Origin of the sequence: Segatella copri (assembly GCF_019127135.1) — a bacterium.
Taxonomy (GTDB): Bacteria; Bacteroidota; Bacteroidia; order Bacteroidales; family Bacteroidaceae; genus Prevotella.
The window spans coordinates 1-83,461 of sequence record NZ_JAHOEA010000009.1 but is presented as its reverse complement, the minus strand read 5'-3'; the positions used below and the strand labels follow the sequence as shown (position 1 = coordinate 83,461).

Annotated in this window: 70 protein-coding genes; 49 read left to right on the top strand and 21 right to left on the bottom strand. The window is 44.9% G+C overall.

The genetic code is table 11. From position 1 onward, the window contains the following. Window positions 1-382: 382 nt before the first annotated feature. Window positions 383-934 carry a DUF3332 domain-containing protein gene (locus KSW37_RS04240; RefSeq protein WP_437183107.1) on the bottom strand — a complete coding sequence of 184 codons (552 nt, stop codon included), beginning with the start codon at window positions 932-934 and terminating at the stop codon, window positions 383-385. 32 nt (window positions 935-966) lie between these two features. Next, window positions 967-2,007, bottom strand: coding sequence for a phenylalanine--tRNA ligase subunit alpha (gene pheS, locus KSW37_RS04235; protein ID WP_217313444.1), 1,041 nt, complete (start codon window positions 2,005-2,007; stop codon window positions 967-969). 114 nt (window positions 2,008-2,121) lie between these two features. Here pheS and KSW37_RS04230 point away from each other — a divergent pair, with 114 nt between their 5' ends. From KSW37_RS04230 to KSW37_RS04220, 3 genes are read left to right on the top strand one after another with little or no spacing between them, the layout of a single operon-like run. Beyond that, window positions 2,122-2,979, top strand: coding sequence for a DUF4348 domain-containing protein (locus tag KSW37_RS04230; RefSeq protein ID WP_217313443.1), 858 nt, complete (start codon window positions 2,122-2,124; stop codon window positions 2,977-2,979). Window positions 2,980-3,011: 32 nt separating this feature from the next. Then, window positions 3,012-4,067 (top strand): UDP-N-acetylmuramate dehydrogenase, encoded by a 1,056-nt coding sequence (murB, locus tag KSW37_RS04225; protein WP_217313442.1) that lies wholly within the window; start codon window positions 3,012-3,014, stop codon window positions 4,065-4,067. Window positions 4,068-4,104: 37 nt separating this feature from the next. Beyond that, window positions 4,105-4,884, top strand: a complete 780-nt coding sequence (locus tag KSW37_RS04220; protein WP_217313441.1) for an MBL fold metallo-hydrolase — start codon at window positions 4,105-4,107, stop codon at window positions 4,882-4,884. Between the two features lie 256 nt (window positions 4,885-5,140). On the opposite strand, the gene KSW37_RS04215 is transcribed toward KSW37_RS04220, so the two are convergent. The 3 genes from KSW37_RS04215 to KSW37_RS04205 are packed head-to-tail and all read right to left on the bottom strand — an operon-like array spanning window position 5,141 to window position 6,001. Beyond that, window positions 5,141-5,404: a hypothetical protein gene (locus tag KSW37_RS04215; protein ID WP_217313440.1), complete on the bottom strand. Its 264-nt coding sequence runs from the start codon at window positions 5,402-5,404 to the stop codon at window positions 5,141-5,143. Between the two features lie 15 nt (window positions 5,405-5,419). Beyond that, a complete protein-coding gene (locus tag KSW37_RS04210) occupies window positions 5,420-5,773 on the bottom strand; it encodes a phage holin family protein (protein WP_217313448.1) in 354 nt (117 codons plus the stop codon). A gap of 15 nt (window positions 5,774-5,788) precedes the next feature. After that, on the bottom strand, window positions 5,789-6,001 hold the full coding sequence (locus KSW37_RS04205; protein ID WP_006846877.1) for a YtxH domain-containing protein: 213 nt from the start codon (window positions 5,999-6,001) through the stop codon (window positions 5,789-5,791). Window positions 6,002-6,265: 264 nt separating this feature from the next. Between KSW37_RS04205 and KSW37_RS04200 the strand changes: the two genes are divergently transcribed. The 4 genes from KSW37_RS04200 (at window position 6,266) to KSW37_RS04185 (ending at window position 9,828) form a co-directional block, all read left to right on the top strand. Further along, window positions 6,266-6,751, top strand: a complete 486-nt coding sequence (locus KSW37_RS04200; RefSeq protein WP_217313439.1) for an SPOR domain-containing protein — start codon at window positions 6,266-6,268, stop codon at window positions 6,749-6,751. A 37-nt stretch (window positions 6,752-6,788) separates the two neighbouring features. Further along, window positions 6,789-7,202: a Holliday junction resolvase RuvX gene (gene ruvX / locus KSW37_RS04195; protein WP_006846875.1), complete on the top strand. Its 414-nt coding sequence runs from the start codon at window positions 6,789-6,791 to the stop codon at window positions 7,200-7,202. Continuing rightward, a complete protein-coding gene (gene def, locus KSW37_RS04190) occupies window positions 7,202-7,759 on the top strand; it encodes a peptide deformylase (RefSeq protein WP_217313438.1) in 558 nt (185 codons plus the stop codon). The genes ruvX and def overlap by 1 nt, the downstream gene beginning before the upstream one ends. Before the next feature lie 104 nt (window positions 7,760-7,863). Continuing rightward, entirely contained in the window at window positions 7,864-9,828 is a 1,965-nt protein-coding gene (locus KSW37_RS04185) for a tetratricopeptide repeat protein (protein ID WP_217313437.1), read from the top strand. A 57-nt stretch (window positions 9,829-9,885) separates the two neighbouring features. On the opposite strand, the gene KSW37_RS04180 is transcribed toward KSW37_RS04185, so the two are convergent. Further along, window positions 9,886-12,105, bottom strand: coding sequence for a RelA/SpoT family protein (locus tag KSW37_RS04180; RefSeq protein WP_217313436.1), 2,220 nt, complete (start codon window positions 12,103-12,105; stop codon window positions 9,886-9,888). A gap of 554 nt (window positions 12,106-12,659) precedes the next feature. Here KSW37_RS04180 and KSW37_RS04175 point away from each other — a divergent pair. Continuing rightward, window positions 12,660-14,231, top strand: coding sequence for a DUF4301 family protein (locus tag KSW37_RS04175; RefSeq protein WP_217313435.1), 1,572 nt, complete (start codon window positions 12,660-12,662; stop codon window positions 14,229-14,231). Between the two features lie 673 nt (window positions 14,232-14,904). Here the strand turns inward: KSW37_RS04175 and KSW37_RS04170 are convergent. After that, window positions 14,905-15,936 carry an asparaginase gene (locus KSW37_RS04170; RefSeq protein ID WP_217313434.1) on the bottom strand — a complete coding sequence of 344 codons (1,032 nt, stop codon included), beginning with the start codon at window positions 15,934-15,936 and terminating at the stop codon, window positions 14,905-14,907. Window positions 15,937-16,221: 285 nt separating this feature from the next. Between KSW37_RS04170 and thrS the strand changes: the two genes are divergently transcribed. From thrS to rplT, 4 genes are all read left to right on the top strand, one after another. Next, window positions 16,222-18,174 (top strand): threonine--tRNA ligase, encoded by a 1,953-nt coding sequence (thrS, locus tag KSW37_RS04165; protein WP_217313433.1) that lies wholly within the window; start codon window positions 16,222-16,224, stop codon window positions 18,172-18,174. A 144-nt stretch (window positions 18,175-18,318) separates the two neighbouring features. Further along, window positions 18,319-19,002 (top strand): translation initiation factor IF-3, encoded by a 684-nt coding sequence (gene infC, locus KSW37_RS04160; RefSeq protein ID WP_217313432.1) that lies wholly within the window; start codon window positions 18,319-18,321, stop codon window positions 19,000-19,002. A gap of 168 nt (window positions 19,003-19,170) precedes the next feature. Further along, window positions 19,171-19,368, top strand: a complete 198-nt coding sequence (gene rpmI / locus KSW37_RS04155) for a 50S ribosomal protein L35 (protein WP_006846865.1) — start codon at window positions 19,171-19,173, stop codon at window positions 19,366-19,368. Between the two features lie 39 nt (window positions 19,369-19,407). After that, the gene (gene rplT / locus KSW37_RS04150) at window positions 19,408-19,752 is read left to right on the top strand and encodes a 50S ribosomal protein L20 (protein ID WP_006846863.1); all 345 of its coding nucleotides are present in this window, start codon (window positions 19,408-19,410) and stop codon (window positions 19,750-19,752) included. Window positions 19,753-20,583: 831 nt separating this feature from the next. Here the strand turns inward: rplT and KSW37_RS04145 are convergent. The 4 genes from KSW37_RS04145 to rpsA form a co-directional block, all read right to left on the bottom strand. Then, window positions 20,584-22,158 (bottom strand): calycin-like domain-containing protein, encoded by a 1,575-nt coding sequence (locus KSW37_RS04145; RefSeq protein ID WP_217313431.1) that lies wholly within the window; start codon window positions 22,156-22,158, stop codon window positions 20,584-20,586. Window positions 22,159-22,241: 83 nt separating this feature from the next. Then, complete coding sequence (locus tag KSW37_RS04140) at window positions 22,242-23,006, bottom strand: porin family protein (RefSeq protein WP_217313430.1); 765 nt, start codon at window positions 23,004-23,006, stop codon at window positions 22,242-22,244. 68 nt (window positions 23,007-23,074) lie between these two features. Further along, window positions 23,075-24,235 carry a PCMD domain-containing protein gene (locus tag KSW37_RS04135; RefSeq protein ID WP_217313429.1) on the bottom strand — a complete coding sequence of 387 codons (1,161 nt, stop codon included), beginning with the start codon at window positions 24,233-24,235 and terminating at the stop codon, window positions 23,075-23,077. Between the two features lie 369 nt (window positions 24,236-24,604). Further along, on the bottom strand, window positions 24,605-26,389 hold the full coding sequence (gene rpsA / locus KSW37_RS04130; protein WP_217313428.1) for a 30S ribosomal protein S1: 1,785 nt from the start codon (window positions 26,387-26,389) through the stop codon (window positions 24,605-24,607). Window positions 26,390-26,837: 448 nt separating this feature from the next. Between rpsA and KSW37_RS04125 the strand changes: the two genes are divergently transcribed. From KSW37_RS04125 to KSW37_RS04075, 11 genes are all read left to right on the top strand, one after another. Further along, entirely contained in the window at window positions 26,838-28,286 is a 1,449-nt protein-coding gene (locus KSW37_RS04125; RefSeq protein ID WP_217313427.1) for an SLC13 family permease, read from the top strand. A 137-nt stretch (window positions 28,287-28,423) separates the two neighbouring features. Then, window positions 28,424-29,401: a 6-phosphofructokinase gene (pfkA, locus tag KSW37_RS04120; protein ID WP_006846856.1), complete on the top strand. Its 978-nt coding sequence runs from the start codon at window positions 28,424-28,426 to the stop codon at window positions 29,399-29,401. Window positions 29,402-29,609: 208 nt separating this feature from the next. Beyond that, a complete protein-coding gene (gene atpD, locus KSW37_RS04115) occupies window positions 29,610-31,136 on the top strand; it encodes a F0F1 ATP synthase subunit beta (RefSeq protein ID WP_006846855.1) in 1,527 nt (508 codons plus the stop codon). 18 nt (window positions 31,137-31,154) lie between these two features. Beyond that, the gene (gene atpC / locus KSW37_RS04110; RefSeq protein ID WP_217313426.1) at window positions 31,155-31,394 is read left to right on the top strand and encodes an ATP synthase F1 subunit epsilon; all 240 of its coding nucleotides are present in this window, start codon (window positions 31,155-31,157) and stop codon (window positions 31,392-31,394) included. 36 nt (window positions 31,395-31,430) lie between these two features. After that, window positions 31,431-31,874: a hypothetical protein gene (locus KSW37_RS04105; RefSeq protein ID WP_217313425.1), complete on the top strand. Its 444-nt coding sequence runs from the start codon at window positions 31,431-31,433 to the stop codon at window positions 31,872-31,874. A gap of 48 nt (window positions 31,875-31,922) precedes the next feature. Then, on the top strand, window positions 31,923-33,032 hold the full coding sequence (locus KSW37_RS04100) for a F0F1 ATP synthase subunit A (protein WP_217313424.1): 1,110 nt from the start codon (window positions 31,923-31,925) through the stop codon (window positions 33,030-33,032). 80 nt (window positions 33,033-33,112) lie between these two features. Then, a complete protein-coding gene (gene atpE, locus KSW37_RS04095; protein ID WP_006846851.1) occupies window positions 33,113-33,352 on the top strand; it encodes an ATP synthase F0 subunit C in 240 nt (79 codons plus the stop codon). Between the two features lie 139 nt (window positions 33,353-33,491). Then, a complete protein-coding gene (gene atpF / locus KSW37_RS04090; RefSeq protein ID WP_217313423.1) occupies window positions 33,492-33,992 on the top strand; it encodes a F0F1 ATP synthase subunit B in 501 nt (166 codons plus the stop codon). Window positions 33,993-34,000: 8 nt separating this feature from the next. Further along, window positions 34,001-34,537: a F0F1 ATP synthase subunit delta gene (locus KSW37_RS04085; RefSeq protein WP_217313422.1), complete on the top strand. Its 537-nt coding sequence runs from the start codon at window positions 34,001-34,003 to the stop codon at window positions 34,535-34,537. A gap of 23 nt (window positions 34,538-34,560) precedes the next feature. Further along, window positions 34,561-36,147 carry a F0F1 ATP synthase subunit alpha gene (gene atpA, locus KSW37_RS04080; RefSeq protein ID WP_117692831.1) on the top strand — a complete coding sequence of 529 codons (1,587 nt, stop codon included), beginning with the start codon at window positions 34,561-34,563 and terminating at the stop codon, window positions 36,145-36,147. A gap of 6 nt (window positions 36,148-36,153) precedes the next feature. Next, window positions 36,154-37,128: a F0F1 ATP synthase subunit gamma gene (locus KSW37_RS04075; RefSeq protein ID WP_217313421.1), complete on the top strand. Its 975-nt coding sequence runs from the start codon at window positions 36,154-36,156 to the stop codon at window positions 37,126-37,128. Between the two features lie 226 nt (window positions 37,129-37,354). Here the strand turns inward: KSW37_RS04075 and recQ are convergent, their stop codons facing one another. Further along, window positions 37,355-39,217 carry a DNA helicase RecQ gene (gene recQ, locus KSW37_RS04070; RefSeq protein WP_217313420.1) on the bottom strand — a complete coding sequence of 621 codons (1,863 nt, stop codon included), beginning with the start codon at window positions 39,215-39,217 and terminating at the stop codon, window positions 37,355-37,357. Between the two features lie 207 nt (window positions 39,218-39,424). Here recQ and KSW37_RS04065 point away from each other — a divergent pair, with 207 nt between their 5' ends. Together KSW37_RS04065 and KSW37_RS04060 are read left to right on the top strand one after the other, a co-directional pair. Continuing rightward, the gene (locus tag KSW37_RS04065) at window positions 39,425-41,431 is read left to right on the top strand and encodes a dipeptidyl-peptidase 3 family protein (RefSeq protein WP_217313419.1); all 2,007 of its coding nucleotides are present in this window, start codon (window positions 39,425-39,427) and stop codon (window positions 41,429-41,431) included. Window positions 41,432-41,518: 87 nt separating this feature from the next. After that, window positions 41,519-42,022 (top strand): NUDIX hydrolase, encoded by a 504-nt coding sequence (locus KSW37_RS04060; RefSeq protein ID WP_217313418.1) that lies wholly within the window; start codon window positions 41,519-41,521, stop codon window positions 42,020-42,022. A gap of 148 nt (window positions 42,023-42,170) precedes the next feature. Here the strand turns inward: KSW37_RS04060 and KSW37_RS04055 are convergent, their stop codons facing one another. After that, the gene (locus KSW37_RS04055) at window positions 42,171-42,785 is read right to left on the bottom strand and encodes a DNA alkylation repair protein (RefSeq protein WP_117726956.1); all 615 of its coding nucleotides are present in this window, start codon (window positions 42,783-42,785) and stop codon (window positions 42,171-42,173) included. Window positions 42,786-42,812: 27 nt separating this feature from the next. After that, complete coding sequence (gene ispE / locus KSW37_RS04050) at window positions 42,813-43,673, bottom strand: 4-(cytidine 5'-diphospho)-2-C-methyl-D-erythritol kinase (protein WP_217313417.1); 861 nt, start codon at window positions 43,671-43,673, stop codon at window positions 42,813-42,815. Between the two features lie 177 nt (window positions 43,674-43,850). On the opposite strand from ispE, the gene KSW37_RS04045 reads away from it, so the two are divergent. The 9 genes from KSW37_RS04045 (at window position 43,851) to KSW37_RS04005 (ending at window position 55,931) form a co-directional block, all read left to right on the top strand. Then, the gene (locus KSW37_RS04045; RefSeq protein ID WP_217313416.1) at window positions 43,851-44,990 is read left to right on the top strand and encodes a DUF2027 domain-containing protein; all 1,140 of its coding nucleotides are present in this window, start codon (window positions 43,851-43,853) and stop codon (window positions 44,988-44,990) included. A gap of 6 nt (window positions 44,991-44,996) precedes the next feature. Continuing rightward, window positions 44,997-46,991, top strand: a complete 1,995-nt coding sequence (locus KSW37_RS04040; protein ID WP_217313415.1) for an NAD(+) synthase — start codon at window positions 44,997-44,999, stop codon at window positions 46,989-46,991. 186 nt (window positions 46,992-47,177) lie between these two features. Beyond that, window positions 47,178-50,789, top strand: a complete 3,612-nt coding sequence (gene ileS / locus KSW37_RS04035; protein WP_217743425.1) for an isoleucine--tRNA ligase — start codon at window positions 47,178-47,180, stop codon at window positions 50,787-50,789. 111 nt (window positions 50,790-50,900) lie between these two features. Continuing rightward, complete coding sequence (locus KSW37_RS04030; RefSeq protein ID WP_022120972.1) at window positions 50,901-51,284, top strand: TraR/DksA family transcriptional regulator; 384 nt, start codon at window positions 50,901-50,903, stop codon at window positions 51,282-51,284. A gap of 3 nt (window positions 51,285-51,287) precedes the next feature. Beyond that, window positions 51,288-52,004, top strand: coding sequence for a lipoprotein signal peptidase (locus tag KSW37_RS04025; protein WP_217313413.1), 717 nt, complete (start codon window positions 51,288-51,290; stop codon window positions 52,002-52,004). Window positions 52,005-52,006: 2 nt separating this feature from the next. Beyond that, a complete protein-coding gene (locus tag KSW37_RS04020) occupies window positions 52,007-52,966 on the top strand; it encodes a DUF4296 domain-containing protein (protein ID WP_217313412.1) in 960 nt (319 codons plus the stop codon). Window positions 52,967-53,006: 40 nt separating this feature from the next. Beyond that, on the top strand, window positions 53,007-53,219 hold the full coding sequence (locus tag KSW37_RS04015) for a hypothetical protein (protein WP_217313411.1): 213 nt from the start codon (window positions 53,007-53,009) through the stop codon (window positions 53,217-53,219). A gap of 66 nt (window positions 53,220-53,285) precedes the next feature. Next, window positions 53,286-54,137, top strand: a complete 852-nt coding sequence (gene nadC, locus KSW37_RS04010) for a carboxylating nicotinate-nucleotide diphosphorylase (protein ID WP_089543435.1) — start codon at window positions 53,286-53,288, stop codon at window positions 54,135-54,137. A gap of 159 nt (window positions 54,138-54,296) precedes the next feature. Then, window positions 54,297-55,931: a dipeptidase gene (locus KSW37_RS04005; RefSeq protein WP_437183108.1), complete on the top strand. Its 1,635-nt coding sequence runs from the start codon at window positions 54,297-54,299 to the stop codon at window positions 55,929-55,931. Between the two features lie 129 nt (window positions 55,932-56,060). Here KSW37_RS04005 and KSW37_RS04000 read toward each other — a convergent pair whose 3' ends face one another. The 4 genes from KSW37_RS04000 to KSW37_RS03985 all read right to left on the bottom strand — a co-directional run bounded on the left by KSW37_RS04000 (window position 56,061) and on the right by KSW37_RS03985 (window position 60,777). Continuing rightward, window positions 56,061-56,621: an NADH peroxidase gene (locus KSW37_RS04000; RefSeq protein ID WP_022120967.1), complete on the bottom strand. Its 561-nt coding sequence runs from the start codon at window positions 56,619-56,621 to the stop codon at window positions 56,061-56,063. 45 nt (window positions 56,622-56,666) lie between these two features. Further along, entirely contained in the window at window positions 56,667-57,116 is a 450-nt protein-coding gene (locus tag KSW37_RS03995; RefSeq protein ID WP_217313409.1) for a Fur family transcriptional regulator, read from the bottom strand. 269 nt (window positions 57,117-57,385) lie between these two features. Further along, on the bottom strand, window positions 57,386-57,985 hold the full coding sequence (locus KSW37_RS03990; RefSeq protein ID WP_217313408.1) for a LolA-like putative outer membrane lipoprotein chaperone: 600 nt from the start codon (window positions 57,983-57,985) through the stop codon (window positions 57,386-57,388). Window positions 57,986-58,164: 179 nt separating this feature from the next. Further along, window positions 58,165-60,777 carry an FtsK/SpoIIIE family DNA translocase gene (locus KSW37_RS03985; protein WP_217313407.1) on the bottom strand — a complete coding sequence of 871 codons (2,613 nt, stop codon included), beginning with the start codon at window positions 60,775-60,777 and terminating at the stop codon, window positions 58,165-58,167. A 113-nt stretch (window positions 60,778-60,890) separates the two neighbouring features. Between KSW37_RS03985 and KSW37_RS03980 the strand changes: the two genes are divergently transcribed. The 13 genes from KSW37_RS03980 (at window position 60,891) to KSW37_RS03920 (ending at window position 77,050) form a co-directional block, all read left to right on the top strand. Continuing rightward, window positions 60,891-61,508, top strand: a complete 618-nt coding sequence (locus KSW37_RS03980) for a 3'-5' exonuclease (protein ID WP_217313406.1) — start codon at window positions 60,891-60,893, stop codon at window positions 61,506-61,508. Between the two features lie 52 nt (window positions 61,509-61,560). Then, entirely contained in the window at window positions 61,561-62,742 is a 1,182-nt protein-coding gene (locus tag KSW37_RS03975; protein WP_217313405.1) for a class I SAM-dependent rRNA methyltransferase, read from the top strand. 21 nt (window positions 62,743-62,763) lie between these two features. Continuing rightward, window positions 62,764-63,675, top strand: a complete 912-nt coding sequence (locus KSW37_RS03970) for an ABC transporter substrate-binding protein (RefSeq protein ID WP_217313404.1) — start codon at window positions 62,764-62,766, stop codon at window positions 63,673-63,675. A gap of 7 nt (window positions 63,676-63,682) precedes the next feature. Continuing rightward, window positions 63,683-66,166, top strand: a complete 2,484-nt coding sequence (locus KSW37_RS03965) for a tetratricopeptide repeat protein (protein ID WP_217313403.1) — start codon at window positions 63,683-63,685, stop codon at window positions 66,164-66,166. Next, on the top strand, window positions 66,153-67,652 hold the full coding sequence (gene dnaB / locus KSW37_RS03960; RefSeq protein WP_217313402.1) for a replicative DNA helicase: 1,500 nt from the start codon (window positions 66,153-66,155) through the stop codon (window positions 67,650-67,652). Before KSW37_RS03965 ends, dnaB begins: the two co-directional genes overlap by 14 nt. Window positions 67,653-68,108: 456 nt before the next feature. After that, complete coding sequence (locus KSW37_RS03955) at window positions 68,109-69,611, top strand: 2-isopropylmalate synthase (protein ID WP_118066228.1); 1,503 nt, start codon at window positions 68,109-68,111, stop codon at window positions 69,609-69,611. Window positions 69,612-69,634: 23 nt separating this feature from the next. Then, window positions 69,635-71,029 carry a 3-isopropylmalate dehydratase large subunit gene (leuC, locus tag KSW37_RS03950; RefSeq protein WP_217313401.1) on the top strand — a complete coding sequence of 465 codons (1,395 nt, stop codon included), beginning with the start codon at window positions 69,635-69,637 and terminating at the stop codon, window positions 71,027-71,029. 111 nt (window positions 71,030-71,140) lie between these two features. Beyond that, complete coding sequence (gene leuD / locus KSW37_RS03945) at window positions 71,141-71,731, top strand: 3-isopropylmalate dehydratase small subunit (RefSeq protein WP_217313400.1); 591 nt, start codon at window positions 71,141-71,143, stop codon at window positions 71,729-71,731. 2 nt (window positions 71,732-71,733) lie between these two features. Beyond that, window positions 71,734-73,332, top strand: coding sequence for an alpha-isopropylmalate synthase regulatory domain-containing protein (locus KSW37_RS03940; protein ID WP_217313399.1), 1,599 nt, complete (start codon window positions 71,734-71,736; stop codon window positions 73,330-73,332). A 172-nt stretch (window positions 73,333-73,504) separates the two neighbouring features. Further along, a complete protein-coding gene (leuB, locus tag KSW37_RS03935) occupies window positions 73,505-74,566 on the top strand; it encodes a 3-isopropylmalate dehydrogenase (RefSeq protein WP_217313398.1) in 1,062 nt (353 codons plus the stop codon). 202 nt (window positions 74,567-74,768) lie between these two features. Then, on the top strand, window positions 74,769-75,482 hold the full coding sequence (locus KSW37_RS03930; RefSeq protein ID WP_437183106.1) for a hypothetical protein: 714 nt from the start codon (window positions 74,769-74,771) through the stop codon (window positions 75,480-75,482). A 46-nt stretch (window positions 75,483-75,528) separates the two neighbouring features. Then, complete coding sequence (locus KSW37_RS03925; protein WP_254368548.1) at window positions 75,529-76,344, top strand: metallophosphoesterase family protein; 816 nt, start codon at window positions 75,529-75,531, stop codon at window positions 76,342-76,344. Continuing rightward, window positions 76,325-77,050 (top strand): hypothetical protein, encoded by a 726-nt coding sequence (locus tag KSW37_RS03920; protein WP_217313397.1) that lies wholly within the window; start codon window positions 76,325-76,327, stop codon window positions 77,048-77,050. Before KSW37_RS03925 ends, KSW37_RS03920 begins: the two co-directional genes overlap by 20 nt. Here the strand turns inward: KSW37_RS03920 and KSW37_RS03915 are convergent. Then, on the bottom strand, window positions 77,047-78,222 hold the full coding sequence (locus tag KSW37_RS03915; protein ID WP_217313396.1) for a DegT/DnrJ/EryC1/StrS family aminotransferase: 1,176 nt from the start codon (window positions 78,220-78,222) through the stop codon (window positions 77,047-77,049). The two genes, KSW37_RS03920 and KSW37_RS03915, sit on opposite strands and share 4 nt — an antisense overlap. Window positions 78,223-79,450: 1,228 nt before the next feature. Here KSW37_RS03915 and KSW37_RS03910 point away from each other — a divergent pair. Further along, window positions 79,451-80,575, top strand: coding sequence for an ATP-binding protein (locus KSW37_RS03910; protein WP_217313395.1), 1,125 nt, complete (start codon window positions 79,451-79,453; stop codon window positions 80,573-80,575). Between the two features lie 90 nt (window positions 80,576-80,665). Here KSW37_RS03910 and KSW37_RS03905 read toward each other — a convergent pair whose 3' ends face one another. Then, window positions 80,666-81,259 carry a sugar transferase gene (locus tag KSW37_RS03905; protein WP_254368549.1) on the bottom strand — a complete coding sequence of 198 codons (594 nt, stop codon included), beginning with the start codon at window positions 81,257-81,259 and terminating at the stop codon, window positions 80,666-80,668. Between the two features lie 112 nt (window positions 81,260-81,371). Next, complete coding sequence (locus tag KSW37_RS03900) at window positions 81,372-82,181, bottom strand: glycosyltransferase family 2 protein (RefSeq protein ID WP_217313393.1); 810 nt, start codon at window positions 82,179-82,181, stop codon at window positions 81,372-81,374. Between the two features lie 261 nt (window positions 82,182-82,442). Between KSW37_RS03900 and KSW37_RS03895 the strand changes: the two genes are divergently transcribed. Beyond that, the gene (locus tag KSW37_RS03895) at window positions 82,443-83,372 is read left to right on the top strand and encodes a glycoside hydrolase family 16 protein (protein ID WP_217313392.1); all 930 of its coding nucleotides are present in this window, start codon (window positions 82,443-82,445) and stop codon (window positions 83,370-83,372) included. Window positions 83,373-83,461 lie beyond the last annotated feature (89 nt).

Sequence of the window (83,461 nt, the reverse complement as noted above, 5' to 3'; positions counted from 1 at the left end):
TTATTCCAAAATTACGTTAAATCACGCTTGTGAATTTTCACTTGCGAAACTTTAGTTCTTTATTTTAGGTTTTTTCCGATTTTTGACCCTAGGGTCTTTTTTTTCGGTTTTTACCCTTACCCTTCACGCGTATATATAAAAAAGAGTTTTCAAACTTTCACCCTTCACCTTTTTGGCGATTCTTTTGATGATCAGAGAGTTACGGGTGAAGGGTGGTGAAGACACTTTCTTGTTTTGTATTAAACACTTTTTTACATTTGGACATTTTAAGGAGAGTTTGGTTGGGAACGGAGAACTATGAACTTGCTTAGGAAAAGAGAAAGGAGATTATGAAAAAGCCCGATAAAAGTGACTTTTATCGGGCTGGAATTGTTATGATTATTTACTTGTTGAATGCATAGAACAAACCATCATTCATAGCCATGCGAACCTGGTATAAACCATTGGCATCTGCTGGGACGTTGATCTTCTCGCCACTTGGCAAGCAAGCCTGGATGCTGCCATCCTCGTTGAAGCTGAAAAGCTCACGGATATCGCCATCCTTGCTGTATGACCAACTCTTGTGCTTCTTGTCGAACACAAAGTATGATTTCTCACCATCTGGGTCGGTAATCTCGTAGCCATTCTTCAATGTCTTGATGGCATACATGCGACCATCCTTACCCATTACGTCCTTAGTAGTTCCTACCTGACCAATCACCTTGTTGCCTGTCCAGAACTCGATAGAGTTGATAACGAGAAGGTCTGCAAATGAACATACTGCGTAAGCTGGAGAGATAAGCACGAAGATAATCTCGTTTACAAACTTGTTGTCTGTTGCTCTCTTGTTCCAGTCAAGTACGGAATTTGTCAGGCCAAATGAGCCGATGCAAGAACTGAATGTCAAGGCGCCCAGCAGGACTGCGATGACAGGTTTAGTTAAATTTTTCTTCATAGTCATTAATTAATTTATATGTTGAGTATCTTTTACTTAGCAGACTCAAACTCGCGCAAGAAACGAGTATCGTTCTCAGAGAAGAGACGAAGGTCGCTCACGCGATATTTCAAGTTGGTGATACGCTCAACACCCATACCGAAGGCATAACCCGTATAGACATTGCTGTCGATACCGCAAGCCTCAAGATCATGAGGGTCAACCATACCGCAACCTAAAATCTCAACCCATCCGGTATGCTTGCAGAAGTTACAACCCTTACCGCCACAGATGTTGCAGGAGATATCCATCTCGGCACTAGGTTCTGTGAATGGGAAGTAGCTAGGACGGAGACGAATCTTGGTATCTGTACCAAACATCTCACGGGCAAAGGTAAGGAGCACCTGCTTGAGGTCGGTGAAACTTACGTTCTTATCTACATAGAGACCTTCTACCTGATGGAAGAAACAGTGAGCGCGGGCGCTGATAGCCTCGTTACGGTAAACGCGGCCTGGGCAGAGCACACGGATAGGTGGCTCATGAGTTTCCATATAGTGAGCCTCGTCGCCAGAAGTATGGCTGCGGAGGAGCACATTCTTGGTAACATCGTCGCTGTTGGTCTTCTCTATAAAGAAGGTGTCCTGCATGTCGCGGGCTGGGTGGTCGGCAGCAAAGTTGAGCATCGTAAATACGTGCTTGTCGTCATCTACCTCAGGACCCTGGAAAAGGGTAAAGCCCATGCGAGCGAAAATGTCGATAATCTGATTCTTCACTACGGTGAGTGGATGGCGGGTACCGAGTGCTACAGGGTAGGCGGTACGGGTCAAGTCGATATCATCGCTTGATGCCTCGGCTTCTTCCATCTGCTCCTTCAGTCCGTTGATCTTCTCAAGGGCTGCGTTCTTCAGTTCGTTGATTTTTACACCAACCTCTTTCTTCTGGTCGGCTGGCACTGTGCGGAAGTCGGCCATAAGGGCGTTAATCTCGCCCTTTTTGCTCAGATACTTGATTCGAAGCTGCTCTACTTCTTCTGCGTTTTGGGCAGTCAAAGTGCTCACTTCTTTCAAGAGTTCGTCTATTTTTTCTAATAACATATCTATATTTTTATCTTTTTTGACTGCAAAGATAACATTTTTTGCTTAAAAGATGAAATAATTCAAAAGAAAGTTGTACTTTTGCATGGAAAATTTGAGAAATTTAATAGGTTTATGAAAAAACTCTGTTTATTAACGGTGTTAATGGCGGTGCTTACCATCGTTTGTTTCACGTCTGTGGGATGTACAGACAAGAAGCCTGCGCCTGCCATTGATTCGGCTTCATCCGACTCGGTGATTGCCGACACCCAAGCGATGGACTCTACAGAACAGCTGATAGAGGAGACTCCGATGCCAAAGGCGGCTGACGAGCTTTTTGATGATTTTGTGTTTAATTTTGCAGCTAACAGAAAGTTGCAGAAAAGTCGTATTGTCTTCCCGCTGCCGGTATATCACGGTGAGAAACTGACCAAGAAGATAGAAAAAAAACATTGGAAGATGGAGCATTTCTTCATGCGCCAGGATTATTACACGCTGATTTTTGATAATCAGAAACAGATGAAACTGATGAAGGATACTACTATCGATCATGTAGTAATAGAAAAGGTGTTCTATAGTAGAAAGACAGTTCAGCAGTTTGTGTTTAATCGCATCAATGGTCAGTGGATGATGACTAGCATCTGCTACGTGCCTATGTATCAGAATAATAATGCCAGTTTCCTGAAGTTTTACGGACATTTTGCTACTGATACCGCATTCCAGGCTCGCCACCTCCATAATCCGGTGAAGTTTACCGGTCCTGATCCTGATGATGATTTCAGTACGATGACAGGCGATATAGAACCGGAAACGTGGCCTGCCTTTGCGCCTCAACTGCCTCACGGCATGATTTACAATATAATCTATGGTCAGAAATATACCGAGAGCAGCCAGAAAATCTTCGTGATTCGTGGTATTGCCAATGGTATGGAAACCTCACTTACTTTCAAAAAGATTGGAGGAAAATGGGAACTGATCAAACTGAATATGTAGCTTTTTAGTTAGTAGTAATAGTTTAACCAGATATGAAGGATATTCGTAACTATAGCCTTTTGGCTCACAATACATTCGGGATTGATGCTAAATGCAGCAGATTTCTAGAGTATAAATCGGTTGAGGAAGCCCGACAGATAGTGGGCTTGCTGACAGAGGCAGATCAGCCGCTGCTCATTCTGGGTGGTGGCAGCAATCTCTTGCTGACTGGTGATTATGCAGGTACAGTGCTCCATTCGGCTATTATGGGTATTGAGGTTCTTGACAACAAGACTTTGGCAGCAGCAGAGGGGGATGATGCTTTGTGCAATCCGGATTGGGTATTCCTTTCCTGTGGTAGTGGCGAGGTGTTTGATGATGTGGTAGCTTATGCCGTAGAACATGGTTATCATGGAGCCGAGAACCTGAGTATTATTCCGGGTGAAGTAGGTGCCAGCGCGGTTCAGAATATTGGTGCCTATGGTGTGGAAGCCAAGGATATTATATATAAGGTGGAAGCGGTTGAGATAGCTACGGGCAGGGTAGTGGTGTTTGATAATGCCGACTGCGAGTATAGTTACCGTCAGAGTAAATTTAAGCATGAGTGGAAGGATAAGTATCTGGTGACGCATGTGGTTTACCGTTTGCAGAAGACCTTCTGTCCGGATCTGGATTATGGTAATATCCGTTCTGCGCTCGAAACTAAGCATATTGCTGAGCCTACAGCCCAGCAGCTTCGTGATGTCATCATAGAAATTAGAGAGGCAAAGTTGCCAGATCCTAAGCTACTCGGTAATGCTGGAAGTTTCTTTATGAATCCTATTGTGGAGAAAGCAAAGTACGAAGAACTGGCTGCTCTTTATCCAGGTATGCCTCATTACACTATCGATGACTCTCATGAAAAAATTCCGGCTGGCTGGATGATTGATCAGTGTGGCTGGAAGGGTAAGAGTCTGGGGCGAGCCGGTGTACATGATAAGCAGGCACTGGTGCTTGTAAATCGTGGCGGTGCTACGGGCGAGGAAATCGTAAAACTCTGTGAGGCCATCCAGGAGGATGTGAAGCAGAAGTTTGGTATAGAGATTCATCCGGAGGTGAATGTGAAGTGAAGAATTCGTTTGTTTTCAGAAAAATATTTGATAATTAATGAAGGTAACTTTATTAGGTACAGGCACATCGGGCGGTGTGCCTTCATTGGGGTGTAACTGTGAGGTGTGCCGAAGTACGGATCCGCATGATAAAAGATTGCGTAGTGCAGCAATGATAGAAACGGAGAATACCCGTATCCTGATAGATGCCGGACCTGACATCCGACAGCAGTTACTGCGTGTACCTTTTAGAAAAAATGATGGTGTGCTGATTACGCATATCCATTACGACCATGTTGGTGGTATTGATGATTTGCGCCCTTTCTGTATCTTTGGTGACATCAATATCTATGGTGATGAAATCGTTACTGCGGGGCTGCCTCATACGATGCCTTACTGTTTTCCGAAGGATGCAGAAAAGCTATATCCTGGAGCTCCGAAACTCAAATTGCATACCATTCATCCGCATGAGCATTATCAGATAGGTGACATTGAGTTTGTTCCTATCCGTGTGATGCACGATAAGATGCCTATTCTCGGCTATCGGTTTGGTAAGTTTGCCTATATCACTGATATGAAATCCATGGGTGATGAAGAATATGCTTATTTGGATGGGGTAGAAATGCTCGTAATCAACGCCCTCAGATTTGAGAAAACGCATCACAGCCATCAGCTTGTATCTGATGCTATTGAGGTGTCGCGAAGGATAGGAGCAAGAAAGACTTACTTTATCCATGTGACTCATCAGATTGGTTTCCACGATGAAGCGAATAAAAGGCTGCCCGAAGGCTTTGAATTTGGCTTCGATGGAATGGAGATATATGTAGAAAATGAATGAGTTTTTATTAAAAAAAGATTTAAATTCGTTATTTGAGAATTAAAAAATATTAAAAGATAGGTCTTTTGCTAAGAAAAATTTGCGAGTATCATAGATTATTTCTATATTTGCATGTGTGTTTTTCATAGTATTAGATTTAAGGTTAACAAGGTATTGGGGTCGCAGCGGCGACCCTTTTTTGTTTTTATCCCCTTTTGTAGACTAGAAAATCCCTTCTTTCAAGGCATCTTTTCTCTCCCCAAAAACGGTATGGAATTCATCTCTTCCGAGGTTTGAATTTACGGTAAAGTTTCCAAGCCAACAGTGCACCGTCGAATGCTCCTGCTCCCACCTGCAGCAAACTCTGCAGTCGCTTGCTAGGACTCGCATTGCGTGACAGAATTTCAGGTTTTGTGAAAAGTGAGTTCCATAAAGTCTGAATCTTGGCATCATCGGCATCAATTTCCTTGCGTATCGCCTCTTTCTTGAGTCGTATATCATTTAAGGAATTATATTCTGTGATTTCTGAATGATTTGTCATGTTGCGAAAAGGAAGTTATTTTTCCATTAAGAGGCTGGCCAGAAATCTGACCAATGGTCTCTCAATCCACTTATGGCGGAAAACTACAAATAATATTAATATAAATAGGTATACTGCAGCAACGATGCAGAATCCGATTGTCAGACTACCTATTAAGTCTGCCAATGCGAAAGCAGCAGCAAAGGATAGGTAAATGAGGGTAAGCGTGAGTAATCCCAGAAGCACCACCGTCATAGTGATGACAGTGAGCAGGCGTACCACCTTATCCACAACATCGAGCTTCAGATATTCGCTCTGAAGCCCGATGTAATGTTTAAGCACCTCAATGAGCTGCCCGATAGTTTCTACATTTTTATCGTTAGAGAACATCATGATAGGTGATGATTAAACCTCAGGAGCAGCGTCCTTGATATCGTCAACCAGATCATCAACGTCCTTACGGCTCAACTTGATGTCGTGCTTCTTGCAGAAATCGTCTACTGCACCTGCAATTTTACTACGTGTATCCTCACCCTTCTCTGGAGCGAAAATCAAACCGAGTGCTGTACCAGCGATAGCGCCGCCGAGGAAAGCACCAATGTAACCTAATGTTTTCATATGCTATAAATTTTAAACGTTAAACGATTATCTTCTTGTCTTTTTTCATTTGACATTGCAAATATACTAAATTCTCACTAAAAAACAAGCCTTTTTGCCTTAATTTTTCATTAAAAATGTTTTAATAGCCTTATTTAACAAACTTTAGACGGTATTTTCTTCGTTTTTCGAGCATTTTTTTGTATTTTCGCAGAGTAAAAAACGCATAACGCGAAATTTATATTGAATAAACAACAATATTAAACAATAAAACGCATAAAAATTATGAAGAAAATTACAGTATTAAGCATGGGTATGTGCGCTGTTTTGGCGCTCGCTAGTTGTGGTACATCTAAGGAAAGTGCATACAAGAAGGCATATGAGAAGGCTCAGCAGCAGGAACAGCAGGCTGCTCAGGCTCCAGTTGCTCAGGAACCAGTTGTTGCTCCTCTTGAGACACAGGCTCCTTCTGATGAGCAGACAGAGGTTGATAACGCAACCGTACGTTCTGAGGATGTTTCTCTTATCTCAGGTTCTGGCTTGTCTAACTACAGCGTAGTTGTTGGTTCTTTCTCTCTCAAGGCTAACGCAGAGGGTTTGGCTAGCACTTTGAAGAGCGCTGGTTACGAATCTCAGATTGTTTTGAACACAGACCGCAACATGTATCGCGTAGTAGCTTCTACATTCGCTGACAAGACTGCAGCTGTGAAGAGCCGCAACAAGCTCCGCGCTGGTAAGTATCCAGATGCTTGGTTGCTCTTAAAGAAGTAATTCGATATTATATATAGGATAATATATCCGTAGATTAATGCGAATTTTATCAATAGATTACGGTAAAAAACGTACCGGACTGGCTGTGACCGACCCATTGCAGATTATTGCCAATGGGTTGGCCACAGTTTCTACACATGAACTTTTCACTTATATCGAAACTTATATTCAGAAAGAACAGGTGGAACGTATTGTTATCGGAAAACCGATGCAGCCTAATGGGCAGCCTAGTGAAAACCTGGCAAGAGTAGAAAACTTCTACAACCGTTGGCGCAAGGCTCATCCTGAAATTCCTATTGAATATTATGACGAGAGGTTTACATCAGTCTTGGCACATAGAGCCATGATAGATGGAGGTGTAAAGAAGAAAGTGAGAAAAGAAAACAAAGGATTGGTAGACGAGATAAGTGCTACCATCATATTACAGGATTATTTGCAATCAAGAAGATAATGATTTTACCGATTTATATTTATGGTCAGCCAGTGCTGAGAAAAGTGGCTGAAGATATTACACCTGATTATCCAAAACTCAAGGAATTGATTAATAATATGTATGAAACCCTTGATTCCAGCAACGGTATCGGACTGGCTGCACCTCAGATTGGCTTGCCTATCCGCCTCGTTGTTATCGACCTGGATGTGCTCAGCGAGGATTTGCCTGAGTATAAAGGATTCCGTCATGCATTCATCAATGCCCATATCTTGGAGCGCGATGAGGAGAATACTGACTCTTCTGAAGAGGGATGTCTTTCTATTCCTGGTATCAATGAGAAGGTGGTTCGTCCTACACGCATCCATGTAAAGTATATGGATGAGGATTTTAATGAGCATGATGAATGGATTGAGGGGTATCTGGCTCGCGTAATGCAGCATGAATTCGACCATTTGGAGGGTACTATGTTTGTAGACCGTGTGTCTCCTCTTCGCAAGAACATGATAGCAGGAAAGCTCAAGGGTATTATCAAGGGCAATTTCCGTGCTGCCTATCGTACAAAGATACGTCGATAGTTCTTTCGAAAATATAGTAAGCTTCATGGTAATCGTGACGATTGAGCTTACTATATTTTTTATTTCAACATTCAATAGGTTTTATTTCAGAGAGTTACGGACAGATGAAGAAGATTCTCTTAGTTCTTTTTATGGTAATGGGTGCCATATCGACTTCAGCCCAATATCGTGTAGACCGACTTGTTACGGCCGGTCGGAGTGCCTTGTATTATGAGGATTTCGTCCTTTCAATCAAGTATTTTAATCTGGCCATCGGCGCCAAGCCTTATCTATATGAGCCTTGGTATTACCGCAGTGTGGCAAAATTTAATTTGGATGACTTTACGGGTGCCGAAAGTGATGCCAGTGAGGCGCTGCATCTCAATCCCTATATCAATGATATTTATGACTTGAGAGCCATCTGTCGCATCAGACAAAACAGGTTTGATGATGCGATAGCTGACTATAATGCTGCTATCAGACTGGAACCGCGTAACCGCAACTATTGGTTTAACCGGGCTATCTGCCAGATGGAAAACAAAAAGTATGAGGCGGCGCAGCAGGAATTGGATACCATCGTAGGAAAATGGAAAGACTGGTCGAATGCTTATTCGCTCAAGGCTGAAGTGTATCTGCATCAGAAAGATACCGTGCAGGCTGAGAAATGGCTTGACAAGAGTCTGCAACTCAATCCGTATGATGGGGATGCCTGGACTACGCGTGCCTATATGGCGCTGGCAAGAAAGGAATGGAAAACGGCAGATGAGGCATTGACCAAGAGTCTGCATTTCAAGCCTAACAATGTGAACAGTTACATCAATCGAGCTTTGGCGCGTATCAATCTGAATAACCTCAGAGGGGCGATGAGCGATTATGACAATGCCATCGACCTGGATCCGAACAATTTCCTGGCTCATTATAATAGAGGACTGATGCGTGTACAGTTGGGTGATGATAACCGTGCCATCACCGATTTCGACTTCATTATCAAGATGGAACCCCAGAACTTCATGGCTATCTTCAACCGAGCTTTATTGCATGACAAGACCGGTAATCTGAGAGCTGCCATCAGGGATTATACTACGGTCATCAACCAGTTTCCTAACTTCTGGACCGGTTTGTCTAACCGTGCCAGCTGTTACCGTCGCCTGGGTATGACGGCTAAGGCAGAAATGGATGAATTCCGTATATTCAAGGCGCAGATGAACAAGCATATCGGTATCCAACCGAGATGGAGCGCAAAGACCAAGAAGGAGATGCGTAAGCGCTCGGAGGTAGATCCGAATAAATTTGCTTCGCTGGTAGTAGATGATGAACCGAAGTACGAACACAACTATAAGAGCGAGTATCGTGGTAAGGTTCAGAACCGTCAGGTAGAAACCGCCTTTCTGCCGATGTATCAACTTTCTTATTTCCCTAACAGTCAGAATATAAGTGGAGTTCAGGCTTATGATAAGGAGGTGGAAGCGCTCAATCTGCATACCAAGGCAGACAAGGTTTATATCGTTTGCAGTAAGGAGCAGCTCGATGAGAATGGTTCTTTGAAGATATTCTCGATGATAGATAAACTCTCGGCAGAGCTGAGTGTGGCGAGCGATAATGAAACCAGAAAACGTCTCCTGATGCGCAGGGCCATCGCTCATAGTGTACTTCGTGATTTTGAGGCTGCCATCAGTGATTTCACCTATTATATCTCGCTCGATGACAAGAACTCTTTGGCTTACTGGCAGCGTGCAGTCTGTCAGGCTGAGATGGATGAATTTAACAAGGCTGAGGGCAAGGGTGTTCTGAACATCCATTCTGCCGAGGCTGATTTCAGCGATGCTATCCGCCTGAACAGCAACAATGCTTACATCTATTATAATAGAGGTAATCTTCATGCAGGCAGAAACGAACTTTCAAAGGCAATAGATGATTATACCATTGCCTTGAGAATTGATAACCGTCTTGCAGAGGCTTATTATAATAGAGGTATAGCACGAGCCAAGAGCGGTAATAAGCAGACTGCCATCCAGGATCTTTCAAAGGCAGGAGAACTTGGTTTGTATGATGCTTATTCTGTAATCAAGCGCTTGAATAAGTCGAAATAATAAAAAAATCCCGCAGAGAAAATCTGCGGGATTTTTTCGTATTTCTGTAATCCGGTTTTATATTCTCGTTACCTGCTTAACGCCCTTCACGGCACTAAGTTTCTTGATGAGTGCATCAGTTTTGCCGGCATCATCAATCATCACGGTAACATTGCCAGAGAAGAGACCATCCTTGGAGGAGATGTTGATGCCTCGCATGATGAGTTTATCTTCCTTGGAAATGATGTTGGTGATGTTGCTCACAATACCGATATCGTCGTTTCCGATGATGCGGAGCGTGATGGCATACTTGGATGTTCCCTTGCCGCTCCATTTCGCCTTCACGATGCGGTAACCGAAACGGCGGCGCAGTTCCTTGGCGTTAGGACAGTCAATGCGATGAACCTTGATGCCCTTGCTGATGGTAACGAATCCGAAGATTGGGTCGCCGTAGATAGGGTGGCAGCAATGAGCCAGTTCGAAATCTATGCCTTTGAGGTGCTCATCGATAACCAGCACATCGTCGCTCTGCTTCATCAGTTCCTCGGTAGGATTCTCAAACTCGAAATTCTCTGCACTTTCTACAGGCTTGTTGGTATTGGCAAGGTGCAAGTCATGGTCGCGCTCCTCAATGTATTTCTCGATGACGCTGTTCACGTCGAGTTTCTCCTCGGCTACATCCTTGTAGAAGTCAGAATTCTCTTTATATCCCATCTTTTTGATGATGCGCGCCATGATGCTCTCGTCAATCTCCAGTTTCCTATTCTTGAATCGGCGCTCCAGCAGTTCCTTGGCATAGAGTCCGTCCTTCTTCTGGGTTTCCTTCAGCGCGAGGCGAATCTTGGCCTTAGCCTTGGATGTCTGTACGATGTTGAGCCATTCGCGGCGTGGCTTCTGGTTGCTCTGTGTGAGGATTTCTACCTGATCTCCCGAATGGAGTTCCTGTCGGAAGGTGACGGCTCTGCCGTTAATCTTTCCACCCACACAGGTATTGCCGATGCGTGAGTGGATGTAGTAGGCGAAGTCGAGTACCGTGGCTCCCTTCTGGAAGTTCAGCAGGTCGCCCTTTGGAGTGAACACGTATACTTCGTCTTCCTTCAGATCGGTGGTAAACTGGTCCATCAGCTGCAGGTCGTCATTGCTTTCGAGGGCAGCACGGATATTGGCAAGCCATTCGTCGATACCGCCTTCTCCCTGCTTGATGCCCTTGTAGCGCCAGTGGGCAGCGAGTCCGTGCTCTGCAATATCGTCCATGCGCTCGGTTCTGATCTGTACCTCTACCCATTTGTTTTCAGGACCCAGTACGGTGGTATGCAGACTTTCATAACCGTTGCTCTTAGGCACGCTGAGCCAGTCGCGCATACGCTTTGGGTTTGGCTGATACATGTCGGTGATGAGGGCAAAGGTCTGCCAGCACTGCATATACTCTTTCTCTCTTGGTGCATCGAGGATAATACGGATAGCAAAGAGATCGTATACACCCTCGAAGGCGCACTTCTGCTTCTTCATCTTTTGCCAGATAGAGTGGATACTCTTGGTACGGCCTTTCATGTGATATTTCAGACCGGCAGCATCGAGCTTCTCCTGGATTGGCTGGATGAAGCGGGCGATATAGGCATCGCGCGAAGCCTTGGTGGCGTTCAGTTTGTCCTTTATCATATAGTAGGCATCGTGCTCTAGATACTTCAGACTGAGGTCCTCCAGTTCGCTCTTCAGTTTGTAGAGTCCCAGTTTGTGGGCGAGTGGGGCATAGAGGTAGCTTGCCTCTTCGCTTACTTCATGCTTTGCCTCTTTCTGTTCGGTATCACGAATCTGTCGCATCACGTTCACGCGGTCGGCAATCATGATGAGGATGACGCGCATATCCTCAGAGAATGAGATAAGCAGATTTCTGAAGTTCTCGCTCTCTATGATAGGGTTGCGCTTGTATAAATCGTGGATGCGGAGTAGACCACTGATGATGTGGGCTACGCTATCTCCGTATTTCTTCTGTATCTCTTCGATGGTCTGATAGCCATCGATAACGCTGGTCTGCATCAGAATGGCGATGATGCCATCTCGTTTCAGACCTATCTCGTTTACTGCGATTTCTGCGGTTTGCAGGGCAGCGAGTATTGGATTCATTCCGAAGACGTTGCGCTTGATCTGGTGGTTGATGAAGGCATGCTGTATGTCTTCACGCAGATGCTGCTCATCGCCCGGCTTGAATGTGTCGCCCACGGCGGTTCTCAGGCGCTCCAGGATTTGGAGTGTCTGTTCCTTTTCTTCGGATGTGAATTTAAAAGGTGTTTCGTTCATTGTCGTTCCCTCCTACGGATGATATATTTATTGAGTTGTTATAACTCGTCTATCCATTTCTGGCCAGACTTGGTGTTGAGCCAGATGGCGAAACTGGCGCTAATTACGGCACTCAGCCCCATAAATATTGTTATTAACTCCATAATTATTATTTTTTATCGTTATACTTCATCACTCTGTTAGCACTATAGGCAAGGAAGAATGCTGAGGCAATGCCCAGTACTAAGAAGAGGATATTGTAAATGCCAATAGTTTCGCCGGTAACCAAGGGGGAAAAACCTCCAATTCCGGTTCCACTAATGAATAAGTTTGATACTCCGTACAGATACGTTGATAGCAACGTTCTTCGGTCGTGCTCCTTTGATAACTTACTGACCATGTCGCAATATTCCATTTTAAATTTGACAAACAATGGCGATTCAGCGTTAAAAAGCGCCTACTTCGTTAAATTTTCAATGCAAAGGTACAAAAAAAAGCGGAAATATTTCTGATTATCAGAAAAAACTATTATCTTTGTAGCACATATAGTGTAAATTTAACATAAATATGGTATTATGAATCAGCAAGATCTAAACCAAATCGCTGCTCGCGGCATCTCCGAGCAGCAGATTGAACACCAGTTGGAACAAATCAAGAATGGCTTCCCATTCCTCAAACTCGAGGGTGCGGCTGCCATCGGTAAGGGTATCATGGCTCCTACAGCTCAGGAAGTAGAGGACTACGAGAAGGCGTGGAACGACTACAAGGCTGAGGGTCACAAGATTGTGAAGTTCGTACCTGCTTCAGGTGCGGCAAGCCGCATGTTCAAGAACATGTTTGCATTCCTCGATGCTCCATACGATGTTCCTACTACTGACTTCGAAAAACAATTCTTCGAGAATATCAAGAAGTTTGCTTTCCGCAAGGCACTCTGCGATAAGTGCCATGTAAACAACGAGAAGGGTATCATGTGCCTTATCAAGAAGGGTGATTACAAGGCTGTTGTGGCTAATCTCCTCAAGCCAGAGGGATTGAACTACGGTCAGTTGCCTAAGGGATTGCTCCAGTTCCACGAGTATGAGGACGAGGTTCGCACCCCAATGGAGGAGCACCTGGTTGAGGCTGCGCTCTATGCTAGCAGCAACGGCGAGGCAAACGTTCATTTCACCGTTTCTCACGACCACCTGGAACTCTTCAAGCAGATGGTAGCCGAGAAGGCAGATAAGTATGCACAGCGCTACGGCATCAAGTACAACATCTCATTCTCTGAGCAGAAGCCTAGCACCGATACCATCGCTGCCAATCCAGACAATACTCCTTTCCGTAACGAGGATGGCTCTTTGCTGTTCCGTCCGGGCGGTCATGGCGCGCTCATCGAGAATCTCAACGAGATTGATGCAGATGTAGTATTCATCAAGAACATCGATAATGTGGTTCCTGATCGCTTGAAGGCAGAGACTGTTACCTGGAAGCAGGTGATTGCAGGTGTATTGGTTACTCTGCAGAAGCAGGCTTTCGATTATCTGAAGGTTTTGGATTCTGGTCAGTACAACCATGAGAAGCTGGAGGAAATTATCCGCTTCGTTCAGCGCGACCTTTGCTGCCGCAAGGCTGATATCAAGGAGCTGGAGGATGCCGAACTGGTTATCTATCTGCGCAAGAAGCTGAACCGTCCTATGCGTGTCTGCGGTGTTGTTAAGAACGTGGGCGAGCCTGGTGGTGGTCCATTCCTTACTTATAACCAGGATGGTACCGTAAGTCTTCAGATTCTGGAGAGCTCTCAGATTGACAAGAATAACGAGGAGTATATGAAGATGTTTACCGAGGGAACACACTTCAACCCGGTAGACCTCGTCTGCGCTACCAAGGATTACCAGGGCAATGCCTTCGATCTTCCTAAGTTCGTTGACCCATCTACAGGTTTCATCTCTAGCAAGAGTAAGAATGGTAAGGATTTGAAGGCACTCGAGTTGCCAGGTCTCTGGAATGGTGCGATGAGCGACTGGAATACTGTATTCGTAGAGGTTCCTCTCGGTACCTTCAACCCAGTGAAGACCGTTAACGATCTGCTCCGCGACCAGCATCAGGCTGTAGAGGGTGGTATCAAGCACGAGCACGGAGAGGGCGGTTGCTGCGGTAAGCACTAATCTACGATTCCGTATATCTCATTGATAAGATATAAACACAATAAAGGCTCAGTTCCCGATTTTATTCGAGGATTGAGCCTTTATCATTGAGCAATAATGTGTCTGCTAAAAATTATAAGATGTTCTGAATCAAATAAAAATAGCCTTTTGCTTCTGTTCTGCTAAAGGAAAACTATCTGATACAAAGGATAGGAATCCTTAGCAGGAAGTTCTTAGTTGTACCAAATTTCTCCACCTAATACTGTTGGATACTCTTCTGCTGTTGCACTTTCTACAGGAGCCGCAATTTCTACGAACTCACCATACTTCTTTACCTTGTTAATGTTCATAATTTGTTGGTTTTGTTGATTTATTAATTTATATTACGGATTGGTATCTATTAAGGATACTGATCTTTTACTTTTTTCTACGCTGCAAAGTTACACAAAAAAATGATACGCAACAAGTTTTTTTGCTAAAAATCTGTCGATATTTAACCTTCGTTAAAAGTTTTCTGCATATTTCCTGCAATATTATTCTGTTTTAGTAGAATATTTTTGTTTGTATTCGCTAAATACCTCATAATGAGCGGGTAAATGACAGTCTTCTAATCTGTAGCTTAATCGTATACACTATCAGGAGGCTGTCATTTACTTCCATTGCTTCATTATATGGATGAAGATTTCACCTTATATTATATAGAGATTTCACCAGCCAGAGATTCGGTCAGTTTTTCTCTTACCTTTTTGTTGTCTGCATATCTTCCCTGCAGATACATCATCTTGGTGACCATAGCCTCTACGGTAGAATCGTATCCACTTATCACATGAGCGGTTTTCAACTGGAAGCCGGCTCCGTAGCGTTCCATCTCTACGCTACCCGTAAGACATTGGCTGATATTCACGATGTTTACTCCGCGATGGGCAGCCTGATCCAGAAGACGCATGATCCAAGGCGTGTGAGGAGCATTGCCTGAACCGAATGTACGCATCACAATACCGCGGAGGTCTGGTGATTCCATCACGTGGCGCACAATGTTATCCTGGATACCCGGGAAGAGACTGAACACGATGACGTTCGGATCGAGCTTCAGGTGTGGAACCATTGGCTTTCTGTAATCCGGTGTGAGGATGTGATGGTTGTGATATTGAAAATTGATTCCTACATCGCAGAGGTGAGGGTAGTTGAATGATTCGAAAGCGTGAAAACCCTCGGCATTGATCTTGATGGCACGGTTACCGCGAATCAGCTTGCCGTTGAAGAAGATGCATACCTCGGGCACCATAGGGCGTCCTTCAGCATTCTTGGCAGAAGCAATCTCTATGGCTGTCATCAGATTCTCCTTGCCGTCGGTTCGCAATTCACCGATAGGCAACTGGCTACCCGTCAATATTACAGGCTTGGTCAGATTCTCAAGCATGAAAGATAGGGCAGACGAAGTGTAAGCCATAGTATCAGTTCCATGAAGGATTACGAATCCGTCATAGTCGTTGTAGTTGTTGGATATCATGCTTACGATTTCTGCCCAGCGCATAGGATCCATGTCGCTGGAATCGATAGGTGGGTCGAATTTTCGCACATCGATTTCTGCCTGAATGAGCTTGAATTCGGGCATGGAAGAAACGAGGTGATTGAAATCAAGAGGTTCCAGTACACCTGTCATCGGGTCCTTTCCCATACCGATGGTACCACCGGTATAGATGATGAGAATCTTTGGTTTTGCCATTTTCTATGTTTCTTTACATTTTGTCACGTTATCGGATGCAAAGATAATGAAAATATTTGTTTTTCCAAAACTTATTGGCTAAAAATGTATCTGAATTTTACAAAGTGTTACGAAATATTGGTAGAAAAGCAGATGAAAACTTCAATATCTCAGCATTTTCGGTCTTAAAAGCCCTTAATATAAAGAGGTATTAGCAAAGTTTAGCAAAATAAATGCATTTTTATTCGCTTGTTACAAAAAGAAATCGTACTTTTGCAGACGATTTAATAAAAATACTAAGTTGTTATGGTAAAAATCACATTCCCAGACGGATCTGTTCGTGAGTATGAGCAGGGCGTAACTGGCTTACAAATCGCCGAGAGCATCTCACCGGCTCTCGCTCGCAACGTTGTATCTTGCGGTGTTAATGGTGAGACAGTAGAGTTGAACCGTCCTATCAATGAGGATGCGAATGTAGAACTCTATAAGTTTGAGGATGAGCAGGGTAAGCACACATTCTGGCATACTTCTGCCCACTTGTTGGCTGAGGCTCTTCAGGAGCTTTACCCAGGCATCCAGTTCGGTTTCGGTCCAGCCGTAGAGAGTGGTTTCTTCTACGACGTGATGCCAGCCGAGGGTCAGGTGATTTCAGAGAATGACTTCGCCAAGATCGAGGCTAAGATGTTGGAACTTGCCAAGAAGAACGAACCTGTGGTTCGCAAGGAGGTGGCTAAGGCTGATGCTCTCGCTGAGTTCAAGGCTGATGGTCAGACCTACAAGTGCGAGCACATTGAGCAGGACTTGGAGGATGGTACCATCACCACATATACCCAGGGCAATTTTACCGATCTTTGCCGTGGTCCTCACTTGATGAACACTGGCCTTATCAAGGCTGTGAAGATTACAAGTGTGGCTGGTGCTTTCTGGCGCGGTGATGCCAAGCGCGAGCAGATGACCCGTATCTACGGTATCAGCTTCCCTAAGAAGAAGATGCTCGATGAGTACCTGGTAATTCTCGAAGAGGCTAAGAAGCGTGACCACCGTAAGATTGGTAAGGAGATGGAACTCTTCATGTTCTCTGAGCGTGTAGGTAAGGGTCTTCCTATCTGGTTGCCAAAGGGTACACAGCTCCGCCTCCGTTTGCAGGAGTTGCTCCGTTCTCTCCTGAAGCCTTATAACTATCAGGAGGTTATCTGTCCAGGTATCGGTGGCAAGAGTCTCTATGTTACATCTGGTCACTATGCTCACTATGGTAAGGATGCATTCCAGCCTATTCAGACTCCTGAGGAGGATGAGGAGTATATGCTCAAGCCAATGAACTGTCCTCACCACTGCGAAATCTACGCTCGCAAGCCACGTTCTTACAAGGATCTTCCTTTGCGTATTGCAGAGTTCGGTACCGTATTCCGCTATGAGAAGAGCGGTGAGCTCCATGGTTTGACTCGTGTTCGTACATTTACTCAGGATGATGCTCACATCTTCGTCCGTTCAGATCAGGTGAAGTCTGAGTTCGAGAATGTAATCGACGTAATCCTGAAGGTATTCAAGATTTTCGGTTTCGAGAACTACGAGGCACAGATTTCTCTCCACGATCCTAAGGATACAGAGAAGTATATCGGTTCTGATGAGATTTGGGAAGAGAGCGAGAACGCTATCCGTGAGGCTTGCAAGGAGAAGGGTCTTGAGACTCGTGAGGAGGTTGGCGAGGCTGCCTTCTATGGTCCTAAGCTCGACTTCATGGTAAAGGATGCCATCGGTCGTCGCTGGCAGTTGGGTACCATCCAGGTGGATTACAACTTGCCTGAGCGCTTCAAGCTGGAATATACCGCTGAGGATAACTCAAAGAAGACTCCTGTGATGATTCACCGTGCACCATTCGGTTCACTGGAGCGATTCACAGCCGTTCTCATCGAGCACACCGCCGGTCACTTCCCATTGTGGTTGACTCCAGACCAGGTTGCAATTCTTCCTATCTCTGAGAAGTTCAACGATTATGCTCAGAAGGTACGTCAGTATCTTGATAAGCAGGGTGTACGTGCTTTGGTTGATGACCGTAACGAGAAGATTGGCCGCAAGATTCGCGACAACGAGTTGAAGCGTGTTCCTTACATGGTCATCGTAGGTGAGAAGGAGAGTGCCGAGGGCTTGGTATCTATGCGTAAGCAGGGTGGTGGCGAACAGGCTACCATGAGCATGGAAGAGTTCGCTCAGCGCATCAATGCCGAGGTTGCAGAGCAATTGAAGGCCGCTGAAGAGTAAAAATATGATATAAATCCGCAGGTTTCTTTGGAAATCTGCGGATTTTTTTAAAATAACCCACTGAAAATTTGGTGGTTTCACAAAATAATCGTAACTTTGCAGCCGTTTAATCAAAAAGACAAAAAAGAATATATCGAATAGTTAATGAAAAATGACAAAATGAAAAATCAGTACCGCGTAAACGAACAGATTCGTGCACGCGACGTGAGAGTAGTGAGTGATGGTGGAGCAGAAGTGATGCCAGCACGTAAGGCGTTGGAGTTGGCACGTCAGCAAGAGCTTGACTTAGTCGAGATATCTCCTAATGCGCAACCACCAGTTTGCCGTATAGTTGACTATTCTAAATTCCTTTACCAGCAGAAGAAGCATGCAAAGGAAATGAAGCAGAAGCAGGTAAAGGTGGAGACCAAGGAAATCCGTTTCGGACCTCAGACCGATGAGCACGACTATCAGTTCAAACTCAAGCACGCTATGGAGTTCCTCAACGAGGGCAACAAGGTTCGCGCATACGTTTTCTTCCGTGGTCGCTCTATTCTCTTCAAGGAGCAGGGTGAGGTTCTTCTTCTCCGTTTCGCCAATGATTTGGAAGAGTACGGAAAGGTAGAGCAGATGCCAAAGCTTGAAGGTAAGAAGATGTTCCTCTACATGAGTCCTAAGAAGGCTGGTACTGCAAAGAAGAGCCAGCAGAAGATGGACCGTGAGAAGCGAGAGGCTGAAGCTAAGGCTGCTGCAGATGCAGAGCGCGCTGCTAATGCTGAGAAGAATGGCTTGCTAGCCAATGCTATAGGCGGCGATGCCCTGAAGAAACTCGCAGAAGAGGCTGAGTAATTGAATTTGGCACGGATTACACGGATTTTTACAATCCCAAGGTAAAAAGGTAATCATAAAGTTCAAAGTTCAAATCTCAAAGTTCAAAGAAAAGAAAAAGATGCGTAACGCCCTGGTATATGCGTTGCCATCGCTATAATAAATAACAATTTAAAATTAAAAGTAAAAATGCCAAAAGTAAAGACTAATTCCGGCGCAAAGAAGAGATTCCGTTTCACCGGTACAGGTAAGATTAAGCGTCATCACGCTTTTCACAGTCACATCTTGACTAAGAAGACAAAGAAGCAGAAGAGAAATCTCCTTGGTGAGACTCTCGTAGACCGTTCAAACTTGAAGCAGGTTCGCGACTTGCTCTGCCTCCGTTAATTATTAACTTTTTAGTCGAACTTTTAAAGAAAAAAAATTATGCCAAGATCAGTAAATCACGTTGCATCAAAAGCAAAAAGAACAAGAATCTTGAAGCTCACTAAGGGGTACTATGGAGCTCGCAAGAATGTATGGACAGTAGCTAAGAACACTTGGGAGAAGGGTCTTACCTACGCTTATCGCGATCGTCGTAACAAGAAGCGCACATTCCGCGCATTGTGGATTCAGCGTATCAACGCTGCTGCTCGCCTCGATGGTATGAGCTACAGCCAGTTGATGGGTGCTCTTCACAAGGCTGGTATCGAGATTAACCGTAAGGTTCTCGCTGACCTCGCTGTAAACAACCCTGAGGCTTTCAAGGCTATCGTTGCAAAGGTGAAGTAAATCCGACGCTAGGCTCTTTTCTTCCGTGAATTTTTCTCGTAAGAAAGTGTTTAGCCTCTAGATTAAAGAAAACTGAAGATTGCATTGGTTGGAAGTATTTCCGCTGATGCAATCTTTTTTGTGCCATAAAAATCCAGACGTTCTCGCTTGTAAGAACGTCTAAAGCGCTACCATATTAGACTTGAATAGGCAAGATAATACGACTGAGCAAGCGAAATGATACTACTGAGCAAGCTAAACGAGATTACTGTGTAAGCGCATTAAGCTGTTTGGCTAGGTTCAAAGATATAGAATATGAGGTGAAAGGAGATAGATTCTAAAGTATAAGAAGACTGCTTCTAGAAGATTCCCACTAGGCTCGACAGAGCTGCTGAGCCTAGTCAGCAGCTCTGCCGACTGCAGTCAGCAGCTCTGCTGAGCCTAGTGACAACACCTTTTAGTTGTACGACTACATACCTTTTAGTTGTACGACTACATACCTTTTAGTTGTACAACCTTACACCTTTTAGTTGTACAACTTTACACTTTTTAGTTGTACAACTATCTCGCTTAAATTGTAATGGAAGCTATAAATACTTCATCAAGAGTAAAAAATTGTGTTAGTAGAAGAGATTTTGTGTTGTTTGATTGTACTCCGACTTGAAATTATTCTTCAGACTCAAATACATAATATATAGAATCCCCAGATTTCTTTTGAAGGAAATCTGGGGATGAAACTTTGTGTTATGATGTGAGTGTGAATCCCAATATAATGTTCCCACGGAAGACTCTTAGCCGTGGGTGTTATAAGTTCTCTTTCAGCGAATACCGAAACATCTTAACTAATATCGATTATTTTTTAACCATCTTCTTGGTTTCACCATTGGTATACTTTACGATGTAAACTTGGCCACTTTGCATGTCTGTAACCTGCTGACCAGCCATGCTGTAGATAGCCTTCACGCCGTTTGGCAGGGTGAGGGTCTCAACGTTCTTGATGCCAGTGGTATAGTTCTTCAGGGTGATGGTGCGGGTTACGCAGTTCTTCAAGTCGTTGGCTGTAACAGTAAAGCTTACGTAGGTATCAAAACCATCGGTTGTAATCTTCTTCGTAACATAGGCACCGGCACCGATAGCCTCCAACTGGAAGTTGTTGATATCCAAATTCTTATTGTAGCCTTCAATCTCCAATTCTCCGGCTTCATCAAACTTATTTGTAATGTCTTCACCATCCATGATAACCTTCTTCACATCAGCATTGTAAACCATCTCTACATCGTCTACATACAAAACGTCTGGATTGGTCTCGCTCTTGCTGCCGCCGCTAGGCACAGCGCAGGTTGACATGGTAACCAGGGCTGCCTTAGGCATTTCCTCTGCATTGTCGTATGTAAATGGGATAGTAATCTCCTGCCACTCGTCCTTGCTCTCGATAGAAGAGTTGTTGGCACGGGCGATGATGTTGGCTGCATACTTGTCGTCCTCCGGGTCCTGAACCATGTTGCCGTTGGTCAAGAGGGCACTGATGGTAGCCTTAGGATTCTTGTTGCCGTCGCCAGCCTTGAACTTCACCCAAACCTTCATGGCATCAGGCTTGTTGTTGAGCACTGCATAGAATGGATCGCCGTTGGCATCCACATCTGTAGAGCTGAAATCCAGGAATGAGCAGTTGTCCTTGCTTGATGCAGTCATGCTGCCAGCCTTCAGACGACCGGTGGTGATGGTACCGTTGGCAGAAGCTGCAACAATTGAACCCACCTTCACTGGAGTAGAAACAATCTTTACACACTGCTTGTTGTCTTCTGCTGCGTTCTCGCGCACTTCAGAAGATGCATAGGTATGTACAGCTGCTGAAACCGCGCCTGCCATGCTGCCCGTAGAGCTCATGAAAGAGTGCCATCCGTTAGGCTCCTGGCTCTTGGCGCTGCTGTAAGATGCCTCGTGGAAATTCTCGAAACCGGCGTTTGGCAACTGACCCATTTCGTTGCAATTCTTGCCGAGCTTTACGCCAACAATCATGTTGCCAGCCAATGGAATATTGAGGTAGGCGTTGAAATTGTCGCCCTTCAGTTCACCCTTCAGGAGAATGTTCACGTTGCCGAGACCTGGTCCCATCCATTCTACGTTCTCATCGTCACCCTTGGTAATCTGGATATCCCTTGCTGCATTGAGCATGATGACGTTGCCACACTTGGTAGCCTCTACATCTTTGATAACGATGTTACCAATCTGCATGAAAGCGTTCATCTTGAAGTTGAGCAGGCTCATGGTGTATTTGCCGTCTTTCTGCTCATCTACGTTCACCTTGATGTCGCCCACAGGCATGTCCATTCCCATCATGTTAACCACGAGAGGGCAGGTGTAGTCCTTTGCCATCATCGACATAGAGCAGAGTGCTGCTGCTACTAAAGTAAAAATTTTCTTCATAAGTTTTCCTTTCTTTTATTATGATATAATTGATTTTTCTCTCCTATACATTATTATATATAAGATATCCTGGAGCAGATTTCCTATTTCAGCTGATAGCTCAGTCCGATGGTGCCGTAGATGGGATACATCGACTGCTCTATCACGTGGAAGTCTTTCTTGAACACTTCTGATAAGCCCCAGGTAAGGCCCACATAGGCTCCCCAGCGCTTCGAGAAATTCCAGTCGGCACCTACGTCGATGCCAAACTGCCAGTTGCGCATATCGTCCGAGAAGTCGTATTCGCCACGCTCTCCGTCCTCATGTCCCAGTTCTACCTTGGGCCCCGTAGGGTCGCCCTGGCGCAGATAACCGTCGTAGGCACTGCCCTCAAACTTATGCGAGGTGACGTAGGAGAAGTAAGGACCCAGCTTCAGGCGAACCTTCTCTGTAACGTCGTAAGTGGCTTGCACTGGAATAGTTGCGAGGCTCTGATCAACCTTTGTTATTACGTTGCCCGTGAACACGCCATCCAGCTGCTCACCACCTTTCACCATGGTCATGTGGTAGTTCTTTACGCCCGCATCAATCTTCATGCCCTTGCCTTCGAAGTGCAGGCCGAACATCAATCCCCACTTATTGTCCAGGGGATAGTGGGCGTCGATGCCGAGCAGCAGGTTAGGCTGCAGCGTGTAGCTGTGGAGGGTGCGGATGGTGGCAGGCATGCCGATAGGGGCAGTGCCACCCAGGTTGTAGCCGATACGTGCCTGGTAGGTGAATTTGTGGAGCAGTTCTCCCAGATTCTGTCCCCATGCCTCAGCAGAGCAGAGGGATAGGATTGCGGCTGATATGATGAATGACTTTTTCATTGTCTTGTCTTCTTTTTTTTCTAAATCTTCTCAATCTCTTCTTAATGAATCTTCTTTAGCAGAATCATTTATTCCTTTTCGCAGGCGATGCGGAACTGATCCACCCACAATGTACTTCCGATGGCTCCCATGAACGAGGCGCCTTCTACGCTCGATGAGCAGACGATGGCCATGCTGTAGCCCATGTTTCTGAGTTTCTGGGCATCCACCTCCTTCTTATAAACGAAGTCGAGGTCGAAATGGGTCCACTCGGGCGTGTCGTCGATGTCTGGCACCTTGGCGAGTGCCACCACCTGAGGGCTGGTCTGCACGTTGTCGCCATAGAGCACGATGCTGTTGCCATCGGTGTCGTGGTTGTCGTAGAACACGGCATAGATGGTGCCGTAGTCTTTCTTGCCTTCCACCACCTTCTTATGGCGGTCTGTGAACACATCGCCACGCTTGTATCGGTAGTAGCCGCTGAATTTGGTAGGCTTGAAACTTACGGGTACGCCAAACTGGGTGGTCTTCATGGCATCCTTCAGTGCCTGACCGGCGTCGAACTTTCCGATGAAGAGGTTGCCTGCAGCGATAGGCATCTTGGCCGTTGCGCCAAACTGGTCGGTATCGCTGGTGGTGAGCTTCACGCAGGCACCGTCGTAGCCTTGCTCCACAGGCACCGTTGGATATTGGTCTGGCTTGGCAGAGCTTCGGCTCATAAAGAAGCCCGGATTTCCCGTAGCCCAGTTGTTGGCAAGCGTACCGTCGTCGTTCTTGTCGCTCCAGACATAATATTTATGAATAGGCTTGTTTTCGTTGAGGAAATAGTTTTCGAAGTCGTACTTCATCACTTCGTAAACCACGGGCGGGAAGGTGAATCCCACTCTGTACTGCCGTTTCCAGTTGCCATCCTCGGAAGTAACGGTGTAGGTTACTTGCCCGTTGGTGAAATCCTGCACCGAACCGTTGGCAGGCGATAGGGTAGCACCTGGGGTAATCTGGAATTTCGGTGCGAAGTGCGAGAGATCGGTTCCCTTTTTTACGAGGAAGCAGATTTCATTTTCTGTAGGCATCACGTTCTGTAGGGTATCTGTGGCTTTGAGGAAGCATTCTTCCCAGTTGCCGCTGTTGGTGATGAAGGCCTGCTCGATGTCGCATTCGGCATTGAGTGGTTCTTCCTTGAAGCAGGAGGAGAGGGTCGTGATGCAACTCATTGATAGAGCAGCTACTATAAATCTTGACTGTTTCATATCTTGAACTTTCTTTTTCTTTTGTAATCTGGAGAATCGCTTCTCTTTCTTTTCAGATAATTCTTGAGAGAATGATTTCTCTAGCTCATATAAATTATTGCTTTATCGGTTGCAAAGATAAGCAGAAAACTTGAAACTACCAAAGGTTTTTGTGTTTTTTCGACATGTTTTGATAGAAAAATACCATGAATCAGTGGTTTTAGGATATGAATTAGTCGAGATGAGTTTACAGAAGTAGGCAGATAGTGCCCGATAGTTCATTTTTTTTAATACACATAATAAAAAAGGGAACTGAAATCTCATTACAGAAATTTCAGTCCCCTGAATGTTATTTAGCTAATGAATAGCAAAAGCCTGATCTGTTTAAGATTAAGCCTTGCCCTCCATCTGAGCCTTCAACTTAGCGAGTGCATCGATATCACCGAGTGATGTGCTAGCAGCAACGTTGTTGATCATAGCTGTCTCGTTGTTGCTCTTGCGACCGCCGTTTGCACGCTTGTGAGTTGTCTTAACAACTGGCTCGTTACCCTCCTCGAATGTACGAGAGTGAGAGAGGATGATGCGCTTTGTCTCCTTAACGAACTCGATAACCTTGAAGTCGAGAGTCTCGCCCTTCTTAGCCATTGTGCCGTCCTCCTTAGTGAGGTGCTTAGGAGTAGCGAAACCTTCACCACCCTCAGCGAGAGCTACAACAGCACCCTTGTCCATCAACTCTGTGATAGTACCCTGGTGAACAGAACCTGGAGTATAGATTGCCTCATACTCATCCCATGGGTTCTTCTCCAACTGCTTGTGGCCGAGGCTCAAGCGACGGTTTTCCTTATCGATTTCGAGAACTACTACATCGATAGAAGCGCCTACAGAAGTGAACTCAGATGGGTGCTTAACCTTCTTAGTCCAAGAGAGGTCAGAGATGTGGATCAAACCATCAACACCTTCCTCGAGCTCTACGAAGATACCGAAGTTAGTGAAGTTGCGAACCTTAGCTGTGTGCTTGCTGCCAACAGGATACTTAGCCTCGATAGCCTCCCATGGATCTTCCTTGAGCTGCTTGATACCAAGGCTCATCTTGCGCTCAGCGCGGTCGAGAGTCAGGATAACTGCCTCTACCTCGTCACCAACCTTCATGAAGTCCTGAGCAGAACGCAAGTGCTGGCTCCAAGACATCTCAGATACGTGGATCAAGCCCTCTACACCTGGAGCAATCTCAACGAATGCACCGTAGTCAGCCATAACCACTACCTTACCCTTAACGTGGTCACCTACCTTGAGGTTTGGATCAAGTGCATCCCATGGATGTGGAGTGAGCTGCTTCAAACCGAGAGCAATACGCTTCTTCTCCTCATCGAAGTCGAGGATAACAACGTTGATCTTCTGGTCGAGAGATACAACCTCGTGTGGATCGCTTACGCGGCCCCAAGAGAGGTCTGTGATGTGGATCAAACCATCAACACCGCCGAGGTCAACGAATACACCGTAAGTAGTGATGTTCTTAACGGTACCCTCGAGGATCTGACCCTTCTCGAGCTTGCCGATAATCTCCTTACGCTGCTGCTCGAGCTCCTGCTCGATGAGAGCCTTGTGAGATACAACGACATTGCGGAACTCCTGGTTGATCTTTACAACCTTGAACTCCATTGTCTTGCCTACGAATACGTCGTAGTCGCGTATAGGGTGAACGTCGATCTGGCTTCCTGGCAAGAAAGCTTCGATACCGAAAACGTCAACGATCATACCGCCCTTAGTGCGGCACTTGATGTAACCCTGGATAACTTCCTCGTTCTCGAGAGCTGCATTAACACGCTCCCAAGACTTGCTGAGGCGAGCCTTCTTGTGAGAGAGTACCAACTGACCCTTTACGTCCTCCTGGTTCTCTACATAAACCTCAACCTTGTCGCCTACCTTGAGGTCTGGGTTGTAACGGAATTCAGAAGCAGGGATAATACCATCGCTCTTGTAACCGATGTTTACGATAACCTCTTTCTTGTCTACAGAGATTACTGTACCCTCTACAACCTGGTGTTCTGTTACCTTGTTAAGAGTTTCGTCATAGGCCTTCTCGAGGTCTGTTTTGCTGACGTTTGCGCTTGTGCCATTCTCAAACTCATCCCAATTGAAGTCGTCCAATGGCTTTACGTTCTTTAAATCTGACATAAAAAATAATTAAAAAATTAAAATTAATAAAGTTTGACTTTATGTGAATTGTATAAATCGGGCGCAAAATTACTCATTTTCTTTGAGTTACAGGCATTCACTCTTGAATTTCTTCTTTTTGTTAGTAATATTTAACTAAAATCACTGTTTTTGGTAGGTTCCTTCAGGGAAATACATAATATATATACGCATAACCTTTCAATATTCTGATAACTTCCTCCTCGATATTTCTTCCTGTGATGTTCTTCTCTGTTATCCGTGTTTTCATCTAATTCTATGATGAAAATGAAGAGGGGAGAAAAATAATGGCGAAAGAAAAAACGGACGAAATTATCATTTGTATGAAAATGAGTTAAATTCATTAAAAAAAGACACCGAAATGTTGGCGATTACAAAATAATTGTTACCTTTGCGCTCAAAATGTAATGAATATAATAAAATAAATGATATGACACTAGTCATCCTTGCCATATTGATACTGGCATATATTCTCATTGCAACCGAGAATATTACCAAGGTGAACCGTGCTGCCGTAGCCATCTTTGCTGGAACGGTAGGATGGGTTCTCTATATCTGTTTCGGTATGGACTTCGTGACCAGTGAACATTCTTCTGATTATTCACGCTATCTGAATCTCGGAATGTGGAACGAGATAGAATCCACCAGTACAACGGTGAAGTATTTTATTGCCCGTAACATCTTCCTTCCTTATGTGGGTAGAGCTGCAGAAATCGTACTCTTCCTGCTAGCCACTATGACGATAGTTGAAATTCTCAATAACAACGGATGCTTCGATTTCATACGCCAGTTGTTGCGTACCCGAAGCGCCAAGAAAATGCTATGGATTCTCGCTGCCGTGACCTTTGTTATTTCGGCAAATCTCGATAATCTTACTACAACAGTGATGATGCTTACGATGATGCATGGAGTGATTCCAAACCGTCGTCAGCGCATGGTGTATGGAGGTGCAATTCTGCTTTCTGCCAACTGTGGCGGAGCTCTTACCGTTATCGGAAATCCGGAAGGACTGGTAATGTGGAATATGGGTGCTGTAACGGCTACCCATTATTTCCTGTCGCTTCTGCTGCCATGTCTTGCTGCTTGGCTCATACCATTGGTGATGATGCAGCGCATGCTGCCGGAAAGAGTAGAGACAGAATGGATTGCTATGCCATACCGCGGGGATGATACCCGCCTCAATGTATGGCAGCGCTTGCTGATGCTCTTTGTGGGTATCGGTGGATTGTGGTTTATCCCTACCTTTCATAATATTACGAAATTGAGTCCTTTCCTCGGTGCGCTCTGCGTATTGGGTGTACTCTGGATTGTGAACGAGATATTTAACCGTAAACTTATGAATATGGATGCGATGGCTGACCGTCGCACCCCTAGAGTCTTCCAATACGGAGTTATCCAGATGATTCTTTTCGTGATGGGTATCATGCTTGCCATCGGAGTGGTGAAGGAGACTGGTGCTTTTGACGATTTTGCCGCTCTTCTCAACTCTGTCGGTATGGATGATAAGCATCCTGGTGTGTTACTGCATGGTGTCTTGGCAGGTATAACCAGTACTGTACTTGACAACTTTGCTACAGCCATGAACTTTTTCTCCCTTCATGATCTGGCAAATGTGAATGATCCTTCATTCAGCATGCTTACTGATTATCATACCAATGGTATCTACTGGCAGATGATTGCATATTGCGTAATGGCTGGTGGTAACGTTCTTGGTATCGGTACAATCAGCGGTCTTGCCCTGATGAAGATGGAACGTATGCACATGGGATGGTATTTCCGCAATATTGGCTGGAAAGCTTTGATGGGTGGCGTCATCGGACTTGCTATCCTTTGGCTCTCCCATATCCTGGTGGCTGGTGCCGCAAACCTAATTATTTAAATCGATAAGCCCAAACAAAGCAAGGGGTATACCCCTTGGATACCTACTGTATATGTAGGGGTAATGGATGAAAAACATCATCCTGAGAGAATCATAAACTAACATTAAAAAAATATATAATATAATAAGGTATAGTTATGGCAAAGATTAAGACTATTGGAATTTTGACATCTGGAGGAGATGCTCCAGGTATGAATGCTGCTATCCGTGCGGTTACCCGTTCGGCTATCTACAACGGTTTCACTGTGAAAGGTATCTATCGTGGTTACGATGGTCTCATCAATGATGAAATTAAAACCTTTTCTACAGAGAACGTAAGCGGTATCATCGGTACTGGTGGTACGATGCTGAAGACTGCCCGTTCTAAGGAATTCATGACCGAAGAAGGTCGTCAGAAGGCATTTGAAACGATTCAGAAAGAGGAAATTGATGCGCTTGTCGTGATTGGCGGTAACGGCTCACTGACCGGTGCGATGAATTTCGCACGTGAGTTTGATATATGCTGCATCGGATTGCCAGGAACAATTGATAATGACCTTTATGGTACAGACAATACGATTGGTTATGATACTACGATGAATACCATCGTGGAGTGTGTAGACCGAATCCGTGATACTGCGCAGAGCCACGAGCGTATCTTCTTTATCGAGGTGATGGGCCGTGATGCCGGTTTCCTGGCGCAGAATTCAGCTATCGCCAGTGGAGCAGAGGCAGCTATCATTCCAGAGGATTCTACCGACGTTGACCAGTTGGCTCAATTCATGGAGCGTGGTATCCGTAAGTCTAAGAAGAGCTGTATCGTCATCGTGTCAGAGAGTCCTAAGTGTGGTGCTCTTTATTATGCCGACCGTGTGCGCAAGGAGTTCCCTGAGTTTGATGTACGTGTATCCATCCTGGGTCACTTGCAGCGTGGTGGTCGTCCATCAGCCCGTGACCGTATTCTTGCGAGCCGTACCGGTTGTGGTGCCATTGAGGCTATCATGCAGGGCCAGCGCAATGTGATGATTGGTGTGCGCAACAACGAGGTGGTATACGTGCCACTTTCTGAGGCCATCCGCTCAGATAAGCCATTCGACCGTAAACTGATCAAGGTTTTGGACGAGTTGAGTATCTAATTTATAGAGATAAGGGTAAGAAGAGAGGAGTTTGAACTCCTGGCTTCTTGCTTTTGCATAGGAAAATGGTTTAAAGGGAACTAAAAATGGTTTAATAAGGTATAAAAGCCGAATAAAACTTCAAATTAATTTGTGGTTTCCATAAATTGTTGTTACTTTTGCAGTCAAGAATAATATAAATATATATAACTTTTAAACTAATAAGCTTATGTCACAAATTAATGGACGTATCTCTCAGATTATCGGTCCTGTTATCGATGTTTACTTCGATACAAAGGGCGAGAATCCAGAGAAGGTGCTTCCTAAAATTTATGAAGCTCTGAAGGTAAAACGTCCAGACGGACGCGAACTTGTCATCGAGGTGCAGCAGCACATCGGTGAGGATACAGTTCGCTGTGTCGCTATGGATAATACTGACGGTTTGCAGCGCGGCTTGGAGGTTATCCCTACAGGTAACCCAATCCAGATGCCAGCCGGAGAGCAGATCAAGGGCCGTATGATGAATGTCATCGGACAGCCTATTGATGGTATGAATGAATTGGACATGAAGGGTGCTTATCCTATCCACCGTGAGGCTCCGAAGTTTGACGAACTTTCTACTCACAAGGAGATGCTTGCTACCGGTATTAAGGTGATTGACCTGCTTGAGCCTTACATGAAGGGTGGTAAGATTGGTCTTTTCGGTGGTGCCGGTGTAGGTAAGACGGTGCTCATCATGGAGTTGATCAACAACATTGCCAAGGGACACAACGGCTACTCTGTATTTGCCGGAGTAGGTGAGCGTACCCGTGAGGGTAACGACTTGATTCGAGACATGCTCGAGTCTGGTGTTATCAAGTATGGCGAGAAGTTCCGTAAAGCGATGGAAGAAGGTAAGTGGGATCTCTCACTTGTCGATCCTGAGGAACTTGCCAAGAGTCAGGCTACCCTGGTATATGGTCAGATGAATGAGCCACCTGGGGCACGTGCTTCTGTAGCTCTCTCTGGTTTGACCGTAGCTGAGGAGTTCCGTGATCACGGAGGTAAGAATGGTGAGGCAGCGGATATCATGTTCTTCATCGATAACATCTTCCGTTTCACCCAGGCTGGTTCTGAGGTATCTGCGCTGTTGGGTCGTATGCCATCAGCCGTAGGTTATCAGCCAACGCTGGCTTCTGAGATGGGTGCCATGCAGGAGCGAATCACTTCTACCAAGAATGGTTCCATCACCTCTGTACAGGCCGTTTATGTGCCTGCCGATGACTTGACCGACCCTGCTCCAGCCACCACCTTTACTCACCTGGATGCTACCACAGAGCTTTCCCGTAAGATTGCATCTCTCGGTATCTATCCTGCTGTAGACCCGCTGGGTTCTACCTCTCGTATCCTCGACCCGCTGATTGTGGGCAAGGCGCACTACGATTGTGCACAGCGAGTAAAGCAGTTGTTGCAGCGTTACAACGAGTTGCAGGATATCATTGCTATCCTCGGTATGGATGAGCTCTCTGATGAGGATAAGTTGACCGTGAACCGTGCACGCCGTGTACAGCGTTTCCTGAGTCAGCCATTCACCGTAGCAGAGCAGTTCACCGGTTTGAAGGGTGTGATGGTTCCTATCGAAGAGACTATCAAGGGCTTCAACGCCATCCTCGACGGTGAGGTAGATGACCTGCCAGAGCAGGCATTCCTCAACGTAGGTACTATTGAGGATGCGAAGGAGAAGGCTAAGCAGTTGCTCGCAGCAGCACAGGCGTAATCTTTAAATCCACGGCTTATGTTACAGCTAAAGATAGTATCTCCTGAGAAAGTAGTCTTCCAGGGTGAGGTAGAGAGCGTATTGGTTCCGGGAACCCTCGGCTCGTTCGAGATTCTCAAAGATCACGCGCCTATCATCTCTTCGCTCGAAGTGGGCAAGGTGGAATACACTACCAAGGAAGGCAAGCAGGTAATGAAAATCAAGGGCGGATTCGTGGAATGTAAGAAAAACGAAGTAAGCCTTTGTGTAGAAGTTTAGATAAGTGATTAATTTTTAGTGATTAATTATTAGATAATGGAAAAAGACGAAAAGTTGCGCTTGCAGACTATCAGACAGGCGAGTATCAGGTATAAGCAGATTTCTTTGTGGCTTACAGCAGTAGTGGCTCTTGCCGTGCTCTTTGCCTGCAGATTATCTGCTCAATGCGATGATATGATAGCCCAGGTTGTTAACCCGCTGGTAGTGAGTGCGATATTCTCACTCGTTGCAAGTACTGCTTATGGTGAAGCATGGAAGGCTGTTGCAAAGTCATCGCCAGCCAATCTCGCCAAGTTCTACATGGCGGCGCTGGTCATCAAGATGATAGCCGGTACATTGGTATTCCTCATCTATGTGCTGGTATGCGACAGGCAGAACATCCTGGGATTCACCGTAATCTTCGCCCTGTTCTATGTCATGCTTCTCGTGTTCGACTGCATCTACTTCGCTCGGGTAGAGAAAAAGAACCGTCTTTCATAAGTGGTTCTGAAACAAATAATTAATAAACAAAAGTAAGAATTAAAGAATATGAAACATCTCAAGCAATTCCTCTTGATGGCGATGCTGCTCTTCACGCTGGCACCTCTGCAGGTATCGGCTAAGGAGAACATCGATGTGAAAGAGATATTGTGGGGTCATATCAAGGATTCTTATGAATGGCATATCACCAAGGTGGGAGATCATCCCGTAGTGATTCATCTGCCAATCATCGTTAACACCACTTCGGGCTGGCACGTGTTCTGCAGCAGCGAATTCTCGGAAGAGAAGGATGCCAATGGAGACCGTCCAGGACCTTTCAACCTGGTGATCAAGAACGCTGATGCGCAGGCGAATCCCAACAAGGTAGTAGAGAAGGTGGGAGGCCAGGAGGTTCGTCCGCTTGACATCTCCATCACGAAGACCGTTTGCGTGCTCTTCATCGATGCTATCATCCTGTTGCTCTGTGTCCTGATACCAGCCCGCTGGTGCAGGAAGCACAAGGTGGATGACCCTGCACCAAAGGGATTTGTGGGACTGATGCACATGTTCATCATGTCGGTATATACCGATGTAATTGAGGCTACGCTCGGTAAGGAGGCGCCAAAGTACGCACCATGGTTGCTTACTTGCTTCTTCTTTATTTTCGTGGCGAACATTATGGGTATCGTACCATTCCCTCCAGGTGGTGGTAACCTGACGGGTAATATCGCCTGCACCGTATTCTTCGGTGTAACGACATTCCTGATCACCAACTTCACCGGTACCAAGGAATACTGGAAGGATATCTTCTGGCCGGAGGTACCAACCTGGTTGAAGGTCCCTGTGCCACTGATGCCATTCATCGAGCTCTTCGGAATCTTTACGAAACCGCTGGCTCTGATTATCCGACTCTTCGCCAACATGATGGCGGGTCACGCCATCGCACTTTCGTTTGCGGCTATCATTTTCATCATGTTCAACATCAGTGAGAATGCTATCGCCAACTATGTGGCAGGTACGGGTATGACAATAGTAAGTGTTGCGATGAGCGCCTTTATGATGCTCCTCGAAGTATTGGTAAGCTACATTCAGGCATTGGTATTCACCATGCTGAGTGCAGTATTCATCTCGCTGGCTCATGTAAAGTCTCATGAGGCTGAGCCAGAGGTAGTGAAGTAGTTTATAGATTATAGATTACGGATCTAATTTCATTCAGATAATAAACAAAGAAAATATTAACAACTTAAATTATTAAGATTATGTTATCACTTTTATTAGCAGCAGAGATTGCAAAGTTGGGTGCCGCAGTAGGTGCAGGTTTGGCCGCTATTGGCGCAGGTATTGGTATCGGTCGTATTGGTGGCCAGGCTATGGACGCTATGGCTCGTCAGCCAGAGAAGATGGGCGACCTCCGTTCTTCTATGATTATCGCAGCTGCGTTGGTTGAGGGTGTTGCGTTCTTCGCTGTCATCATCGCCATCCTGGCAATCGTTATGTAATCATCTCATCTGTCACTATCATCTGCCCCGATAAAAGGAAAAGTCTCAGGCATCAGCCTGATGTCTTTCCGGGGCATGATAGAGATGATTCTAGAGTTAGTTAAAATAAAACGTTTAAGTAAAACTTTAACCAGTATATATGGATTTATTGATTCCTGATAGCGGTTTGCTTTTTTGGATGACACTGGTCTTCATCATCGTTTTCATTATCCTCTGGAAGGCTGGATTTCCAGCCATCATCAAGATGGTGACCGACCGTAAGGCCTACATCGACGAGAGCTTGCGTAAAGCCCACGAAGCCAACGAGAAGCTTGCCAATATCCAAAAAGAAGGTGAATCCATCTTGCAGGAAGCTCGCGAGAAGCAGGCTGCCATCCTCAAGGAGGCTGCCGAAACCCGCGATGCCATTGTAGAGAAAGCACAGGATAAAGCACGCGAAGAAGGCGCACGTCTCCTCTCTGATGCCAAAAAGCAGATTGAGACCGAGAAGCAGAACGCCATTCGTGAAATCCGTGGCCAGGTAGCCGAACTCTCTGTTCAGATTGCAGAGAAGGTGCTCAAGGCTAAGCTCTCTGACGACAAGGCACAGATGGATATGATAAATCGACTGCTGGACGAGGTTTCTTCTGACAACAAATAGTAAAGCTTATGGATATAGGTGTAATATCGGTGCGTTATGCCCGTGCCCTCATCAAGGCTGCACTCGGCATGAAGCTCGAAGATCAGGTGTACCAGGAGATGCAGACGCTCTTTAAGAGCTACATCGACGTGCCTGAACTGAGATTTACGATAGACAACCCTATGCTTTCCAAAGACAAGAAAGAGGCACTTCTCACCACAGCCCTGGGCAAAGAGCCTACGGAACTGAGCAAGAAGTTTATCGCTCTCGTCTTGAAAGAGGATAGGGAGAGCACCCTGCAATTCATGGCTGCTTCGTATATCACTCTTTACAGGAAACAGAAGAACATCATCCGCGGTAAGCTGATCACCGCCACTGCCGTTGACGCCTCTACGGAGGACAAGATGCGCAAGATGGTGGAGCAGAGAACGAAAGGTACTGTGGAGTTCAAGACCGAGGTGAACCCTGAACTGATTGGTGGTTTCATCCTTGAGTATGATACTTACAGAATGGATGCGAGCGTAAAGACTAAACTCAGCAACATTCTGACACAGCTCAAAAAGTAAAAATAATTAAAGTAAATAACAAAATGTCAGATAAAATTAAACCAAGTGAGGTGTCTGAGGTTCTTCAGCAGCAGCTCCAGGAGGTTAATGGCTCTCAGCAGTTTGACGAGGTGGGTACCGTGCTTACCGTCAGCGATGGCGTGGCTCGTATCTATGGTCTGCGCAATGCCGAGGCTAATGAACTTCTTGAGTTTGAGAATGGAACCATGGCTATCGTCATGAACTTGGAGGAAGACAATGTAGGTTGTGTCCTCTTAGGTCCTACAGCTGGCATCAAGGAGGGACAGAGCGTGAAGCGTACACACCGTATTGCTTCTATCCGCGTAAACGACAACTTCCTCGGACGTGTCGTAAACCCTCTGGGTCAGGCTATTGATGGTCTGGGTGACATCGACCTCACCGATTCTTTCGAGATGCCTTTGGATCGTAAGGCACCTGGTGTAATCTATCGTCAGCCAGTAAAGGAACCTCTTCAGACAGGTTTGAAGGCGGTAGACTCCATGATTCCTATCGGTCGTGGACAGCGTGAGTTGATCATCGGTGACCGTCAGACCGGTAAGACTGCCATCGCAGTGGATACCATCATCAACCAGAAGAGTTTCTATGAGGCTGGCAAGCCAGTATATTGTATCTATGTAGCTATCGGTCAGAAAGCATCTACTGTTGCAGCATTGGTACAGAACCTCAAGGAGCATGGCGCCCTGCCATATACTATCATCGTAAGTGCTACCGCTGCCGATCCTGCAGCCATGCAGTATTACGCACCATTTGCCGGTGCAGCTATCGGTGAATACTTCCGCGACCGTGGTTACTCTGCTCTCGTTGTATACGATGACTTGAGTAAGCAGGCTGTGGCTTATCGTGAGGTATCTCTGATCCTCCGCCGTCCATCAGGACGTGAGGCTTATCCTGGTGATGTGTTCTATCTCCACTCTCGTCTGTTGGAGCGTGCCGCTCGTATCAACGACCAGCAGGAGGTAGCCGAGCAGATGAACGACCTTCCAGAGTGCATGAAGGGTCACGTTAAGGGTGGTGGTTCTTTGACAGCCCTTCCTATCATCGAAACACAGGCAGGTGACGTATCAGCATACATCCCAACCAACGTGATTTCCATCACCGATGGTCAGATCTTCCTTGAGACCGACCTCTTCAACCAGGGCTTCCGTCCAGCTATCAACGTAGGTATCTCCGTATCTCGTGTAGGTGGTTCTGCCCAGATCAAGAGTATGAAGAAGGTAGCCGGTACACTGAAGATTGATATGGCTCAGTATCGTGAGCTGGAGGCCTTCTCTAAGTTCTCTAGCGATATGGATGCCGTAACAGCGATGACTCTGGACCGTGGCCGTAAGAACGACCAGTTGCTGGTTCAGCCTCAGTACCGCCCAATGCCGGTAGGCGAGCAGGTAGCAATTCTCTATTGTGGTGTTCACGGATTGATGCACGACGTGCCAATGGATAAGGTTCGCGACTGTCAGGATCAGTTCCTCGATGCTATGCGCAGCCAGCACGCTGATGTGATTGAGACTTTGGGCGATGGTAAACTCACCGACGATGCCATTAAGGCAGTCGAGGAGACCATGGCTAATGTTGCAGGACAATATAAAGCGTAATAGCCTATGCCGTCATTAAAAGAGATTAAAACTCGCATAGCCAGCGTTAACAGTACCCGTAAGATTACGAGTGCGATGAAGATGGTGGCTTCCAGTAAGTTGCATCATGCTCAGGTAGCTATCCAGAATATGCTGCCTTATGGAAATATGCTGGAACATATCCTCAAGAGTTTCCTGGTAAGTACTCCGAATGTCGACCATCCGTTGCAGTTGGAGCACAAGGAGACCAAGCGTGTAGCTCTTGTGGTATACAGTTCTAACAGCAGCTTGTGTGGTGGATTCAATTCCAACGTTATCAAGATGATGATGCATGCGGTGGACGAGTATAAGGCTCAAGGCATTGACGACATCACGGTATATCCTATCGGACGAAAAGTGGCAGAGAAGGCACAGAAACTGGGTTTGAAGATTGGTGGTAACTTTAATGATCTTGCCGATCATCCTCATGCCAGCGCCTGTGCAGATATCGCCCATTCACTTGCCAAGCAGTATGCTGATGGTGAGCTCGATAAGGTGGAGATGATTTATCATCACTTTAAGAGTGCCGGTTCACAGATTCTGACCCGCAAGACTTTCTTGCCTATTGACCTCAGCACTGAGGCGATAGGAGTGGACAACGATCGTGACCTTACCTCTAATGTGGCTACGGCAAAGGCTCAGGAATATCTGCGCCAAAAGCAGGCTGAAGCTGACGAACGCCAGAGTTCTGAGGCAAAACCTCTGAATGATGACTTCATTGTAGAGCCAGACTTGGAGACTGTTTTGGGAGTCTTGATTCCTAAGCAGCTTCGTCTGATGATTTATACAGCGTTGCTGGATAGCCAGGCGAGTGAGCATGCTGCCAGAATGGTGGCCATGCAGACCGCTACGGATAATGCCGATGAACTCTTGCGCGAACTCAACTTGCAGTACAATAAGAGTCGTCAACAGGCCATTACCAATGAATTGCTTGATATTGTGGGAGGTAGCGTAAACAACTAAGTTGCGCATCTCTTCAATCTATAAAATTAAATCGGGATGTTTGCAGTTCTGAACTTGCAGACATCCCGATTTTTTTATCTCCCTTAGTTACGAATGCTATCTCCCTTAGTTACGGGTATTATCTCCCTTAGTTATGAGAATATCTCCCTTAGTTATAAAATTATCTCCGAAGGTTACGAAATTATCTCCGAAGGTTATGAAATTATCATTCGGAGATATTCTCCTGTTATAGTCCTGTATATTTCCTGATAGCCTTGATGAAGGTGTCGCCATATTTGTTGAGCTTGAATTCTCCGATACCACTGATCAGACTCATGGCATTCTTGGTGGTAGGTTTCATTCTTGCGAGTTCATGAAGGCTCTTGTCGCTGAGTACGATATATGGAGGATAACCCTGTTCGTCGGCTAAGTTCTTGCGTATCTTTCTGAGGTGTTCAAAGAGCCCTTTGTCTTCCACGCCTTTCGAGTCTTCCTGGAAGATGACACGTTCGGCATGCACCTCAGGAATGAGATTTCCCGGCTGGGCGATGGCGCCCTTCCTGTTGCGTACCGTTTTCTGTGGACGGGTGGCTTTATCATCTTCTTCGATATAAGCCAGCGAAACATGATGTTCTCCCTTCAGTACCTTCCAGCCTAAATCGGTAACCTTCATGTAGTTGTGGTTGTTGTAGGCAATCTCGAAGAATCCCATCTGCAGCATCTGCAGCAGATAAGCATTCCAGTCCTTAGATGTTGTATCCCTGCCCACACCGAAGGTTTTCATCTCGTTGTATTTGTTTTTCACAACTGCAGAAGAATGCATGCCTCTCAGAATCTCGATGCAGGTACCTACTGCAATATGCTCACCTGAACGGACCACGGCACTCAGGGCTTTCTGGGCTCTGATGGTGCCGTCGAAGGTGCGTGGAGGATTCTTGCAAACATCACAGTTGCCGCAGTTGCAGGATGATGTCTCGCCAAAATAATTCAGCAGAATGCGTCGTCGGCATACTCTCGATTCGGCATATTCCTCCATGCGGCGCAGTTTTTCCATGTTCACATCACGCTGTCCGCTGTCTTCGCAGAAAGAACGGAGGGTGATGATGTCGGCCATCGAATAGAACAGCACGGTATCTGATGGTGCTCCATCTCTTCCTGCTCTACCTATTTCCTGATAGAAACTCTCTATGCTTTTAGGCATATTATAGTGGATTACCCAGCGCACATTACTCTTGTCGATGCCCATTCCGAAAGCGATGGTAGCACATACCACCTGGATCTGGTCCATCTTGAACCGCTCCTGTACCGATGCTCTGGTCTGGGCAGTCATTCCGGCATGATATGCTGCGGCATTGATACCCAGATCGATAAGTTCCTGTGCCACCATTTCGGTGTTCTTGCGTGAGAGACAGTAGATGATGCCCGCTTCTTCCGGATGATTACTGATGAAGCGGGTGATGTATTGGAGCTTTGCCTTTTTGGTACTCTCCTGTCTTACGGTGAGGGAGAGATTGGGGCGGTCGAAACTGCTTACGAACGTCTGCCCATTGAGATGAAGCTGGCGTATGATATCTTCGCGTGTTATCTTGTCGGCTGTAGCTGTGAGCGCCATCACCGGGACATTGCGGAAATTCTCGTGCAGCATGCCTAGCTGCGAATACTCCGGACGGAAATCGTGTCCCCACTGGCTGATACAGTGGGCCTCGTCAACGGCAAAGAGCGAAATCTTGATGTTGCTGAATAAATAAGGTATCTCGCTGATGAGTTTTTCGGGCGAAACATAAAGAAGTTTCAGTTCTCCCTTCTCGCATCGGCGTCGGATGATAAGTTCATCGGTCGTGTCGTTTCCGCTGTTCAGTGCCTCAGCCGGGATACCGTTTGCCTTGAGCGCCTCCACCTGGTCGTGCATCAGACTGATGAGCGGTGAAATGACTACAGCGGTACCTTCCATTGCTAATGCGGGAACCTGATAGCACAGACTCTTTCCACCACCAGTCGGCATGAGAACCAGACAGTCGTGTCCCTGCATTACCTCTTTGATAATCGCTTCCTGGTTGGGGCGGAAGGAATCGTATCCAAAATAGCTTTTTAATATCTCGTTTATCTGCATGATTGCCGTTTTATGATTTATGCCTTTACCGGCATGTTTTTGTTTTGTTTTTCATGCAAAGGTAATGAATAATCTGCATAAATAAAAGTTTTCTCAAAGAAAAAGTGCTTATTTCAAGTAAAAAACTTTGCAAAGAGAGAAAAACAGGAGAAAAAGTTTGATATGTGGAAAAAATGTGTTACTTTTGCATGGTAAAAACAGATAAAAATGGCAAAATGTAATGTAAACACTCAAGAGCGATTTGCCGATATCCAGATGCTCCGTTATGAGCTGAAGGGTTTCGAAAACCTGTCGCTCACACAGAAAATTTATATTTATTGCTTGTCGAAGGCAACCCTCTTGGGACGTGATATCACCTTCGACCAGCAGGGCAAATATAATCTGCGCATCCGTAAAACCCTGGAGGCTGTATACCGTCATTACGAAGGTAATCGAGAAAGCGAAGATTTCAAGGCTTTCGAAGTTTACCTGAAACGTGTCTGGTTTGCCAGCGGCATCCATCATCACTATGGATGTGAAAAGTTTGTGCCAGGATTTTCAGAGGAATCTTTCTATGAGATGGTTGAGGCTGTAGCCGATGAATACCTGCCTCTTTCCAAGGGTCAGAGCAAGGAAGACCTGTTGGGCATTCTGGTGCCTGTCATCTTCAATCCGGAAGTCATGCCTAAGCGTGTGAATCAGACGGATGGCGAGGATCTGGTACAGACTTCTGCCTGCAATTTCTATGAGAATGTTTCTCAGGCAGAAGTTGAACGTTTCTATGCCAGAATGAAGGAAGATGGCAACGAACAGGCTCCTTCTTATGGTCTGAACTCTAAATTGACCAAGCGTAATGGTGAACTGGTAGAGTTGAAATGGACAGAAGACGGCCTCTATGGCGCAGCTATCAAGGAGATTGTTTCCTGGTTGCTCCGTGCTCAGAAATATGCAGAAAATGAGGAACAGAAACATCTCATCGATCTCCTGGTGAAGTATTATCGTACAGGCGATCTCAAGGATTTCGACCGTTACAGCATCGCCTGGGTGCAGCAGCACGAGGGAATGATTGATTTTATCAACGGATTTATCGAAGTGTATGGCGATCCGCTCGGGCTGAAAGGTACTTGGGAGGGCATTGTAGAATATAAAGATCTTGAAGCTACGAAGCGCACCCAGACCATCAGTCAGAATGCCCAGTGGTTTGAGGACCATTCACCTGTAGACCCACGTTTCCGCAAGCCGGAGGTGAAGGGTGTTACAGCCAATGTCATCTGTGCTGCGATGTTGGGTGGCGAGGAATATCCTGCTTCTGCCATCGGCATCAATCTTCCGAATGCCAACTGGATCCGTCAGGAATATGGTTCTAAGAGTGTGACCATCGGTAACCTGACCGAGGCATATAACAAGGCTGCTCAGGGCAATGGTTTCCGCGATGAATTCGTTATCGACGAGGATACCATCAGTCTGATGAATCAGTACGAGGATATTACCGATGATCTGCATACCGACCTGCATGAGTGTCTGGGACATGGTAGCGGACAGCTTTTGCCTGGTACCGACCCCGATGCACTGAAGGCGTATGGCAGTACGATAGAAGAGGCGAGAGCCGATCTCTTCGGACTCTATTATGTAGCCGATCATAAATTGGTAGAACTGGGGCTGACACCGAATGATGAGGCATACAAGGCTCAGTATTATGGTTATCTGATGAACGGTCTGCTCACCCAGACTATCCGCATCAAGGAAGGCGACAAGATAGAGGAAGCCCACATGCGCAACCGTGCGCTGATAGCCTGGTGGGTGATGGAGCATGCCGAGGGTGCTGTGGAACTGGTGAAGATGGATATGAACTATGCTTCTGCCGAGGATGCTTTGAAGGACAGCGAGGGCAATATCATTACGACGAAGACTTATGTGAAGATTAATGATTATGCCAAGCTTCGCCATCTCTTCGGCGAGTTGCTTGCTGAAATTCAGCGCATCAAGAGTGAGGGCGATTTCGAGGCTGCCCGTCTGTTGGTTGAGAAGTATGCCGTAAATATTGATCCGGAATTGCATCGCGAGATACTGGCAAGATACAAGAAACTGAATCTCGCTCCATACAAGGGATTCATCAATCCGAAGATGACGCTGGAGATGGATGAAGAAGGCGAAATTACAGACGTGGTATTGGATTATGAGGAGAGCTATGTTGACCAGATGTTGCGCTACTCTGATGAATATGGAACGCTTTAGAAAGTTAATAGTTAAGAGTTGATAGTTTATAGGGCAATCTTGCCATACGGCGATGCCGCTATAAACTGTTAACTATAAACTTTTAAAATGATGATGGATAATAAGAACGAGGAATTTCCGATAGTAGATGAAATGGGCAACATTCTGGGCGCTGTTACCCGCGGTCATGCCCATGACGGAAGCAAGATATTGCATCCGGTTGTTCATCTGCATGTATTCAACAGCCGGGGTGATCTGTATCTGCAGCATCGTCCAGCCTGGAAGGATATCCAGCCGGATAAATGGGATACAGCCTGCGGCGGTCATGTAGATTTAGGCGAAAGTGTGAGTCAGGCATTGCATCGCGAGGTAAGGGAAGAATTGGGTATCACCGATTTTGAACCGGAATCTCTGGGACATTATGTCTTTGAGAGTCAGCGGGAAAAGGAACTGGTTTACGTACATCGTTGTGTATATGATGGCGAGGTGAAACCGAGCCAGGAAGAATTAGCCGGTGGCAGATTCTGGACAAAAGATGAAATCAGCGAAAACATCGGCAAGGGTGTTTTCACTCCGAATTTCGAAAACGAATACCAGAAGTATTTCATGTAATGACGAAAATAGCCATAAAAATACGTCCCGACGTAGCATTTGCTGCATCGGGACGTATTTTTTTGTATGTCGGGACGCAGCACCATGCTACGTCGGGACGTAATTTCAGCAGGGTCGTGGCCTGTTTCTGACTGCGTCAGCAGAGCCATTATATCTCGTAGATACCCTTGAGTGCTCCTCTTGCAATTTGTTCGAAATCTTCACCGAAGTCGCAGAAACGGAGAACCGCATTAGAGGCAGCATGTTTTATTCCCATGTTGTCACCCTGCAATGCTGCGGCAGCCTGATCCAGGAATTCGTTGATGCCACGCTCGTTAGGCTCTTTTCCATTGGCAAAGAGACGGGCCAGGAGCTGGAAACCGGCAATCTCGTAGAGTGGCTTGTCACTCGCTATCCACTGGTAGGCGATAACAGGCGCGTAATCTACGTGCTGCAATAGGTTGAAGGCAAGCATCTCTGCCATCTCCTGACTCTGTACCTGTTCCATCCATAAATCTGTGATTTCAGGAAGCATCTTATCAGCAGGCATGATGAGTGTAGCCAGAATCTTGCATTCCCGGATATCTTCCTTCCACAGTTCGATGGCCAGGTCATAGTCTTTACCATATTCCTCAGCCATCTTTTTCAGTTCATAGAATGGTACGCCCCAATTCAGTTTATATCCCAGTCCCTTATCGCGCATAGATTGCGATCCCGGACCGTTCATCAGCAAGCGGAAGCTTCGCTTGATAGTCATCAGTTTCTGATGTGTTTCTTCGTTCATTATATTTTGAGTAAACTATTAACTAAATTAAAGTTTCATTATTTTACAGAACATTCCTTCGAACTGTTCCTCGATATTTGCAGGTTTATGCTTGAAGATACCGAAGATGGCACTTCCGCTACCACTCATCGCTGCATATACGGCGCCCAGGTTGTATAGTTTCTGTTTGATTTCAGCCAGTTCCGGGTGCATCTTGAAGATAGGTGCCTCAAAATCGTTGACAAGTTCCTCTTTCCAAGTCTCGATAGGCTGGCGTACGATGTCGCGGCAACATTTGGCTGGAGCCTGTGGGGTGATGGCTGCATAAGCCTCTTTGGTGCTGACGGCAATATCATCGCGCTTCACCACAACCAAATGATAGCCCCTCAGATTATCGCCAGGACCACTTACCGGCATCAGTTCTTCTCCAATACCTTCTGCATAGCATGCAGTGTCACCATCTTCGGGGTCTGCAGAAATGAAGTAGGCACAGTCTGCGCCCAGTTTGGCAGCATATCTTTCCATCTCCGGATTACCGATGTTGAGACGGAAACGCTCGTCCAACAAACGAATCATGAAGGCTGCATCGGCAGAACCGCCACCCAAACCAGCCTGCGAAGGAATACGCTTCACCAGGTGAGCATGGATGCGTGGAATTCTGAAGTCGGCAGCCAGGAGATTATAAGCCTTTACAACGAGATTTTTCTGTTCGTCGCAATCCACCGCGTTACCTGTAATCTTCAAATCACAAGGAACTTCGCTAGGGAATTCATCGCCCATGAGCTTGATTTCAAGTGCATCGGTCAGCGGAATAGGGTAGAACACAGTTTCGAGATTGTGGTATCCATCCTTCCGCTTGCTAACTATATTTAAACCAAGATTAATCTTGGCGCAAGGAAATGTAATCATAACTTTTCAGTTTAAAGGGTTCGTTACTATTTCTTTTTCTTTGCAAAGATACGGAAAAATATCTAACATGGCGCATCTTTTACAGGATTATTTTTATCAGTAGCATTAAAAATATTAAAATAAGCCCTGTTTTGCAATATCTTTTGTATCTTTGCAATTACAAATTATTAATAGATTATGAAAAAAGGAGATAAAGTTAGATTCTTGAGCGAAGTGGGTGGCGGAAAGGTTGCCGGCTTCCAAGGTAAAAATATTGTGCTCGTTGAGGATGAAGATGGATTCGAGATTCCGATGCCTATCAACGAGGTAGTTGTGGTGGAGCAGGATGAATACTCCATGGACAAGATGATTTCGGCTAAGATGGATGCGCAGCAGAAGGCTGAGGAGCATGCTAATACCGAACTGCATCAGGACTGCCGGAGTATCAAGGCCATCTTGAATGATCACGATGACGTGGATATGGAGGTAGAGGAATATGATGCTGCCGACCGTGAGATAACCTTTGTGAAACCGGTTGAGGAACGTACGGGTGGCAACAAACTCAGTGCTTATCTCGCCTTTGTACCTATCAACATCAAGGACGTAACCAATACCCGTTTCGAGACCTATATGGTGAATGACAGCAACTACTATCTCCACTATACCTATCTCGTGGCTGAGGGAAATGCATGGACTCTGAAAGCTGAGGGAGAAATAGAACCGAACACCAAACTCTTCATCGAGGAATTCGGTCGTGAGGCTCTAAACGAGATGGAACATATCGCCATCCAGATAATAGCCTACAAGAAGGACAAGCCATTCCTTCTGAAACCGGCAACAGATGTTCAGTTCCGCCTCGATCCTGTGAAATTCTATAAGCTTCATCTTTTCGAGGAGAACGATTTCTTCGAGACTCCAGCCTATCTCTTTACGATTGTTGAGAACGATGAGATTGCCCGTCCGCTGGTCATTGATTCCAAGCGCCTGAAAGAGCAGATGTATAAGGATGAGAAGGTTGTTGCCAACACTAGCAAGAAGAAAAGCAAGAAGGATGATGGTACAGTTGTAATAGATCTTCATGCAGATGAAGTGCTTGAAACAACTGCTGGAATGAATTCTGCCGATATCCTTCATTATCAGATGGATATCTTTAAGAAGACCATGGAAGAATATAAGAAAAAGAAGGGACAGAAAATTATCTTTATTCATGGAAAGGGTGAAGGCGTGTTGCGCCAGACTCTCATTCATGAGTTGAACTATCGCTATAAGAGTTGTATCTATCAGGATGCTTCTTTCCAGGAGTATGGCTATGGTGCTACACAGGTAACAATAAAGTAATTTATTATGAAGTACGGATTTATTAAGGTAGCTAGTGCCATCCCTGCCGTAAAGGTGGGTGATGTCATTTTCAATACCCAGCAGATAGAGGAACAGATAGCGCTGGCTGAGGGAAAGGGTGTAGAGATTATTACATTCCCGGAACTCTCTATTACGGGTTATTCCTGTCAGGATCTCTTCCGCCAGCAGATGCTTCTCGAATCATCCGAGCAGGCGGTGATGATGTTGCTCGATTTCACACGCAAACTCGATATCATCTCTATCGTAGGTGCGCCGGTGATAGCGGGCGACTTGTTGCTCAATTGTGGTATTGTTATCCAGCATGGGCAGATTCTCGGTATTGTACCGAAGACATATCTTCCAAACTACAGCGAGTTTTATGAGAAACGCTGGTTTGCCTCGGCTCAGGACCTGAGAGATTGCGAAGTTCGTTATGCAGGACATAAGGTAAAACTGACGCCTGATGTTCAGATATTCCAGACGTTCGACGGTGTACAGTTTGGTGTGGAAATCTGTGAAGATGTATGGGCTCCGGCTCCTCCTAGCAATAAACTGGCGCTGGCTGGAGCAGATCTGATCTTCAACCTTTCTGCAAGCGACGAACTCATCGGAAAACATAATTATCTGAAGAGTCTGCTCAGCCAGCAGAGTGCCCGTACCATGACCGGATATATCTACAGTTCCTGTGGTTTCGGTGAGAGTACACAGGATGTGGTTTATGGTGGAAATGCCCTGATTTATGAGAATGGAGTTTTACTTTCACAGAGTGAACGTTTCTCTCTTGAACCGCAGATGGTTATCTCACAGATAGATGTAGAGAAACTCCGCACCGAGCGTCGTACGAATTCTACTTATGTGAATGCCCAGCGCAATATTAAATATTCTGTTCTTGGCGGTCAGTTCAATATCCGAAATATCGAAGCCGAACCAACCGAGAATGAGCGCGATTTTGTGTTGGAACGTGAGGTGAATCCTCATCCGTTTATTCCTACCAGCAGCGATATGAATGCCTCTTGCGAGGAAATTTTCAATATCCAACTCATGGGACTAGCCAAGCGTATCGTTCATACCCATGCCAAGACCGTAGTAATCGGTATCAGCGGTGGTTTGGATTCTACGCTGGCCTTGCTGGTTTGCGTAAAGGCTTTTGACAAACTCAAGATGAATCGCAAGGGTATTGTAGGTGTCACCATGCCGGGTTTCGGAACTACAGACAGAACCTACAACAATGCCATCTCGCTGATGCAGAGCCTCGGTATCACCATCAAGGAAATCAGTATTGCCAAGGCGGTAACCCAACACTTTGAAGATATCGGTCAGGATGCCAGTGTACATGATGTGACTTACGAGAATTCCCAGGCTCGAGAACGTACCCAGATCCTGATGGATTTAGCCAATAAGATGGGGGGTATGGTTATCGGTACCGGCGACCTTTCTGAGTTGGCATTAGGATGGGCCACCTATAATGGCGACCACATGAGTATGTATGGCGTGAATGCCAGCATTCCTAAGACCCTGATCCGTCATCTCGTAAATCATGTAGCTGAGAGTGGGGTAGACGAACAGAGCCGCATCACTCTTCGTGATATCATCGACACTCCTATCAGTCCAGAGTTGATTCCGGCAGATGAGAATGGAAATATCAAGCAGAAGACGGAAGATTTGGTGGGACCATACGAACTGCATGATTTCTTCCTCTACTATTTCCTGCGTTTCGGTTTCCGTCCTGCCAAGATTTACATGTTGGCAAAGAAGGCATTTATTGATTCCGAACTGGAGCGTGTAAAGATCAGTGATAATGATCCAGACAGCTATGATGAGGAGACTATCAAAAAGTGGCTGAAGACCTTCGTGCGCCGTTTCTTCAATCAGCAGTTCAAGCGCAGCTGTCTGCCAGACGGTCCGAAAGTAGGTAGCGTAAGCCTCAGCCCTCGTGGCGACTGGCGTATGCCTAGTGATGCTGCATCTGCCATCTGGCTGCAAGAGGCTGAAAATTTATAATACATGGCAGCGAAGTTTTAATAAAACGGGAAATAAAAAGTTAGGAGTCGGGGTGCTGTTCCAACTCCTAACTTTTTTGTTTATAATAAAATAATTATATAAAAAGTCTTTCTATTTTTGGGTAAAACATATTTTTTTTGTAACTTTGCGCCCAAAAGTAAAAACATTATAAAAATATAAGATAATATGGCTAAGAAATTTGCCGAGCATAATGGTCTGAATCTGACACAGACCAACAATGACGTACTCGCAGCGTGGGAGAAGAATGATATCTTCCACAAGTCTATCGACGAGCGTGAAGGCTGCCCTCAGTTTATCTTCTTCGAGGGACCTCCATCTGCTAATGGTCATCCTGGTATTCACCATGTGTTGGCCCGTAGTATCAAGGATACATTCAATAGATACAAGACCATGAAGGGATTCCAGGTTCACCGCAAGGCGGGATGGGATACCCACGGACTTCCTGTTGAACTCGGTGTCGAGAAGGAACTCGGCATCACCAAGAAGGATATCGACAACAAGGCTTCAGAGAAGTATATCTCTACTGAGGATTACAACCACAAGTGTCGCGAGAACGTGATGAAGTTCACAGCTGAATGGCGCGAGTTAACCGAGAAGATGGGTTATTTCGTTGATCTCGATCATCCTTATATCACCTACGATAACAAGTATATCGAGACTCTCTGGTGGCTCCTCAAGCAGCTCTACAACAAGGGGTTGCTCTACAAGGGTTACACCATCCAGCCATACTCTCCAGGTGCAGGTACAGGCTTGAGCTCTCACGAGTTGAACCAGCCTGGCTGCTATCGCGATGTTAAGGACCTCACCACCACAGCCCAGTTCCTCATCAAGGATCCTAAGGCAGAGTGGACCAAGTGGGGCAAGCCATACTTCATCGCATGGACCACTACACCATGGACTTTGCCATCTAACGTGGCTCTCTGTGTAGGTCCTAAGATTGACTATGTAGCCATCGAGACCTATAACCTCTACAATGGCGAGCCTATGACACTCGTGATGGCTGAGGCTCTGGTAGGTTCATATCTGAAGGCGGACCAGGAGTGCAAGGAAGGCAATCTCCTGCCATTCGACAAGGAGAAGAAGCAGTGCCCTTGGCGCATTATCGACCACATGAAGGGTACAGACCTCGAAGGCTTGCACTACGAGCAGCTCCTTCCTTGGGTAAAGCCATGCGAGAAGGTTGATCTCTTCGCACCAGCTTTCGTTACAGAATATGCAGCTGCTCATCCTGAGAAGGTATTCGCTTCTGAGGATGGTCGCGATCAGTTCGTCGAGATGGAGAGTGAGGCTTTCCGTGTAATCCTCGGCGACTATGTTACTACCGATGACGGTACTGGTATCGTTCACATCGCTCCTACATTCGGTGCCGATGATGCCAAGGTGGCTAAGGATGCCAACATCCCAGCGCTCTACCTTATTAATAAGAAGGGTGAGACCCGCCCAATGGTTGACCTCCAGGGTAAGTTCTATCTCATCGAAGACCTCGATGCCAACTTCGTAAGCGCTTGCGTCAACAAGGAGGCATACGCTCATCATGCAGGCGACTACGTGAAGAATGCCTACGACCCACAGTTTAATGTGGATGGTGTTTGGGACAAGAAGGCTTCTGATAAGGCAGAAGACCTGAACATCGTACTCTGCTACGAGTTGAAGCAGGAGGGCAAGGCTTTCAAGAGCGAGAAGCATGTTCACAACTATCCTCACTGCTGGCGTACCGACAAGCCTATCCTCTACTACCCATTGGATAGCTGGTTTATCAAGGATACCGCCCGCAAGGAGCGCATGGTAGAATTGAACAAGACCATCAACTGGCAGCCTGAGAGCACCGGTACAGGACGTTTCGGCAACTGGCTCGAGAACCTGAACGACTGGAACCTTTCACGTTCACGCTTCTGGGGAACTCCATTGCCAATCTGGCGTGATGAGAACCGTGGCGAGAAGTGTATCGGCAGTCTTGAGGAACTCTATGCTGAAATCGAGAAGTCTGTGGCTGCCGGCATCATGCAGAGCAACCCATTGAAGGAGAATGGTTTCGTTCCTGGCGACTACAGTCAGGAGAACTATGATAAGATTGACCTCCACCGTCCATACGTTGACAAGATTGTATTGGTTAACGAGGAGGGCAAGCCAATGTATCGTGAGAGCGACCTGATTGACGTTTGGTTCGATTCTGGTTCAATGCCTTATGCCCAGCTCCACTACCCATTCGAGGGAGAAATGGCCCATGGTTCAGAGGCAGACCGCGACGCACTTATCCATAGTACCTACGAGGGATATGCTATTCCTCCTAAGTTCTATCCAGCCGACTTCATCAACGAGGGCGTGGATCAGACCCGTGGATGGTTCTTCACCCTGCACGCCATCGCTACCATGGTATTTGATAGCGTAGCCTTCAAGAACGTTATCTCTTCTGGTCTCGTCCTCGATGCCAAGGGTAACAAGATGAGTAAGCATGTGGGTAACGTAACCAACCCATTCGAGATGATCGATAAGTATGGTGCCGACCCTGTTCGTTTCTATATGATGACCAACAGCGAGCCTTGGGACAACCTGAAGTTCGACCCTAACGGTGTGGATGAGACCCGTCGCAAGTTCTTCGGTACCTTATATAATACCTACAGCTTCTTCGCCCTCTACGCTAATGTAGATGGTTTCGATGCAGAGGCTGCTCAGGTGCCATTTGAGAAGCGCCCAGAGATTGACCGCTGGATTCTCTCTTCACTCAATACCCTCATCAAGGGCGTTGACAGAGAGTTGGCTGGCTACGATCCAACCCGCGCAGGCCGTCTCATCGATGCTTTCGTCAACGATGACCTCTCTAACTGGTACGTTCGTCTGAACCGTAAACGTTTCTGGGGTAAGGAGATGAGTGAGGATAAGTTGAGTGCTTACCAGACTCTCTATACCTGTTTGATGACAGTGGCTAAACTCTTGGCTCCATTCGCTCCATTCTATGCAGACGAGTTGTATCACGACTTGGGCGGTGAGTTGGAGAGCGTACACCTTGACAAGTTCCCTGTAGCTGATGAGACAGCTATTGATGCCGACTTGGAGGAGCGTATGGCCATCGCCCAGAAGATTACTTCTATGGTATTGGCATTGCGCCGCAAGGTGAACATCAAGGTTCGTCAGCCACTCCAGCAGATTATGATTCCTGCCGTAGATGCAACCCAGAAGGCACACATCGAGGCAGTAGCCGGACTGTTGAAGAACGAGGTGAACGTAAAGGAGGTTAACTTCATTGAGGGTCAGGGCATTCTCGTAAAGAAGGTGAAGTGTAACTTTAGAGTGATGGGTAAGAAGTTCGGCAAGCTGATGAAGGGTGTTGCTGCCCAGATGTCAGCACTCAATCAGGACCAGATTGCAGCCTTCGAGAAGGCAGGCAACATCACATTGAATATTGACGGCCAGGAAGCCGTGGTAGAGGTAGCCGACGTGGAGATTATCTCAGAGGATATTCCAGGATGGCTCGTTTCTAACGATGGCAATCTGACCGTGGCACTTGAGGTAGAGTTGACCCCAGAATTGAAGAAGGAGGGTATGGCTCGTGAGTTGATTAACCGTATCCAGAACCTCCGTAAGGAAACTGGCTTGGAGATTACCGACCGTATCAAGGTGACTGTGGCTTCTAATGAGGATACTAACGCAGCCATCGAGGCATTCGGCGACTACATCAAGGGTCAGGTATTGGCAGACAGTATCGAAATCGGCGACAACGCAGGTGTTGAAACCGAGTTTGATGACTTTAAGTTGAACATTCTCGTAGAAAAGAATTAAATAGTTAGAAGTTAGAAGTTAGGAGTTAGGAGCATTTCCAAACTACTTGCTTCTAACTTTCTAGCCCTTATTTCCTAAAAACATTAACAAATAACATAATAGATAACATCTATGGCTAACGAAAAACTACGTTATAGCGATCAGGAGCTCGAGGAGTTCCGCGCTATCATTGATGAGAAATTGAAGGTGGCAAAGCAGACTTATCATGATTGTATGGCTCAGCTGAACCACTCAGACAGTAATGATGTGGTAGATACATCACCAACCTACAAGGCTCTTGAAGAGGGTAGTGAAGCACAAAGCAAGGAAGAAATCATCCAGATGGCCCAGCGTCAGCAGAAGTTCATCAAGGGATTGGAAGCAGCTTTGGTTCGTATCCAGAACAAGACCTATGGTATTGACCGCGAAACAGGCGAGTTGATTCCTAAGGAGCGTTTGCGTGCTGTACCTCATGCCACTTTGAGTGTAGCTTCTAAGGAGGCTAGAAAGAAATAATAAATGGAGAAAACAAGTAAAATTAAAATCGGATGGCTCGTCACGGCAATGGTGGTTGTGCTTCTTGTTATCGATCAGATTATCAAGGTGTACATCAAGACCCATTTTTGCCTTGGCGAGTCTGTTCGTGTTACTGATTGGTTTTATATCGAGTTTGTTGAGAACAACGGAATGGCTTGGGGCATGTCGTTTATCGGCAAGTTCTGGCTAAGTCTGTTGCGCCTGGTAGCCATCTGTGCGTTGAGCATTTATCTGCATCGCATCATTAAGCGTGGTACCTATCGCCTGTTATACATCATTCTGGTGTCGCTGGTTCTGACGGGTGCAATCGGCAATATGATTGATTCCATCTTCTACGGACTCATCTTTACCGGTGCATCACCTTATTATGTATCTTATCTCGTGCCTTTCGGTGAGGGCTATGCACCCGTACTTATGGGCAAGGTGGTAGATATGTTCAGATTTCCGTTCTTTACCTACACCTGGCCTGAATGGTTCCCTTTCTGGGGTGGACAGCATGGTACATTTTTCGATCCTGTATTTAATTTTGCAGATTCCTGTGTATCAGTCGGCATTATATCTCTCTTGCTTTTCTGTAGAAAAGAACTGGAAGCCCTCGGAGGTGGTGATAAGAAGATTGGTGTTAAAGACGCTTCTTCTGTAGAAACTGCTGAAGAAAAGAAAAAGTCAGAATCTCAAGAAAATAAGGAGGACAAGTAATCATGAAGAAAGCTTTTCTTTATCTCTGTTTGATAGTAGGCTTTTGCGCAGCTTTCGCTTCTTGTAAGCCTTCGCTTCCAAGAGATGTACTCTCTAAAGGTAAGATGACAGATATTCTGTTCGATTATCACATCGCTCTTGCTATGGCTCAGAGTGAAGATGGTGGTAGTGAGAAGAATAGCCTGGCTTATCGCGAGGCAGTACTTAAGAAACATGATGTCACGTCGGCTGACTTCGACAGTTCGATGGTTTATTACATGCGCCATACAGAGTTGCTGCATGATGTGTATAAGGATCTGGCTGAAAGATTGGATAAAGAGGCGGTTGCTTTGGGTGGAAATAGTGCTGGAAATAGTGATTTTGACAATCTTACTTCTGTAGGCGATACTGCCAATATCTGGAAAGAGGCTACTTCAATGGTATTCTCGACAGATGCTGGTTTCAACAGTCGCAGTTTCAAGATTGAAGCTGATACTGCTTTCCATAAGGGTGACCGGTTCCGACTTGATTTTGAGTCGCAGTTTATCTTCCAAGATGGTATGCGCGATGGTGTTGCTTTACTGGCTGTACAGTTTAAGAACGATAGTGTAGCACAGACTGTAATTCATATTCAGAGTGCTCAGCACTATAGTGTGGAACTCGCTGATAATGACAGTCTTGGAATTAAGTGCGTCAAGGGATTCTTCATGCTGAATGAGGGAGGCTTCAGTTCTGATGCCGGTTCTATGACAACTCTCAAACTGATGTTTGTCAACAAGATTCGTCTTATTCGTATGCATCCTAAGAAGGTGGCGCCGGCATCTTCATCAGCAACATCTTCTGATTCATCAAAAGTAGATACAGCCCGTAAGACCCGCATACCTGGTCCAAGTGTTCCTGCACGTCCGGTTGGAACTCCAATGCCTCCAACAAGTGCACCGGTTCCTATGCCTGATAAACCCATCCAACTGAAGAGTAATTAGTCTGGATATATCAGATTTATACCGAACGTATATGATAGATATGAGACGATGTGGTGCCCATGTGGTACATTTGCCTGATGGTACAAGACTAGAGCAGGCAGTAGTAGAAATCGTAGAGGATAGGGTAGTAAACTACTATGAGTTTCGCAATGAACTTCCGATGACCGAATGGTTAGGAGGAGAGATCAGAGTGGAATTCGATGAAGAAGGAATCCGTCGTGCCTTTTGGAACGGGAAGAGAATTAATAGTTGACAGTTAATAGTTAATGGTTAACATTTACAGAGTAAACAATAAACATTAAAAATAAACATTAATAATATGTTAAGCGTAGATCAATTAGAAGACAAGTTGATAGACTTGGCATTTGCTGAGGATATCGGTGATGGCGACCATACAACCTTGTGTTGTATCCCAGAAGACGCCATGGGTAAGAGCCACTTGCTTATCAAGGAAGATGGCGTGTTGGCTGGTGTTGAAATGGCAAAAAAGGTATTTGCCCGTTTCGATCCTACAATGAAGGTAGAGGTGTTGCTCCAGGATGGTACCCATGTTAAGAAGGGTGACATTGCAATGATTGTAGAGGGTAAGACTCGTTCTTTGCTCCAGACAGAGCGTTTGATGCTCAATATCATGCAGCGTATGAGTGGCATTGCTACTATGACAGCTAAGTATGTAAAGCGTCTTGAGGGTACAAAGACACATATCCTTGATACCCGTAAGACAACTCCAGGTCTTCGCATGTTGGAGAAGCAGGCTGTTAAGATAGGTGGTGGTATGAACCATCGTATCGGTCTTTTTGATATGATTCTCTTGAAAGATAATCATATCGATTTCGCCGGTGGCATCGACAATGCAATCGACCGCTGTCATGCATATCTCAAAGAAAAGGGTCTTGATCTCAAGATTGAAATCGAGGTGCGCAGTTTCGATGAACTTGATCAGGTTTTGAAGCATGGTGGTGTAAATCGTATTATGCTTGATAATTTCTCTGTGCCTGATACAAAGAAGGCAGTAGACATCATTGCTGGTAAGTATGAGACTGAGTCTTCTGGCGGTATCACTTACGATACGATTCGCGATTATGCAGAGCAGGGAGTTGATTTCATCTCTGTTGGTGCCTTGACACATAGTGTGAAGGGCTTGGATATGAGTTTCAAGGCTTGCGATTAAGAGTGATTTAAGTGAAGAGTGAAGAGGGAAGAGTGAAGAATTCAAATGCTTTTCTCTTTGTTTTTCTGAAATAATTTTGTGGAGTTAGGAGACTTTTCTAACTCCACATTCTATATTAATAAAGGTATATTTATGAATAAGATTTTCGCTTCAGCCATAATGGCTGTGGCTATGTTGGGCAGTGTCTCTGAGGCTGAGGCATGTACCAACTTTATAGTAGGGAAAAAAGCATCGGTAGATGGATCTGTGATGTGTTCATATAGTGCCGATGACTATGGTATGTTCCAAAATCTCTGTCATTTTCCTGCCGGTAAGCATGCTAAGGGTGAGATGCGTAAGATTTATGATTGGGATACCAATAAATATCATGGTGAGATTCCGGAGGCTGCCGAAACTTATAATGTAATTGGTAATATCAATGAATGGCAGGTTACCATCGGTGAAACTACTTATGGTGGACGTGAGGAGATGGCTGATTCTACAGGTATCATGGACTATGGTTCACTCATCTATGTTGCCCTGCAGCGCAGTAAGACTGCCCGTGAGGCTATCAAAGTGATGACAACCATCGCCAATACTTACGGCTATAATTCAGAAGGAGAAACCTTTACCATCTGTGATCCGAACGAAGCTTGGATTATGGAGATGATGGGCAAGGGACCAGGCTCTAAGGGTGTGGTTTGGGTAGCTCTCCGTATTCCTGATAATGCAGTTTGTGCACATGCTAACCAGAGTCGCATAGGCAAGTTCAATATGAAGGACAAGAAAAACGTGATGTATGCCAAGGATGTCGTTTCTTTTGCTCGCAGCAAGGGCTGGTATCAGGGCAAGGATGCTGATTTCTCATGGAAAATGGCATATGCTAAGCCTGATTTCTCAGGCCGTCGCTTCTGTGATGCTCGTGCTTGGGCTCTCTTGAATCATTTCTATGATATGAGTCCTTATCTTGATTGGGCATTGGGAAAGGATCCTAATGCGAAGGATATGCCTCTTTGGGTAGTTCCTAACAAGAAGGTGAGTGTTGCAGATGTTGAGGCTTGCATGCGTGATCATTATGAGGGTACACCTCTTTCTGTAGCTGATGGCAATGATATCGGAGGTGGTATCTGGCAGATGCCTTACCGTCCAACTCCATTGATGTTTAAGGTTGATGGCAAGCAGTGCTTCAACGAACGTCCTGTCAGCACACAGCAGAGTGGCTTTGTTTTTGTTAGCCAGATGCGTTCATGGATGCCTAGAGAGATTGGCGGTGTTCTTTGGTTTGGTAATGACGATGCCAATATGGTAGCGTTCACACCAATCTACTGTTCTTCTACAGTTCGTCCTGAGTGTTATAATACACCGGGAGCAGATGCTGTGAACTTCAGTTTCAAGAATGCTTACTGGGTGTGCAATATGACCAGCAATATGGTTTATCCTCGTTACAGCCTGATGTTCCCAACTTTGAAAGAGGTTCGTGACAGTCTGGATAATAGCTATTTTGCAGCTCAGTCAGGTGTTGAGGCTAAGGCTCAGGAATTGTATGCACAGAATCCACAGGCTGCCGTCAAGTATCTCAATGATTATGGTATTGAGAAGGCACAGCAGATGCTGGCACGCTGGCAACAACTCTTCCAGTTCATGGTAGTGAAGTATAATGATATGATTATCAAGCCAACCAAGAAAGATGGCAGTTTCGAGAAGACTCCTTATGGATTGGGTGCAACCCCAGTTCGTCCTGGATATCCTGAGAAATATGCCAAGGAACTTATTAAGCAAACAGGAGACAAGTTCCTGGTTCCAGAAACAAAGTAACGATATTCATCATAACATAAAGAAAGCCGATTCAAGTATATCGCTATACGAGAATCGGCTTTTCTATTTTATTGACTTACAATACTAAATAATGGTATTATAATTTTAAAAGTTACGGCTTTTAAAATCTTATTTGAAGTATCTCTTGTAGAGACCTGCGAAACCTGCACAATGACGAGCCTCATCTTTAGCCATCTCATGAACGGTATCGTGGATAGCATCTGAACCCTGCTCTTTAGCAAGTTTAGCAATGCGGAACTTATCTTCGCAAGCACCCTTCTCTGCGGCAATGCGAGCCTCGAGATTGCTCTTTGTATCACCCAAAACCTCACCGAGAAGTTCTGCAAAACGAGAAGCGTGATCAGCCTCCTCATAGGCATAACGCTTGTAAGCCTCTGCAATTTCAGGATATCCTTCACGATCTGCCTGGCGTGCCATAGCAAGATACATACCTACTTCGCCACACTCACCATTAAAGTGATCCTTCAAACCCTTAATGACATCTTCATTGACGCCATCCTTATATGCCTGACCGAGAACGTGAACTGTAGCAAATGTCATATCGTCATCTACAGCATCTTCCATCTCCTTGAACTTGCTGGCTGGAGCCTTGCAGATAGGGCACTTCTCTGGTGCTTCTGTACCTTCGTAAATGTAACCGCAAACTGTACAAATAAACTTTTTCTTCATAATGTTTTTGTTTTAAATATTGTTGTATAATTATTGTTTTTTGAATTAGTGAACAGTCTCTTTGAGAGGTGACTTTGCGCCTTTTTTAGCGCATTCAGCGCAGATTCCTCTATAGTAAAGCTGTTCTTCCAATACGATGTTTCCTTCGATTTCCTTCCCTGGTTCAACTGTCGGGGCTGGTTCGCCAAAGAAGTCTATTACTTTGCCACAATTCTTGCAATAGAAGTGTACGTGGCTTTTGATATTTCCGTCATAGCATACGCGATGCTCGTCGATTGTAATCATTTGAGCTGCATTGTGCTCACTCAACATTCTGAGTGTGTTGTAAACGGTTGTCTTGCTCAATGTAGGAATACTATCAGCTAATCCTTTGTACACATCCTCGATAGTTGGATGAGTTGGATGATTGATAAGCCAATCCATGATGGCAATTCGTTGGAGTGATGGTCTGATACCTTTCTCCATGAGTCTTTGATAAGCTTCTGTCTGCTTCATAATTACTTGTTTTTATTATTTATGTTGCAAAGATAAGTAATTCTTTTGATTCAACCAAATGTTTTTGCAAATATTCCAAAGTATTTTTGAATATTTTACAATTGAATAGTTGTTTTAAGATTTGTTGTGCTAAAAAGGGGATTATATGATTCGCTTTCGGAAATTTGGATACTCATACCTTTCGGAAAAAGTAATTCCCCGTTACACAACTGAAGTATTGTAACGGGGAATTATATTTGAAAATAAACTTTATACGAAATTTCAGGTGATTATCTCAAGTCGATGACTTCGGCACCTGGGCATTCTTTGCTGTTGAAATTGAATGTGCTGTTGGAAACGCTCTTTGATCTGAAGTTACTTACCGTGATGGTACTCCAGGTATTGCCCTGTCGCATCTTGACAACCGATGGAATATGTGTCTTTTTGTTGATGGTGATATACATCTCGGCTACAGAACGTTTCTGATTATTGGCAATGAGATGAACCACATAGTTACTGCCTGCTGTCTTGAGCGATGACTTATAACCAGTCTTATATATATTAATAAAGGTATAAGGGTTCATAGACATCTGCTGAGCTTGTGTAGGGTTGCTGACATTCACCTCGTTGGTTTTCTTCAGATAAGTCCACTGGGTCTTGCCGTTGAACCAGACGATGGCTTGCGGGGTACGGGCGTTAAACTTGTTGCCTTTGATGGCAATGCTGCCGCTTGCCGAACCATACTTAGAACTGCTCATCTTGAAGTTGGCGCTAGCTCCACTTTTGTTGCCTATAACGGCAGCGGTCTTATCGAGTACCTGTTTTGCTGTCTGCGCCATGGCTCCGATACTCATCATCGCAACGAGAGCCAATGCTAAAATCTTTTTCATTTTTATCTTTTCCTTTCTTTTTAAAATCTATGTTTTATTATATCTTTGAAAAATTCCATATTTTATTATAAAGCCGTAAAAGCGTCTTTAGTTTATTAGACGTTTTCACGGCTTTAGGGTTTAACAGTTTAACCTTTTCCAATATTATCTTCTTTCATGCTCTTATTAATTTACTAAAATTAAGAGTTTCGAAGTGCCATTAACAAATTATTAAGCTGGTTTTCGTCCTGGATCAGTACCTCACGAGGCTTACTGCCCTGTGCTGCACCTACGATGCCAGCAGCTTCCATCTGGTCCATCAGGCGTCCGGCACGGTTGTAACCGATACTGAACCTGCGCTGGATCATGCTGGTTGAGCCTTGCTGCGAAAGAACAATCGCATGGGCTGCCTCTTCGAAGAACGGATCCAGTTCACGGGCACTGATACTACCGTTTCCACCTGCACTTCCTTCATCATTAGTTGGTTCTGGCAACTCCATTGGTTCGATAGGACCTGGCTGTTCGCAGATATACTCGTTGATGCGCTCGATTTCCGGTGTATCAACAAAGGCACACTGTACACGGACCGGTTCGTTGCCGCAGAGATAGAGCATATCGCCACGACCAATCAGCTGGTTGGCTCCTGTACGGTCGAGAATGGTCTTGGAATCGATGGCCGATGTAACCTTGAAGGCGATACGGCCAGGGAAGTTTGCCTTGATATTACCCGTGATGATGCTGGTAGTAGGACGCTGGGTGGCAATTATCATGTGTATACCCACGGCACGGGCCAACTGGGCGATACGTGCAATAGGAAGTTCTACCTCCTTGCCGGCTGTCATGATCAAATCGCCAAACTCATCGATAATCACCACGATGTATGGCATATACTCATGTCCGTCTGTCAGTTTCAACTTATGGTTGATATACTTCTGGTTATATTCCTTGATATTACGGGCTCCTGCCTTTTTGAGCAAGTCGTAACGGCTATCCATCAGTACACACAGACTGTTCAAGGTTCGAACCACCTTGGTTACATCAGTGATAATCGGCTCTTCCTCTTCAGGAACCGCAGCCATAAACTTGTTGGCGATACGTGAGTAGACGCTAAACTCCACCTTTTTAGGGTCGATGAGAACTAGTTTGAGTTCGTTTGGATGTTTCTTATATAATAAGGAGGTGATGATGGCATTCAAACCTACAGATTTACCCTGTCCGGTAGCACCCGCAACAAGCAGGTGAGGTATCTTTGCCAAATCAACCATAAACACTTCGTTGGTAATGGTCTTACCCAAAGCGATAGGCAACTCCATCTTGGTTTCCTGGAACTTCTTTGAGTTTAAGGTACTCTCCATGCTCACGATGTTTGCCTTGGCGTTAGGTACCTCAATACCGATTGTACCCTTACCGGGAATCGGGGCGATGATTCGGATACCGAGAGCAGCGAGACTCAAGGCGATGTCATTTTCCAGGCCCTTGATTTTGGAGATACGTACGCCTTCTGCAGGCTGGATTTCGTAGAGTGTGATGGTAGGACCAACCGTAGCACGAATGGTCTTAATCTGTACGCCAAAGTTGCCCAGCACCTCGATGATGCGGTTTTTATTGGCGCGCTGTTCTTCCTCATCTATAGATACACCATCGTCCTCATATTTCTTCAGGAGATTGAGAACAGGATATTTATATCTTGTGAATGGCTCCTTCGGATTAATAGGAGTATTCAGCAGCTCCGTATTACTCAAGGTGTTGCCGGTAGCCTTCTCGTCGGCTGTAGCTACCGAGATGTCCATTCCGATATGCTCAGAAGCTGCAGCAGCCTCGGCAGCTTGCTTTTCCTGTGCCTCCATTTCTGCCCTTTTAGTACGGAGTGCGCGTTGGCGGGCAATGAGTGACATATTCTCGTCTTGTGTGCTGTTGGCTACAGCGATGGTTTCATCTCTTTCATTCTTGTTTTCTGTACCAGTATCTTTCGTATTCTCGTTTGTAGGATCAACAGGTGCAGCAGGTTTTGCGAATGTTTGGTTCGGATCCAGGTCCAGGTCGATGACCTTAGCTGGTTCATCTTCCTTATATTCCTCTTCCTCATCGCTTGAACCGTATGCTGCATTTGCGTATGCCTCATCAATTGCTTCAGTATCTTTCTTATTCTTTCCATGGTTGGTAATCTCGAATTTTACCTTATTAGATATATAACCGATAGGGTTGAGTGCCTTGCGGATTATCGTAATGGTTTCTGTGGTGAGATAGGTGAGGAATGCTACAGCCACGAAGAAAAGAATGGCAGTAAGTCCTGGAGGACCTATGATGTTCTCCAGGTTCTGTACGACAAAGAGTCCGTGCTTGCCTCCCGGATTGAAGATGAGGTTAGGCATGATCGGTGCGATAAACTTAGCAAAGGTGACTGACATCCAGAGCATCACCACAATCATGCAGAAGAACCATTTCCAGAGGTTCACTTTATAAGCATGCATCATCTGCAATCCCACCATAATGACAAAAAACGGGAGCATGAAGGCTGGAAATCCGAAATTGATAGCGATGAGCCAATAGGAGATGATGGCTCCCCAGGATCCGCAGTAGTTTTGAAACTGTTTTTCCGTATTGGTCCATTCCCCTGGCTTCAGATTTTCGAGCAAACTCTGGTCATTGGCTCCTGTATTGAGAAAGGAGATCATTGCGATGATGATAACCACAGCAATTACTACCAGAGCTAACCCAATGAAAAAGTCGGTGATAGTATTGTTGAAAATATACTGTAAACCAATAGCTTCACTAAAGGTTTTGGTCTTTTTTTCAGTTCTTTTTTTAGCCATTTTATATCTTTTTGAATAATTTATCTGCAAAATTAGCTAAAATAATTGAGAAAACAATTCTTTTTCTCATCTTTTTTTTCTAATTTTGCAACTTGTAAAGAATAAAAAGCATAATGAAGATTATTTTCACTAGTTTCGACAAGGCGGCAATCACGAATTTGCCAAGAGCTTTGTTTCCTGGCAAAATCGTAGTCGTTGATAAGCCTGAAGATACAGAAGCGGCTGTTAATGACCTACTTAGCCATCATATACTGGGCGTGGATACCGAAACACGCCCTTCTTTTAAGCGTGGTCAGGCTTACCATGTTTCGTTGTTGCAGGTGAGTACACATGATACTTGTTATCTCTTCCGCCTGCATCATACTGGCATGACACCTGCCATCATTCGCATGCTCGAAGATACCATCGTGCCAAAAGTTGGACTCTCATGGCACGATGACTTGTTGCAGCTACATAAGCGAGCAGCTTTTAAGGCTGGTTATTTTATCGAGTTGCAGGATGTTGCAAAGAACTTTGGTATCGCAGACATGAGTTTGCAGAAACTGTATGCTAACCTCTTTCATCAGAAAATCAGCAAGGCGCAACGGTTGAGCAATTGGGAGGCTAACGATTTAAAGGAATCGCAGGCTCTTTATGCGGCTACAGACGCATGGTGCTGCATTAACCTGTATGAAGAATTCCAGCGTTTGTCTGCAACAGGCGATTATGAACTCAATGAACTCAGACTCTGATCTGTGCACAGAATAGAAATTATTAATAATAAGAAACATCATATTTATAAATATGTACAAAAGTGTATATTTAAAGAAAGGTAAAGAAGAATCGCTCAAGCGTTTTCATCCATGGATTTTCTCGGGTGCCATCCAGGCAATGGATGAGGGTATCGAGGAGGGTGAAATTGTGAAGGTGTTTACTCGTGGTGGTGAATTCATCGCTATCGGTCATTATCAGATCGGTTCTATCGCAGTGCGTGTTCTTTCATTTAGAGATATTGAGATTGATGAGAAGTACTGGTGTGCCAGATTGCAATCGGCTTTTCAGATGAGACTCGCTTTGGGAATTGCCGGAAACTCATCCAACACGACTTATCGTCTGGTTCATGGTGAGGGAGATAACTTGCCGGGACTTGTTATCGACTGCTATGGTCCTACAGCTGTCATGCAGGCTCACAGTGTGGGAATGCATGTTTGCCGCATGGAGATTGCCAATGCCTTGAAGAAGGTGATGGGCGATGCATTGGAAAACATCTACTATAAGAGTGAGACCACCTTGCCTTATAAGGCTGATCTCAGACAGGAGAATGGTTTTATCCTGGGAGGTGATGCTGACGATGTAGCTGTAGAGAATGGGCTGAAATTCCATATCGACTGGCTGCGAGGTCAGAAAACCGGTTTCTTTGTAGATCAGCGTGAGAACCGTTCGCTGCTCGAGCATTATGCCAAGGGAAAGAGTGTGCTCAACATGTTCTGCTATACCGGAGGATTTTCTGTTTATGCGATGAGAGGTGAGGCTAAGGCTGTTCACTCTGTTGACAGCAGTGCCAAGGCGATAGAATTGACCAATGAGAATATTGCGCTCAATTTCCCTGGGGATGCACGTCATGAGGCTATCTGCGAAGATGCCTTCAAATATCTTGATGAACATGATCAGCAGTATGATCTGATAGTTTTGGATCCTCCTGCTTTTGCCAAGCACCGTGCGGCTTTGCGTAATGCGTTGAAGGGTTATACCCGCCTGAATGTAAAGGGCTTGCAGCGTATTAAGAAGGGTGGTATCCTTTTTACCTTCAGCTGCTCTCAGGTGGTGACCAAGGATCAATTCCGCAACGCTGTGTTTACTGCAGCTGCGCAGGCTGGAAGAAAGGTTCGCATTTTGCACCAGTTGCATCAGCCTGCTGACCATCCTATCAATATTTATCATCCTGAAGGTGAATATTTGAAGGGATTGGTTCTGTATGTAGAATAACAAATGATTAAAGGATAGATAATGAATAAGTTCAAAACGTTAACAGCCTTGATGCTCTTGCTGGCTATAGGAATTGTAGGATGTGGCAAGTCGGAAGCAGAACGTCATCGCTTGAGCAAGAAGGAAAAGGCTAGATTGGATAGCCTAGACCGTGCTGCGCTGAAGATTGCGGTGATGCCAACGATGGACTGTCTGCCAATCTTTCTGGCATATGATGACAGTATCTTTAAGCAACAAGGTGTAGACGTACATTTGCGTAGATATACTGCACAAATGGATTGTGATACAGCTATCGAGCGCCAACGCGTAGAGGGATCTGTGACTGATCTGATTCGTGCACGTCATATTGAGAAACGGGGTACTGCTTTGACGTACCCCATTTCTACCAATCTTTATTGGCAGTTTATTACCAATAAGCGTTCGCGTATATCTGAACTGAAGCAACTGTCAGATAAGATGGTGGCAATGACCCGCTATTCGGCGACTGATTATCTTGCTACTTTAGCAATCGATAGCGGTAAACCTAAATATGATGTATATAAGGTGCAAATCAATGATTTGAACATCCGTCTGCGTATGTTGCTCAATAACGAGATGGATGCCATGTTGCTGCCAGAACCTCAAGCAACCAAAGCCCGACTTGAACAGCATGTAAAACTCTTTGATAGCAGGGATAAGAACTTACAGTTAGGTGTTGTTGCCTTCCGCAAGAAAATACTTTCCGAGCCGCGCCGTAAAGACCAGCTCGCCAAGTTTATCAAAGCGTATAATATTGCTGTTGATAGCATAAATAGGCGTGGTGTGCAGCATTATGCAAGCATCATCACCAAATATACGGGTGCCGATGCTAAAACCATCAGTAATCTTCCAAAACTTAAATATGAACACGCTATGGAGCCAAGACGTCGTGACCTGGCTGTAGCACAAAAATAAACGGCTTATGGAAAGAGAAGATTTTTGCTGGACAAAGTTTTCGCATGAACATGTTACTACTATATCCAGAATTGAGGCTATTCGCAAGATAATTGACCAGGAAGTGGGGCTCGAATCGTGTCAGCCTGGAATTGCGGAAATTGAAAAAAGATATGATGATTTGTATCATGATTATATAGACGGCAAACTTAAACACCGAGAGCTTTATAATCTTGCTCAAACTTTAGATCTTGATACTGATGAGCTCTTTGGTAAAGTGCGTCACGTTTGGATTTTGGCAAATGAGCCTACATTTGTTGCACTTAACAAAAGAGCCCAGAAACTGACAAGTTTTGATGAAGTACAGGAAACCTTTGAGAAATTTGCCACAGATGAAGCTATGCTTAATCTGAAAGTTGGCTTATCTGCAGAACAGATAGACGAGGAAAGACAAAAGATACAAGAGCAGCTTAATGCTTATCGCAATATGGTGTTTTCTTATATAATGGTGACTGATGATTGGAATGAGGATTTCATTAAGGCGATTCGTAGTATCATTGATTCCGATTTGGTAGATCCATACACCATCAATATGATAGTTTCGGCAGTCTCCTTGTCTTGCTCTGTATTCATGGATCCTTTAAAAATCGGACTCTTGCTTCGCTTGGTTAAGTCAGCCGACAGTTGTAGTGTTCGTGAACGCGCCTTTGTGGGTTTTGTTTTCTCCGTGATATCCAATCCGGCTGAAAGTGATGCGTGTTGGCAAGCAGCTGCCTCCACGGTCATAGATGATGATTTTCTGGCAGCCTGCGTTGATCTCCAGCGTCAGATGCGTCTATGCCTTACTAGTAAAAAGGATAGCAAGGAGATGATGCATTCTGTGGTGAAGACCATGTTTTCCACTCTTACCCATGATTTGACAGAAAAACTGAAAGATATGGGTAAGGTGGAACTTGATGAATTTACTGTAGATGGTGAAGATCCGGATGAAGATATTCAAGGAGCCTTTAACTATATGTTGAACTCAGAAGATATTGGAGTTGATGTGTATTATCATCAGTTTGCCAATCAGAAGTGTTTCGGTCATTTCCATTCACTCTATAACTGGTTTGTTCCTTTCTATGTACGTAATTCTACGCTCAAGAGTGTACGGGTTGCGATGAATCAGCATCGCAATTTCGTCAATAATCTCCTGAATGGTGCATCTATGTGTGATACCGACCTGTATAGCGTCATTCTTTCATTGAATACTACTTCTGGAGAATTTATCAAAGCATTGGATGCCGACCCGGAACATCTTATGCTTGGTCATGATTCTTATGATGCCGAGGAAGGTGAGGAAGAAAATGAGCAGAATGCTGAAGAGTCTGTAGAGGAAGAGTCTGATTCTGCAGAAGCAAAGGATTCTGAAAAAGTCAGACTGCTCGATTCGGTGATGGAACGGGAAGAGGATCTGTCTGAAGAGGAAAAGAAAAAACTTGCTGTTCGGATTCGTCATCGCTATGTGCAGGACCTCTTCCGTTTCTATACACTTTCTCCAATGAGGGGTACATTTGATAATCCTTTTGAAATGCAGATGAAAATACCATTCATGACAACGGGACTGTTTGCTAAACCGGAATATGACAAGTATCGCTTGTCGCTGGCCCGTTTCTCAGCCAAGAGAGGCGATTTTGCCTTTGTCAGCAGGATTTTGCGTAATCTGTCGCAATATACAGAAGAAGAGCAAATGATGCTTGCGCTGGCATACTATTCGGAGAAAAATTTTAGCGATGCGCTTAACTACGTCTGTGACGTCTTGGAGGTAAACTCAAAATATAAGGCAGCCTATGAGCTGAAGTTAAAAATAGAAGAGAAATGTGAAGATGAAAATGCATTTTCTACTTTGGATGAAATAATCAAGTTGGAGACTGACAAGGATAAGCAGTTTAAACTCCAGTTGAAAAAGATAGATCTTGCATTGAAATTCCATCGTTTTAATGAGGCGTTGCAATTGGCTTTCCTGTTGGATGAACAGTATCCTAAGGAGGAACAGATAGAATGCAGACTGGCTTTCTCTTTGCTCTTTACAGATTCTGAAGGCGATAAGAACATAGACAGAGCAATGGCTCTGATTGAACCTTATATTCAGAAGTGTCAGGAAGATGAAATGAAAAAGCTGTGGAAGGCTGATCTGAAAGACATGGACCAGGAACATGTTGAACAGATGTTCATGAAGATGTTATCTGCAATGATGAAAAAAGTTTCTCACTCAGTGGATCAAAGATGGGAGTCTTTGAAATACTTCTATTACGGTCTCTGCATTCTGGTGAAAGAGGGAGGAGCTGTTGCTGTCAGCTATTTCGATGAAGCGGCAAATTACGCTGCCTGTTTTAGAGAAGATATGGATGAATATGGACTGCTCGAGATGGGAGAATGGTTTGATAAGCGTGGTATAGCACCTATAGAATTGGAATTTATGGAAAAAAAGGTTACCGAGGAAAGGAAAAATAATAAAGATGGCGGAAAATAATAAAAACAAGAATAAGGTGCAGATAGATCCAACCTACGCCCATTTGCAGCCGCAGGCTGTTAATGTGGAGCAGGCAGTACTGGGTGCCTTAATGATTGATTCTGATGCCTTCTCTGTGGTGTCGGAGTTGCTCAAGCCGGATACTTTTTATGACCCGCGTCATAAGAGAATATATCAGGCTATCCAGGTGATGAACATGGAGGAACGGCCTGTGGATATCATGACCCTTGCCGATCAGTTGGCCAAGACTGGTGAACTGGATAAGGTGGGAGGTGCACAATATCTTATGGATATTTCTGCAGGCATGGCTTCGGCTGCCCATGTAGAGTCGCATGCCCGCATCTTGGCGCAGAAATATATGCAGCGCCAGCTGATTCATTATGCCGGCGACATCGAGACGATGGCATATGAAGAAGGTGTGGATGTGGATGAATTGATGCAGAAAGCTGAAGGTGAACTCTTCCAGCTTTCGCAGAACAATATGAAGCAGGATTATACACAGATTGATCCGGTTGTTAAGGAGGCCGTTGCCATTTTACAGCGTGCCGCTCAGAACTCGGGTGGTCTTACCGGTATTCCTACGGGTTATCGTGGATTGGATGATATGACATCAGGTTGGCAACCGTCCGACCTTGTGATTATCGCCGGTCGTCCTGCCATGGGTAAGACTTCCTTTGCATTGAGTATTGCCAAAAATGTGGCTGTAGATTATGGTGTGCCTATCGGATTCTTCTCTCTGGAAATGAATAACGTTCAGTTGGTGAACCGACTCATCTCAAATGTATGCGAGATTTCGGGTAAAAAAATACTGAACGGACAATTGGAACAACCTGAATGGGAGCGGTTGGATCAAAAACTGAGAAAACTGACAGGGGCACCTATTTATATAGATGATACGCCAGGTCTTTCTGTTTTTGAACTACGTACAAAGGCGCGCCGACTGGTAAGAGAAAAGGGAGTTAAACTGTTAATGATTGACTATCTTCAGTTGATGAATGCTAACGGTATGAAGTTTGGCAGCCGTCAGGAGGAGGTATCTACTATCTCCCGTTCGCTCAAAGGTATTGCTAAAGAGTTGAATATTCCTGTGCTTGCCCTATCGCAGCTCTCCCGTAACGTAGAGAACCGTGAGGGTTTGGAAGGAAAGAGACCTCAGTTGAGTGACCTTCGTGAATCCGGTGCCATCGAGCAGGATGCCGATATGGTACTCTTCGTTCACCGCCCGGAATATTATCACATCTATCAGGATGAAAAGGGTAATGACCTTCATGGTATGGCACAGATTATCATTGCCAAGCACCGTAAGGGCTCTGTTGGAGATGTTCTCCTGAACTTCCGTGGAGAATTTACCCGATTCCAGGATCCGCAGGATGCTGCAGCAGCACCTGTCGAAGAAGGTGGTGAGATTGTAGGCTCTAGGATGAATGGCGGAGGGCAGGATGGTAGTCCGCTACCACCGCCGCCTGCAGAGAATCTGCCTTTCTAAGGTTAGAGTTTGTTGGTTTTTCACTCAAAAACTGGCTTTTTCGCCAAATTCTTGCACAGAATTAACGTTTTTGGGTGAAAAAACTATAAGAATATAGGAATTTGTTATCATTTCTATTAAAAAAGTTATAAATTGTTTGCCGGTATCAAATAAAAGTGTTACCTTTGCATGCGAATTTAAGAATATAACATAATGAGATAGATATGAGAACAACATCGTTGAACATTACAAGCATTATTATTCGACTTCGACTGCAGCTTGTGGGCGGAAGTGATAAGGTGTGCGTATAGTTCATCGCATAAGATATTAAAAGCCTTTCTACACTTCCGTCTATGGAGTGGGGGAAGGCTTTTTACTTTATCTGATGCTGCTGCATGGATTGCGATTTAAACGTGTGTGTTCAGAATATGAGGCTCTTATATATTAATTAAGGTGTAAATTTAAAATTTTAAAGATATGAGTGACAGATTATACATTTTCGACACGACCCTCCGCGATGGCGAACAGGTTCCGGGATGTCAGTTGAACACAGTTGAGAAGATTCAAGTGGCAAAGCAACTGGAGCAGTTGGGCGTGGATGTAATTGAGGCTGGATTTCCAATATCAAGTCCGGGTGACTTCAATTCAGTAGTAGAAATCTCTAAGGCTGTAACCTGGCCAACTATTTGTGCACTTACCCGTGCCGTAGAAAAGGATATTGATTGTGCTGCTGAGGCTTTGCAGTATGCTAAGCATAAGAGAATCCATACCGGTATCGGTACCAGCGATAGTCATATCAAGTATAAGTTCAATTCTACCCGTGAGGAAATCATCGAACGCGCTGTAGCTGCAGTCAAATATGCCAAAAAGTATGTTGAGGACGTTGAGTTCTATGCTGAGGATGCAGGCCGTACCGATAATGAGTATCTGGCTCGTGTCGTTGAGGCTGTTGTCAAGGCGGGTGCAACTGTAGTGAACATTCCTGATACAACAGGTTATTGTCTGCCTGATGAATATGGTGACAAAATCAAGTATCTCATGGAACATGTTGATGGCATTGATAAGGCACGCCTTTCTACTCACTGCCATAACGACCTCGGTATGGCAACTGCCAATACTCTGCAGGGTGTATTGAATGGTGCACGTCAGGTAGAGGTTACCATCAATGGTATCGGTGAGCGTGCAGGTAATACTTCGCTCGAAGAGATTGCCATGATTCTGAAGTGTCACAAGCATATCAATATTGATACCAACATCAATACCACCAAGATTATTCCTACCTCACGCATGGTGAGCAGTCTGATGAATATGCCTGTCCAGCCAAACAAGGCTATCGTGGGTCGCAATGCATTTGCTCATTCTTCTGGTATCCATCAGGATGGCGTCTTGAAGAATGTTCAGACTTATGAAATCATTGATCCTAAGGAAGTTGGATTGGATGACAATGCTATCGTTCTGACAGCCCGTTCTGGTCGTGCAGCATTGAAGTATCGTCTTCATGTCAATGGTGTAGAGATTAATGATGAGGAGAAACTCGACAAGATTTACAAGAAGTTCCTCCAACTGGCTGATAAGAAGAAGGAAGTTACCGATGAGGATGTATTGATGCTTGCCGGTGCTGATTCTGCTGACAAGCATGGCGTTCAGCTCGACTGGTTGCAGGTTACTACAGGTAAGGGCGTGAAGAGCGTGGCAAGTATCGGACTTGATATTGCAGGTCAGAAGTTTGAGGCTGCATCATCTGGTAACGGTCCGGTAGATGCTGCTATCAATGCTCTCAAGAAGATCATTACAAAGGAGATGAATCTCAAGGAGTTCACTATCCAGGCAATCGACAAGGGCTCTGACGATGTGGGCAAGGTTCACATGCAGGTGGAATACGATGGTCATGTTTATTATGGCTTCGGTGCAGATACCGACATCGTTACAGCTTCTGTTGAGGCTTACATTGATTGTATTAACAAGTTTAAGATTAGATAAACATATATATAACAAGAGATATTATGAATACATTATTCGACAAGATTTGGGACAAGCACGTTGTCCAGATTGTTCCGGACGGTCCTACTCAGCTTTACATCGACCGTCTCTACTGTCACGAAGTAACATCACCTCAGGCATTCGCTGGTATGCGAGCACGCGGACTCAAGATGTTCCGTCCAGACCAGATTTTCTGTATGCCTGACCATAATACTCCAACCCACGATCAGGACAAACCTATCGAGGATCCTATCTCAAAGAAACAGGTAGATACATTGGCAAAGAACACCGCTGATTTCGGTGTAACCCACTTTGCCATGAACACCAAGGACAATGGTATCATCCACGTGGTTGGTCCTGAGAAGGGTCTTTCTCTTCCTGGTATGACCATCGTTTGTGGTGACTCTCATACTTCTACCCATGGTGCTATGGGTGCCGTTGCCTTCGGTATCGGTACTTCTGAGGTCGAGATGGTGATGGCTTCACAGTGTATTCTCCAGAGCAAGCCAAAGTCTATGCGTATCAGCATCAACGGAAAGCTCAGCAAGGGTGTTACAGCCAAGGACGTTGCGCTCTATCTGATGAGCCAGCTCACTACTTCGGGTGCTACCGGTTACTTCGTTGAGTACAGTGGCGATGTAGTGAAGGATATGTCAATGGAAGGTCGTCTTACCCTCTGTAACCTTTCTATCGAGATGGGTGCCCGTGGTGGTTTCGTAGCTCCTGATGAGACAACATTCGAGTACATCAAGGGTCGTGAATATGCACCTAAGGGTGAAGAGTGGGACAAGGCTGTAGCTTACTGGAAGACCTTGAAGAGTGGCGATGATGCTGTCTTCGACAAGGAGTTGACTTTCGACGCCAAGGATATCGAACCACGTATCACCTATGGTACCAATCCTGGTATGGGTATCGGTATCACAGAGAATATCCCAACACTCGATGAGATTCCAGAGGAAGAGCAGGCTGGTTTCAAGAAGAGCCTCAACTACATGGGCTTCCAGCCAGGCGAGAAACTCGAGGGTCATCCTATCGATTATGTATTCCTGGGCGCATGTACCAATGGCCGTATCGAAGACTTCCGTGCTTTTGCATCTTTGGTTAAAGGAAAGAAGAAAGCAGAGGGTGTTACAGCTTGGCTTGTACCAGGTTCATGGTTGGTTGATAAGCAGATACGTGAAGAGGGAATTGATAAGATTGTAGAGGCTGCCGGCTTCGAAATCCGTCAGCCAGGATGCTCTGCCTGCTTGGCAATGAACGATGATAAAATTCCTGCAGGCAAGTACTCTGTAAGTACATCTAACCGTAACTTCGAGGGTCGTCAGGGACCAGGTTCCCGCACAATCCTTGCCAGTCCATACGTAGCTGCCGCTGCCGCTATCACAGGTAAGATTACCGACCCAAGAGAGTTTATGTAAATAGTGATTAATGATTAGTGATTAGTGATTAGTTGGGCTTCGCCTTATAACTATCAATCACGATTCAATCAAGTAAACACTAAACATTAAAAATTAAACATTACAACAACGATGAAACAGAAATTCAATGTAATTACATCAAGCTGCATTCCTCTTCCTTTGGAGAATGTAGATACAGACCAGATCATACCAGCCCGCTTCCTCAAGGCTATCGACAAGGAGGGTATGGGCGACAACCTCTTCCGCGACTGGCGTTATAATGCCGACGGAACTCCAAAGCCAGACTTCGTGATGAACGACCCTTCTTACAGTGGCGTCATCCTCGTAGCTGGTAAGAACTTCGGCTCCGGTTCTTCCCGTGAGCACGCTGCCTGGGCTATCGCAGGTGCAGGCTTCCGTGTGGTTATCAGTTCTTTCTTTGCTGATATCCACAAGAATAACGAGCTGAACAACCTCGTATTGCCAGTAGTGGTAAGCGAGGAATTCCTGAAGGAGCTCTTTGAGAGCATTGACAAGGATCACAAGACAGAGGTGAAGGTAGATCTTCCTAACCAGACTGTGACCAATCTTGCTACCGGCAAGAGCGAGCACTTTGAAATCAATGGCTACAAGAAGCACTGCCTGGAGAACGGTTTGGACGATGTAGATTTCCTCGTTCAGAACCGTGACAAGGTAGAGGCTTGGGAAGTTAAAAACAAGTAATTATGAACGTTAACGCAAAGAGAGATAATTCCCGCTTCAAGGAGATTGAAATCATGGATTGCACGTTGCGCGACGGCGAGCAGACCAATGGTGTCAGTTTCCTTCCTCACGAGAAATTGATGATAGCAAGAATGCTGTTGCATGATATCAATGTAGATCGCATTGAGGTGGCTTCAGCGCGTGTGTCGGAAGGCGAAAAGGATGCTGTCGCTCGAATTTGCCGTTATGCCAAGACCATAGGTAAATTGGATTCCGTTGAGGTATTGGGATTCGTGGATAACAACAAGAGTGTGGATTGGATAGCCGAATGCGGTGGTCATGTCATCAACCTCTTGGCTAAGGGTAGCTATAAGCACTGTACCCAGCAGCTCAAGATGTCGCCTGAGGAGCATCTCGCTCATATCAAGCAGACCATCGATTATGCTTTGAGCAAGGGATTCACCGTGAATCTCTACCTGGAGGACTGGTCGAGCGGTATGCGCGACAGCCGTGACTATCTCTTCATGATGATGGATGAGTTGGTGAAACTGCCTATCAAGCGATTCCTCCTACCTGATACTCTGGGTATTCTGAACCCATTGCAGTGTGTGGAGTATATGCGACAGATGGTTCGCCGTTATCCGAATTCTCACTTCGATTTTCATGCTCATAACGACTACGATTTGGCGGTGAGCAACTCTCTGGCTGCCGTATTAAGCGGTGCAAAAGGTCTTCATGTTACAGTGAATGGCTTGGGCGAGCGCTGTGGTAACGCACCATTGGCGAGTGTTCAGGTGATTCTGAAGGATATGTTTGAGGCAAAGACCAACATCAAGGAGGACCGGTTGAACGATATCTCCCGATTGGTAGAAGGATATAGTGGCATCGCCGTGGCTCCGAATACACCGGTAGTAGGAGACAATGTCTTCACCCAGGTGGCTGGTGTGCATGCCGATGGTGATAACAAGGATAAGCTTTATTGCAACGACCTGGTACCAGAGCGTTTCGGCCGACATCGTGAATATGCGTTGGGTAAGAATTCCGGTAAGGCGAACATCATCCAGAACCTCAACGAGCTGGGATTGGAGTTGACTCCGGAGCAGACTAAGGCCGTAACCAAGCGAATCACAGAACTCGGCGACCGTAAGGAACTGGTAACCCAGGACGATCTGCCATACATCGTGAGCGATGTATTGAAGCATGGAGCTCCTGAGGATAAGGTAAAACTGGTCAGTTACATGGTGTCTACCTCCTATGGTTTGAAGCCAATAGCCAGTGTAAAGGTAGAAATCGATGGTAAGGAGTATGAAGACCGTAGCTCTGGTGATGGTCAGTATGATGCCTTCGTAAAAGCCCTCCGCAACATCTACAAGGTGAAGCTCGGCAAAACCTTCCCAAAGCTCGACAACTATCAGGTAACCATCCCACCTGGTGGCCGTACAGATGCCCTCGTTCAGACCGTCATTACTTGGCGTGAAGGTGACCGTATCTGGCGTACCCGAGGCTTGGATGCCGACCAGACAGAAGCAGCTATCAAGGCAACGCTGAAGATGATTAATATGTATGAGGCAGATAAGAGCGACGAACAGGCTGTATCGCCTCGAAATCTGGATATGGAATAATATCTCCGAAGATTACGAAATTATCTCCGAAGGTTATGAAAATATCTCCGAAGGTTACGAAAATATCTCCGAAGGTTATGCAAACATCTCCGAAGGTTTCTATTCAGCAATGCGCCCTGTAAGGGCAAAAGCTTTAATCATTCAAAAATAAACAATTAAAAAAACAAATAAGATGAAATTAAACATTGCAGTTCTCGCCGGTGATGGTATCGGACCAGAGATTATGAAGCAGGGCGTAGCAGTTATGCAGGCCATTGCAGAGAAGTTCAACCACGAGTTTACTTACAACGAGGCTATCTGCGGCGCTCACGCTATCGATGAGGTAGGTGACCCATTCCCAGATGAGACCTTCAAGACTTGTATGGATGCTGACGCAGTGCTCTTCGCAGCCGTTGGTGACCCACGTTTCGACAACAACCCTACAGCCAAGGTTCGTCCTGAGCAGGGTTTGCTTGCTATGCGTAAGAAGTTGGGTCTTTTTGCCAATGTCCGCCCAGTGGCTACATTCGATTGCCTGCTCCACAAGTCACCATTGAAGGATGAACTCCTGAAGGGAGCTGACTTCGTAGTAATCCGCGAGTTGACTGGTGGTATGTACTTCGGTGAGAAGTATCAGGATAACGACAAGGCATACGATACTGATATCTATACCCGTCCTGAGATTGAGCGCATTTTGAAGGTAGCTTTCGAGTTTGCCATGAAGCGCAATAAGCACTTGACAGTAGTAGATAAGGCAAACGTATTGGCATCTTCTCGTCTCTGGCGCCAGATTGCCAAGGAAATGGAGCCACAGTATCCTGAGGTAAACACCGATTATATGTTCATCGACAACGCTTCTATGCGCGTGTTGACTGAGCCTACATTCTTCGATGTCATCGTTACAGAGAATACCTTCGGTGATATCCTGACCGATGAGACTTCTTGCATCACCGGTTCTATGGGCTTGCAGCCATCTAGCTCTCTCGGTGAGCACACACCTTTGTTCGAGCCTGTTCATGGTTCATGGCCACAGGCAGCTGGCAAGAACCTGGCTAACCCTGTAGCTCAGATTCTTTCTGCAGCCATGTTGTTGGAGCACTTCGGTTTGAACGAGGAGGGTACCTTGATTCGCAAGGCAGTAGATGCTTCTCTCGATGCCAATGTCCGCACTCCTGAGATTCAGGTAGAGGGCGGTGCTCACTATGGCACAACTGAGGTTGGCGAGTGGATCGTTAACTGGATTAAGAATGCTTAATCTGTAAATGGATTTTTCGGCGCTGGGTGAATTTTCTATCCAGATGCTTTCTTGATAAAAGCCTTAGGAGGAGTGTTTCTTTCTCTTAAGGCTTTTCTTGTTGATTGTCCTGTCTTTCTGAATTTTAGTTCTTTTTGTAAACTCAAATAAGTTTTATAGTTTTTTATTTGGCAGTTTGCGAAAGTCTTCTTAACTTTGCACCATGAAAAGTTATTATACATTATTATTGGCATCGATGGTTTCTTTATCTGTATCTGCGCAGAACGTAGATGCCGACAAGGCACGTGCTGCTCAGAATAAAGCCTTGCGCGATTCACTCTCCAAGGCTACAGAAGTGCTTGCATATCATCCCGACAGTATCGATCTGCGACTGAAAAAGGCTGCTTGGAATATCCAGTTGGAACAGTGGCAATATGCAAAGGATGATCTTGATAAGGTACTCTTTCTGAACAATACCAGTATCGCCGGTTTGTTCTATCGTGCTTTTGTCAATGAGAAGTTGCTCCGTTATAACTTTGCACGTCTCGATTATCAGAATCTTCTGGTACTTGTTCCTGGCAATTTCCAGGCGCAACTCGGTCTGGCTTTGCTCAATGAGAAAGATAAGCATTATACCGAGGCATACGACGGCATCAATGGTCTGATAGAGCAATACCCTGACAGTGCGATGGCTTATGCTGCAAGAGGTGGCATGGAGAAGGAGAGGGGAATGCTTGAACTGGCTGAGTTTGATTACGCTAAGGCGATGGAACTGGATGCTGGTAACGAGGATTTTGCTTTCAATCATGTTGACATTCTGATTCAGCTAGGAAGAAAAGACGAAGCCTATCGTGATTTGAAGAAACTGCTCGATGCCGGTTGTCAGCCAGGTCGTTTGCAGAATTTCTATGCAAGGTTGAAAAAGAAGAAAAAGTAGTATTTCTGAGTTATAAAAAGGAGTTTTAATGATTAATAAGACAAGAATGCATAAAATTATTTCCTATATCCTGTCTGTTTGTAGTCTCTGTATGATGGCATCTTGCGATACTGTCTTCGATGTTCATCCGTATGATGTGCAAATCGATGGGGCAAGAAACTTGAATGTTACCAATATTCAGAAGATTGAGGCTGCAGTCAAGTCGAAAGATACAATCCGTTTTGCTATGATCAGTGATTCGCACCAGTGGTTGGATGATTTGAAGAGTGAGGTTAATGATATCAATCGCCGCAGTGATTCCCTCGATTTCGTGATTCATTGTGGAGACCTTACCGACTTTGGTGCTACCCGTGAGTTCCAGTGGACCCGTGACTATCTTCAGAAACTGAAGATTCCATACGTGGCTCTGCTGGGTAATCATGACTGTTTGGGAACAGGTAACCAGGCTTATGAGAAAATCTTTGGAAATCCGGATTTCAGTTTCATTGCCGGCAAGGTAAAGTTTGTCTGTCTCAATACCAATGCTATTGAGTTTGACTATTCCCGCCCTGTACCTAATTTCGATTTCATGGAAGAGCAGGTTAAGGCAGATGCAGATGACTTTTCGCGTACCATTGTCTGTATGCATGCTGCCCCTTATTCAGAGCAGTTTAATAATAATGTAGCTAAGGTCTTCAATTTTTATACGCATCAGTTCCCAGGTTTGATGTGCTGTCTTTACGGTCATGGTCATCATACCGAGCAAAATGACATTTATGGCGATGGCATTATCTATTATCAGGTGGCTAATGCCGCTAAGCATCAATACTATATATTCACCATTACTCCAACAGATTATCGTTATGAAGTTATTGAGTTTTAAGCATATATTCATTATAGGAGCCTTCTTTGTTGCCGGTTCTGTACAGGTTCATGCAGCCGATGAGGTTACTGGGAATAGTAAGGAGTTGGAACAGAAGGATAGTATCGTTCATGATACTCTAGTGTTGGCGGATGGCAAACTGACCCGATATGACCGTCGTATTATGCGTTACCGCAAGCACTGGGATCTTCTGATACCTACTAGTGGCATCATTCAGACCTGTGGCAATATGGGTATCATTTCGCTGGGTATCGGATGGGAATATGGTAAGCGCCGCCAGTGGGAAACGCAGCTCTTGTTTGGCTACATCCCGAAGTTCAGTTCTGACGATGAGAAGTTTACCATGACGCTCAAGGAAAATTTCATTCCTTGGCGTCGTAATATCGGTAAGGGCTGGTGGTTTGAACCGCTGGAGTGCAGCCTGTATTTCAATACGGTGTTCGGACATGATTTTTGGACAAAGCAGCCTACCAAGTATGAAAGCGGTTACTATCCGTTCTCTACCAGAGTCCGTCCTAATATCGCCTTGGGTGAACGTTTTAAGTATGATATTCCGCACAATAAACGTAAGCGTATCAAGAGTATTACGTTCTTCTATGAGTTGGGTACAACGGATATCTACTTTATGCGTTTCTACCGTAACGGCAATGCCGGTTTCTGGGATGTCTTCGGCCTTTCTATCGGTGCCAAGGTGCAGTACCTTTAAACCAAGAACTGGTTGATGAGTTTGCTTACTCTGATGATATCTTCATCGTTGAGCGATGAGTTGCAAGGCAGACTCAGTTCTTCGTCAGCTATTCTCTTGGCTACCGGAAATTCCAGATGATTCATTTCCGGATAACATGGCTGTAGATAGGGTGGGCGGAAGTAATGAATCTTTGTGCCGACCCCATTCTCAGCCAGGAAAGCTTTCAGTTGGTCTCGTTTCCGGGTAAGGAAAGGGAAGACGTGGAAAACATTTTCATGAGCAGGAGAGATGAGTTTCGCAGCGATGCATCTGTCCTTGATATCGTCATCCAGATGTTCCAGGTATAGCTGTATCTGTCTGTGTCTCGCTTTCTGTTCGTTTTCAGGGTATTGCAGTTTCACATTCAGTACAGCAGCCTGAATCTCATCCATGCGCGAGTTTACGCCCTGATATCTGAAGATGCCGTCTTCTATCTTTCCATATTCATGTAGAGCCATAATGGCTTCAGCCAAATCCTTGTTGTTGGTAGTTACAGCTCCTGCATCTCCCAAAGCTCCCAGATTCTTGCTAGGATAAAAACTATGGGCGGCAGCATCCGAAAGATTTCCGGTATATCTTCTTTTCGATAGTGGTTCTGAAGTATTCTGAGAGTCTTCGGATAGAGTAGTTGAGCATCCGAATCCCTGTGCATTGTCTTCAAAAAGCAAGAGATGATGCTTCTTGCAGATTTCTGCAATCTTCGGAGTCCATGCCAGTTTACCATAAAGATGAACAATCATGATGGCTTTTGTCTTTGGGCTGATTTTGTCTTCTATCAGCCGGTCATCTATCTGTAATGTATCGATATTGGCATCCACCAATACAGGTGTCAGTCCAACGCTGCTGATGGCAAGTACGGTAGCGAAATAAGTGTTGGCAGGCACAATCACTTCATCACCTTTCTGCAGATTTCCGATAGCCAGTTCGCCCATCAGCATCAGCTTGAGCGCATCCGTCCCATTAGCGCAGCTGATGCAGTATTCTGTACCGATAAACTGTGCATACGATTTTTCAAACTTCTTTACGGCTTCGCCTTGCAGATACCATCCGCTGTTGACCACCTTGTTGATAGCATCCTTTATCTCCTTCTCGTATGGCTCATTGATAGCCTTCAGGTCGAGATAAGGTATCTTCTTTACTTCTGTTTCCATTGTTTCTTATGTGATGATTTATACCAAGTGATAAAACTTGTTTCTATAAATAAAAACGGATGTTTTTTGGTTTTTATTATATGTGGAGGTATAAAAAAGACAAGAGCAGCTATCTTCTCAGACAACTGCTCTACATTCAATAGGTATTAGTTTTCTTTAAGGTAAAAAGATTGTATTCAGGATAACGTTTGCAAAGGTACTAAAAAAAAATGAAACAAAAAAATAAAATGGCAACAAATTTACCATCAACTTAAAAAAAAGTTTTAAAAACCCTTTGCGGAGTCTTTTCTATTTGTACGAGAAAACAGAGTTTTGTATAAATAATGCCAAATAAAAAGCTGTGAAATGGAAAAACTGTCACAAAACCGTCTTTTTCCCTTTCACAGCGTTCGATGTCTAAAATCTTTCGCCAAACAGGATGTTCACCATAGTTTTGATTCGATATGCGCTCTATAAAAATGGTTGCCATCAATATATAGTCAATATGCTATGTTGGGTATGATTCTTCCCAACAGTTAGATAAGGTTTCTTCCAACTCCAAATTCTTCTGCAACTTGCGAGAATCGGATATATTTTTCAGTCCTCATAGTTTAAAAGATTCTAAAAACCAATAATTATTATTTACGAGTTCCCACTATGGGAACTCTCATTTATTTTATTTTTGCTATCTTTGCACCGTGTGACACAGATTTAGAACCTTATTACCTACTTTAGAGGCGCCGTAACAGAAACAGTAATTTGTGGATCTCTACTTCCGAAAGCCAACGGAGGCGGAGACAGGAGAGTTTATGCCCATAGCAAGAGAGCTATGCAGCGCATTCTCAACTCAGTGTTCACGGTGACACGGTGACAGGGTGACACGAGTTTTTCAACATTTCGCCTCGCACGCGGGCAGGCAGGAAAAATCAGGCCGAAAGTTCCTGCCTGCCCGCGCGAGAGTAAATCTTCAGAATTCCCTGTCACCTCTGTCACCCGGAAGTCGGTTGCTTCCGAGACGGAAATCAAAGACTTACGATGCAAAAGTCAGTTACTTACGATATGAAAGTCAGGGACTTATGATGCAAAAGTCAGTAGCTTACGAAGAGAATTACAGCGATACCTGTAACCACGCTAACATGGTGGTATCATTTGAGGCTCTAATCACTATATGGCTGCGGTAATTAAGAAAAGTTGAAAATGTTTGGCTGTTTCATATAAAAGGCGTATATTTGCAGAAAAAAGAGACAAGATGACGCAACAGAATATTAAATTGCCTTTAGGCATACAGGATTTTGAAGAGATGCGTAGAGATCATTATATCTATGCTGATAAGACCGATATGGTCTGGAAACTGGCTAATGGTACTAAATACAATTATCTGAGCCGTCCACGCCGTTTCGGTAAGTCTCTTTTGTGCTCTACCCTTAAGTGTTATTTTGAGGGTAGAAAGGAACTCTTTGAAGGTCTCAAGATTATGGAACTTGAAACGGAGTGGGTTAAACGTCCTGTTATCTATTTCAGTATGAGTTTGGGTGGTTCTTCTGCTCAGACGCTTACAGAATATTTGAACAAAGTATTGTCTTCATACGAGAAGATATATGGCAGAAATCCGGATGAGCAGTCTTTAGGTAATCGTTTAAATGGTATCATCCAAAGAGCATACGAACAGGCGGGAGTCCAGATAGCCATTATCGTAGATGAGTATGATGCTCCTTTGCTGCATACTTATGAGACCGGTTATCATGATGCATGCCGTGAGATATATCGTAACTTCTTTACCGGGTTAAAGGATTATGGTTACTGCATCAAGTGCGTGTTTATTACAGGAATTACCAAGTTTACACAAATCGGTATGTTTGGTATGCTTAATACGTTAGTCAATATCAGTTTTAGTAATGAGTACGCTACGATATGCGGTTTTACCAAAGATGAAGTCATGTATTATTTCTCAGAACTGCTGTTAAGAATGGCAGACAGTGTTGCTGTCATGCCGGATGAACTTATGGATACAATGAGTACTTTCTATGGTGGCTATCATTTCTCACGTGGTCTTATTGGTGTTTACAATCCTTTTAGTGTATGTTATGCATTGGTTAATCTTCGCCTTGATTCATATTGGATAGCTTCGTGTTTCAACGAAATGTTACTCAAGGTTTTGCGTAAATTCATCAACGAGATACCTGAACTGGACAATTGTCTGATAGATTCAGACTTCCTGGAAATGAGTGATGTCAATATGGATGATCCCAAGCTCTTCCTTTATCAGTCCGGTTCCCTTACCATCGAGAAAGTTGTTGGTAGCAGTTATATGTTAGGCTATCCTAACCGAGAAGTCCGAAATGCAATATTTGGTATGATTCTTCCCAACAGGTAAATAAGGATTTGGTTAGGAAGAAGATACAGTAAAGGGGTGAACACATTATATTAAAAGTATTCACCCCTTTATTGTCTAAGTAGCTAATCATTAAAATATTTTGCCAAACAGGATGTTCATCATAGTTTTGAACAGAATCTTGGCATCAAACCACCAGGATCTGTGCTCCAGGTAGTAGAGGTCAAGACTCAGTCTTCTCAACATCTTCGGCATTGTATCCGTATATCCGTTATATAGGGTGGCATAAGAAGTCACTCCTGGACGAATTTGGTAAAGAAAACGATACCGAGGATCATGTTCCATAATCTGGTCGATATAAAATTTGCGTTCTGGACGTGGACCAATAAATGCCATGTCGCCTTTGGCTACGTTCCATAATTGTGGCAATTCATCAAGATGATGTCTTCTTAGAAAAGCTCCAATGCGTGTCAGGCGAGTTTCTCGTTCATGTTGGAAGAGTTGAGGACCATCTTTTTCTGCATCCACTTTCATACTTCTGAATTTATATATGTAGAAAGGTTTGCCGAATCGTCCGATTCTCTCTTGTTTAAAGATAGCAGGTCCCTTATCTTCTCTTTTTACGAGAAAATAGCACACAGCAAATAGAGGTGAGAAAACTATTAAGCCAAAGATAGCTAATAGAAAGTCTCCCGCCCGTTTTACATTTCTTTCAAACTCAGTCATGCCGTCAGCAATGAAACGTTCGTCTGCTACGTTATCATTTAATTCTATTTCGAATGGAATGTTCGTAGACTTATTTTGTTGCACTCTATTCATTTTGTCCTTTTATGTTTTATTATAAAACGTTTAGAGTGCGCATATATTGTATAGAGTCTAGTTTTCTTTTTAGAATTTTGCAACCATAGCTTGGTAGAAACAGCAGAAAGAAGTATAAGTATGCTTTCAGTGTGCTGAATTTCAGTATGGTTTCGTATACAGCTACGTTGTAGTGAATGAGTTGCATCTTTTTCCTGGAAACTGAATTCTTTCTTACACAATAGTAGGCTAGAGGCTTTTTGGTATAAGCGTAGCATATTTTGCATTGTTGAAGAATCTGAATAAACATAGCCCAATCCTGTCTTTTGCGGATAGTAGGCATATAGTATTTCTTCCCCAAAGCTTTTGTATCATAGATAGCTGTGAGACATCCGATTTTATTGTCACGTTTTATCATTTTATACGTGATGCGGCGTGGCGGAATATTGATACCCGTGGCCTCATAGTTGGAATTGCATATAAGATAAGTTGCACAGCAGAGAGCGCACTTCTTTTCTGACATGTAATTGATTTGGATTTCCAGTTTCTCAGGAATCCATCTGTCGTCGCAATCACAGAATGCGATGTATCTTCCTTCAGCTCTTTTGATACATGCGTTTCGGGCATATCCCGGTCCATGGTTTTCTGAGAGTAATTCTATCTTTACTCTCTTGTCTGTCTGGGCAAATTCCTTCAGAATCTTGATGGTATCTCCATCAGTAGATGCATCGTCTGTAATGATAAGCTCCAGATTATCGTATGTTTGTCTCAGTATACATTGAATGCTGTCAGCAAGAAATTTGCCGGCATTATAAGTAGGCATGATGACTGATACTAAGTCTTCTTTCATTATATTCTATATATTTATATATAATAACGCTAATTTATGTGTATTATTGTTTGTTTTCTGAGAAATATTTGAAAAAAAAGATGTTGCCCTGATTGGATGAACTGAGTATAGGGGAATCTTTGGAATCATTTGCTATTTTCCAAGGAAGAAACATGCAGTAATTTCTTTTTTCTTCAGTATGTTTATAATCACTAAAGATATGAATTCACATATGGTGAAATCGAAGATAATCAGAACTTTTTCGTTGTGTTGGATGAGATTATGAACCTTAAGGAATTTTTAATTGTTTATATAGAAGAGAAAAAGGAAAAATCATTTTGTTGTTCTAAAGAAAAGTCGTATTTTTGCACAAAAAATATGTTTAGTAGAAAATTTTATCTCTCTTTTATGTTGGCTTTGTCATTTTTGTTGTGTTCTGACACGGCAAAGGTTTGGGCAAAGAAAAAAAATCCAAAATTTAAGCTCGTATTTCGGGAGGAATTTAACCTTCCTGATGGTAGTCAGCCTAATCCTAAATTATGGAGTAGGGTGCCACGTGCTAAGAATCTGTGGGCAAAGTGGAATTCTGATACGGCTGATGTTGTCTTCATCAGAAATGGCAGACTGGTTTGCCGGGTGATTCCAAATACTAATCCTGCAGATACGGCTATGATGTTGGCGGGTGCTGTATTTACAAAGCATAAGTTTGCTTTTAAATATGGAAAATTAGAGGTGAGGATGAGAACGAATCTGCAGAAAGGTAACTTCCCTGCTGCATGGATTATGCCGCAAGTTCCTGGTAACCCATATCGATATGGCGAAGTGGATCTGATAGAATATTTTGGCGACGAAGGCATTGCACGACAAACCTTCCATTCGCATCGCACGGCGATTTTGAAAAAAAGTGGCGATAAGACAGTCTTCCTGACGAGAAATATCGAGCGAGACAAATGGCATGTCTATGGTTTGGAATGGACACCTCATGCGCTGATTACTTATATTGATGGAGAGACTACTGGCTGCTATCTTAAGTCGGATGACCCCGTTAAGTTAGAAGAGGGGCAATGGACGTTTGACCGTTCCTTCTTTATTATTCTTAATCAAAGTGTAGGATATGGCAACTGGCATGCTCCAGACCCGCATGCAACTTATGAAACCGAGTTTGACTGGGTGAGAATATATCAAAGAGAAAAGGACATCACTTATTATTAAAAGTGGTGTCCTTTTCTGATTACAGATGTCAATATGACAGTATCGGCGAATCGGTACCACTGTAGCGCATGAATCGGTACCATCATAGC

Excerpts from the sequence above, each read along its gene's own strand:
- KSW37_RS04020 (WP_217313412.1), top strand. The coding sequence starts at position 52,007 with ATGAAGAAAGCTTTTCTTTATCTCTGTTTGATAGTAGGCTTTTGCGCA.
- ileS (WP_217743425.1), top strand. The coding sequence starts at position 47,178 with ATGGCTAAGAAATTTGCCGAGCATAATGGTCTGAATCTGACACAGACC.
- atpF (WP_217313423.1), top strand. The coding sequence starts at position 33,492 with ATGGATTTATTGATTCCTGATAGCGGTTTGCTTTTTTGGATGACACTG.
- nadC (WP_089543435.1), top strand. The coding sequence starts at position 53,286 with ATGTTAAGCGTAGATCAATTAGAAGACAAGTTGATAGACTTGGCATTT.
- KSW37_RS03975 (WP_217313405.1), top strand. The coding sequence starts at position 61,561 with ATGTACAAAAGTGTATATTTAAAGAAAGGTAAAGAAGAATCGCTCAAG.
- leuD (WP_217313400.1), top strand. The coding sequence starts at position 71,141 with ATGAAACAGAAATTCAATGTAATTACATCAAGCTGCATTCCTCTTCCT.
- leuB (WP_217313398.1), top strand. The coding sequence starts at position 73,505 with ATGAAATTAAACATTGCAGTTCTCGCCGGTGATGGTATCGGACCAGAG.
- KSW37_RS04210 (WP_217313448.1), bottom strand. The coding sequence starts at position 5,773 with ATGTTCTCTAACGATAAAAATGTAGAAACTATCGGGCAGCTCATTGAG.
- KSW37_RS04200 (WP_217313439.1), top strand. The coding sequence starts at position 6,266 with ATGAAGAAAATTACAGTATTAAGCATGGGTATGTGCGCTGTTTTGGCG.
- KSW37_RS04065 (WP_217313419.1), top strand. The coding sequence starts at position 39,425 with ATGGCAAAATGTAATGTAAACACTCAAGAGCGATTTGCCGATATCCAG.
- leuC (WP_217313401.1), top strand. The coding sequence starts at position 69,635 with ATGAATACATTATTCGACAAGATTTGGGACAAGCACGTTGTCCAGATT.
- thrS (WP_217313433.1), top strand. The coding sequence starts at position 16,222 with ATGGTAAAAATCACATTCCCAGACGGATCTGTTCGTGAGTATGAGCAG.
- KSW37_RS04045 (WP_217313416.1), top strand. The coding sequence starts at position 43,851 with ATGAAAAAAGGAGATAAAGTTAGATTCTTGAGCGAAGTGGGTGGCGGA.
- KSW37_RS04135 (WP_217313429.1), bottom strand. The coding sequence starts at position 24,235 with ATGAAACAGTCAAGATTTATAGTAGCTGCTCTATCAATGAGTTGCATC.
- def (WP_217313438.1), top strand. The coding sequence starts at position 7,202 with ATGATTTTACCGATTTATATTTATGGTCAGCCAGTGCTGAGAAAAGTG.
- KSW37_RS04025 (WP_217313413.1), top strand. The coding sequence starts at position 51,288 with ATGGAGAAAACAAGTAAAATTAAAATCGGATGGCTCGTCACGGCAATG.
- KSW37_RS03995 (WP_217313409.1), bottom strand. The coding sequence starts at position 57,116 with ATGAAGCAGACAGAAGCTTATCAAAGACTCATGGAGAAAGGTATCAGA.
- KSW37_RS04005 (WP_437183108.1), top strand. The coding sequence starts at position 54,297 with ATGGCTGTGGCTATGTTGGGCAGTGTCTCTGAGGCTGAGGCATGTACC.
- pheS (WP_217313444.1), bottom strand. The coding sequence starts at position 2,007 with ATGTTATTAGAAAAAATAGACGAACTCTTGAAAGAAGTGAGCACTTTG.
- recQ (WP_217313420.1), bottom strand. The coding sequence starts at position 39,217 with ATGCAGATAAACGAGATATTAAAAAGCTATTTTGGATACGATTCCTTC.
- pfkA (WP_006846856.1), top strand. The coding sequence starts at position 28,424 with ATGGCAAAGATTAAGACTATTGGAATTTTGACATCTGGAGGAGATGCT.
- KSW37_RS04030 (WP_022120972.1), top strand. The coding sequence starts at position 50,901 with ATGGCTAACGAAAAACTACGTTATAGCGATCAGGAGCTCGAGGAGTTC.
- atpD (WP_006846855.1), top strand. The coding sequence starts at position 29,610 with ATGTCACAAATTAATGGACGTATCTCTCAGATTATCGGTCCTGTTATC.
- infC (WP_217313432.1), top strand. The coding sequence starts at position 18,319 with ATGAAAAATGACAAAATGAAAAATCAGTACCGCGTAAACGAACAGATT.
- KSW37_RS04075 (WP_217313421.1), top strand. The coding sequence starts at position 36,154 with ATGCCGTCATTAAAAGAGATTAAAACTCGCATAGCCAGCGTTAACAGT.
- KSW37_RS04105 (WP_217313425.1), top strand. The coding sequence starts at position 31,431 with ATGGAAAAAGACGAAAAGTTGCGCTTGCAGACTATCAGACAGGCGAGT.
- KSW37_RS04040 (WP_217313415.1), top strand. The coding sequence starts at position 44,997 with ATGAAGTACGGATTTATTAAGGTAGCTAGTGCCATCCCTGCCGTAAAG.
- KSW37_RS04000 (WP_022120967.1), bottom strand. The coding sequence starts at position 56,621 with ATGAAGAAAAAGTTTATTTGTACAGTTTGCGGTTACATTTACGAAGGT.
- KSW37_RS04125 (WP_217313427.1), top strand. The coding sequence starts at position 26,838 with ATGACACTAGTCATCCTTGCCATATTGATACTGGCATATATTCTCATT.
- KSW37_RS04215 (WP_217313440.1), bottom strand. The coding sequence starts at position 5,404 with ATGACAAATCATTCAGAAATCACAGAATATAATTCCTTAAATGATATA.
- ispE (WP_217313417.1), bottom strand. The coding sequence starts at position 43,673 with ATGATTACATTTCCTTGCGCCAAGATTAATCTTGGTTTAAATATAGTT.
- KSW37_RS03940 (WP_217313399.1), top strand. The coding sequence starts at position 71,734 with ATGAACGTTAACGCAAAGAGAGATAATTCCCGCTTCAAGGAGATTGAA.
- KSW37_RS04145 (WP_217313431.1), bottom strand. The coding sequence starts at position 22,158 with ATGAAGAAAATTTTTACTTTAGTAGCAGCAGCACTCTGCTCTATGTCG.
- KSW37_RS03930 (WP_437183106.1), top strand. The coding sequence starts at position 74,769 with ATGAAAAGTTATTATACATTATTATTGGCATCGATGGTTTCTTTATCT.
- KSW37_RS03990 (WP_217313408.1), bottom strand. The coding sequence starts at position 57,985 with ATGAAAAAGATTTTAGCATTGGCTCTCGTTGCGATGATGAGTATCGGA.
- KSW37_RS03925 (WP_254368548.1), top strand. The coding sequence starts at position 75,529 with ATGCATAAAATTATTTCCTATATCCTGTCTGTTTGTAGTCTCTGTATG.
- KSW37_RS03970 (WP_217313404.1), top strand. The coding sequence starts at position 62,764 with ATGAATAAGTTCAAAACGTTAACAGCCTTGATGCTCTTGCTGGCTATA.
- KSW37_RS04185 (WP_217313437.1), top strand. The coding sequence starts at position 7,864 with ATGAAGAAGATTCTCTTAGTTCTTTTTATGGTAATGGGTGCCATATCG.
- KSW37_RS03900 (WP_217313393.1), bottom strand. The coding sequence starts at position 82,181 with ATGAAAGAAGACTTAGTATCAGTCATCATGCCTACTTATAATGCCGGC.
- rpmI (WP_006846865.1), top strand. The coding sequence starts at position 19,171 with ATGCCAAAAGTAAAGACTAATTCCGGCGCAAAGAAGAGATTCCGTTTC.
- rplT (WP_006846863.1), top strand. The coding sequence starts at position 19,408 with ATGCCAAGATCAGTAAATCACGTTGCATCAAAAGCAAAAAGAACAAGA.
- KSW37_RS03985 (WP_217313407.1), bottom strand. The coding sequence starts at position 60,777 with ATGGCTAAAAAAAGAACTGAAAAAAAGACCAAAACCTTTAGTGAAGCT.
- murB (WP_217313442.1), top strand. The coding sequence starts at position 3,012 with ATGAAGGATATTCGTAACTATAGCCTTTTGGCTCACAATACATTCGGG.
- atpC (WP_217313426.1), top strand. The coding sequence starts at position 31,155 with ATGTTACAGCTAAAGATAGTATCTCCTGAGAAAGTAGTCTTCCAGGGT.
- KSW37_RS04220 (WP_217313441.1), top strand. The coding sequence starts at position 4,105 with ATGAAGGTAACTTTATTAGGTACAGGCACATCGGGCGGTGTGCCTTCA.
- KSW37_RS03915 (WP_217313396.1), bottom strand. The coding sequence starts at position 78,222 with ATGGAAACAGAAGTAAAGAAGATACCTTATCTCGACCTGAAGGCTATC.
- KSW37_RS04170 (WP_217313434.1), bottom strand. The coding sequence starts at position 15,936 with ATGGCAAAACCAAAGATTCTCATCATCTATACCGGTGGTACCATCGGT.
- KSW37_RS03905 (WP_254368549.1), bottom strand. The coding sequence starts at position 81,259 with ATGACTGAGTTTGAAAGAAATGTAAAACGGGCGGGAGACTTTCTATTA.
- ruvX (WP_006846875.1), top strand. The coding sequence starts at position 6,789 with ATGCGAATTTTATCAATAGATTACGGTAAAAAACGTACCGGACTGGCT.
- KSW37_RS04055 (WP_117726956.1), bottom strand. The coding sequence starts at position 42,785 with ATGAACGAAGAAACACATCAGAAACTGATGACTATCAAGCGAAGCTTC.
- KSW37_RS04230 (WP_217313443.1), top strand. The coding sequence starts at position 2,122 with ATGAAAAAACTCTGTTTATTAACGGTGTTAATGGCGGTGCTTACCATC.
- KSW37_RS04180 (WP_217313436.1), bottom strand. The coding sequence starts at position 12,105 with ATGAACGAAACACCTTTTAAATTCACATCCGAAGAAAAGGAACAGACA.
- KSW37_RS04240 (WP_437183107.1), bottom strand. The coding sequence starts at position 934 with ATGAAGAAAAATTTAACTAAACCTGTCATCGCAGTCCTGCTGGGCGCC.
- KSW37_RS03955 (WP_118066228.1), top strand. The coding sequence starts at position 68,109 with ATGAGTGACAGATTATACATTTTCGACACGACCCTCCGCGATGGCGAA.
- KSW37_RS03965 (WP_217313403.1), top strand. The coding sequence starts at position 63,683 with ATGGAAAGAGAAGATTTTTGCTGGACAAAGTTTTCGCATGAACATGTT.
- KSW37_RS03895 (WP_217313392.1), top strand. The coding sequence starts at position 82,443 with ATGAACCTTAAGGAATTTTTAATTGTTTATATAGAAGAGAAAAAGGAA.
- KSW37_RS03910 (WP_217313395.1), top strand. The coding sequence starts at position 79,451 with ATGACGCAACAGAATATTAAATTGCCTTTAGGCATACAGGATTTTGAA.
- KSW37_RS04060 (WP_217313418.1), top strand. The coding sequence starts at position 41,519 with ATGATGATGGATAATAAGAACGAGGAATTTCCGATAGTAGATGAAATG.
- atpE (WP_006846851.1), top strand. The coding sequence starts at position 33,113 with ATGTTATCACTTTTATTAGCAGCAGAGATTGCAAAGTTGGGTGCCGCA.
- atpA (WP_117692831.1), top strand. The coding sequence starts at position 34,561 with ATGTCAGATAAAATTAAACCAAGTGAGGTGTCTGAGGTTCTTCAGCAG.
- KSW37_RS04085 (WP_217313422.1), top strand. The coding sequence starts at position 34,001 with ATGGATATAGGTGTAATATCGGTGCGTTATGCCCGTGCCCTCATCAAG.
- KSW37_RS04100 (WP_217313424.1), top strand. The coding sequence starts at position 31,923 with ATGAAACATCTCAAGCAATTCCTCTTGATGGCGATGCTGCTCTTCACG.
- KSW37_RS04015 (WP_217313411.1), top strand. The coding sequence starts at position 53,007 with ATGAGACGATGTGGTGCCCATGTGGTACATTTGCCTGATGGTACAAGA.
- KSW37_RS03980 (WP_217313406.1), top strand. The coding sequence starts at position 60,891 with ATGAAGATTATTTTCACTAGTTTCGACAAGGCGGCAATCACGAATTTG.
- KSW37_RS04175 (WP_217313435.1), top strand. The coding sequence starts at position 12,660 with ATGAATCAGCAAGATCTAAACCAAATCGCTGCTCGCGGCATCTCCGAG.
- KSW37_RS03920 (WP_217313397.1), top strand. The coding sequence starts at position 76,325 with ATGAAGTTATTGAGTTTTAAGCATATATTCATTATAGGAGCCTTCTTT.
- KSW37_RS04205 (WP_006846877.1), bottom strand. The coding sequence starts at position 6,001 with ATGAAAACATTAGGTTACATTGGTGCTTTCCTCGGCGGCGCTATCGCT.
- rpsA (WP_217313428.1), bottom strand. The coding sequence starts at position 26,389 with ATGTCAGATTTAAAGAACGTAAAGCCATTGGACGACTTCAATTGGGAT.
- dnaB (WP_217313402.1), top strand. The coding sequence starts at position 66,153 with ATGGCGGAAAATAATAAAAACAAGAATAAGGTGCAGATAGATCCAACC.
- KSW37_RS04140 (WP_217313430.1), bottom strand. The coding sequence starts at position 23,006 with ATGAAAAAGTCATTCATCATATCAGCCGCAATCCTATCCCTCTGCTCT.